At 61.7% G+C, this 111,814-nt stretch carries 112 protein-coding genes and 1 pseudogene (1 of these 113 cut by a window edge); 47 read left to right on the top strand and 66 right to left on the bottom strand.

The window, feature by feature from the left end:
* The 7 genes from B5E41_RS19315 to B5E41_RS19345 all read left to right on the top strand — a co-directional run.
* Positions 1-991 (top strand): DUF4082 domain-containing protein (locus B5E41_RS19315; RefSeq protein WP_141098788.1); only part of this gene is annotated, 991 nt, incomplete at its 5' end.
* A 101-nt stretch (positions 992-1,092) separates the two neighbouring features.
* Positions 1,093-2,277, top strand: coding sequence for a GTP-binding protein (locus B5E41_RS19320; protein WP_088395691.1), 1,185 nt, complete (start codon positions 1,093-1,095; stop codon positions 2,275-2,277).
* Positions 2,278-2,495: 218 nt separating this feature from the next.
* Positions 2,496-7,004 (top strand): DUF4082 domain-containing protein, encoded by a 4,509-nt coding sequence (locus B5E41_RS19325; RefSeq protein ID WP_088395692.1) that lies wholly within the window; start codon positions 2,496-2,498, stop codon positions 7,002-7,004.
* 18 nt (positions 7,005-7,022) lie between these two features.
* Complete coding sequence (locus B5E41_RS19330; protein ID WP_088395693.1) at positions 7,023-8,255, top strand: GTP-binding protein; 1,233 nt, start codon at positions 7,023-7,025, stop codon at positions 8,253-8,255.
* 73 nt (positions 8,256-8,328) lie between these two features.
* On the top strand, positions 8,329-8,637 hold the full coding sequence (locus B5E41_RS19335) for a hypothetical protein (RefSeq protein ID WP_088395694.1): 309 nt from the start codon (positions 8,329-8,331) through the stop codon (positions 8,635-8,637).
* 41 nt (positions 8,638-8,678) lie between these two features.
* Positions 8,679-10,823 carry a peptidase domain-containing ABC transporter gene (locus tag B5E41_RS19340; RefSeq protein WP_088395695.1) on the top strand — a complete coding sequence of 715 codons (2,145 nt, stop codon included), beginning with the start codon at positions 8,679-8,681 and terminating at the stop codon, positions 10,821-10,823.
* Positions 10,820-12,268, top strand: a complete 1,449-nt coding sequence (locus tag B5E41_RS19345; RefSeq protein WP_088395696.1) for an HlyD family type I secretion periplasmic adaptor subunit — start codon at positions 10,820-10,822, stop codon at positions 12,266-12,268. Before B5E41_RS19340 ends, B5E41_RS19345 begins: the two co-directional genes overlap by 4 nt.
* 131 nt (positions 12,269-12,399) lie before the next feature.
* On the opposite strand, the gene B5E41_RS19350 is transcribed toward B5E41_RS19345, so the two are convergent.
* Positions 12,400-13,302 (bottom strand): alpha/beta fold hydrolase, encoded by a 903-nt coding sequence (locus tag B5E41_RS19350; protein ID WP_088395697.1) that lies wholly within the window; start codon positions 13,300-13,302, stop codon positions 12,400-12,402.
* Positions 13,303-13,415: 113 nt separating this feature from the next.
* The gene (locus tag B5E41_RS19355) at positions 13,416-15,491 is read right to left on the bottom strand and encodes a lytic transglycosylase domain-containing protein (RefSeq protein WP_088395698.1); all 2,076 of its coding nucleotides are present in this window, start codon (positions 15,489-15,491) and stop codon (positions 13,416-13,418) included.
* Positions 15,492-15,704: 213 nt separating this feature from the next.
* On the opposite strand from B5E41_RS19355, the gene dapA reads away from it, so the two are divergent.
* Both dapA and smpB read left to right on the top strand, forming a co-directional pair.
* Positions 15,705-16,589, top strand: coding sequence for a 4-hydroxy-tetrahydrodipicolinate synthase (gene dapA, locus B5E41_RS19360; RefSeq protein ID WP_085859039.1), 885 nt, complete (start codon positions 15,705-15,707; stop codon positions 16,587-16,589).
* A 93-nt stretch (positions 16,590-16,682) separates the two neighbouring features.
* A complete protein-coding gene (gene smpB, locus B5E41_RS19365; protein ID WP_004675044.1) occupies positions 16,683-17,162 on the top strand; it encodes an SsrA-binding protein SmpB in 480 nt (159 codons plus the stop codon).
* A 39-nt stretch (positions 17,163-17,201) separates the two neighbouring features.
* Here smpB and B5E41_RS19370 read toward each other — a convergent pair whose 3' ends face one another.
* On the bottom strand, positions 17,202-17,783 hold the full coding sequence (locus tag B5E41_RS19370; RefSeq protein WP_064801515.1) for a LabA-like NYN domain-containing protein: 582 nt from the start codon (positions 17,781-17,783) through the stop codon (positions 17,202-17,204).
* 298 nt (positions 17,784-18,081) lie between these two features.
* Here B5E41_RS19370 and rpoZ point away from each other — a divergent pair, with 298 nt between their 5' ends.
* The 12 genes from rpoZ to B5E41_RS19430 all read left to right on the top strand — a co-directional run bounded on the left by rpoZ (position 18,082) and on the right by B5E41_RS19430 (position 28,430).
* Positions 18,082-18,486, top strand: a complete 405-nt coding sequence (gene rpoZ / locus B5E41_RS19375; protein ID WP_011424719.1) for a DNA-directed RNA polymerase subunit omega — start codon at positions 18,082-18,084, stop codon at positions 18,484-18,486.
* A gap of 142 nt (positions 18,487-18,628) precedes the next feature.
* Positions 18,629-20,863 (top strand): RelA/SpoT family protein, encoded by a 2,235-nt coding sequence (locus tag B5E41_RS19380; protein WP_088395699.1) that lies wholly within the window; start codon positions 18,629-18,631, stop codon positions 20,861-20,863.
* A gap of 197 nt (positions 20,864-21,060) precedes the next feature.
* Complete coding sequence (locus tag B5E41_RS19385) at positions 21,061-21,210, top strand: DUF3563 family protein (RefSeq protein ID WP_064706756.1); 150 nt, start codon at positions 21,061-21,063, stop codon at positions 21,208-21,210.
* Positions 21,211-21,363: 153 nt separating this feature from the next.
* Positions 21,364-21,951: a DUF2062 domain-containing protein gene (locus B5E41_RS19390; protein ID WP_088395700.1), complete on the top strand. Its 588-nt coding sequence runs from the start codon at positions 21,364-21,366 to the stop codon at positions 21,949-21,951.
* 37 nt (positions 21,952-21,988) lie between these two features.
* Positions 21,989-22,393, top strand: coding sequence for a holo-ACP synthase (gene acpS, locus B5E41_RS19395; RefSeq protein WP_088395701.1), 405 nt, complete (start codon positions 21,989-21,991; stop codon positions 22,391-22,393).
* A 172-nt stretch (positions 22,394-22,565) separates the two neighbouring features.
* Entirely contained in the window at positions 22,566-23,309 is a 744-nt protein-coding gene (gene lepB, locus B5E41_RS19400; protein WP_064801523.1) for a signal peptidase I, read from the top strand.
* Positions 23,306-24,025 (top strand): ribonuclease III, encoded by a 720-nt coding sequence (gene rnc, locus B5E41_RS19405; protein ID WP_085777592.1) that lies wholly within the window; start codon positions 23,306-23,308, stop codon positions 24,023-24,025. Before lepB ends, rnc begins: the two co-directional genes overlap by 4 nt.
* A 7-nt stretch (positions 24,026-24,032) precedes the next feature.
* Positions 24,033-24,974: a GTPase Era gene (era, locus tag B5E41_RS19410; RefSeq protein WP_088395702.1), complete on the top strand. Its 942-nt coding sequence runs from the start codon at positions 24,033-24,035 to the stop codon at positions 24,972-24,974.
* Positions 24,975-25,122: 148 nt separating this feature from the next.
* A complete protein-coding gene (locus B5E41_RS19415) occupies positions 25,123-25,875 on the top strand; it encodes a Crp/Fnr family transcriptional regulator (RefSeq protein ID WP_088395703.1) in 753 nt (250 codons plus the stop codon).
* Between the two features lie 102 nt (positions 25,876-25,977).
* A complete protein-coding gene (locus B5E41_RS19420) occupies positions 25,978-26,463 on the top strand; it encodes a response regulator (RefSeq protein ID WP_088395704.1) in 486 nt (161 codons plus the stop codon).
* Positions 26,464-26,564: 101 nt separating this feature from the next.
* Entirely contained in the window at positions 26,565-27,335 is a 771-nt protein-coding gene (recO, locus tag B5E41_RS19425; RefSeq protein WP_088395705.1) for a DNA repair protein RecO, read from the top strand.
* Between the two features lie 99 nt (positions 27,336-27,434).
* Positions 27,435-28,430 (top strand): aldo/keto reductase, encoded by a 996-nt coding sequence (locus B5E41_RS19430; protein WP_088395706.1) that lies wholly within the window; start codon positions 27,435-27,437, stop codon positions 28,428-28,430.
* Between the two features lie 69 nt (positions 28,431-28,499).
* Here B5E41_RS19430 and B5E41_RS19435 read toward each other — a convergent pair whose 3' ends face one another.
* From B5E41_RS19435 to B5E41_RS19445, 3 genes and pseudogenes are all read right to left on the bottom strand, one after another.
* Positions 28,500-29,357: an MOSC domain-containing protein gene (locus B5E41_RS19435; protein ID WP_088395707.1), complete on the bottom strand. Its 858-nt coding sequence runs from the start codon at positions 29,355-29,357 to the stop codon at positions 28,500-28,502.
* Between the two features lie 28 nt (positions 29,358-29,385).
* Positions 29,386-30,030 (bottom strand): HD domain-containing protein, encoded by a 645-nt coding sequence (locus tag B5E41_RS19440; RefSeq protein ID WP_088395708.1) that lies wholly within the window; start codon positions 30,028-30,030, stop codon positions 29,386-29,388.
* Between the two features lie 144 nt (positions 30,031-30,174).
* Positions 30,175-31,458: pseudogene (locus B5E41_RS19445) on the bottom strand (putative bifunctional diguanylate cyclase/phosphodiesterase); the annotation flags it as partial.
* 271 nt (positions 31,459-31,729) lie between these two features.
* Here B5E41_RS19445 and B5E41_RS19450 point away from each other — a divergent pair.
* Both B5E41_RS19450 and B5E41_RS19455 read left to right on the top strand, forming a co-directional pair.
* On the top strand, positions 31,730-32,071 hold the full coding sequence (locus B5E41_RS19450; protein ID WP_088395709.1) for a hypothetical protein: 342 nt from the start codon (positions 31,730-31,732) through the stop codon (positions 32,069-32,071).
* 124 nt (positions 32,072-32,195) lie between these two features.
* A complete protein-coding gene (locus B5E41_RS19455) occupies positions 32,196-32,711 on the top strand; it encodes a superoxide dismutase family protein (protein ID WP_088395710.1) in 516 nt (171 codons plus the stop codon).
* Positions 32,712-32,739: 28 nt separating this feature from the next.
* Here the strand turns inward: B5E41_RS19455 and B5E41_RS19460 are convergent, their stop codons facing one another.
* The 8 genes from B5E41_RS19460 to B5E41_RS19495 all read right to left on the bottom strand — a co-directional run bounded on the left by B5E41_RS19460 (position 32,740) and on the right by B5E41_RS19495 (position 37,778).
* Positions 32,740-33,621, bottom strand: coding sequence for a mechanosensitive ion channel family protein (locus B5E41_RS19460; RefSeq protein ID WP_088395711.1), 882 nt, complete (start codon positions 33,619-33,621; stop codon positions 32,740-32,742).
* Positions 33,622-33,680: 59 nt separating this feature from the next.
* Positions 33,681-34,211, bottom strand: a complete 531-nt coding sequence (locus B5E41_RS19465) for a tyrosine phosphatase family protein (protein WP_088395712.1) — start codon at positions 34,209-34,211, stop codon at positions 33,681-33,683.
* A complete protein-coding gene (locus B5E41_RS19470) occupies positions 34,208-34,780 on the bottom strand; it encodes an HD domain-containing protein (RefSeq protein WP_088395825.1) in 573 nt (190 codons plus the stop codon). The genes B5E41_RS19465 and B5E41_RS19470 overlap by 4 nt, the downstream gene beginning before the upstream one ends.
* Before the next feature lie 29 nt (positions 34,781-34,809).
* Complete coding sequence (gene ygfZ / locus B5E41_RS19475; protein WP_088395713.1) at positions 34,810-35,655, bottom strand: CAF17-like 4Fe-4S cluster assembly/insertion protein YgfZ; 846 nt, start codon at positions 35,653-35,655, stop codon at positions 34,810-34,812.
* 97 nt (positions 35,656-35,752) lie between these two features.
* Positions 35,753-36,508 carry a hypothetical protein gene (locus B5E41_RS19480; protein WP_088395714.1) on the bottom strand — a complete coding sequence of 252 codons (756 nt, stop codon included), beginning with the start codon at positions 36,506-36,508 and terminating at the stop codon, positions 35,753-35,755.
* A gap of 17 nt (positions 36,509-36,525) precedes the next feature.
* On the bottom strand, positions 36,526-36,783 hold the full coding sequence (locus tag B5E41_RS19485) for a hypothetical protein (protein ID WP_020920882.1): 258 nt from the start codon (positions 36,781-36,783) through the stop codon (positions 36,526-36,528).
* A 103-nt stretch (positions 36,784-36,886) separates the two neighbouring features.
* The gene (locus tag B5E41_RS19490; RefSeq protein ID WP_088395715.1) at positions 36,887-37,303 is read right to left on the bottom strand and encodes a TIGR02301 family protein; all 417 of its coding nucleotides are present in this window, start codon (positions 37,301-37,303) and stop codon (positions 36,887-36,889) included.
* Between the two features lie 58 nt (positions 37,304-37,361).
* Positions 37,362-37,778: an NUDIX hydrolase gene (locus tag B5E41_RS19495; protein ID WP_088395716.1), complete on the bottom strand. Its 417-nt coding sequence runs from the start codon at positions 37,776-37,778 to the stop codon at positions 37,362-37,364.
* A 179-nt stretch (positions 37,779-37,957) separates the two neighbouring features.
* On the opposite strand from B5E41_RS19495, the gene B5E41_RS19500 reads away from it, so the two are divergent.
* Complete coding sequence (locus B5E41_RS19500) at positions 37,958-38,278, top strand: YnfA family protein (protein ID WP_088395717.1); 321 nt, start codon at positions 37,958-37,960, stop codon at positions 38,276-38,278.
* A 65-nt stretch (positions 38,279-38,343) separates the two neighbouring features.
* The gene (locus B5E41_RS19505; RefSeq protein ID WP_088395718.1) at positions 38,344-39,108 is read left to right on the top strand and encodes an SOS response-associated peptidase; all 765 of its coding nucleotides are present in this window, start codon (positions 38,344-38,346) and stop codon (positions 39,106-39,108) included.
* Between the two features lie 138 nt (positions 39,109-39,246).
* On the opposite strand, the gene B5E41_RS31800 is transcribed toward B5E41_RS19505, so the two are convergent.
* From B5E41_RS31800 to B5E41_RS19515, 3 genes are all read right to left on the bottom strand, one after another.
* On the bottom strand, positions 39,247-39,393 hold the full coding sequence (locus B5E41_RS31800; protein WP_176439441.1) for a hypothetical protein: 147 nt from the start codon (positions 39,391-39,393) through the stop codon (positions 39,247-39,249).
* Between the two features lie 280 nt (positions 39,394-39,673).
* Positions 39,674-40,519 carry a CDP-diacylglycerol--serine O-phosphatidyltransferase gene (pssA, locus tag B5E41_RS19510; protein WP_064801555.1) on the bottom strand — a complete coding sequence of 282 codons (846 nt, stop codon included), beginning with the start codon at positions 40,517-40,519 and terminating at the stop codon, positions 39,674-39,676.
* 56 nt (positions 40,520-40,575) lie between these two features.
* Positions 40,576-41,382: a phosphatidylserine decarboxylase gene (locus tag B5E41_RS19515; RefSeq protein ID WP_342588083.1), complete on the bottom strand. Its 807-nt coding sequence runs from the start codon at positions 41,380-41,382 to the stop codon at positions 40,576-40,578.
* 178 nt (positions 41,383-41,560) lie between these two features.
* Between B5E41_RS19515 and B5E41_RS19520 the strand changes: the two genes are divergently transcribed.
* The 3 genes from B5E41_RS19520 to B5E41_RS19530 are packed head-to-tail and all read left to right on the top strand — an operon-like array spanning position 41,561 to position 42,888.
* The gene (locus B5E41_RS19520) at positions 41,561-41,875 is read left to right on the top strand and encodes an ArsR/SmtB family transcription factor (protein ID WP_088395720.1); all 315 of its coding nucleotides are present in this window, start codon (positions 41,561-41,563) and stop codon (positions 41,873-41,875) included.
* Positions 41,872-42,231, top strand: a complete 360-nt coding sequence (locus tag B5E41_RS19525; RefSeq protein ID WP_088395721.1) for an SRPBCC family protein — start codon at positions 41,872-41,874, stop codon at positions 42,229-42,231. Before B5E41_RS19520 ends, B5E41_RS19525 begins: the two co-directional genes overlap by 4 nt.
* Before the next feature lie 45 nt (positions 42,232-42,276).
* A complete protein-coding gene (locus B5E41_RS19530; RefSeq protein WP_064801560.1) occupies positions 42,277-42,888 on the top strand; it encodes an ATP-dependent Clp protease proteolytic subunit in 612 nt (203 codons plus the stop codon).
* Between the two features lie 88 nt (positions 42,889-42,976).
* On the opposite strand, the gene B5E41_RS19535 is transcribed toward B5E41_RS19530, so the two are convergent.
* Together B5E41_RS19535 and B5E41_RS19540 are read right to left on the bottom strand one after the other, a co-directional pair.
* On the bottom strand, positions 42,977-44,854 hold the full coding sequence (locus B5E41_RS19535) for an ABCB family ABC transporter ATP-binding protein/permease (protein WP_088395722.1): 1,878 nt from the start codon (positions 44,852-44,854) through the stop codon (positions 42,977-42,979).
* 210 nt (positions 44,855-45,064) lie between these two features.
* Positions 45,065-47,131 carry a LysM peptidoglycan-binding domain-containing protein gene (locus tag B5E41_RS19540; RefSeq protein WP_088395723.1) on the bottom strand — a complete coding sequence of 689 codons (2,067 nt, stop codon included), beginning with the start codon at positions 47,129-47,131 and terminating at the stop codon, positions 45,065-45,067.
* A gap of 154 nt (positions 47,132-47,285) precedes the next feature.
* On the opposite strand from B5E41_RS19540, the gene B5E41_RS19545 reads away from it, so the two are divergent.
* On the top strand, positions 47,286-47,909 hold the full coding sequence (locus B5E41_RS19545; protein ID WP_085859071.1) for an LOG family protein: 624 nt from the start codon (positions 47,286-47,288) through the stop codon (positions 47,907-47,909).
* 15 nt (positions 47,910-47,924) lie between these two features.
* Here B5E41_RS19545 and rarD read toward each other — a convergent pair whose 3' ends face one another.
* The 8 genes from rarD to cysS form a co-directional block, all read right to left on the bottom strand.
* Complete coding sequence (gene rarD / locus B5E41_RS19550) at positions 47,925-48,839, bottom strand: EamA family transporter RarD (RefSeq protein ID WP_088395724.1); 915 nt, start codon at positions 48,837-48,839, stop codon at positions 47,925-47,927.
* A 138-nt stretch (positions 48,840-48,977) separates the two neighbouring features.
* Entirely contained in the window at positions 48,978-50,591 is a 1,614-nt protein-coding gene (gene cimA, locus B5E41_RS19555) for a citramalate synthase (RefSeq protein ID WP_088395725.1), read from the bottom strand.
* Positions 50,592-50,765: 174 nt separating this feature from the next.
* The gene (gene pip, locus B5E41_RS19560; protein ID WP_088395726.1) at positions 50,766-51,728 is read right to left on the bottom strand and encodes a prolyl aminopeptidase; all 963 of its coding nucleotides are present in this window, start codon (positions 51,726-51,728) and stop codon (positions 50,766-50,768) included.
* On the bottom strand, positions 51,725-52,201 hold the full coding sequence (locus tag B5E41_RS19565; RefSeq protein ID WP_088395727.1) for a GFA family protein: 477 nt from the start codon (positions 52,199-52,201) through the stop codon (positions 51,725-51,727). Before B5E41_RS19565 ends, pip begins: the two co-directional genes overlap by 4 nt.
* Positions 52,191-52,685, bottom strand: coding sequence for a GFA family protein (locus B5E41_RS19570; protein ID WP_088395728.1), 495 nt, complete (start codon positions 52,683-52,685; stop codon positions 52,191-52,193). Before B5E41_RS19570 ends, B5E41_RS19565 begins: the two co-directional genes overlap by 11 nt.
* A complete protein-coding gene (locus tag B5E41_RS19575; RefSeq protein WP_088395729.1) occupies positions 52,682-53,161 on the bottom strand; it encodes a GFA family protein in 480 nt (159 codons plus the stop codon). Before B5E41_RS19575 ends, B5E41_RS19570 begins: the two co-directional genes overlap by 4 nt.
* Entirely contained in the window at positions 53,158-53,526 is a 369-nt protein-coding gene (locus B5E41_RS19580; RefSeq protein ID WP_088395730.1) for an endonuclease domain-containing protein, read from the bottom strand. The genes B5E41_RS19575 and B5E41_RS19580 overlap by 4 nt, the downstream gene beginning before the upstream one ends.
* 247 nt (positions 53,527-53,773) lie before the next feature.
* Entirely contained in the window at positions 53,774-55,165 is a 1,392-nt protein-coding gene (cysS, locus tag B5E41_RS19590; RefSeq protein WP_088395731.1) for a cysteine--tRNA ligase, read from the bottom strand.
* Between the two features lie 322 nt (positions 55,166-55,487).
* Between cysS and B5E41_RS19595 the strand changes: the two genes are divergently transcribed.
* Positions 55,488-56,237: a glycoside hydrolase family 25 protein gene (locus B5E41_RS19595; protein WP_088395732.1), complete on the top strand. Its 750-nt coding sequence runs from the start codon at positions 55,488-55,490 to the stop codon at positions 56,235-56,237.
* Positions 56,238-56,246: 9 nt separating this feature from the next.
* On the opposite strand, the gene B5E41_RS19600 is transcribed toward B5E41_RS19595, so the two are convergent.
* From B5E41_RS19600 to radA, 4 genes are all read right to left on the bottom strand, one after another.
* Complete coding sequence (locus tag B5E41_RS19600) at positions 56,247-56,987, bottom strand: SDR family NAD(P)-dependent oxidoreductase (protein WP_088395733.1); 741 nt, start codon at positions 56,985-56,987, stop codon at positions 56,247-56,249.
* Between the two features lie 78 nt (positions 56,988-57,065).
* Positions 57,066-58,556, bottom strand: a complete 1,491-nt coding sequence (gene purF, locus B5E41_RS19605; protein WP_088395734.1) for an amidophosphoribosyltransferase — start codon at positions 58,554-58,556, stop codon at positions 57,066-57,068.
* A 231-nt stretch (positions 58,557-58,787) separates the two neighbouring features.
* Positions 58,788-59,405, bottom strand: a complete 618-nt coding sequence (locus B5E41_RS19610) for a CvpA family protein (RefSeq protein ID WP_088395735.1) — start codon at positions 59,403-59,405, stop codon at positions 58,788-58,790.
* Positions 59,406-59,495: 90 nt separating this feature from the next.
* Positions 59,496-60,896, bottom strand: a complete 1,401-nt coding sequence (gene radA / locus B5E41_RS19615; RefSeq protein ID WP_088395736.1) for a DNA repair protein RadA — start codon at positions 60,894-60,896, stop codon at positions 59,496-59,498.
* 163 nt (positions 60,897-61,059) lie between these two features.
* Between radA and B5E41_RS19620 the strand changes: the two genes are divergently transcribed.
* The gene (locus tag B5E41_RS19620; RefSeq protein ID WP_088395826.1) at positions 61,060-61,695 is read left to right on the top strand and encodes a LysE family translocator; all 636 of its coding nucleotides are present in this window, start codon (positions 61,060-61,062) and stop codon (positions 61,693-61,695) included.
* A gap of 9 nt (positions 61,696-61,704) precedes the next feature.
* Here B5E41_RS19620 and alr read toward each other — a convergent pair whose 3' ends face one another.
* A complete protein-coding gene (alr, locus tag B5E41_RS19625) occupies positions 61,705-62,868 on the bottom strand; it encodes an alanine racemase (RefSeq protein WP_088395737.1) in 1,164 nt (387 codons plus the stop codon).
* Positions 62,869-63,055: 187 nt separating this feature from the next.
* Here alr and B5E41_RS19630 point away from each other — a divergent pair, with 187 nt between their 5' ends.
* From B5E41_RS19630 to B5E41_RS19640, 3 genes are all read left to right on the top strand, one after another.
* The gene (locus tag B5E41_RS19630; protein ID WP_088395827.1) at positions 63,056-63,877 is read left to right on the top strand and encodes an AraC family transcriptional regulator; all 822 of its coding nucleotides are present in this window, start codon (positions 63,056-63,058) and stop codon (positions 63,875-63,877) included.
* Between the two features lie 67 nt (positions 63,878-63,944).
* Positions 63,945-64,664 (top strand): AzlC family ABC transporter permease, encoded by a 720-nt coding sequence (locus tag B5E41_RS19635; protein ID WP_088395738.1) that lies wholly within the window; start codon positions 63,945-63,947, stop codon positions 64,662-64,664.
* Positions 64,661-64,963 (top strand): AzlD family protein, encoded by a 303-nt coding sequence (locus tag B5E41_RS19640; RefSeq protein ID WP_064801599.1) that lies wholly within the window; start codon positions 64,661-64,663, stop codon positions 64,961-64,963. The genes B5E41_RS19635 and B5E41_RS19640 overlap by 4 nt, the downstream gene beginning before the upstream one ends.
* Before the next feature lie 24 nt (positions 64,964-64,987).
* Here the strand turns inward: B5E41_RS19640 and B5E41_RS19645 are convergent, their stop codons facing one another.
* From B5E41_RS19645 to B5E41_RS19670, 6 genes are all read right to left on the bottom strand, one after another.
* The gene (locus B5E41_RS19645; RefSeq protein ID WP_088395828.1) at positions 64,988-66,484 is read right to left on the bottom strand and encodes a replicative DNA helicase; all 1,497 of its coding nucleotides are present in this window, start codon (positions 66,482-66,484) and stop codon (positions 64,988-64,990) included.
* A gap of 371 nt (positions 66,485-66,855) precedes the next feature.
* Positions 66,856-67,434, bottom strand: coding sequence for a 50S ribosomal protein L9 (rplI, locus tag B5E41_RS19650; protein ID WP_085777634.1), 579 nt, complete (start codon positions 67,432-67,434; stop codon positions 66,856-66,858).
* A gap of 22 nt (positions 67,435-67,456) precedes the next feature.
* Positions 67,457-68,443: a DUF2232 domain-containing protein gene (locus tag B5E41_RS19655; RefSeq protein ID WP_088395739.1), complete on the bottom strand. Its 987-nt coding sequence runs from the start codon at positions 68,441-68,443 to the stop codon at positions 67,457-67,459.
* Positions 68,444-68,599: 156 nt separating this feature from the next.
* Entirely contained in the window at positions 68,600-68,848 is a 249-nt protein-coding gene (gene rpsR, locus B5E41_RS19660) for a 30S ribosomal protein S18 (protein WP_004680498.1), read from the bottom strand.
* 12 nt (positions 68,849-68,860) lie between these two features.
* Positions 68,861-69,319, bottom strand: coding sequence for a 30S ribosomal protein S6 (gene rpsF / locus B5E41_RS19665; protein WP_011424774.1), 459 nt, complete (start codon positions 69,317-69,319; stop codon positions 68,861-68,863).
* Positions 69,320-69,631: 312 nt separating this feature from the next.
* Complete coding sequence (locus tag B5E41_RS19670) at positions 69,632-70,675, bottom strand: aldo/keto reductase (RefSeq protein ID WP_088395829.1); 1,044 nt, start codon at positions 70,673-70,675, stop codon at positions 69,632-69,634.
* 209 nt (positions 70,676-70,884) lie between these two features.
* On the opposite strand from B5E41_RS19670, the gene fabD reads away from it, so the two are divergent.
* From fabD to gmk, 7 genes are all read left to right on the top strand, one after another.
* Positions 70,885-71,829: an ACP S-malonyltransferase gene (gene fabD / locus B5E41_RS19680; protein WP_088395830.1), complete on the top strand. Its 945-nt coding sequence runs from the start codon at positions 70,885-70,887 to the stop codon at positions 71,827-71,829.
* A gap of 30 nt (positions 71,830-71,859) precedes the next feature.
* The gene (gene fabG / locus B5E41_RS19685) at positions 71,860-72,597 is read left to right on the top strand and encodes a 3-oxoacyl-[acyl-carrier-protein] reductase (protein ID WP_088395740.1); all 738 of its coding nucleotides are present in this window, start codon (positions 71,860-71,862) and stop codon (positions 72,595-72,597) included.
* A gap of 286 nt (positions 72,598-72,883) precedes the next feature.
* Entirely contained in the window at positions 72,884-73,120 is a 237-nt protein-coding gene (locus B5E41_RS19690; RefSeq protein WP_003547058.1) for an acyl carrier protein, read from the top strand.
* Positions 73,121-73,213: 93 nt separating this feature from the next.
* A complete protein-coding gene (gene fabF, locus B5E41_RS19695) occupies positions 73,214-74,476 on the top strand; it encodes a beta-ketoacyl-ACP synthase II (protein WP_088395741.1) in 1,263 nt (420 codons plus the stop codon).
* A 129-nt stretch (positions 74,477-74,605) separates the two neighbouring features.
* Positions 74,606-75,823, top strand: a complete 1,218-nt coding sequence (gene mltG, locus B5E41_RS19700) for an endolytic transglycosylase MltG (RefSeq protein ID WP_088395742.1) — start codon at positions 74,606-74,608, stop codon at positions 75,821-75,823.
* A gap of 19 nt (positions 75,824-75,842) precedes the next feature.
* Entirely contained in the window at positions 75,843-76,730 is an 888-nt protein-coding gene (locus B5E41_RS19705; RefSeq protein ID WP_064801611.1) for a YicC/YloC family endoribonuclease, read from the top strand.
* A gap of 3 nt (positions 76,731-76,733) precedes the next feature.
* Positions 76,734-77,396, top strand: coding sequence for a guanylate kinase (gmk, locus tag B5E41_RS19710; RefSeq protein ID WP_064810043.1), 663 nt, complete (start codon positions 76,734-76,736; stop codon positions 77,394-77,396).
* Here gmk and rsmA read toward each other — a convergent pair.
* The 7 genes from rsmA to B5E41_RS19745 form a co-directional block, all read right to left on the bottom strand.
* Complete coding sequence (rsmA, locus tag B5E41_RS19715) at positions 77,393-78,220, bottom strand: 16S rRNA (adenine(1518)-N(6)/adenine(1519)-N(6))-dimethyltransferase RsmA (RefSeq protein ID WP_011424782.1); 828 nt, start codon at positions 78,218-78,220, stop codon at positions 77,393-77,395. The genes gmk and rsmA overlap by 4 nt on opposite strands.
* Positions 78,220-79,248 carry a 4-hydroxythreonine-4-phosphate dehydrogenase PdxA gene (gene pdxA / locus B5E41_RS19720; RefSeq protein WP_088395743.1) on the bottom strand — a complete coding sequence of 343 codons (1,029 nt, stop codon included), beginning with the start codon at positions 79,246-79,248 and terminating at the stop codon, positions 78,220-78,222. Before pdxA ends, rsmA begins: the two co-directional genes overlap by 1 nt.
* Positions 79,249-79,254: 6 nt before the next feature.
* The gene (locus B5E41_RS19725; RefSeq protein WP_088395744.1) at positions 79,255-80,199 is read right to left on the bottom strand and encodes a SurA N-terminal domain-containing protein; all 945 of its coding nucleotides are present in this window, start codon (positions 80,197-80,199) and stop codon (positions 79,255-79,257) included.
* 182 nt (positions 80,200-80,381) lie between these two features.
* Complete coding sequence (locus B5E41_RS19730) at positions 80,382-82,712, bottom strand: LPS-assembly protein LptD (protein ID WP_088395745.1); 2,331 nt, start codon at positions 82,710-82,712, stop codon at positions 80,382-80,384.
* Complete coding sequence (lptG, locus tag B5E41_RS19735) at positions 82,712-83,800, bottom strand: LPS export ABC transporter permease LptG (protein ID WP_011424786.1); 1,089 nt, start codon at positions 83,798-83,800, stop codon at positions 82,712-82,714. Before lptG ends, B5E41_RS19730 begins: the two co-directional genes overlap by 1 nt.
* A complete protein-coding gene (locus B5E41_RS19740) occupies positions 83,797-84,978 on the bottom strand; it encodes an LptF/LptG family permease (RefSeq protein ID WP_011424787.1) in 1,182 nt (393 codons plus the stop codon). The genes lptG and B5E41_RS19740 overlap by 4 nt, the downstream gene beginning before the upstream one ends.
* Positions 84,979-85,077: 99 nt before the next feature.
* Positions 85,078-85,851 (bottom strand): phosphatase PAP2 family protein, encoded by a 774-nt coding sequence (locus tag B5E41_RS19745; protein WP_088395746.1) that lies wholly within the window; start codon positions 85,849-85,851, stop codon positions 85,078-85,080.
* Positions 85,852-85,993: 142 nt separating this feature from the next.
* On the opposite strand from B5E41_RS19745, the gene B5E41_RS19750 reads away from it, so the two are divergent.
* Both B5E41_RS19750 and B5E41_RS19755 read left to right on the top strand, forming a co-directional pair.
* Positions 85,994-87,487, top strand: a complete 1,494-nt coding sequence (locus B5E41_RS19750) for a leucyl aminopeptidase (protein WP_088395747.1) — start codon at positions 85,994-85,996, stop codon at positions 87,485-87,487.
* Positions 87,484-87,933 carry a DNA polymerase III subunit chi gene (locus tag B5E41_RS19755; RefSeq protein WP_088395748.1) on the top strand — a complete coding sequence of 150 codons (450 nt, stop codon included), beginning with the start codon at positions 87,484-87,486 and terminating at the stop codon, positions 87,931-87,933. The genes B5E41_RS19750 and B5E41_RS19755 overlap by 4 nt, the downstream gene beginning before the upstream one ends.
* A 45-nt stretch (positions 87,934-87,978) precedes the next feature.
* Here B5E41_RS19755 and B5E41_RS19760 read toward each other — a convergent pair whose 3' ends face one another.
* From B5E41_RS19760 to B5E41_RS19820, 13 genes are all read right to left on the bottom strand, one after another.
* A complete protein-coding gene (locus tag B5E41_RS19760) occupies positions 87,979-88,905 on the bottom strand; it encodes a Gfo/Idh/MocA family protein (RefSeq protein WP_088395749.1) in 927 nt (308 codons plus the stop codon).
* 99 nt (positions 88,906-89,004) lie between these two features.
* On the bottom strand, positions 89,005-91,047 hold the full coding sequence (locus B5E41_RS19765) for a prolyl oligopeptidase family serine peptidase (RefSeq protein WP_088395750.1): 2,043 nt from the start codon (positions 91,045-91,047) through the stop codon (positions 89,005-89,007).
* Positions 91,048-91,151: 104 nt separating this feature from the next.
* Positions 91,152-92,456 carry an LLM class flavin-dependent oxidoreductase gene (locus tag B5E41_RS19770; protein WP_088395751.1) on the bottom strand — a complete coding sequence of 435 codons (1,305 nt, stop codon included), beginning with the start codon at positions 92,454-92,456 and terminating at the stop codon, positions 91,152-91,154.
* A 14-nt stretch (positions 92,457-92,470) separates the two neighbouring features.
* Entirely contained in the window at positions 92,471-93,829 is a 1,359-nt protein-coding gene (locus B5E41_RS19775) for an MmgE/PrpD family protein (protein ID WP_088395752.1), read from the bottom strand.
* Positions 93,826-94,623, bottom strand: a complete 798-nt coding sequence (locus tag B5E41_RS19780) for an amino acid ABC transporter ATP-binding protein (RefSeq protein WP_088395753.1) — start codon at positions 94,621-94,623, stop codon at positions 93,826-93,828. Before B5E41_RS19780 ends, B5E41_RS19775 begins: the two co-directional genes overlap by 4 nt.
* Positions 94,620-95,417 (bottom strand): amino acid ABC transporter permease, encoded by a 798-nt coding sequence (locus B5E41_RS19785; RefSeq protein WP_088395754.1) that lies wholly within the window; start codon positions 95,415-95,417, stop codon positions 94,620-94,622. Before B5E41_RS19785 ends, B5E41_RS19780 begins: the two co-directional genes overlap by 4 nt.
* Positions 95,414-96,160 (bottom strand): amino acid ABC transporter permease, encoded by a 747-nt coding sequence (locus B5E41_RS19790; RefSeq protein WP_088395755.1) that lies wholly within the window; start codon positions 96,158-96,160, stop codon positions 95,414-95,416. The genes B5E41_RS19785 and B5E41_RS19790 overlap by 4 nt, the downstream gene beginning before the upstream one ends.
* A gap of 24 nt (positions 96,161-96,184) precedes the next feature.
* Entirely contained in the window at positions 96,185-97,015 is an 831-nt protein-coding gene (locus B5E41_RS19795) for a transporter substrate-binding domain-containing protein (protein WP_088395831.1), read from the bottom strand.
* A 110-nt stretch (positions 97,016-97,125) separates the two neighbouring features.
* Complete coding sequence (locus tag B5E41_RS19800; protein ID WP_088395756.1) at positions 97,126-97,710, bottom strand: TetR/AcrR family transcriptional regulator; 585 nt, start codon at positions 97,708-97,710, stop codon at positions 97,126-97,128.
* Between the two features lie 142 nt (positions 97,711-97,852).
* Entirely contained in the window at positions 97,853-98,704 is an 852-nt protein-coding gene (locus B5E41_RS19805) for a polysaccharide deacetylase family protein (RefSeq protein ID WP_088395757.1), read from the bottom strand.
* A 128-nt stretch (positions 98,705-98,832) separates the two neighbouring features.
* The gene (gene abc-f / locus B5E41_RS19810; protein WP_088395832.1) at positions 98,833-100,716 is read right to left on the bottom strand and encodes a ribosomal protection-like ABC-F family protein; all 1,884 of its coding nucleotides are present in this window, start codon (positions 100,714-100,716) and stop codon (positions 98,833-98,835) included.
* Between the two features lie 146 nt (positions 100,717-100,862).
* On the bottom strand, positions 100,863-101,912 hold the full coding sequence (locus B5E41_RS19815) for a GGDEF domain-containing protein (protein ID WP_088395833.1): 1,050 nt from the start codon (positions 101,910-101,912) through the stop codon (positions 100,863-100,865).
* A gap of 144 nt (positions 101,913-102,056) precedes the next feature.
* On the bottom strand, positions 102,057-102,566 hold the full coding sequence (locus tag B5E41_RS19820; protein ID WP_088395758.1) for a DinB family protein: 510 nt from the start codon (positions 102,564-102,566) through the stop codon (positions 102,057-102,059).
* A 138-nt stretch (positions 102,567-102,704) separates the two neighbouring features.
* On the opposite strand from B5E41_RS19820, the gene B5E41_RS19825 reads away from it, so the two are divergent.
* The gene (locus B5E41_RS19825; protein ID WP_088395759.1) at positions 102,705-103,394 is read left to right on the top strand and encodes a glutathione S-transferase family protein; all 690 of its coding nucleotides are present in this window, start codon (positions 102,705-102,707) and stop codon (positions 103,392-103,394) included.
* Between the two features lie 81 nt (positions 103,395-103,475).
* Entirely contained in the window at positions 103,476-103,898 is a 423-nt protein-coding gene (gene ndk, locus B5E41_RS19830) for a nucleoside-diphosphate kinase (RefSeq protein ID WP_004680549.1), read from the top strand.
* A 72-nt stretch (positions 103,899-103,970) separates the two neighbouring features.
* Here ndk and B5E41_RS19835 read toward each other — a convergent pair whose 3' ends face one another.
* Together B5E41_RS19835 and B5E41_RS19840 are read right to left on the bottom strand one after the other, a co-directional pair.
* Positions 103,971-104,474, bottom strand: coding sequence for a hypothetical protein (locus tag B5E41_RS19835; RefSeq protein WP_088395760.1), 504 nt, complete (start codon positions 104,472-104,474; stop codon positions 103,971-103,973).
* Positions 104,471-105,016, bottom strand: a complete 546-nt coding sequence (locus tag B5E41_RS19840; protein ID WP_088395761.1) for a CGNR zinc finger domain-containing protein — start codon at positions 105,014-105,016, stop codon at positions 104,471-104,473. Before B5E41_RS19840 ends, B5E41_RS19835 begins: the two co-directional genes overlap by 4 nt.
* 64 nt (positions 105,017-105,080) lie before the next feature.
* On the opposite strand from B5E41_RS19840, the gene B5E41_RS19845 reads away from it, so the two are divergent.
* Positions 105,081-105,977: a branched-chain amino acid ABC transporter permease gene (locus B5E41_RS19845; protein ID WP_088395762.1), complete on the top strand. Its 897-nt coding sequence runs from the start codon at positions 105,081-105,083 to the stop codon at positions 105,975-105,977.
* 56 nt (positions 105,978-106,033) lie between these two features.
* On the opposite strand, the gene B5E41_RS19850 is transcribed toward B5E41_RS19845, so the two are convergent.
* The 5 genes from B5E41_RS19850 to B5E41_RS19870 all read right to left on the bottom strand — a co-directional run bounded on the left by B5E41_RS19850 (position 106,034) and on the right by B5E41_RS19870 (position 110,554).
* Positions 106,034-106,489 (bottom strand): molybdenum cofactor biosynthesis protein MoaE, encoded by a 456-nt coding sequence (locus tag B5E41_RS19850; protein WP_088395763.1) that lies wholly within the window; start codon positions 106,487-106,489, stop codon positions 106,034-106,036.
* Positions 106,490-106,750: 261 nt separating this feature from the next.
* The gene (moaD, locus tag B5E41_RS19855; protein ID WP_088395764.1) at positions 106,751-107,005 is read right to left on the bottom strand and encodes a molybdopterin converting factor subunit 1; all 255 of its coding nucleotides are present in this window, start codon (positions 107,003-107,005) and stop codon (positions 106,751-106,753) included.
* Positions 107,002-107,592 (bottom strand): CDP-diacylglycerol--glycerol-3-phosphate 3-phosphatidyltransferase, encoded by a 591-nt coding sequence (pgsA, locus tag B5E41_RS19860; RefSeq protein ID WP_011424811.1) that lies wholly within the window; start codon positions 107,590-107,592, stop codon positions 107,002-107,004. The genes moaD and pgsA overlap by 4 nt, the downstream gene beginning before the upstream one ends.
* A gap of 158 nt (positions 107,593-107,750) precedes the next feature.
* On the bottom strand, positions 107,751-109,790 hold the full coding sequence (gene uvrC / locus B5E41_RS19865; RefSeq protein WP_088395765.1) for an excinuclease ABC subunit UvrC: 2,040 nt from the start codon (positions 109,788-109,790) through the stop codon (positions 107,751-107,753).
* Positions 109,787-110,554, bottom strand: a complete 768-nt coding sequence (locus tag B5E41_RS19870; protein WP_088395766.1) for an SDR family oxidoreductase — start codon at positions 110,552-110,554, stop codon at positions 109,787-109,789. The genes uvrC and B5E41_RS19870 overlap by 4 nt, the downstream gene beginning before the upstream one ends.
* Before the next feature lie 365 nt (positions 110,555-110,919).
* Between B5E41_RS19870 and B5E41_RS19875 the strand changes: the two genes are divergently transcribed.
* A complete protein-coding gene (locus B5E41_RS19875) occupies positions 110,920-111,555 on the top strand; it encodes an outer membrane protein (RefSeq protein WP_085859111.1) in 636 nt (211 codons plus the stop codon).
* Positions 111,556-111,641: 86 nt separating this feature from the next.
* Here B5E41_RS19875 and B5E41_RS19880 read toward each other — a convergent pair whose 3' ends face one another.
* Positions 111,642-111,814 carry the end of a glutathione S-transferase gene (locus B5E41_RS19880; protein WP_088395767.1) on the bottom strand. It continues 424 nt past the right edge of the window, so the window shows 173 of its 597 coding nt (coding positions 425-597); its start codon lies off the right edge, out of view — the gene reads right to left on this strand; it ends in the stop codon at positions 111,642-111,644.

The following is a 111,814-nucleotide window of genomic DNA, read 5'->3' on the forward strand; positions in this document are numbered from 1 at the left end:
CGGCTCGGCGCTGAACGGCACCTATGGCAGTCTCGTGCTCAATGCATCGGGTACCTATAGCTATGCGGTCAACGAGAACAATGCGACCGTTCAGGCGCTGCGACAGTCGACCAACACGCTGAGCGATGTCTTCAGCTACACGATGCGCGACAGCGCCGGCGCCACGGCCACGGCGAACCTGACGATCACCATCCATGGCGCCAACGATGCACCGGTGCTGGCCGTCCAGACGACGACCCAGAATGCCACCGTCGGCTCTGCCTTCTCCTTCTCGCTGCCGACGACCACCTTCACCGATGTCGACAGCGGCGACACGTTGGCCTATGCGGCAACGGCCGCCGACGGCACGGCGCTGCCGTCCTGGCTGAGCTTCAACGCCTCGACGCGCACCTTCTCCGGCACGCCGACGACGTCGGGCACTTACGGCATCAAGGTGACAGCAACCGATCTTGGCGGCCTTGCCGCCAACGAGACCTTCAACATTGCCGTGTCGACGGCGCCGACGACCTACAGCCTGTTCTCTGCTTCCAGCACGCCGAGCCGGACCTTCAACGATGGTCAGCAGCTCGAACTTGGCGTCAAGTTCACGTCGAACGTTGCCGGAGATGTCACCGGCATCAGGTTCTATCGCAGCGCCAATGACAACGGCCAGAATGTCGTCGACCTTTGGACCGCGACAGGCACCAAACTTGCTACCGCCACCTTCACCACCACCACCGCGAGCGGCTGGCAGACGGCGAACTTCACAAACCCCGTCACCATCGCCGCCAATACCACCTATGTCGCCTCCTATCACACGACCGGCGCTTATGTGGCGACCAGCAATTTCTATACCACCCCCGTCACCAGCGGGCCGCTGACGGCCCCGGCCAGCGGCAATGGCGTCTATGCTTATGGCGGTTCCGCCACCGCAGGTCTTTTCCCGACCAACAGCTACAATTCAACCAATTACTACGCGGACGTCGTCTTCCGGCCGCAACTGGCCGCGTGATGCAAAGGATAAGGTTAGGATCGGTTTCGAATGAGGCTGACACGACGCAAATGCGGATCGCAGAGAGGGACGCCGCCTCCGCTCCCAGTCAAGCGACAGCGATGAACAAGGGCGAGCGGCTCCCGGTGACAGTGCTCGCCGGCTTTCTCGGCGCCGGCAAGACGACGCTTCTCAGCCACGTGCTGACCAATCGTCAGGGCCTCAGGGTCGCCGTCATCGTCAACGATATGAGTGACGTGAACATAGACGCCAGTCTCATTCGCGACGGCGGCTGCAACTTGTCGCATACGACGGAGGCATTGGTTGAGCTCAGCAATGGCTGCATATGCTGTACCCTGCGCGATGACCTCCTGACGGAAGTGCGGCGACTGGCCGAAGAGGGGCGATACGACTATCTGCTGATTGAGGGAACCGGTATTGCCGAGCCGCGCCCCATCGCTGCCACCTTTTCCTTCCGCGACGAGAACGGTGTTTCGCTCTCCGATTTTGCCAGACTTGACACGATGGTGACTGTTGTCGACGCCGCCAGTCTTCTGGCTGATTACAGCAGCGCCGATCTGCTTCGCGATCGCGGCCTGCAGCGGGACGGCGAGGACCGGCGGACACTCATCGACCTGTTGGTGGACCAGATCGAGTTTGCCGACGTTGTCGTCATCAACAAGATCTCGGACGCGACCGACGAGATTCGCGCAGAAGTCCGCAAGACAGTGGCTGCGCTCAACCCGGATGCCCACCAGGTGGAGACGGACTTCGGCAAGGTTTCTCTTGCAAGCATTCTCAATACGGGCCTCTTCGACGAAGCAAAGGCCGCCGCTCACCCGTTATGGCACAAGGAACTGTACAGCCCGGGTGCTCATGTTCCGGAGACGGAGGAATATGGGGTATCGAGCTTTGTCTATCGCACCAGGCGTCCCTTCGACCCGACGCGGTTTCGGGCGTTCCTGGACGAGCCCTGGCCGGGGGTCATCCGCGCCAAAGGTCATTTCTGGCTAGCCACGCGACCGCGTCACGTGGGTCTGATGTCGGCGGCCGGAGCGCAGCGGCGCTGTGAACCCATGGGGCTCTGGTGGGCGGCCGTTCCCCGGCAGGACTGGCCGAGCCACCACCAGTTTCGCCAGCATATCGAGCGTCGATGGGACAGCGCCTGGGGCGATCGTCGGCAGGAACTCGTGTTCATTGGTGTTGATATGGATGAGACAGGCGTCCGCAGCGCGTTGGACGACTGCCTGGCCAGCTCGGATCCTCGGGACTGGTCGGCCCTCGAAGATCCCTTTCCGACCTGGTAGCACGGAGCGGCGCAGGAGTTTACCGGCTCGACCAGCCGGACCGGCAAAACAAAGGCCGACCAGTTTCCTTTCACCCAGCATCTGCGGCTTAGCGGAAGCACCAGACAGCTCCAGAACCTGTCGGTCGGACATGCGGTGAGGATCATCATATCGGCGTATGGAGTACCACCCACATACCCAAGATTGCTGTCGTACGTTCCGCTCCGAAAGCTGGCAGGATGAAGCCATTCAATGCTGGTCGACGGGAAATGGGGACGCCGCTCTTGCTGAGATTTCATGTGAGGAATCGCAAATACCTGACTGCTGCCGGCGGCACGCCTTGCGTCAGTCACGCAACCTCTGCCTGGGCCGCACTGCTTGGAACTCCAACCGTGGTGTCTTCGAGCACTCAGGGTTCTTCCGGCTTTGCCAATCAAAGCAACGCAACCGTTCAATCCTCCTTCATCGGCACGGTTACATCTTCATTGATATCATCAGGCGACATGCAGTCGTCGACGCCGATGCCAACGCCTGCCGCCGATGGCGGCGCGCAGGACACATCCACGAAGACGGCGTCGGCTGCGACGGTCTTCGACACGACCTCCTCGACATCGCAAGACACCGTACTTGGCCCGGATCCGTACGAAGAGGCTGCGACACTGCCTGCCGCTCCTGCGCTGATGGGTATTACCAGCGATGCCAACACCGGAAGCGCCAAGACGGCGGCGCCGGTGACGTCTTCCAGCAGTCTCGACACGACTTCGTTGCGCCTTCAGGCCTCGATAGCATCCCTTTCGGTGGAACCGAGCCAGGATGTTTCGACTGAGACGACCGCGGTCTCAGCGCTGGCCGCACCGGCGGCGGCTCCGGCTGCGGTGACACTCAACAAGATCGCACTGGAAAATCTGAAACAGGGCAACCCGATCAGCGAGTGGGGCCTGGAGGGCGATGGTAAGGGCACTATCCAGGGCTTCGCCACTGAAATCAGCACGAATATCGGCCAGACGGTCGATTTCAAGATCGCCACCGATTCCACGCATTACCGCATCGATATCTACCGAATGGGTTATTACGGCGGGGCCGGTGCGCGCAAGGTCGACTCGATCGAGCAGCAGCTGACCACGGCGCAGATCCAGCCGCATCCGATCGTCGACATGTCGCTCGGTCTCATCGACTGCGGCAACTGGTCGGTCTCGGCGAGCTGGCAGATTCCGACCGATGCCGTCTCCGGCGTCTATTTCGCCAAGCTGGTGCGTGAGGACGGCACCGAGGATGCCAGCATCATCCCCTTCGTCGTGCGCGACGACTCCTCGCACAGCAATATCGTTTTCCAGACCTCGGACACGACCTGGCAGGCCTATAATGCCTGGGGGGGCGCCAGCCTCTATTACGGCGATGTCCCCGTCGATCCCGCCGACATGATCGGCTACCTGCCGCCGAACTGCAGCTGCGGCCTGACCGCAATCGGTCGCGCCTCGGCGATCAGCTATAACAGGCCGATCATCACCAATACGAGCCCGGTCGGCGGCTCGCACGATTTCATCTTTGGCGTCGAGCATTCAGCCATCCAGTGGCTGGAGCAGAACGGCTACGACGTTTCCTATATTTCCGGCGTCGATGCGACGCGCAGCGGCAATCTGCTGCTCAACCATCAGGCCTTCCTGTCGGTCGGCCATGACGAATACTGGTCGGCCGAGCAGCGCACCAACGTGGAGGCCGCCCGCGATGCCGGCGTGAACCTCGCCTTCTGGAGCGGCAACGAAGTCTATTGGAAGGTTCGCTGGGAAAGCAGCATCGACGGCAGCGGCCAGGCCTACCGCACCATGGTCTGCTACAAGGAGACCTACGGCACGAGCACGGACCCGAGTAATATCGGCACCGGCACCTGGCGCGATCCGCGTTACGCCGATCCGGGGCAGGAGCCGGAAAATTCGCTGACGGGCACGATGTTTCAGGTGGACGGCTACCGCCAGGATACGATCTCCATCCCCTACGACTATTCGAACCTTCGCTTCTGGCGCAATACCGATGTGGCAGAGCTGCAACCGGGCGAAACCTACAATCTGGTGCAGAACCTGCTCGGCTATGAATGGGACTCGGATGTCGAGAATGGATTCCGTCCGGCTGGACTGATCGACCTGTCGCTCTCCTCGGTCGCGGTCAACACCTATCTCCGCGATTACGGCTCGACGATCGGCGATGCGGTGGCGACCCACAGCCTGACGATGTACCGGGCGGCAAGCGGCGCGCTCGTCTTCGGCGCCGGCACCGTCTTCTGGTCCTGGGGGCTGAACGATCAGCATCAGGGGCCGGCAACGCCAACCGATCGCAACGTGCAGCAGGCGATGGTCAACATGTTCGCGGACATGGGCATCCAGCCGACGACGCTCGACGCGAGCCTCATCCTCGCGACCCAATCGACCGACACGCTGAAGCCCACCTCGTTGATCACCTCGTCGATATCAGGCGCAAGCTTTCTCGAAGGGCAGCATGTGACGATATCAGGAACGGCGCAGGATTTCGGCGGCGGCATCATTGCCGGCGTCGAGGTCTCCACCGATGGCGGCCAGCACTGGTTCAAGGCCACGGGTCGCGAGAACTGGAGCTATAACTGGGTCGTCCAGGCGAGCGGCACCTATACGATCCTGTCACGCGCCGTCGACGACAGCGTCAATCTGGAGGCGCCATCCGCCGGCAAGCAGGTCACCGTCACGCTGCCGGGCACGCAGGGCCTGTGGACGCTCGCCGAAAAGCCCGCGACCGAAGTAGCGGTCGATCGCGATTCCGTCGAGCTCGGCCTGCGCTTCCAGGCGACGACGGCAGGCTCGGTGGAGGGCATCCGCTTCTACAAGGGCTTCTATAACATCGGCGAACACGTCGTCAGCCTCTGGAGCAGCACCGGAACGCTGCTGGCGACCGGCGTAGCGACAGGGGAGTCGCTCTCCGGCTGGCAGACGGTGATGTTCTCCAGCCCGATCCAGATCGCGGCCGGCACGACCTATGTGGCCTCCTATCACAGCAATGGCTACTACTCGCTCACCCAGAACTATTTCAACGAGCCCTATGCCAGCGGCCAGCTGAAGGCCGTCGATGGCGGCGGCGTCTTCGCCTACGGCACCACGCCCAGCACATTCCCCGGCCAGAACCCCGGCGGCAGCAATTACTGGGTGGACGTGATCTTCGATGCCGGCCCCAACAGCCAACCGGTCGCGACCGACGACAGTGGGCTGATCATCGGCCACAACGGAACGCTTGTCATCTCCATTGCCTCGCTCCTCGCAAACGATTCCGATCCCAATGGCGATGCGATGACCATCACCGCCGTCGGCAATGCCGTCAACGGCGCGGTCGCTCTCAACAAGCAGACCGGCACCATCACCTTCACGCCGGCCAACGACTATTCAGGCCCGGCGAGCTTCACCTATACGCTGTCGGATGGACGCGGCGGCACGGATCAGGGCAATGTCAGCCTGACCGTCCAGACAGGTTCGGCTGGCGAGACGCTGTTTACGGCAAGTGAGGGACCGACCGGCGGCAGCTTCAACGACAATACCGCGTTGGAACTCGGCATGAAGTTCGTCGCTTCCTCGACCGGCACGATCTCGGGCATCCGCTATTACAAGGCTGCCGGCGATACCAGTGTGCATACCGGTTCCATCTGGAGGGCCGACGGCACGCTCGTCGCCGCAGTCACCTTCACCAACGAGTCGCTTTCCGGCTGGCAGACCGCGAACTTCGCCACGCCGCTGCAGATCACGGCGGGTGCGACCTATGTCGCCTCCTACCACACGACCGGCACCTATGTGGCGACCTCGAACTATTTCAACACGGCTCATACCAACGGCTCGCTGACGGCGCTTGCAGGCAGCAACGGCGTCTACGCGGTCGGATCGGGCTCGACCTTCCCGACGTCAAGCTACCAGTCGACGAATTATTGGGTCGACGTCGTCTTCAACCAGTCGACGGGCAATACCGTGCCGGTCGCGGCCAACGACAATGGCTATACGACCTATACCAATACGGCTCTGTCGATCGCCGCTGCAAACCTGCTCGCAAATGACAGCGACGCCGATGGCGACCCGCTTGTCATCACCGGCGTCAGCGGCGCGGTCAACGGTTCGGTGTCCTACAACAGCCAGACGCAGACCGTCACCTTCACGCCGACGGCAGGATATAGCGGGCCGGCGAGCTTCAGCTATTCCATCACCGACGGTCAGGGCGGCACGGCATCGGCCCAGGTTGCGCTTACCGTCAACGCCCAGGGGAGCGAGCAGAACCTCTTCAGCGCCAATGAAACGCCCGCAGTCGTCTCGGTGAACGACAATCACCCGGTCAATCTCGGCATGAAATTTCAGGCGGACACGGCAGGCTGGGTCACGGGCATCCGCTTCTATAAGAGCGCCGACAATACCGGCCCGCATAACGGTTATCTCTGGACCGCCTCGGGCACGCTGCTTGCAAGCATCACCTTCAGCAACGAAACAGCAAGCGGCTGGCAGACTGCCGCGCTCACCCAGCAGGTCGCGGTCCAAGCGGATACGACCTACGTGGTTTCCTACAGCACGAACGGCAACTACTCGGCGACGGGCAATTATTTCAGCACCGAGAAGACGAGCGGCGACCTCAGGGCGCTCGGCGGTGACAACGGCGTCTACGCCTATGGATCGAGTGGGTTGTTCCCGACCAGCAGTTACAACAGCACAAACTACTATGTGGACGTGGCGTTCAAACCGCAGCTCGCGGCGTAAAGGCGAGCGGGGGTATCGATGACGGGTGCAGACAATCGACTTCCGGTAACGGTCCTGGCGGGGTTTCTCGGCGCCGGCAAGACGACGGTCCTCAATCATGTCCTGAACAATCGCGAGGGACGTCGGATCGCCGTGATCGTCAACGACATGAGCGAGGTGAACATCGATGCCGATCTCGTCCGTGACGGCGGCGCCAACCTCTCGAGGACGGACGAAACCCTGGTCGAGCTTACCAACGGCTGCATCTGCTGCACATTGCGCGACGATCTCCTGAGCGAGGTCCGCGGGCTCGCCGCCGCCGGCCGCTTCGACTATCTGCTGATCGAGGGCACGGGGATCGCCGAGCCCCTGCCGATAGCGGCGACCTTCTCCTTCCGTGACGAGAGCGGAGCGGCCCTTGGCGATGTGGCGCGGCTCGACACCATGGTCTGCGTCGTCGACGCGGTCAATCTGCTTGCCGATTACCGTAGCGACGAGTTCCTGGCCGATCGCGGCGAAAGGCGTGACGGGGACGATGAGCGCAAGCTCGTGGAACTGCTCGTCGAGCAGATCGAATTTTCTGATGTCGTCATCATCAACAAGGCGGGCGACGTGCCCTGCGCCGACCTTGCCGAGGTTCGCCGGGTCGTCGCAGCACTCAATCCGGATGCCCGCGTCATCGAGGCGGTTTTCGGCCAGGTGCCGCTCGGCGCGATCCTGGATACCGGCTTTTTCAGCGAAGCCAAGGCCGCCCGCCATCCACTCTGGCACAAGGAGCTTTACGGCTGGGGCGATCATGTGCCGGAGACCGAGGAATACGGCATAACAAGCTTCGTCTATCGCAGCCGCCGGCCCTTCGATCCGGCGCGGCTGGGCCGCATGCTCGAGCAGCCATTGCCCGGCATCATCAGGGCGAAAGGCCATTTCTGGCTGGCGACCCGGCCGGACGAGATCGGCTTGCTGTCGATTGCCGGCATGCAATGCCGCATCGATACCAGAGGGTTCTGGTGGGCCTCGGTGCCGCGGGCGCACTGGCCGCGCCATCCGCAATTCCGCCAGTTGCTCGACCGGCATTGGGACGATGTCTGGGGCGACCGCCGCCAGGAGCTGGTCTTCATCGGCTCCGGCTTTGCCGAGGGCGCCATCCGCACCGCGCTCGACGATTGCCTGACCGGGGAGGAGACGGGTTTCGATCCACAGACCGCCGTCGGCCTTCGCGATCCCTTTCCGGCATGGCGGCACGATACCCACGCATCGGACCGAAAAGTGTGAAGCGATTTTCGGATAATCCGATACGTCGACTCAAAGGTGAACAGGTTTTGATTATCAACCAGAGGAGAGAACAATGAGCAGCGAACTTTATGCCGACGGTATCAGCGAAATCACCGTCACGGGAACGATCGTGCGCATCGACCTGATGTCGCTCTCGGCCACCGATCGTGACGCCAACAACAATCCGAAGCCGGTTTTCCGCCAGCGCATCATCATGCCTGTCGACGCCTTCGCCAATGCGGTCGACCTCATGCAGAAGGCGCTTGGCGGCTTGGTCGAGGCGGGCGCGGTCCGTCGCATCGGTGACATGTCGGCTGCAGCCGCCACCGATATCCAGTCGGTGCAGGGCGGCGCTTCGAACGCCTCGCCGAATTTCAACTGACAACAGGGACAGCCTCGGTCTCGTAGCGTTTCGGGTGGGCCATGAGTGGTTTTCTGCATACCAACCTGCATTGTCTTGCGCTCGTCGCGCGTCATCACGGCGTCGATCTTTCTCCTGAGCGATTGCAGCACGATTATTCCGTCGGCAACGATCCGGTGGCCGTGCGGCAAATGCTCAGAATGGCCAAGGATGCCGGCCTCAGGGCCAGGCATCTGACCCTCGACTGGCGAAGCCTGTTCCAGCTCGGCGAGGCTTTCCCGGTGCTTGCCGAACTTTCGAACGGCAACTGGGTGGTCATCGCCGGCGCTCTCGGGGAGGGCGAGGATGAGCGGATCCGCGTTCTCGACCCGCTCGCCACGCGCCCCGAAGTCATGCTGCTGAGCGAGGAGCAATTCGCCAAGGCCTGGCTCGGATCGGTGGTGCTGATGAAGCGCAACTATCGCATGTCGGATGAGGACCGGCCCTTCGGCTTCCGCTGGTTCGTCCCCGAAATCATCCGCCAGCGCAGCTTCTTCCGCGACGTGGCGCTCGCAGCCTTCGTGCTTTACGGCCTGGGGCTGACCACGCCGATGTTTTTTCAGCTCGTCATAGACAAGGTGCTCGTGCATCAGAGCTACGCGACATTGACGGTTCTGACGGTCGGCATCGCGGTGGCGCTCGTCTTCGACGCGACCTTCAGCTTCCTGCGCCGCTATCTGCTGCTCTACGCCACCAACAGGATCGACATCCGGGTGGCGACACGCACCTTCGCCCATCTGCTCAACCTGCCGATCGCGCTCTTCGAACAGGCCTCAGCCGGTGTTCTCGTCAAGCATATGCAACAGACGGGGCGCATCCGCGAATTCCTGACCGGCCGACTGTTCCTGACACTTCTCGACGGTGTTTCACTCTTCGTCTTCTTGCCGATCCTGCTTCTCTACAGCGTCAAGCTGACGCTCGTGGTGTTGGGTTTTGCGGCGCTCGTCGGGCTCGTGGTGATGCTGCTCGTCGGGCCGTTCCAGCGTCGCCTGCAGGCTCTTTATCAGGCCGAAGGCGACCGGCAGGCCCTGCTGGTGGAAACCGTGCATGGCATGCGCACCGTCAAGTCACTGGCGCTGGAGCCGCGCCAGCGCAAGGTGTGGGACGATTATTCGGCGCAGTCGATCTCGGTGCGTTTCCGGGTCGAAAAAATCTCCACCATCGCCCAGTCGATGACCGGGCTTCTGGAGAAGCTGATGAGCGTGGCGATCATCGGGCTCGGTGCGCTCGATGTCTTCAGCGGTTCCATGACGATCGGCGCGCTGGTCGCCTTCAACATGCTGGCCGGCCGCGTCTCGGGACCGCTGGTGCAGATCGTCACCATGGTGCACGAATATCAGGAAGTGGCTCTGTCGGTGCGCATGCTCGGCGAGATTATGAACCAGCGGCCGGAACAGGCAGGCCGCGGGCGAGGGGTGCGGCCGCAGCTGCACGGACGTATCGAATTCGACAGGGTTACTTTCCGCTACGGTCCGGATGGGCCGCCGGCGCTCGACAATGTGTCCTTCGCCATTCCGGCGGGCTGCGTTTTCGGCGTGGTCGGCAAGAGCGGCTCGGGCAAGACGACCATCACGCGGCTCATCCAGGGGCTCTATCAGAGCCAGGAAGGGCTGGTGCGCATGGACGGCTATGACAGCCGCGAGATCGACCTCGTGCATCTGAGAACCAGCATCGGCGTCGTGCTGCAGGATAATTTCCTCTTTCGCGGCACGGTGCGCGACAATATCGCCGCCGCCAAACCCGATGCCAGCATCGAGGAAATCATGGAGGTCGCCCGCATCGCCGGCGCGGAAGAATTCATCGAGCGCCTGCCGCGCGGCTTCGACACGATGCTGGAAGAAAACGCCGCCAACCTCTCCGGCGGCCAGAGGCAGCGGCTTGCCATTGCGCGGGCGCTGATCACCGATCCGAAGCTCCTGATCTTCGACGAGGCGACGAGCGCGCTCGACCCCGACAGCGAGGCGATCATCCGCGAGAATCTGAGCCGTATCGCTGCCGGGCGCACCGTCGTCATCGTCTCGCACCGGCTTTCGACGCTCGTCGATGCCGATGCCATTCTCGTCATCGATCGGGGCAAGGTCGCCGATATCGGCCGGCACGACCAGCTGGTGTCGCGCTGCATGACCTATCGCCACCTGTGGGCACAGCAAATGAGGCAGGTCGCATGAACGCGCGTGTCAGAAAATCCGGCGAGAACCTACCCGTAGCCCCAGACCATGGTCCCTCAGACAAGGGGCCGCCAGGCAGAGGTGGGCAGCTCGTCGCCCGCCTGCCGCTGCCGCCGGCAATTGCGGAATTCCAGTCCGACGCCGTCGAGCTCGAGGAGCGTGCTCCGCCGCGCGTTGCGCGCATGACGCTCTATTGCGTGACGGCGCTGATTGCTGCGACCATCATCTGGGCCTCCGTTTCTGATATCGACGAGGTGGTGATTGCGCCCGGCAAGCTCGTCACCACCCAGCCCACCATCGTCGTCCAGCCGCTCGAAACCTCGATCATCCGCACGATCGATGTGAAGGCCGGCGAGGTGGTGCATGCCGGACAGACGCTCGCAACGCTCGACGCCACCTTCAGCCAGGCCGATGTCGACCAGCAGCAGGCGAAGTTCTCGGCACTCGACGCCCAGGTGAAGCGCATCGAGGCGGAACTTGCCGGAGACGACTACACGATGATGGCGGGAACGACGCCCGACGAGATGCTGCAGGTGCAGCTCTTCGGCCAGCGGCGGGCCTTCTACACGGCGCAGCTGCAGAATTTCGAGCAGCAGATCGCCGGCCAGTCGGCAGCGCTTGCCGCGGCCAAGAACCAGGAGGCCGTGCTTACCGACCGACGCGACACGCTCTCGCAGATCGAAGGCGCGCGTGAGCGGCTCTTTAACACACAGAGCGGCTCGCTGATCACCATGCTCGGCTCGCGCGACGCCCGCCTCGACGTCGAGTCCGATCTGACTGCCGTGCGCGGCAAGGCCGACGAGGCCGCGCATGCCTTTGCCAAGCTGAAAGCCGACCGGCAGGCCTTCATCGAGGATTTCCGCCGTGCCGCGATGGAACAGCTGGTAGAGCTGCGCGGCCAGCGCGACATGGCGGATGAAGAGTTGAAGAAGATGGAGCTGCGCCGCAACATGGTGTCGCTGACAGCACCTGCCGACGCGGTCGTGCTCGATCTCGCCCAACGCTCCATCGGCTCCGTCGTGCGCGAAGCCGAACCGATCGTCACACTGGTGCCGATCAACGTGCCGCTCGAAGCGGAAGTCTCGATCAACACCCGCGACATCGGCCGCATCGCCGTGGGTAAGGAGGCCCGCATCAAGCTAGACGCCTATCCCTTCCAGAAATACGGCACCGCAGCGGGCGAAGTTCGCACTATTAGCCAGGACACGTTTATCACCGGCCAGCAGCCGGAACAGACCGCTACCCCGAGCCAGCCGGCCGCCCCCTTCTTCAAGGCTCGCATCCTGCTTTCCGATACGAGACTGAACGTCTCGGACGTGCCGGTCAGACTGCTGCCGGGCATGACCGTCTCCACAGAAATCAAGGTGGGCAAAAGGACGGTGATCTCGTATTTCCTCTACCCGCTGCTGCGAGGCCTGGATGATGCCATCCGGGAACCGAACTGAGAAAGCCGCAGACGAGGCGGAGGCGAGGGGCCTCCGACACACGCCGGGGGATGGGGGTGAGCGCCAGGATTCCAGGCAGCCGCCCCCAAAGCGTTTGGGTAACAGCGGGAGCCGCATTCGATTCCGATTAATCAGCCTACGGGGAAAGTGGCGAGAAAAGCGCGAATTGCTGCAGGGATATTGCCGAGATGGAGGAGGGGCGCATGTCCTTGCCCTCCGGCGGTATGAAGGATCAATCCGGGATGCAGTCGGGCCATTTCGCCCGCGGTTTCCTGCGACAGCAGCGGTGAATTTTCGCCGCGGATCAGCATCAGCGGAAAGCGGCTCAGGCTTTCGAATTGTGCCCAGAGATCGGGCAGCGGCTGGCTGAAATCGATCGATCTCAGCGCCTCGGCGATCGCTGGATCGAAGTCGGCGACCGGCCTTCCTGCGACGTCGCGATATAGCGCAAGCGCCATTTCGCGCCAGTCCTCGCCTGTAAGCGCGGTAAACGAGGCGCCGTGATTTTCCCGCAATAGATCGGCCGCCTCTTTCCAGTCGGCCGGCGCCTTGCCGCTGTTGAGGTAGTCGCGAATGAGCGCCAGCCCTCTCGCCTCGATCGCCGGTCCGATGTCGTTCAGGACCACGGCTTCGAGAAGATCCGGCCGTGTCGCCGCGATCAAATGCAGGATCAGGCCGCCACGCGAGGTGCCGATGAAAAATGCCCGCTCGATGCCGAATGCCGCGCAGGCGGCAATGATGTCGCCGGTCTCGACGGCAAGATTGTAATTGGCCTTGTTCTCATCCCATGCGGAATTTCCGCGCCCGCGCGAATCGAGCGCAATCACCCTGCGCGGCCCTGTTCTGTCGCGGCTGAGAAGCAGCGCAAGCGGATGAAAGTCCCGGGCATTGCGGCTCAGGCCGGGCAGGCAGATCACCGGCAGCCGTTCGGCGGCTGCCGCCTCCTCCGGCCGGTAGTCGCGTGCATAAAGCCTCAGCCCATCGGGGGAAAAGTAAAATCGTTCCTGGAAACCGCCTGCATCCATATCCGGCATCGCATCCTCGAGACCTGTCTGATCCAGAAGGTGTAGAGCATGTCTCGCAAAAGTGTGCAGCGGTTTTGCGATAAAGACATGCGCAAAAACAAAGCAAGCCGCGCCAAACAGGTTCAGGAGGCGCTGCGTCCGCCGATCAGGTCGCGCTCGATATCCGCCGGCTGGCCGAGTCGGGCTTTGTAGACTTCGTAATTCTCCATCACCCGCTGAACGTAGTTGCGCGTTTCGGGGAAGGGGATGCGCTCGATCCAGTCGACGATCTCGTCGACCGGCCTGCCGCGTGGGTCGCCGTAGCGTCCGATCCATTCCGGCACCCGCTTCGGCCCGGCATTATAGGCGATGAAGGTGAGGATGTAGGAGCCGCCGAAGGCTTCGATCTGTTCGCCGAGATAATGCGCGCCGAGCGTCGCATTATAACCGGCATCGGCCGTCAGCTTGTCCTTCGAAAAGGTGATGTTGTGGCGCTTGGCCACCGCCTGGGCTGTGCCGGGCAGAAGCTGCAGCAGGCCGCGAGCATTCGCCGCCGAAACGGCGGCCGGGTTAAAGGCGCTTTCCTGCCGGGCAATCGCATAGGCGAGCGCCTTGCCGGAGCCGGAGATATTGGCATTCGCCGGGATTACGCCGACGGGAAAGGCGAGCGCGGCGACGTCGATGCCGCGGCCATAGGCGATCTTGCCGACCTGCAGTGACAGATGATGATTGCCTGATTGCTCGGCTTGCGCCGCAAGGATCGCCAGTTCACCGGGACTTTGCAGCTGATCGGCGAGCGCGAGATAGAGGATGTCGGCCCGCCATCCATGGCCGGCTGCCTCGAGCCGGGCGATTGCCTGCACGGCTTCGCGCGCCTGGAAATTCTGGCGGTCGGCTGCGCTCGGGGTGGGATAGCTGACGTTGAGCGTCTTGCGTCCAAGCCTTTCGGCCGCGAGCTGCCCATAGAAGGTGCCGGGAAAATTCGCGGCCTTGCCATAGAATTCGCTGGAGTTGCCGGGGCAGCCGGCCTCGGCTGCCCGCCCGAGCCAATACCAGGCGCGCGACACCGAGATGGGACCGTTCGAAGTCGCCAGAATCTTGCGGAAATGCTTTTCTGCCGTTGTCGGATCCTGCAGACCGCGCAGCGCATACCATCCGGCATGGAACTCGGCCTCGACGATATCAGTCGGGCTGGTTGCCGCGGAACTTGCGACGACGCGGTAGGCCGGTCTGAATTGTCCCTGATCGACGAGGCCGCGGCTGACGATCCGCTGCTCGTTCCACCATTCTCCGGAATTGACCAGTTCGCCCGGCTCGCGCGGCATCTTTTCCAGAAGCGCCGCCGCTTCGGCATACCTGTCCTGCTTGCGCAGATATTCGATGCGCGCGAACAGCAGGCCGGCATCGCCATGCCATTTCGGCTCGACGCTATTGAGCAGCGCGTCGGCATTGGCAGCTTTGGCGTCGACGGCGGCCCAGGCCTTGTAGAGGGACTGCGCCTCGCCCATATCGCCGAAGCGCTTGGCCTGCGCCACCCGGCCACGATACATCAGATAGTCCATACGCGCCTTGTGATCGGCTGGCGTCAGCAGGGCGGAAAACTCCAGGAGGATCTTGTCTTCGCTCGCCTTGTCGAGCGCCTCGGTGCGCCAGATCTTGCGGATATATTTTGCGGCCTGCGCCTGCTTGCCTAACGCAGTCAGCGCCCGCCCGAGAATGACGGCGCCCTGCATCGTCTCCGGCGCGGTATCGCCGAAAGCGGCGAGCACGGCTGACGGGGCGGGGTTTTCGTCGTAGAGCGCACGTTCGGAATAGGCGCGCAGCCTGGAAAGGCCGGGCCACCCCTTGAGCTCCTGCGCGGCACTGGCGATTTCATAGGAGGGAACGCCCTTCAAGCCGGAGACGGCAATCGCCCAGGTGAGGATATGGCGGTCGAGCGTATCGTCGCGCAGGCTGTCGCGGATCGAGATGGCCAGTTGCGGATTCTTGGCGGAAAGCGCGTCGAGGCCGCTTTTCAGATCATTGGCGACCGGCGCGACGGCCGGATTGCGCGGGATGGCGCCGGTGGTCAGCGCTTCCGGTATCGAGGTCTCGGGAACGAAGCCGATCGGCTTGATGCCAGGCGCCGGAACGCTTTCGCCGGGAAGCGGCGACGCGAGGCTGCCCCACGCGGCGGCAACAAAGCCGAAGGCGGTCAGAATCAGCACAGATTTCTTCATCCGGGATCTCGCAACGAAAACACGCCCCGCCCATTTGGCTAGAGGCATCTTAACGAAACCTTACCGTACCACGTAAAATTCATTCACATCTGCTATCGGAATTTGCCCTAAACCGAACTCTCCGCGCTTGTCGCGATGATTTCGGCGCTCTATGGTGCGCAAAATATTCATGGAATGCGGCCGAAGCAAGGATTTGGTCGTGAGGAGCTTTGCATGTTCAATGGGTCCATTCCCGCCCTCGTCACCCCCTTCACCGATGCCGGACTGATCGACGAAGCGAGCTTCGCCGCCCATGTCGACTGGCAGATCAAGGAAGGCAGCAGCGGTCTCGTTCCGGTCGGCACGACCGGCGAATCGCCGACGCTGTCGCATGCCGAGCACAAGCGGGTCGTGGAACTCTGCATCGAAGTGGCGGCAAAACGCGTTCCGGTCATGGCCGGCGCCGGTTCGAACAATACGCGTGAGGCGGTCGAACTCGCCCAGCATGCCGAAAAGGTCGGCGCCGACGCCGTGCTCGTCGTCACGCCCTATTACAACAAGCCGACGCAGAAGGGTCTGATCGCGCATTTTTCCGCGATCGCCGAGGCCGTCGCCCTGCCGATCTATATCTACAATATTCCCGGCCGTTCGGTGATCGACATGACGCCGGAAACGATGGGTGCTCTCGCCAAGGCGCACAGCAATATCGTCGGCGTCAAGGACGCGACGGGCAAGATCGAGCGTGTCTCCGAGCAGCGCATCACCTGCGGCAAGGACTTCAGACAATTGTCCGGCGAGGACGCGACAGCCCTCGGTTTCAACGCCCATGGCGGCGTCGGCTGCATTTCGGTGACGGCCAATGTCGCCCCGCGCCTCTGCGCCGATTTTCAGGCCGCGACGCTGGCCGGTGAATACGCCCGCGCGCTCGAATATCAGGACCGGCTGATGCCGCTGCACAAGGCGATCTTCCTTGAGCCTGGTCTCTGCGGCGCCAAATACGGCCTCTCCAAGCTCGGCCGGATGAGCCGCAATGTCCGCTCGCCGCTGCTTTCGACCCTGGAGCCGGCAACCGAAGCAGCGATCGACGCCGCCATGCGTCATGCAGGATTGCTGAACTGAGGAGACCGGCCACCTTCACAAGGCCGGGTCGTTCCCTTACATAAGGACAGGCAATGAGGGCGCGGCTTTTCGCGCCCCGAAGGGAATATCGTCATGGCCCCCAAAGGCAGCCAGCGTGTGGTGAACAAGGTCGTGGCCGAAAACCGCAAGGCCCGCTTCAACTACGAGATCATCGATACTTATGAGGCAGGTCTCGTGCTGAAGGGCACGGAGGTCAAGTCGTTGCGCGAAGGCAAGGCCAATATCGCCGAATCCTATGCGTCGGATGAGGATGGCGAGATCTGGCTGATCAATTCCTACCTGCCGGAATATCTGCAGGCGAACCGCTTCAATCACGAACCGCGCCGACGCCGCAAGCTCTTGCTGTCGGGCCGTGAGATCCATCGCCTGCGTTCAGCTGTCAACCGCGAAGGCATGACGCTGGTTCCGCTGAAGATCTATTTCAATGATCGGGGTCGGGCGAAGATGGAGCTGGCGCTCGCCAAGGGCAAGAAATTGCACGATAAGCGCGAATCCGAGAAGGAGCGCGATTGGAACCGGCAAAAGAGCCGCTTGTTGAAGGATAACGGCTAACCCATCGCGCCGCAGCCGATCGGCTCGCGGCGCTTTCGATTACTCGCCGAAATCGCTGGCCGGGGCGACTTCGACCGGGCGCGGCGCCCGCTCCGCGGGATCGCGACCGATTTCAGCCTTCAGCGACAAGAGATCGATGAAATGATCGGCCTGCCGGCGCAGGTCGTCGGCGATCATCGGCGGCTGCGTCGCCATAGTCGAGATCACCGAGACCTTGCGGCCTCTGCGCTGCAGCGCCTCGACGAGGTTCGTGAAGTCGCCGTCGCCGGAGAAGATGACGAGATGGTCGACGGTTTCCGACTGCTCCATGGCGTCGATCGCAAGCTCGATGTCCATGTTGCCCTTGATCTTCCGCCGGCCCATGGAGTCGGTGAATTCCTTGGCAGGCTTGGTGACGACCTTGTAGCCGTTATAGTCGAGCCAGTCGATCAGGGGACGGATCGATGAATATTCCTGGTCCTCGATCAACGCCGTATAATAGTAGGCGCGCAGGAGGTAGCCGCGTTTCTGGAATGCCTTCAACAGCTTGCGGTAATCTATGTCGAAACCGAGGCTCTTGGATGCAGCGTAGAGGTTGGCGCCGTCAATGAAGAGTGCAATTTTTTCGCGTGGGTCAAACATCGCTTACCAATTCCAATGAGAGAAATCGAAATTCGCGTGGCATCAAATTGCAATAAATACAATGGCTTATTGTGATTTTTGATCTGATGCTTACTTTACCATCTGTTCATATAAGAGAGATTTAGGGCACGGTTCCGCATATTCCAAGCAACCTTTGGTGGAATTGTCACATTCTCCATGGAAATTTAGCTCGGCCGCGGATAAAGACGAGGGGAGCCGGAACGAAAAACTTGTATTTGCCCGGTTTTAATTGTATCGGGCGTGCTAATCCCGAAATGACGACCGTAAAGGACAGGCAATGGCCCGTGTCACAGTTGAAGATTGCATTGACAAGGTGGAGAACCGCTTCGAGCTGGTTCTGCTCGCCAGCCACCGCGCCCGGCTGATTTCCCAGGGTGCCTCGATCACCATCGATCGCGACAACGACAAGAATCCTGTCGTGGCGCTGCGCGAAATCGCCGACGAGACGCTTTCGCCCGATGATCTCAAGGAAGATCTGATCCATTCGCTGCAGAAGCATGTCGAAGTCGACGAGCCCGAGCCCGATCCGGCCAGCATGATCGCCGCCGGCGGCGCTGCTGCCGCTGACAGCGAGGAGCAGGACGACCTGCCGGAGACGATCACTTTCGACCAGATGTCGGAAGAAGAGCTGCTTGCCGGTATCGAGGGCCTCGTGCCGCCGGAAAAGAGCGACGATTATTAAGCGTCTCGACCGGATCTGATTCGGAAAATAGCGACGATTACCAATCGTCAATCTTGCGCCTTTATTGCTTAGGCATATTATTGCCCATGTGTGCGCCAATCGTTGATTGGCGCGCTTTTATTTTTGTCGGAGTGGCTTTGGAATGATGCGGCAGTACGAACTCGTGGAGCGGGTTCAGCAATACAAGCCCGATGCCAATGAAGCACTGCTGAACAAGGCCTATGTTTACGCCATGCAGAAACATGGCCAGCAGAAACGCGCGAGCGGCGACCCGTATATTTCCCATCCGCTCGAGGTCGCCGCCATCCTGACCGATATGCATCTCGATGAATCGACGATCGCGGTCGCTCTTCTGCACGATACGATCGAGGACACGACGGCGACGCGCGCCGAGATCGACGAACTCTTCGGCGAGGACATCGGCCGCTTGGTTGAGGGGCTGACGAAGATCAAGAAGCTCGATCTCGTCACCAAAAAGGCCAAGCAGGCGGAGAACCTGCGCAAGCTGCTCCTCGCCATATCAGATGACGTGCGGGTGCTGCTCGTCAAGCTCGCCGACCGCCTGCACAATATGCGCACCCTCGATCACATGTCGGCCGATAAGCGTGCCCGCATCTCCGAGGAGACGATGGAAATCTATGCGCCGCTCGCCGGCCGCATGGGCATGCAGGACATGCGCGAGGAACTCGAGGAGCTTTCCTTCCGGCACATGAATCCGGAGGCCTATGAGACCGTCACGAAAAGGCTGGAAGAGCTCTCCAAGCGCAACGAAGGCATCGTCAAGAAGATCGAGGCCGAATTGCGCGACCTCCTGGTCGCGAGCGGCCTGACGAGCGCCTATGTCAAGGGCCGGCAGAAGAAGCCCTATTCGGTCTTTCGCAAGATGCAGTCGAAGTCGCTCTCCTTCGAGCAGCTTTCCGATGTCTACGGCTTCCGTCTGATCGTCGAGGACATCCCGTCCTGTTACCGGGCGCTCGGCATCGTCCATACGCGCTGGCGCGTCGTGCCCGGGCGATTCAAGGATTATATCTCGACGCCGAAGCAGAACGATTACCGCTCGCTCCACACCACCATCGTCGGTCCCTCCAGTCAGCGCATCGAGCTGCAGATCCGCACCAAGCGCATGCACGAAATCGCCGAATTCGGCATTGCCGCGCACACGCTCTACAAGGACGGCGCCACCAATGCCGATGGCGACATTCTTTCGCGCGAATCCAATGCCTATTCCTGGCTGCGCCATACGATCGAGGCGCTCGCCGAAGGTGACAGCCCGGAGGAATTCCTCGAGCACACCAAGCTCGAACTCTTCCAGGATCAGGTCTTCTGCTTCACGCCGAAGGGCAAGCTGATTGCCCTGCCGCGCGGCGCCACCCCGATCGATTTCGCCTATGCGGTGCATACCAATATCGGCGATACCACGGTGGGCGCCAAGATCAACGGCCGCATCATGCCGCTGGTGACGCGGCTGGCGAATGGCGACGAGGTCGAGATCATCCGCTCCGGCGTGCAGGTTCCGCCGGCCGCCTGGGAGGAGATCGTCGTCACCGGCAAGGCGCGGGCAGCCATCCGCCGCGCCACCCGCATGGCGATCCGCAAGCAATATGCCGGCCTCGGCCACCGCATTCTCGAGCGCACCTTCAACCGAGCCGGCAAGATTTTCTCGCGTGAGGCGATGAAGCCGGCACTGCACCGTCTGGGCCAGAAGGATGTCGAGGATGCGATCGCCGCCGTCGGCCGCGGCGAGATGTCCTCGCTCGACGTGCTACGCGCCGTCTATCCCGACCATCAGGACGAGCGCGTCACCGTCAAACCCTCCGGCGATGACGGCTGGTTCAATGTCCGCAGCGCCGCGGGCATGATCTTCAAGATTCCCGGCAAGGCCAAGGCAGGGGCCGAAGGCGGCCATTCGGAACTTGATGCCGATGTCGATGTCGGCCCGATCCGCGGCCTGTCCGGCAATGTCGACGTCAAGTTCGCCTCGACCGGCGCCGTGCCCGGCGACCGCATCGTCGGCATTATGGATCAGAGCAAGGGTATCACCATCTATCCGATCCAGTCACCGATCCTGCAGCGTTTCGATGATCAACCCGATCGCTGGATCGACGTCCGCTGGGATCTCGACGAGGCCAACAAGTCGCGTTTCATGGCGCGTATCATGGTGAATGCATTGAATGAGCCCGGCACGCTTGCCAAGGTGGCCCAGACCGTCGCCGGGCTCGACGTCAATATTCGTATGCTGAATACGGTGCGTGTGGCAGCCGATTTCACCGAGATGATGCTGGAAGTCGAGGTGTGGGATCTGCGCCAGCTCAACCAGTTGCTCGCCCAGATGAAGGACCTGGATTGCATCGCCACGGTCCGGCGGCTCTATGAGTAGGCTTTTGTTAAGCCTGCCACGGGCCTGAATCGACAAAAATGCACATTTTATGATCGGTTGATAATCGTGACGGCGCAGCAATAAGGCAAGGAATGCGTTGAGCGCATAGCTGCGTCCATGTTGCAGCGGTGGTAATCAACCTTTGGCAGGACTATCTTCTGGTCATCGAAAACGTAAACAGAAGATGAGACAAGGTAATGTTTGATCCTATCAGGAAAATCGCTCGCGCCTTTCGCGCTCCGACTACGCAGGAACGTGAAATGGCCTATCTGAACGGCTCGCTGGATCGTATCGATCTCGAGTTTCGTCAGCGTCAGGTCGACCGCGGTCTGTTCCGCAATCGCTGATACCGCCTTTATACTTGGTCGAGTGAGGGACGTTATGTACAACGAGCGCCCCTCGGCATGAAGATGCTCCTTTGCAAGAAAGATAAGGGGCTGTTCCGGCGGTACCATTTGCCGCTCTTGTCACGGTCCGGTGCACTGCACTAAATAGCGACCATGTTGTTTCGCCGTCGCAAGCCTGCGGGTTTCAAGGAAAAGATGCGGGAGCTTCTATGGCCCCGAAAAGGTTTCCTTCGCCCGATCCGTTACCTGACAATGCGCATCCTGCGCCTGAGCGCTTCGCCGCATGCGGTTGCGGCCGGCGTCGCCGCTGGCGTCTTTGTCTCGTGGACGCCGTTCATCGGCGTGCATTTCGTCATGGCTTTCGTCATCACCTATTTCCTCTCCGGCAATATGGTGGCCGCGGCTCTCGGCTGCGCCGCCTTCGGCAATCCGCTGACCTATCCTTTCATTTGGGGCATCACGTGGGAGATCGGCCATCTGCTGTTGAGCCGTGAGGATCATCTGGCCGGTCAGACGGTGGATCTCGCCGCACTCTTTCACAAGCTGAACTTCACCGAATTGTGGAGGCCGGTGCTGGAGCCGATGCTGATCGGTGCCATTCCGCCGGGAACCGTGACCGCCGTTGCGCTCTATGCGCTGACGTTCTACACCGTCAAGGGTTTTCAGGCGCGCCGCCGCACGCGGCTGATGGAGCGGGCGCGCCTGCGTCTGGCTCCGGCCGACGACATGCCGAGCGTATGAACCGGTGCAGAATTCTCAGGCGACGGAAGGTTCCGGCATGATCATCGGCATTGGCAGCGATCTGATCGACATTCGGCGTGTCGAGAAATCGATCGAGCGCTTCGGCGAGCGCTTCACCCATCGCTGCTTCACCGAGATCGAGCGTGCCCGTTCCGACCACCGGGCAAACCGCGCCGCATCCTATGCCAAGCGTTTCGCCGCCAAGGAGGCCTGTTCCAAGGCGCTCGGCACCGGCATAGCCCAGGGCGTCTTCTGGAAGGATATGGGCGTCGTTAACCTGCCGAGCGGCAAGCCGACCATGCAGTTGACCGGTGCCGCCGCCGTACTCCTCAAATCGATGCTGCCCGCGAACCATCGAGCCGCCATTCATTTGACAATAACCGATGATTATCCCTTGGCGCAGGCCTTCGTCATCATCGAGGCGTTGCCCGAGAGCCTCTGATCGTGACCTCGGGAGCGTTGATCGCGACCTCGGGAGCGTTGATCGTGACCTCGTTTGATCGCGACCTCTCGTCGCTTTTCATGTTGTCGCCATTGCCGCAACCGGCCGAAGCCGCTAGAGAGAACGGCAGAAAGAATTGCGCCTTTACGGCGTCTTGAAGGAATGAGACTGCGTGTCCGAAAAAGTCGATACCAAGCCGAACGCCCTCTGGGAAAATATCAAGGTCATCATTCAGGCGCTGATTTTGGCGATGGTGATCCGAACCGTGCTGTTCCAGCCCTTTACCATTCCGTCCGGGTCAATGATGCCGACGCTGCTCGTCGGCGATTATATCTTCGTCAATAAGTTCGCTTACGGCTATTCGAAGTATTCGCTGCCCTTCTCGCCTGATCTCTTCAGCGGCCGCATCTTCGGCTCGGATCCGAAGCGCGGCGACATCGTCGTCTTCCGCTTCCCGCCGAATCCCGATGTCGATTATATCAAGCGCTGCATCGGCCTGCCCGGCGATCATATCCAGGTCACCGACGGCGTCCTCTACGTCAACGGCAAGCCTGTTCCGAAGGTGGCGGATGGCAGCTTCACCTCGGACTACAAGCTCGATCCGGGCGAGGACGTGCCGGTATTCCGCGAAACGCTTGATAACGGCAAGACCTACGACACGCTCGACCAGTCGCCGGTGTCGCGCGGCGATAACACCCGCGAATTCATCGTGCCGGAAGGCCATTATTTCATGATGGGCGACAACCGCGACAACTCGCTCGACAGCCGCTTCGACGTTGGGTTCGTGCCGGCTGAAAATCTTGTCGGTCGTGCCAGTGTCATCTTCTTCTCGCTCGGCAACGACACGTCTTTCCGCGAAATCTGGAAGTGGCCGACCAACATGCGCTGGGACCGCCTTTTCAAGGTCGTTGAATGAGCAAGGCGCAGACGCTTTCTGCGGCGGACCGCGCAAAGCTCGAAAGCCTGATCGGCCATGACTTCGCCGAAAAGGCACGCCTGGACCGGGCGCTGACCCATGCCAGCGCGCGTACCGAAAAGGGCGGCAATTACGAACGGCTGGAGTTTCTCGGCGACAGGGTCCTCGGGCTCTGTATCGCCGAGCTTTTGTTCCGCACCTTCGGCACGGCGGGTGAAGGCGAGCTCTCGGTTCGTCTCAACCAACTCGTCAGCGCCGAAACCTGTGCCGCGGTGGCCGACGAACTCAATCTCCACCTTTATATCCGCACCGGCGCCGATGTGAAGAAATTGACCGGCAAGCGCATGATGAACGTGCGCGCCGATGTCGTCGAGAGCCTGATCGCCGCGATCTATCTCGATGGTGGTCTCGAAGTCGCCCGGCGGTTCATCCTGCGCTATTGGCAGGGCAGGGCGGTCAGGGCCGACGGCGCCAAGCGCGACGCCAAGACCGAGCTGCAGGAATGGTCACACGCGAAATTCGGCGTCACGCCGATCTACCGGGTTGATGAACGCAGTGGACCGGATCATGATCCGCGCTTCAAGGTGACGGTGGAAGTTGCTGGCATAAAGCCGGAAACCGGCGTAGAGCGGTCGAAGCGTGCCGCCGAACAGGTTGCGGCGACCAAGATGCTCGAGCGTGAAGGCATTTGGCAGCAATCGTCTGCCGGAAACTGACGGGACAATGACACAAGAAGAAGATATCGCGGCCGACGCTGCTGCAGAAACCCATGGCCCGACGCATTCGGGCTTTGTCGCGCTGATCGGGCCGACCAATGCCGGCAAGTCGACACTGGTGAACCGCCTCGTCGGCGCCAAGGTCTCGATCGTCAGTCACAAGGTGCAGACGACGCGCGCGATTGTCCGCGGCATTGCCATTCACGACAATGCCCAGATCGTCTTCATGGATACGCCCGGCATCTTCAAGCCGCGCCGCCGGCTCGACCGAGCCATGGTAACCTCTGCCTGGGGCGGCGCCAAGGATGCCGATCTGATCATGCTGCTGATCGACAGCGAGCGCGGTTTGCGCGGTGACGCCGAAGCCATCCTCGAGGGCCTGAAGGAAGTTCAGCAGCCGAAGATCCTGGTGCTCAACAAGATCGACCGCGTCAACCGCGAGGATCTGCTGGCGCTGGCGGCGGCCGCCAACGAGAAGATTGTTTTCGAGCGCACTTTCATGATCTCAGCCGAAACCGGTTCCGGCTGCGACGACGTCATGGACTATCTCGCCACCACCTTGCCGGAGGGGCCGTGGTACTATCCGGAAGACCAGATCTCCGATCTTCCCATGCGTCAGCTCGCCGCCGAGATTACCCGCGAAAAGCTGTTCCTGCGCCTGCACCAGGAGCTTCCCTACTCCTCGCATGTCGAAACGGAAAAGTGGGAGGAGCGCAAGGACGGCTCGGTGCGGATCGAGCAGGTGATCTATGTCGAGCGTGACAGCCAGAAGAAGATCGCCCTCGGCAAAGGTGGCGAAACCATCAAGGCAATCTCGACCGCCTCCCGTAAGGAATTGTCGGAAATATTAGAGCAGCCGGTCCATCTCTTCCTGTTCGTCAAGGTTCGCGAAAACTGGGGCGATGATCCCGAGCGGTTCCGCGAAATGGGCCTCGAATTCCCTAAATAAGGATGGCAACGATTTTACCGGGCGGCCTCCAATCCCTTGTTTCTTAGGAAAAAATCCGTGTCGTTGCGGAACGAATCCGAGACTTGCGCATTCCTCGGTTGACGGCGCGCGCCGAACGCGTCGTCGTTTGCGCGACTGCAGGGCAGGCATGGCAACGTCGAAACGCATCCATTCTTTCAAAACTCCTTGCGAGCTATGTCCATTGCGGCCTCTGCCGCACTTCAGGGAGTTTAGCCGCGACGAGCTGGAATTCGTTTCGCGTTTCAAGCGCGGCGAACTTGCCGTCGATGCCGGCTCCACCATCCTCGTCGAAGGCGCCCACAGCGCTCATCTTTTCACCGTGCTGTCCGGTTGGGGCTTCCGCTATAAGATGCTGGAGGACGGTCGCCGCCAGATTCTGAATTACATCATGCCTGGTGACCTGATCGGTCTACAGGGAACGATCGCCGGCGAAATGCAGCATTCCATTGAAGCGCTTTCACCCGTTTCCCTTTGTGTCTTCGAGCGTGATCGTTTGATGACGCTCTACAACAAACATCCTTCGCTCGCCTTCGACATTACCTGGATTGCCGCGCGCGAAGAACGAATATTGGATGAGCATCTCCTCAGTGTCGGCCGACGCACCGCACTGGAAAGAGCGGCCTATTTGCTCGCATTCCTGTTTGAGCGCGGCAGGAAGCTCGATCTCTTCAACGGCCGCAAATTCATCCCCATCACTCAACAGCATATCGCCGACACTCTCGGTCTTTCCATCGTTCACACCAACAAGACCCTGAGAAAGCTTGGGGAACGTGGTCTGATCCGCTGGCAGGAACGCGGCTGCGAAGTTCAAAACGGTGAGGAGTTGATGGCGATCGCCGGCTGGGAGGGGCTTGGAGAGGGCAAGCGTCCCTTCATTTAGCAGAAGCGTCTATGTCTTTTTTAAATGCAGTTTAGCATTTGGGAAAATAAGGTCGGTCGTCATCTTTCCTCCGATTTTGATTCTTATCGACCGGGCAGAAAAATGGTTTATTCAGAACTGGTGGCGGAATTCACCGATAGCGTGCCATGCGGGGCACCGGAGGGCAATGATGTTGGCGAAACGACCGGGGCGCTGCGAAAGGCGCACCACGAGGGGCATGGAATCATGAACGCGTTGCGTGTTTTGGTTCTCGAGGACAGTCTGATCATTGCGATGGAGGCGGAGGATATCCTGCGGCTGGCCGGCGTCGAGAGCATCGATATCGTCGGCAGTCTCGAACAGGCGAGAGCTGCCATCGCCGCGGAGAAATACGATTTCGCCCTTCTCGACGTCAACCTGGGCGAAGGCACGAGTTTCGGATTTGCCCGTCATCTCCTCGATGTCGGGATCCCCTTCGGTTTCGTCAGCGGCTATTCCGACATACGGGACTTCCCGTGCGACCTTCAGCACATACCGCTCCTGGTGAAGCCGTTCGACGAAAAGGCGATGAGCGACTTCCTGCAGAGGCTTCTGCAGGCTGCGGCCTGACCTGCTTGAGCACTCTCAATCGACATCGTGCTCTTCTGATATCGATTCCGATTTTCGGGCCGATCGGCTAAGATGAGCCAATCGGCCGCAGGGACTTTTTTATGCAGTGGCAGGACCACGCAATCATTCTGGGTGTCAAACGCCACGGCGAGACGAGCGTCATCGCCGAGGTGATGACGCGTGAGCGCGGCCGTCACCTCGGCCTGGTGCGTTCCGGCCGTTCGCGCGCCATGCAGCCGGTGCTGCAGCCGGGCAATGCCGTCGAGGTCGTCTGGCGCGCCCGACTCGACGAACATCTCGGCGAATTCCGCGTCGAGCCTGTGACGCTGCGCGCCGCCCGTCTGATGGAAACGGCGACCGCCGTCTATGGCGTCCAGGCGATGGGCGCTCTGCTGCGGCTGCTGCCGGAACGAGACCCGCATCCGCACCTCTTCGACGCGCTGCAGGTGATCCTCGATCACCTGCATAACCCGGCCGATGCCGGTGAGCTTTTCGTACGTTTCGAACTGGCGGTGCTGAATGATCTCGGCTTCGGTCTCGATCTTGCCGAATGCGCGGCGACGGGCGCCCGTTCCGATCTCGCCTATGTCTCCCCGAAATCCGGCCGCGCCGTCAGTCGTAGCGCCGGCGCGCCGTGGGCCGACAAGATGCTGATCCTGCCGCCCTTCCTCGGCGTCGAAGGCAATCACGCGGCGGACTTCGACAGCCTTACAGCCGCGTTCCGTCTGACCGGGTTCTTTCTGCATCGCCATGTTTACGAGCCGCGCGGCATCGAGGCTGCGGCAACCCGTGACGGTTTCGTGCGGGCCGCGCTCAGGGCGCTTGATCCAGCCTCGCGGACGCTTTCCGGTCCGAACGGCGTCCCCGCCTGACCTCGTTTTTTACTGCTGCAAAACATCCTCCGGATTTGGCGGTTTACCCGCCGATGGGCGGCACCTATTTCTTGAAAAATGCCAATCAAGGAGGATCACATGCTGACCAAGACCGCATCACCGACGACGATTACGCTCTGGAACGGCCGTGAAATTCCGCGCCTCGGCATGGGATGCTGGGCAATCGGCGGCCCTTTCTACGCCGGTGACACGCCGCTTGGCTGGGGCGAAGTCGACGACAATGAATCCGTCGAAGCGATCAATCGCGCCATCGCCCTCGGCATCCGCTTCTTCGACACCGCCTCGAACTACGGCGCCGGCCATTCGGAAGATGTGCTCGGCCGGGCGGTCGGCAATCGTGGCGACATCGTCGTGGCGACCAAATTCGGCTTCGCGACCGATCCGGAGACGAAGCAGGCAATCGGCGCCTTTGCCGATGAGGCTTTCATTCGCCGCTCGGTCGAGACATCGCTGCGCCGTCTCAAGCGCGACCGACTTGATCTCCTGCAGTTTCACATCAATGACTTTCCGCTGGAAGAGTCGGATGCCGTCTTCGATACGCTGGAGGCGCTGCGGGCCGAAGGCAAGATCGACGCGTTCGGCTGGAGCACCGATTATCCCGATCGCGCCGCCCGCCATGCCGGACGCGCCGGCTTTGTCTCGGTCCAGCATACGATGAACGTCTTCGATCCGGTGCCGGAGATGATCTCGGTGATCGAAGGGAAGGGCCTGATCTCCATCAATCGCGGTCCGCTGGCCATGGGGCTGCTCACCGGCAAGTTCACCGCCGACAAGGCAGTGGGCGCCAAGGATGTCCGTGGCGCGGCACTCCCCTGGATGGTCTATTTCAAGGACGGGCGCATGGCCCCGGAATTTGCCGCAAGGCTCGATGCCGTCCGCGATCTCCTGACGTCGGGTGGTCGCACGTTGACGCAGGGGGCGCTCGCCTGGCTCCTGGCGAGGTCGCCGCGCACTTTCCCCATTCCGGGTTTCCGCACCGTCGCCCAAGTCGAGGAAAATGCCGGTGCGCTGGAAAAGGGACCGCTCTCGACCGAGATCATGGCCGCGATCGACGCCGCACTCGGACATGGGTGAGAGCCGGTGAAACTCTGGAATGAGGGAGAATGTTGCGATATATAAGGGACAAAGCGCCCTCAGCCCGACCTACCCTCGTGTGCGAACCTTCATCGCCCAGCCCTCCGGCCGAGCCTCGATGATCCTCACCTCGTCGCCGATCGTAATCCGTCCGCTGCCGCGTGGCGTGACATTCCAGCCGAAGAGTGGCCCGGGCACACGCCGGTCGGCAGACATGCGGATGCGGCCCATGGCCGGCATCGGGTTCGGCCCCTCGCGTGAACCGGTCCACTGGTCCTGCGTGGTCATGATGCAGCGGGAGCAAGGTTTGACGAGATCGAAACGGACGCCCGATATTTCGATCGCCGCCCAGCGGTCTTCCGGCCAGGCCTCATCGGTGTCGATGACGATGTTCGGACGGAAACGCTCCATGCCGACGCTGCCTTCGCCATGCGCGGCGAGATCGGCATTCAGTGCCTTCAACGAGCCCGTCGTCGTTACCAGGGTCTGGTAGCCGTCGGTAAAGGTGACGGGCGAGCCTTCGCCGGCCCATTCGGCGCTCGCCGTCCGCCGTGACTGCCCGTCGAAGAAGACCAGCCGCACCTCGCGGCCAAGCCATTCGGAAATCTGCCTGTTGCTGTCGGGATCGGCGACGGCAGCGTTGACGGTCGATTTCCAAACGGTCACATCCATACGGAATCCGGGCCGAGGCGGCGGCACCGACAGTTCAGTCTTTCCTTCCATCAGCAGCCGAAAGGTACCTGGTTCCGGTCGTACTGCGATGCGCGCGAGATCCGGCAATTCGCGCTGAGTGATGAAGTGACCCTGCGGGTCGGTGATCATCACCCGCCGGTCGCCGGCAAGCCCATAGGCGTCGACCTCGGCGGAAGGCAATGCAATGCCGCGGGCGCTCTTGAGCGGGTAGATGAAGAGGTCGCTGATACGCATGCCGTTCTCCTGGATCTCGTTCCCTAAACTAGATCTCATCCATGAAGGCCGAAAGGAAGTCGCGCAGGCGCTTATCGCGCGCGGCCGCGATCCGGCGGCCGGTCTCGGTCTGAAATCCTTCCGCCAGTTTGAACAGCTTCGTCTGGAAGTGGTCAATGGCATAACGTTTGTCGTCGAGGGGCCGGTTCGCGCCCGCGGGGTCGAACGGATCGTAGAGCCCCGATCCCATTCGCCCACCGATATAAAAGCAGCGTGCGACGCCGACCATGCCGATCGCGTCCAGCCGGTCGGCATCCTGCAGGATCTTCGCCTCGAGCGTCTGCGGCGCCACCCCGGCGGAAAAACTATGAGCGGTGATGGCGTGGGCGGCGGCTTCGATATCCGCTTCGCTCCAGCCGAATTCGGAAAGGATCACCGAAGCCTTTTCCGCCGCCAAGGCCGAGGCTTTTGCCCGCAAGGGTGAGTTCTTCTCGACGGCAACGCAGTCGTGCAGCAGCACCGCGGCGGCAAGGATCCGCCCATCTCCGCCTTCTCCCGCATGGATGCGCATGGCATTCCTGAAGACGCGCAGGATATGAGCAAGATCGTGTGAGCCGTCGTCGCCTTCGGCCGCGTGTGCGATCAGCGCCGCTGCGAGCGTTTCATGAGGGGAGAAGGCTTCGGCCTGGAACATTGCGCCACCTCTTGTCAGAAGAAAAACGTCGAAGAGCGCCGGCCGAAAGCGAAGGGAGCTCAAAGGAAGCAACTCCGCAACGAAACACAGGGATCTCGAAGCCGGTTTGTAGCGGCTTACCGTGCGAGTCGCAATCGAGGGAGGTCAGCGCTCGAGCGTCGGAAAAGCCGTCGCGCCGCTGCTCTTCGGCGGCAGGGAGAGAAGATGGGGCACGTCACGGACCGGGCGCGGCGGACTGATGTGATAGCCCTGAATCTCGTCGCATTCCTCGAATTCGAGCAGCGTCAGCTGGGCGGCCGTCTCGACGCCTTCGACTGTGACGCGCATGCCGAGCGCATCGCCGAGCAGGATGATCGCGCGCATGATCGCATGTGCTTCCTTGTTGTCGACGATGTCGTTGACGAAGGATTTGTCGATCTTGATCTTGTCGAAGGGAAAGCTCGAGAGATAGCTCAGCGAGGAGTATCCGGTGCCGAAATCATCCATCGAGATGCGGATGCCGCTGTCCCTCAGGGCATGCAGGATCGGCAGCACCTCGTTGAGGTTCTCCATCAGCACGCTCTCGGTGATTTCCAGTTCGAGCCGGGATGGCGACAGCCCGGCGGCGGCAAGCGCTTCGCTGACGTCCTGCATCAGGTTGCCGCTGCGGAACTGGATCGCCGAAACATTGACTGCGACCTTGATGCTCTCCGGCCATTGGGCCGCATCCCTGCAGGCCCGGCGCAAAACCCAGCGGCCGATATCGACGACAAGGCCGACCTCCTCGGCAAGCGGAATGAAATCCATCGGCGGCACGCGGCCTCGCACCGGATGGTTCCAGCGGATCAATGCTTCGAAACCGCAGGTTCGCCGCTCGGCAAGATCGTAGAGCGGCTGGTAATGCAGTTCGAATTCCTCATTCTCGACCGCGGCTCGTAGATCTGCCTCCAGCGCATGGCGCAACTGCATCTGCGCCTCCATTTCTCCGGTGAAGAAGCGCTCGCGTTTGCGTCCGTCCGCCTTGGCATGCGACAGCGCCACGCCGGCATTTTTCAACAGGATATCGGTTTCCCCGCCGTTCTCGGGAGCGATCGCAATACCCATGGAGACGCTGAGCGTCACCCGTTTCTCGCCGTTCAGAAATGGCTCGGAAAGCTCGCGGCGGATCTGGTCGGCCAGCGCCGTCACGTTTCTCGGCTGCTGCTTGCCCGTCTGCAGGATGGCGAACTCGTCCGAACCAAGCCGCGCCAGCATGTTTTCCGACCCGGCCGAGGCTCGGATCCGCTCCGCGACCTGCTGCAGGATCTTGTCGCCGACCGACACCCCGATCGTGTTGTTGATCGATTTGAACCGGTCGAGATTGAGATGGACGAGGGCGATCTGCTCGTGCGGCTTGCGCTCGGCGAGCGTCGCATCGACCTGCTCGCGGAAATACATCCGATTGGGAAGACGAAGCGGCCGGATTAATATTCAGTTGCAGTGCAGCAGAGGTGCACGTCGTCATACAGGTTGCTTTCTATATTGAAAAAAATACCAAGGCGGGCAGCGGCGGAATCCGGGTCCGAGCGCGCTCCGTTAATTTCTGTCAACCACTGTTAATGAGTAGTTAACAACTTATTGACGCACTGCGCAAATCAGTTTAACCACCGAGTCAACAGTGATATCCCACCTCGTATTGCGTACAAACACCACCGGCAAAAGGCGGTGAATGGAGGTTTGTATGACCCGCACCACATCCGTTTCAGACACTTCATATGCGTATCTTGCGACGCTTTCGCGGCTTGATCTAAACGGCGACGGCGTATTGAGCCGCGGCGAGCGTGCCGCCGATGAGAAGCCCGGCATCATCAAGGAACTCCTGGAGGAAAACATGGGCAGCGAGACTCAGCCCAAATTTTCCGGCAGCCTGATTGCGCTGATGATGGATACCCACGATAGCGGCACGACAAATAGCATCGCAGTGCCCTATCCGCTGCAGCAGAGCGCGTCTGCGACCGGCAGCCAATCCGATGATCTCTACCGCAACACCTACGGCCAGTTCGATTTCGACGCCGTCGCCTGACGATGTCATGGTTCACGTGATCTGAAGCCGGCCCTTTGGCCGGCTTTTCTCTTTGGATGCTCCCCAGAGGAACAGCTTTCGGGCTAAGACGTTCAGAAGGACAACCGGACGGAAGGAGATCTCCATGAAAGCCATGCACATCATCGCCGCCCTGAGCCTGCTGGCCCTTGCCTTGCCGGCAAGCGCCCAGGACAAGCAGACGGCGGTCGCCAATTTCGTCGGCAAGGACGGCAAGGAAAACGGTCGGGCCCAATTGACGGCCGCTGCCAATGGCGGCGTCCTGATCGAAGTGGAGATATCGGGGCTGCCGGCGAATAAATGGGTGGCCTTTCATGTTCATGAAACCGGCCGCTGCGACGCGGCGGCCCATTACGAGTCAGCAGGCGGCCATTTCAACCCGGGCTCGGCCGAGCACGGCATCCTTGCCGCCAAGGGGCCGCATGCCGGCGACATGCCTAACCAGTATGTTGGACAGGACGGTGTGCTCAGAGCCCAGATCTTCGATGGCATGGTCACGCTCGACGGCAAGAAAGATGGCATTCGCGGCCGCGCATTGATGGTGCACGCCAATTCGGATGATTATCGCAGCCAGCCTTCCGGTGACGCCGGGGAAAGACTTGCCTGCGGAGTGGTTCAATAGGTCGACGATGGCCCCGCGCTGCAATGTTTCACTGCCGGGTCGGCTTTTCCCTCGCGGTCCCGTTGGACCTTTGTCCCAGTGCGGAATTTCCACCGTCCCGCACAGCGGCCGGATCGCCCTTTTCGTCGAAGGCAAGTTTTACTCGCTTCACCATGTCGCGGCTGACCTGCCACCAGTCGCCGGTCTTTGCCCAGTAGCGCAGCGTTAGCGATATCGTGCTGTCACCCAGGGTGTCGATGAAAACGCTGGGTACCGGTGACTGCAGCACCCTTGGGTTGCCTCTGGCGATGCCCATCAAGGTCTCCATCGACAGATCGAGGTCATCCTCACGAGAAATGTTGATTTTCAGGTCGTTCTGCCGCGTAGGTTCACGGCTGAAGTTGGTGATCGGCGTGTTCCACAGCGTTGAATTTGGCGCCAGGCGATAGAGCCCGTCGCCGGTTCTGAGTTCTGTCGCAAACAATCCGACCTCGCGCACCGTGCCGGCGACGCTGCTGGTTTCGATATATTCGCCGACCCGGAACGGCCTGAGGATCAGGAGCATGATGCCGGCCGCGATATTCTGCAGTGTCCCTTGCAGCGCCAGCCCGATCGCCAGGCCGGCTGCGCCGAGGGCGGCAATGATCGAGGCGGTCTGGACGCCGAATTGGCCGAGCACGGTGATAAACACCAGAATCAGCAGCGCATAACGCACCACATTGGTGAAGAAGCGCGCCAGTGTCTCGTCGATGCCATGGATGCGCGACAGGCCCTCATAGGCCCAGCGGCTGACAAAGCCGGCCAGCGTCCAGCCGATGACGAGCAGGATCAAAGCGCCGAGGAGGGAGAAGGAATATTGGACTGCAAGCGCGCTTGCCTGGCTGAGTGCCGTGCGGGTGGCGAGGAGGACGTCGGCTGCTTGTTGTTCCATGATCAGGCCTTGAGAATTGTTCGTAGGTCGAGGCCAAGATGGAGCAGACGGCAGCAGCGTCAACCGCAGGCGTCGTCGCGGAGCCCAAGCAGGAAGGGCGCATTGCCATCGGCATCGGCGCCGCGCCCGATTGCCCGTACGGCGGCAACCAGCCGGCCGCCGCGGTCAAGCAATGTGTCGCCGATCTCGATCAGCCGGGCGTTCGGCGTCGCGAAAGGCGAGGCGGCGCGCAACCGACGGGCAAGTCCTTCCTCGTCCTGATCCGGCGCGATCGATAGCGCTGCGATGAGTGCGGCGGCCGGCGATCGCGACACGCCCATCCAGCAATGGATGAGCAGCGGTGTCTCCTGTCGCCACGATGCAGCAAACTCGATGATCGCCTGCACATGCGTTTCGTCAGGCGCCACCAGACCGCCCGTGCCCTTGAAGGTGATGTCGTTTATCGAAAGCGTCAGGTGACGATCGGGCGCGATCACACCCGGCCGATGAAAGCTCTGTTCTTTGGCGATCAGGCTGATCATGTCGCGCGCCTTGTGGCGCACCGCCATTTCGGCGATACGTGACAGCGGCGAGACGACGATGAAGCTCACGATACTATCCCCCGCTCGGCTTCAATCGCCGCAAAGCGTTGACAGAACAACCGCTGTGCCTCAATCGCCGGCAAGGGTTCGATCAGCAACATCTCCTTGCTGATGCCGCGTGGCTGGCCGAAGAATTTCTGCGCCTCGGCGGGCGTGAAGCCGGCAAGTACCGTCGCCTCGAAATAGGCCGCGATCGTGTCGGCCTTCTTGATCCGGTCCTTGAGATCGCGCGATGGATGAGGCGGCAGGCCGAAGCGCAGGTGCACGGCGGCCTCCAGCCGCATTTCCACCGCCTTATAGCCGCCGCCGACCACGGATTTGAACGGCGAGATCATGTCGCCGATCACATATTCGGGCGCGTCATGGAGCAGCGCCATCAGACATTCCTCCGGCCGCGCATTGTTGGTGCGACGGAAAATATCTTCGACGACGAGGCTGTGCTGCGCCACCGAAAAGGCATGATCGCCTGATGTCTGACCGTTCCAGCGTGCCACGCGCGCGAGACCATGGGCGATATCGGCGAGTTCGACATCGAGCGGCGAGGGGTCGAGCAAGTCGAGCCTGCGCCCCGACAGCATGCGTTGCCAGGCACGCGGAGCTTTGGCCGTCACGTGCTGGCCTCGTCGCCGCTGGTGGGGAAGACAAGGCCGGACCATTGCGGCAGGGCGAGAGAAACCGGCGTTTGGCCGGCCAGCAGCGGCGTGCCTTCCGCCATCGCAGCACCGGCGCGGTCGATTCGCACGATCGCAAGCCCGCTGCCGCCCTCGACCGAACCGAGTGTCCCCACAGGCTTGCCAGCGGCCGTGATCTCCGTGCCCGCTTGAGGCAAGTCCGTGGCGGCGGACACGGTGACGACGCGCCGGCGCGCCGTGCCGCGGTGCTGCATCCGCGAGACGACCTCCTGGCCGACATAGCAGCCTTTCTTGAACGAGAGGCCGTCGTTCAGATCCATCAGCACGTCATGCGGGAAGGCATCCTGCAAGGCGAAGTCCGATCCGGAGGTGACAATACCGTGGCGGATGCGCAGCGCCTCGTAGAGCGCGGACGCGTCATCGCCATGCCTTCCTGCCCGGCGGCTGAGCAGGACACCCGCCTTGGCGAAGCGGCTGTCTCGGGCACCCCCGATGCGATCGGCATCTTCGGCCCAGCAAACGGTAACGCCATTCTCAGCGAGGAGCGTAAGCGTAATGGCGGCCCGCAGCCTGTACATCGTCAGGCGCTTCAGCAGCCCGTCGTTCTGGCCGACATCCGTTTCGATCAGGTAGCCGTCGCCGCCCTGCGAGACCATGAAGTCGAACAGGATCTTGCCCTGCGGCGTCAGCAGGGCTCCCGGGCGTGCCTCGTCGGGCGCCAGCGAGACGATATCGGTGGTGATCAGGTTCTGCAGGAAGGATTGGGCGTCCGCACCGCCGACGGAGAGCAGGGAGCGGTCTTTCAGGAATACGGCTGGCATGGCGAAACCTGTCGCGTTGGTCGTCGCTCAGAGGTATGACTTCGTGAAGTGGATCGCAAGCGCCATGCGACATGCGGAAGACGCATGCGAGGCGGAGTCAGTCGCCCGCCGTGAAGAACTTCCACTTGCCGTCCGGCGTAATGCCGAGGCGGTAGAAATTATAGCCGCCGAATTCCTGCATGTCGGAAAGGTCGCCGGCGGTCACGATGCGCAGCAACTCAACTCGCTCCGGCGGCGTCAGCGACTTCAGATCCTTCTCGGCGAAATAGGGCCAGACATACATGTCGTCTGATGTGCCCTGGCCGACATGGACGAAACCGGTTGAGACGATATCGAGCATGATGGCGAGAATTTCATCTCCGTCGGGATCGCCGGAGAGGTCTTTCAGTGTGCCGATCGGGTCGTCGGTCGCTTCACCCACCGTCACCTGCGTCTGGTCTTTTCCGGTGCCCATCAGCGGCCGCAACCGTTCGAGATCGCCGGAGGCGGCGGCCTCGACGATCTGTTGGCGCATTTTGCGAACCGGCTCGGGCGCCTTGTTTATGTCGTAAATCACCTCGACCGGCTTGGATGCGTCCTGGGCGCCAGGCGTCTTGTCGACGCCCTGATTGTTCTGGCTGTTGACCAGCGGCTCGGCCATGGGAACGCCAGGAGTGGTACCCTGGGTCTGGTTCTGCCCCTCAGCACTCCCCTGTGCGGGCGGCGCGTCGCTAGGGGCCTGGCCGGGGATTTTGTGGAGTTCGGAAAGTGCGTAGGCCGAGGGCGCGAGGAGGACGTTGCCGGCGGCAAGGCTGAACGCAAGCAGCACCGGCGCGAGCCGAATTCGCGGAACTTTCTCTTTACCGATGCGCATCGAACTCTCTGAGATAATTATTGCAGGGTGCGGTTGGCGGAAAATTCGCCGGCAAGCATACGGTCGCGCAGCGAATCGAGCAGAGCTTCGGCGCTGTTTTCCCCGTGCAATCGGATGGTTTCGCGCAGGGCATGCGCGATGGCGGCATCAGCTATGATCTCCGGCTCGATCCCGTCGGCCATGCCGTCGGCCCAAGCCTCGTTCTGGTACTCCAGAGCCGCCTGCATCTTTTCGTGGACGATCATGTCGTCGATGTCGTTGAGGCTTGCTTCCATTGTCTTTTCCTCAGAACTTCTCATGTCTTACTGCACCGTTAATAACACTAACAGCCTTTTCCCAAAACGACACGCCCGCATGCGAAAACAGGTTAATTAATCGTCAATTTCCAAAGCGCGAGGTAATTTCTGTGGCGAGTGTTGCACCTTCGTTACGGTAGCGCTCTTCTGCCACGATGGCCGCCGGGGTGCAATCCGTATAGACGGAAGCGAAGGCCCGGTAGCCGCGATTGAAGGCGGCGGTGAGCCTTTCCTTGCGTTGCGGCTCGTTGCCGGTCTCCGAATCGAGCAGCTGCTTCATGCCTTCCCGCCACTCATCCCCGCCCGGCGCCTTGCAGAGCGTTCTCAGATAATGCACCGAACCCAGCACTTCGGCGAGTCGCGCCAGCTTGTCGTCATAGGGCACGGTCGCGACCGGCGGCGCAGTCTCCTCCTGCGCAGGCGCCGTATGCTTGCCCTGAGCCATGGCGGGGCCGGCAAGCACGAGCAGGGACAGGACAACGCGTCGAACGGGAATCATGCTGTCAGTTGATACGTTGAGCGTGACGGCAACAAGGCGCGCCTGAAAGTTTCCACTTCTATTCACCGCCCGCCAGTCGTTCCGCGCATTCGAGCACGCTTTGCGGCACAGGCAGCCGCCGGATCTCCTCCACCGTATACCAGCCGAGCGCCGCCGCATCGTCGGCGGCTTCCGCCACCATTTCCCGGTCGGCGTCGACACAAAAGACCGAGAGGAAGAAATGGCTCCTGATGCTGCCATCCGGCCCGTGCGTCTTGAGGTCATAGGTCGAAAACAGCCGCGGATTATGCGCCGCGATGCCGGTTTCCTCGCGGAACTCCCGCAGCGCCGTCTGCTCCGGCGTTTCGCCCGGCTCGGCGCGCCCGCCGGGAAAGGCATACATGTCGGCGGAGGGCGGGTTGCGCCGCAACACCAGAAGGAATCGTCCGTCGCGTTCGAGAATGGCGGAGGAGGCGGCTTTGGCGGTGGAGGTCATGGCTGCTCTTGCTGTGACGGCTATTCGATCCGACGGGCTGATGATTGCGGGCCGCAGCAGCGGGCCTGCCCGATTTTCGTGTGGGATAGCTCCCGAGACAAGTCCCAAAATCTGCGCAGCGGCTCCCGAGATAACGACATCTGTGCAACAAGGAGTCAAAATATTCGAAAGGGCTTTGCGTGACCTATCTCATTTACGCCTTTGCCGCCGTTTTCGAGATCGTCGGCTGCTTCGCCTTCTGGGTGTGGCTGAAGCTTGAAAAGCCCATCTGGTGGCTGGCGCCGGGCATGATCTCGCTCGCGCTTTTCGCCTGGCTTCTGACGCTGGTGCCGAGCGATGCCGCTGGTCGAACCTTCGCAGCCTATGGCGGCATCTACATTCTTGCCTCGCTCTTCTGGCTGTGGCTGATCGAAGGCCGTGTGCCCGATCGTTATGATATCGGCGGTGGGCTGATCTGCCTTGCCGGCGCGAGCGTCATTCTCTTTGCGCCGCGAGCCTGAAACACGTCATGCACAAGCATGCAGTGCGCCTTGACCCGACTCGGGCCGGGTGCAAAGACGGGCCGATGTGTGGACGTTTCGCCCTGACAAGTTCCAGCGCCGACCTGCGCAACTTCTTCTCCGGTCTCGATCTCGACGATTTCCCGGCGCGCTACAACATCGCCCCGACGCAGCCGATCCTCGTCGTCATCGCGGGCGAGGGCAGGGAGCGGGGCAGCAACCTGCCCGACCGGCGCGCCGTGCTCGTGCGCTGGGGCTTCACGCCGGGCTGGGTCAAGGACCCGAAGGATTTCCCGCTGCTGATCAATGCACGCGCCGAGACGGCGATCGGCAAGGCTTCGTTTCGGGCGGCGATGCGTCATCGCCGTGTGCTTATTCCGGCCTCAGGTTTTTACGAATGGCATCGCCCGTCAAAGGAGAGTGGCGGCAAGCCGCAGGCGTATTGGATCAGGCCGCGCCAGGGCGGGGTCGTCGCCTTCGCCGGACTGATCGAGACATGGTCCTCGGCCGACGGTTCGGAGGTCGATACCGGTGCGATCCTGACGACGTCAGCCAATGAGGGCATCTCCGCGATCCACGATCGCATGCCTGTCGTCATAAAGCCGGCGGACTTCTCGCGTTGGCTCGATTGCAAGACGCAGGAACCGCGCGAGGTGGTCGACCTGATGCAGCCTGCTCAGGGTGATTTCTTCGAGGGCATACCGATTTCCGACAAGGTCAACAAGGTTGCCAATATGGGACCGGACCTGCAGGAGCCGGTCGTCATCGAAAGACCGCTCGAGGCGCCTGCGAAACAAAAGCCGGATCACGGCCAGCTCAGCTTTTTCTAAAAACGGGATCGGCCGCTTCCGGCACGGCCGCCTGTTCGGCTCAGCTGCGATGCTGAAGGCATGTCACGAGAGCCATGCCGCAGTCTTAGGATGGCGGCATGCCGGAAACCGGATGGCTACTGTTCGAAGCTCGGCGCTTCAAGCGGATTTCTTGACACTGTCCGGCTTGTTCTTTGTCATCAGCGATGCCGCGGCAACGGCCTTCAAGCCGACCGGGCGATAGTTCGCGGCGAGGTCTGGCTTGGCCGCCTGTTGTTCGCCGGTACTGCTCTTCTTCGAAGTCACGATACTCTCCTTGCGTGTTGCTTCCCTGGGTATTTTGTATTTTGCTTTTCGTCGGAAATAGCGACAAAACGGCGGCGTCGCTTATCAGGATTTGTGAACGCCCACCATAATTCGCGAGGCTTAACTGAAGCCTACGTTGGTTAATACTTACTGAAGGGAGCGGTTCCAAAAAAAACGCAAAGCGGTTTTCCCCGGGAAAACGCGTGGGCATGTATCCGGGAGGTGACAACAGGGAGAGAAGCAATTCCGTGGCCCGGGAGAATCCGGGAGCGCGCGGAGGTCAGATGTGCCGGCCAATATCGTCGTCGCCGACGCCGGGTTCCTCGATCGTCAGCGTACCATATTTGCGCCGCCATCTGCGTGCGCCGAAGGGAAGGGAGACGAGATAGGCGGCAACGGTAAAGACCATCACCTCCCAGGTGTAGCTCATCAGCAGCGCCACATAGAGCACGACGCCGAGCATCATCGGCAGCACCAGATCGCGCCGCAAGCGGTTGCCTTCCGATTTGCCCGACCAGACCGGCAGCCGGCTGATCAGCAGGAAGGCGATGGCGACCGTATAGACCGAAGAGAGATAGGCGAAGGTGCGGTCCGTCGCCAGACCGAGGAAGCCGAGATAGACCGGCAGCAGCACCAGCATGGCGCCGGCCGGCGCTGGCACTCCGACGAAATATTCCGATTGCCAGCTCGCCTTGTTTTCGCGCTCGGCCATGACGTTGAAGCGGGCAAGGCGAAGCCCGGCGGCGATCGCATAGATCAAGGCGGCGATCCAGCCCAGCGAACGAGCCTGATCGAGGGCAAAAACGTAAACGACGAGCGCGGGCGCGACGCCGAAATTGACGATATCGGCAAGCGAATCCATCTGCGCGCCGAACTTCGAAGTCGCCTTCATCAGCCGCGCTACGCGCCCGTCGATGCCGTCGAGGAAGGCGGCGAGCAGCACCATCGCGACAGCGAGCTCGTAACGGTTCTCGAAAGCGAGCCGGATGCCGGTCAGCCCGGCGCAGATCGCCAGAATGGTGATGAGGTTCGGAAAGACGAGGCGGAACGGAATCTCGCGCAGGCGTGGGCCGCGGGCGGAATCATCCGGCCCGTTTGGTTCGAAAGGCGGAAAGGGTGTTTCCATGTCGCGTTCCAATCGTTCCTAGAGCAATTCCGGCAAGGGCTCGGAGGTTCCGCGCCTTAGCTGCGGCGGCTGATGACCGAACCCTTGGCCGAGGCGAATTCGGCAATGACCGTTTCCCCCGCAATCGCCGTCTGGCCGAGCGAGACGCGGGGCGCCGCACCGGCGGGCAGGAACACGTCGAGCCGCGAGCCGAAGCGGATCAGCCCGAAGCGTTCGCCGGCGTCCAGCGGCTCGTTGGTGTTTGCCCAGCACAGGATACGCCGCGCCACGAGGCCGGCAATCTGTACGACGCCGATCTGGCCGTGCCGCGTTTCGATCACCAGTCCGTTGCGCTCGTTGTCCTCGCTTGCCTTGTCGAGTTCGGCGTTGACGAAGCTACCGGAGCGGTAGTTGATGCTGACGATGCGCCCGCGCATCGGCGCCCGGTTCACATGGCAGTTGAAGACGTTCATGAAGACGGAGATGCGCAGCATCGGCTCGGAGCCGAGGTCGAGCTCTGCCGGCGGGGTCACCATCTGGATCGCCGAGACCTTGCCGTCGGCGGGAGAGATCACGAGATCGTCGTCCTGCGGGGTCACCCGCTCGGGATCACGGAAGAAATAGGCGCACCAGAGCGTGAAGATCATGCCGATCCAGAAGAGCGGCTTGAAGATCCAGCCCAGCACCAGCGATGCGACGAAGAAGGCGGCGACGAAGGGATAACCCTCCTTGTGCACGGGCACGATCGTGTTGCGAACCGTGTTGAACAGGCTCATGGCTGCCGGTCTCCTTGCTTTTCGGTTTTTGCTGGTTAGCGAAAAACCAGCTCCTGAGCAATGCTGCGACCCTGGCCCTGGTTCCGCTGTCGTGGTTCTGAACAACAAAAGCCGGTAACGCTACCCAGCCGCTAGCGTAAATGTGGAATCGCTAAGGTTTTATGATCCCACTTTGTAGCTTTTGATCGCCTTCGGCCCGATGCGGACATCGTCTAGATTTCCGCAGCAACAGAAAGCTGCCTCGAAATAGCTTGCGAATCGCATAAGTACGTGCTTATGTGTTCGCATGATCGAGAATGACTTTTTCCGAGCTTTGGCAGACCCGACCCGCCGTGCGATCTTTGAGAAGCTGGCGTCAGGGAGGATGAACGCTAGTGCCTTGCGCGAGGGCATGGAGATTAGCCAGCCGGCGATGTCGCAACACCTCGCAGTTCTGCGCAGTGCAAAGCTCGTGAGGGAAGAACGACAGGGGCGTTTCGTGAATTATGAAGTCGACCCCGATGGGTTGGCTCTCATCGCCCAGTGGCTCGCAAAATACCGGGCCTACTGGCCGGAGCGGATCGCAGCACTCAAAGTCTTGCTGAAGGACATGGATCAATGAACGAAGGGAAGACCAAGGAGCAGGATAGCGGCGTCGAGTTGGAGTTTGACTTAGGCGATCCGCCGCAAAAGGTCTGGCGTGCCGTCACCATTCCCGAACTTCGGGAAAGGTGGTTGCCGAAGGAAGCATTGGCTGATCCCGATGCGATCACCGTCACCCCCGGCCAGGAAGTTCGCTACAAGCTGCGTGACGATAACCCGCCTTTCCTTGAAAGCACCGTGACGTTCACGATCACCCCGAATGCCACTGGCGGCACCTGCCTTCGGATCGTCCACGAACTGACGGACGCAAGATTCGATGGAATGGCAAGAGCGCCGGCGAACAGCAACAGCCCGCCCCTCATGCTCGCCGCCTAACACGGCGAGCCTTCCCCTTAAATTCTGAAAGTCTGGAGGTCGCCGATGCGCGAAGCGATGCAACTCGTCCCTATGGTGGTCGAACAGTCCAGCCGGGGGGAGCGATCCTTCGATATCTATTCCCGGCTTCTGCGCGAGCGGATTATCTTTCTCAATGGCGAGGTGAACGATACCGTTTCGGCCCTCGTCTGTGCGCAACTGCTGTTTCTGGAAGCGGAAAACCCAAAAAAGCCCATCAACCTCTATATCAATTCGCCGGGCGGCGCCGTGACCAGCGGCCTGGCCATGTACGACACCATGCGCTTCATCCGTGCGCCGGTCCATACACTTTGCATGGGGACGGCCCGTTCAATGGGGTCGTTCCTGCTGATGGCAGGCGAACCCGGCGAAAGAGCCGCATTGCCCAATGCCAGTATCCTCATTCATCAGCCCTCCGGCGGCTTTCAAGGGCAGGCTTCCGACATGCTGATTCATGCCGAGGAAATTCTAAAGACCAAGCAACGCATGACGCGGCTCTACGCGGAGCATTGCGGACGTTCCTACGAAGACTTTGAGCGCGGGATGGATCGCGACCGCTTCATGACGGCGGAGGAAGCGCTTGAATGGGGTCTTATAGACCGTATTCTGAAGGTTCGGGAAGACACGAGCAGCCTATAAGCCTTGCCGCAAAAAACCCGATTGCTGAAGATCGTTCCAACGATTCCACATTTGCGTTCGTGGCGAGGTAACGCTACCGCCTGCCGCTTCAGCTTGCCGGGGCAAGCCGCGTGATCACGCCCATCTCGTCGCTGTCGCGCACCTGCTTCAGATGCTCCTCCGCCTGCGTCGCCTCGCGCTGGCGGTTCCACATCGAGGCATAGAGGCCGTTCCTTTCGAGGAGGGCGGCATGGGTGCCGCGCTCGGCGATCTCGCCGCTTTTGAGCACGATGATCTCGTCGGCGCCGATGACGGTCGAAAGCCGGTGGGCGATGACCAAGGTCGTCCTATTCTTTGAAACCACGTCGAGAGCGGTCTGGATCTCCCGTTCCGTCGTCGTGTCGAGAGCCGACGTCGCCTCGTCGAGGATCAGGATCGGCGGCGCCTTGAGGATGGTGCGGGCGATCGCCACACGCTGTTTCTCGCCGCCGGAAAGCTTGAGCCCGCGCTCGCCGACCTTGGTCTCGAAGCCTTCGGGGAGCGCCTCGATGAAATGGGCGATCTGCGCCACCTCGGCCGCTGCAAACACCTCGCCGTCGCTGGCCGACGTGCGGCCGTAGCGGATATTGTAGGCGACCGTGTCATTGAACAGCACGGTATCCTGCGGCACCATGCCGATCACAGAGCGCAGGCTCTTCTGCGTCACGGTGCGGATGTCCTGGCCGTCGACCGTGATGGTGCCGCTCTGGATATCGTAGAAACGGTAGAGCAGCCGCGACAGCGTCGATTTGCCGGCGCCCGACGGCCCGACCACCGCGACCGTCTTGCCGGCCGGCACCTCGAAGGAAATGCCCTTCAGGATAGGACGGGCCGGATCGTAAGCGAAGTGCACATCCTTGAAAGAGATCGCGCCCTGGCGGATCCGAAGCTCGGCAGCGTCGGGGGCGTCCTTGACCTCGGCCTTCACCTCAAGCAGGTCGAACATCTGCTCGATATCGGTCAGACCCTGGCGGATTTCGCGGTAGACGAAACCGATGAAATTGAGCGGCACGGAAAGCTGCAGCAGCATCGAATTGACGAAGACGAAATCGCCGACCGTCTGCTCGCCGCGCTGCACCGCCAGCGCCGACAGCACCAGCATGATCGTCGTGCCGATACCGAAAATGACGCCCTGGCCGAAGTTCAGCCAGCCGAGCGACGTCCAGACGTCGGTCGCCGCTTTCTCGTAGCGCTCCATCGATTTGTCGAAGCGTTTGGCCTCCATCTCCTCGTTGCCGAAATATTTGACGGTTTCGAAATTGAGAAGAGAGTCGATCGCCTTGGTATTGGCGTCGGTGTCGCTGTCGTTCATCGACCGGCGAATCGCGATGCGCCAGTCGGATGCGCGGATCGTGAACCAGATATAGGCCCAGACGGTGAAGGCGGTGACGGCAAGATAGGAAAAGCCGTAGCCCCACCAGAAGATCACCGCCGTCAGCAGGAATTCGATGACGGTCGGAACGGAATTGAGGATCGTGAAGCGCACGATCGTTTCGATGCCCTTGGTGCCGCGCTCGATGATGCGCGACAGCCCGCCGGTCTTTCGCTCCAGATGGAAACGCAGCGAAAGCTCGTGCATATGCACGAAGGTCTTGTAGGCGAGCTGGCGCACGGCATGTTGCCCGACGCTGGCAAAGAGCGCGTCGCGCAGCTGGTTGAGACCGAGCTGGATCAGCCGGGTGACGTTATAGGCGATGACAAGGGCGATGGCTCCGGCAAGGAGCGGCGGTACCGTGCCGGCGAGGTCCATTCTGCCGTTCAGCGCATCGGTGGACCACTTGAAGAAATAGGGGACCAGCAGCAGCACGAACTTGGAGATCAGCAGATAGACCGACGCCCAGACGACACGCATCTTGAGGTCGGTTCGCCCGGCCGGCCACATATAGGGCCAGAGGTTGAAAAGCGTCCGCAGCAGGTGTGATTCCGAGACTGTCTTGCCGTTTGCCATGCCGTATCTCCAGTCCGGATGATTTGCTTCGATGTCCGGCAAGGCGTGGGGCAGGGGCGCATCTGGCGCGCTTACCTGAATCCCGAACGCCACCGGCAGATAGGGCGTCGGGCCGAGGAATGCAACACGTGCAGTAGCCGGGAAAAGTGAGGCCAGGCGTTTCTCCCGCCTGGCTTCATCATGTCGCGTTGCGCTTAAGCTGCCGCCTTTTCAGAGGTGCTGCTTGGAGAGCCGTTTACGGTGCAGTTCCTCGGCGTTCGGCAGCGCGTCCTTCGGCAGGCCGAAAATCTGGCCGGGACGAATGCGATCCGGGTCGACGATTTTGTCCTCGTTGGCGATGTAGATCGTCGTATAGCGCACGCCGAGGCCATAGGTTCGGCGCGATATCTGCCACAGCGTATCGCCGCGGCGGATGATGACCGCCGCATTATTTGCCGTCAGCGGCGCCTGTTCGATCGTCTTCGGCTGATTGCTCGCAGCATCGTTTGCGGCGGGCGCGGCCGGTGCGGGCGTGTCGGTCAGTTCACCGATGATTGCGCCCAGCCCGTCGAGACCGGCGCCGACCGATTTTGCATCCTTCGGCAGATCCTGCAGCACCTTCAGCGCCTTGGCGGCGGTTTGCGAGGAGGCGCCGGAGGCCTGCTTGAAGCTGTCGGACGCATCCGCCGCCGGGCGGAAGTCGGCGACAGAGCGCAGCGCGAATTCCGTTGCCGAGCGCGCCGCCGCCAGCTGTTCGGCACCTGGCAGCTTACCATCGGCAAACAGCCCCTTTAAAAGCCCGAACGCCTTGCCGGCTTCGGCCTTGAGCTTGCCGAGTTCGCCTTCGTCGAGGGGTACCATCGAGGAAGCGCCATTTGCATCAGCGGGGCCGGCTTGAGCAGCAACCCGCACCTGGTCGCCCGCCGGGCGGTTGAAGTTCACTGCGGCCCGCACGATCACCTTGCCCGCTGGATCGACGACGTCGACGCGAATCTTATGATCGCCGACCGAAAGCGCCGCGACACCGTCGATGACGAAATGGCCGTCGGATCCGGCCGTGTCCTGGCCGACAAGGCTGTCGTCGGCATAACCGAGGACCTTGGCGTTGGCCCGCGCCGTGCCGGCAATGAAGATCTTGTTGCCCTCGATCTCGACGGCGTTGACCATCACATCGGGCGCAGTGGCCTTGTCGGATTGGCCAGCACCGGGTACGGCCGGCGCCGCATCTGTCCCACCGACGGAGGCGTCGGGCAGGCCAGGCGTCTGCAGCGCCAGCTCGCCGGTCGGTGCTGCTGTTGCGGCAGGCGCGTCGGCTGCAGCGGGAGCAGTCGCGGCCTCGCCAGTTGCCGGCTTGTCCGCAGCCGGCGCCAACGGATTGGAGGCATCGGCGACTTCGGTGTCCCCTGTCGGTGCAGTGATGATGCGGCTCGCCGCGCCAGGCTTGGAGACCATCGCGAGCAGGTTTGCGGCATTGCCGTCCTTCGGCACGGAAACGGTGGCGACTTCTTCGGAAAGCGCGGTCTTGCCATCCTTGCCCGTCACCTTGAGCACGAGCTGGTGGTCGCCGGCGGGAAGCGGATCGTCGAGGACGGCGGCGAAATCGCCGCTCGGGCCAATATCGGCCGTCGTCACCACCTTTTCGCCGTCGAGTACTTCGAGCTTGCCGTTCGGCTCGGCGGAGCCGGCGATGACGGTCGATCCATCAGGCTCGACCCGCAGGACGTCGAAGGCCGGAAGCTTCGGGCCGGCATTCGCGGCTGCCGTTGTCGCGGCGGAGGCTGGTTCGGGCGCACCGGTCAGCGCAGCTTCGGCCCTGGCAATCGCGGCAGGCGCATCCGCCATGTTCTCCGGCAGCGACTGCACGATGGCGAGCGCCTTGGCGCCGCCTTCCTTAACCTTGACGGCAATGGCTTGTGTTGCGGGATCGATGCCCTCGGGAACGGTGAAGCCGACAAGTGCGGTGAGCGCATTGATGGCCTTGGTCTTGGCGGCGGTGAAGACATCGATGGCCGGTCCTTTGCCGTCGGCAAACAACGCCTTCAGCTCGCCGAGCGCCACGCCGGCGTCGGTCGAAAGGTGTCTGACCTGATCGACGACCGCAGCCGAGTCGGCCACGGCAGAGCGTGATGTCTTTGCCGCTTCGTTAACCGTGCTCTTGAGCTCCGTGCCCGCCTGGTTGATGGCGTCGCCGACTTTGGATGCATCGCCGCCGATGCGCGGCATGACGAAGAATACCATCAGTAGGATTGCGATTACGAGCACTGCAAGGGCCAGCAAGCCGGCACGGTTCTTCATCATTATGTCTCCCAAGGCGGCAATTTGCCGTAGTAACCGAAATTGCTAGCGATTTCCGATGCTTTTCACAAGCATTCAACGCAATTTCGCAAGCTCGGCACGCTGCTTTTCAGTCAATTTTCTTGACTGCATTGAAATGGAATAGTTGTTTTGCCCTATGACCGAACAATCTGTATCGATTCGATCCATCTGCGTTTACTGCGGCTCAAGGCCGGGACGCGATCCTTCTCACATGGCGGCCGGGCGTGCTCTCGGAAGAGAGATCGCCGAATACGGCCTGCGCCTCGTCTATGGCGGAGGTACCAAAGGCATCATGGGCGCGGTTGCGAGCGGGGTGCTTTCAGGCGGCGGTCAGGTCACGGGCATCATCCCGGAATTTCTGATCGATATGGAAGCGACTCGCCATTCGCTCGGTCAGCTCAACGAACTCATTGTAACCCCTGACATGCACGCACGCAAACACACGATGTTCGAGCGTTCCGATGCCTTCGTCGCGCTGCCCGGCGGCATCGGCACGCTGGAGGAAATCGTCGAGATCATGACCTGGGCGCAGCTCGGCCGTCATGAAAAGCCAATGGTCTTTGCCAATATCAACGGTTTCTGGGATCCGATGATGGAGCTGATGCGCCATATGACCGAAGAAGGTTTTCTGCACACCGCCCACCGGGTGCAGCCGCTCGTCGTCGACGACGTCGCCGGCATCATTCCCGCGATCATGGCCCAGGCCGCCCAGCTCGCCGCCGATCGCGGCGGCGAGGACGAGGTAATTTCGAAGATGTAGGCCGGGCGGGCGCCTTTAGCGCCCGCGGCTTCCCTTCAGCATAGACCAGCTATAGAGGAACAACCCCGCCCAGATCAGTGGGAAGGCGATCATGCGCGCCGTGCCGAGCGGCTCGTGAAAGGCGAAGACGGCGATCAGGAAGATCATCGTCGGCGCGATATACTGCATGATGCCGATCGTCGACAGCTTCAGGAGTTTGGCGCCGTTGGCATAGATCATCAGCGGCACCGCGGTGATGACACCGCAGCCGAGCAGCAAGGTCGTATCGGCGAGGCCGGTACGGTAGAAATGGCCCAGGCCGCTGCCATATTCGAGATAGAGAATGTAGACGAGGGCCGGCCCGCTCAGAATAAGAACCTCGAGGAAGAAGCCCTGGTTCGGCCCGAGTGGCAGCGTCTTGCGCAGCAAGGCATAAAAACCCCAGCTGACGGCCAGCGTTAGCGCAACCCATGGAATGCCGCCGCTATCGATGGCGAGAATGGCGACGGCAAGGGCCGCAAGCGCGATCGCCGCGATCTGCAGCGGCTGCAGCTTCTCTTTCAGAAGCACCGCGCCGAGGAAGATGCTGAACAGCGGATTGATGAAATAGCCAAGTGCTGCATCAAGCGAATGGCCGGCGCCGATCGCCCAGACATACGTGCCCCAGTTGACAGTGATCAGCGACGCCGTCAGTGCCCCCATCGCCAGCATGCGCGGCGAGCGCAGTGCCGCGCGGATATCCGCTGTGCGCCCGAGCAGGACCAACACGATCCCCGCCAGCGGCAGCGACCAGACGATGCGGTGGGCGATGACTTCGGCCGGCGGAATATGTGCGACCGCCTTCATATAGAAGGGCAGGAAGCCCCAGAGCAGATAGGCTGTCAGCGCGAAGGCGAAACCACGCGGACTATCTTCGTTCTTGATCAACGGAACGGATGCATCGGTCGACATCGGGTGTTTCCATCTTTGTTCTTCTTCTGATCCGGCCTAGCTTAAGCGCCGTGAATAGGCCAATTCATTTCGTTGAATGAAGGCTGAGAGGATTTGAAGCGAAAACCCGAGCGATAGACGAATGACGACGGCAGAGATTTATTCCGCCGCGATCTTGCCGGCGAGCTGCCGGTTCTTCATCAGCTTGTAGATGACCGAATCCATCAGCGCCTGGAACGAGGCGTCGATGATGTTTTCCGAAACGCCGACCGTCCACCAGCGCACACCGTCGCTGTCGGTGGATTCGATCAGCACGCGGGTGATCGCCTCCGTGCCGCCATTGAGGATGCGCACCTTGAAATCGGCGAGCACCAGATCGTCGATCTCGTGCTGGTACTTGCCGAAATCCTTGCGTAGCGCCAGGTCGAGCGCGTTGACCGGACCTTCGGCGTCGGCAACCGACATCAGCGTCTGTCCGTCGATGGTGATCTTGACCACCGCTTCCGAGACGATTTTCACCCGCCCGAGACTGTCGAAGCGGCGCTCGATCATCACCCGGAAGCCTTCGATGGTGAAGAATTCCGGGATGGTGCCGAGTGTGCGATGCGCCAGGAGTTCGAAGCTCGCATCGGCGCCCTCATAGGCATAGCCGATGGATTCCCGTTCCTTGACGATCAAGATCAACAGGTCGAGCTTCGGATCGTCCTTGGCGACGGTGATGCCGCGCCGCTTCAGCGCATTGATGAAGTTCGCCTTGCCGCCCTGGTCGGAGACCATGACCTTTCGGAAGTTGCCGACGCTTTCCGGCGGCACATGTTCATAGGTCTTCGGATCCTTCAGCAGCGCCGATGCGTGAATGCCGGCCTTGGTGGCGAAGGCGGACGCGCCGACATAGGGCATCTGGTGGTCAGGTGAGCGGTTGAGCAGTTCGTCGAAGGCATGCGAGAGGCGGGTGAGGTTCAGCAGCCGCTCCTCATCGATCGCCGTTTCGAAGCGTGTGTTGTAAGCGCTCTTCAGTGCCAGGGTCGGGATCAGCGTCACCAGATTGGCGTTGCCGCAGCGCTCGCCGATACCGTTCAAAGTGCCCTGGATCTGCCGGACGCCAGCTTCGACCGCGGCCAAGGAATTGGCGACGGCCTGGCCGGTGTCGTTATGGGCGTGAATGCCGAGACAGCGGCCGGGAACACCTGACGCGATCACCGCTTCGACGATAGCGCGGACCTCCGGCGGCTGCGTCCCGCCATTGGTGTCGCAGAGCACGACCCAGCGGGCGCCGCTTTCATAGGCGGTCTTCGCGCAGGCGATCGCATAGGCCGGATTGGCCTTGAAGCCGTCGAAGAAATGTTCGCAGTCGACGATCGCCTCTTTGCCGGCGCCGACCGCCGCCTTGACGCTTTCGGCGATGCATTCGAGATTTTCCTCGTTGGTGCAGCCGAGGGCGACAGCGACATGATAGTCCCAGCTCTTGGCGACGAAACAAATGGCGTCGCTTTTCGCCTGCAGCAGCCCGGCGATGCCTGGATCGTTCGAGACAGAAACGCCCGCCCGCTTCGTCATGCCGAAGGCGACGAAGGTCGCGCGGTTCGTGCGCTTCTCGCTGAAGAAGGCGGTGTCGGTCGGATTGGCGCCGGGATATCCGCCTTCGACGTAATCGAGGCCGAATTCATCCAGCATGGCGGCGATCGCAATCTTGTCCTCGACGGAAAAGTCGATGCCGGGCGTCTGCTGCCCGTCCCGGAGCGTCGTGTCGAATAGGTAGATGCGTTCTTTCATGTCGTTTCCTCCCGCCGGGCGGGTGTTGTTGTACTGCGGATGCTGCTCTCATCCGGCTGCCGCCACCTTCTCCGGGCCTGACGGAGAGAAGGGATATGCCGCACCGTCTCGCAGGGCACGTCCCCTCTCCCCGCGAGCGGGGAGAGGACTAGGGTGAGGTGCTGCCCCAAATGATCAGTCCGGTTTCCCGGCGAACCTATCCGTCGCCCGGATCAACTGGTCGAGAATGCCCGGCTCCGAATAGGCATGGCCGGCACCCTCGATCAGGTGGAATTCCGCCTTCGGCCAGGCCTTGTGCAACTGCCAGGCATATTTTGCCGGGCAGGGCATGTCGTAGCGCCCATGCACGATCACGCCTGGAATGTCCTTGAGCCGGCCGGCATCGCGGATCAATTGTCCCTCGTCCATCCAGCCGGAATTGACGAAGAAATGGTTCTCGATGCGGGCAAAGGCATAGGCGAATTCCGGCTCCTCGAATTTGCCGCTGGTCGACGGTTCGGGCAGCAGCGTGATCGTTTCGCCTTCCCAGATGCTCCAGGCCTGCGCGGCTTGAAGGCGCACGGTTCTGTCCTCGTGCGTCAGGCGGCGTTGATAGGCATGCATCATCTCGTGCCGCTCTTCCGGCGGGATGGGAGCGATGAAGCGTTCCCATTTATCCGGGAACATTTCCGAGACGCCGAACTGGTAGTACCAATCGAGCTCGGCCTTGGTCAGTGTGTAGATGCCGCGCAGGATGAGCTCCGAGACGCGCTCCGGATGCGTTTCGGCATAGGCGAGCGCCAGCGTCGAGCCCCAGGAGCCGCCGAACACCTGCCATCTGTCGACTCCGGCCATTTCGCGCAGCCGCTCGATATCGGCGACGAGGTGCCAGGTCGTGTTGGCATTCAGTTCCGCATGCGGCGTCGACCTGCCGCAGCCGCGCTGGTCGAACAGCATGACGTCGTAGAGATGGGGATCGAAGAGCCGGCGGTGCGCCGGCGAGAAGCCGCCGCCCGGGCCGCCATGCAGGAAGACGGCGGGTTTGGCGCCAGGCGTTCCCGAGCGCTCCCAATAGATCACATGGCCGTCGCCGACATCGAGATGGCCGGAGGCATAGGCTTCGATCTCGGGATAGAGCGTGCGCAGTATCTCGGTCATATTTTCACGCCTTTCGCAGGCCAGGCTTGGGTGTCGTGGTCGGGATGCTGAAAGGAGATGATCGCCTCCTGTCGGGCGTAGAAATCCGGGTCCTTATGAACAGGGGCGTCGAAGATTTCCTCGACCCAGGGCAGGCGGGCGTCGTAATTGACCTGGATCTGCGGCGCGAGATCGCTGCGGTCGTCGAAGGTGCCGATCGCAAGCTCCAGCCCACCTGGATGCCGGTAGGTCATCGGCGTGCCGCAATGGCTGCAGAAGCCGCGATCGATATTGACCGAGGATTGAAAATAGCTCGGCTCGCCGCGCGTCCATTCCATCCCTTCCTCCGGTGCTGTGACCAGCGCGGAGAAGAAGCCGCCGAACTGCTTCTGGCACATGCGGCAATGGCAGATCGACGGCCGCCCCAATTGGCCTGATATGCGGAAGCGCACGGCGCCGCATTGGCATCCGCCTGTTCTGATCTTATCCGTCATGTGTTTCTCCGAGTGGCCATTGGGAAGTGTCGTGATCCGGGTGCTGATGGTTGCTTGCCGCGATCGCGGCCTCGCGGTCGGGCGTTTCAGGCTCTGCTTCCACCGGCAGGCCATCGAGTTCGTGGAACCAGGACATCTTGCGCCCGGTGTTCGATTGCATCACGGGCTTGACCGAACTGGGATCATCAAGCGAGCCGAGCGCGATGTTGATGAAGTCCGCTTCCGGAATATCGTAAAATATCGGCGTGCCGCAATCACCGCAAAAGCCACGCCGCACGAGGTCGGAGGAGCGGAACCACTTCGGTTCACCGCGCGTCAGCTCGAAATGTTCGCGCTTGGCCGCTGCGAGCGGCAGGAAATAATTGCCGGCCGCCTTCTGGCACATGCGGCAGTGGCAGATATGGGGATAGCCGAGTTCGCCGCGCACGCGATAACGAACCATCCCGCACTGGCATCCGCCGGTCTGTTCTGTCACTACGCTCAAGCGCGATCCTCCGGTGGCCAGACGGGCGTATCATGGTCAGGATGTTGATAAGAAACGAGTTCATGCAAAAAGGAGCCTGCCGTTAAATCCGCCTCGGTTCTTTCTGCAGGCAGTTCATGTAAATGATCGACGAAGGCGATCTTGCCTTCCACGCCCCACTGGATGGTCGGTGGCAGCAGCGACGGATCGTCGAACGCGCCGGCGGCAACCGCCATTCCGTCGGGCGCCTCGTAGGTCAACGGCGTGCCGCAGTCACCGCAGAAACCGCGCTCGACAAAATTGGAGGAGCGGAACTTTTTTCGCTCTCCGCGCGTCCACTCGAAATCGGCGTCGCGCACCGAGACCAGCGGCGCATAGTAGGCCCCAAACGCCTTCTGGCACATGCGGCAATGACAGATCGATGAATCCCTGAGCTCGCCGCTGACGCGGAAACGGATCGCGCCGCACTGGCACCCGCCGATATAGGTCTCGGTCATGGCAGGTCCTTTCCGATGATGCGGATGATATGGCTGCACACGTTGTTGATATCCCGCAGGATATCTTCGTTCCAGAAGCGCAGAACGGTCCAGCCGTCCGCCTGAAGACGTTGGGTCCTGATATGATCGTAGGAGACGTTCGGGGCGAGGGCGTGCTGCGAGCCGTCTATCTCTACGATAAGGCGATGGCTAGGGCATGCGAAATCAACGATATAACCGGCGATCGGCATCTGTCGACGGAAGCTGAGGCCCATCAGACGATGGGCGCGAAGCTCGTTCCAGAGTTTCAGCTCAGCCTCGGTCAGAGCTTTGCGCATGCGCCGGGCGTTCGCCCGCCGTTGGGGCGGAACTGGTGCATGCGGCATGGCTTGCCTCTCGCGATGACGTGACGGGGCTGCGGCGGCACCCCCCTCTGCCCTGCCGGGCATCTCCCCCACAAGGGGGGAGATCGGATAGGAGCGGCCGCTCACCCTAATCAAACGCTTCAGTTGGCCGAAGCCACGTGATGCGCGGTCGATATCGTGGCAAGTGGGCGCGTCTTGCCGATCTCCCCCCTTGTGGGGGAGATGCCCGGCAGGGCAGAGGGGGGTATCTCTAGCCGCCCAACCCATCCTACCGCTTCACCTCCCACGTCGTCACCCGCTCGCCCGTCGCCGCATCCTTGCCGTCCTTCAGCTGGATCCCTTTCGCCGTCAGCTCGTCGCGGATCTTGTCGGCCTCGGCGAAATTCTTCGCCTTCAGCATTTCCAAACGCATGGCGACCAGCGCATCGACCGCCGCGGCGACGGCTTCATCGATTTCGGCCTTCTTCGGCAGCACCCCGAGGAGGGAAGCCGTTGCGGCGAAGGTGGCGCCCGCGGCGGCATCGGTATGGGCAGCCTGCGCCAGCGCATGCAGGGCTTGCACGGCCGCGACCGTGTTGAGATCGTCGGCCAGCGCGTTCAGGACGGCCTCGTCCGGCTTGGCGTCGCCTGGTTCCGTCGCCGGCCACTTGGCAAGCAGCCGTTCGGCCTCTTCCAGCCGCTTGATCGAGAAATCGATCGGCTCGCGGTAATGCGTCATCAGCATCGCAAGGCGCAGCACCGCGCCCGACCATTTGCGGCCGCCGAAGGTTTCCGTGTGCAGCAGCTCGTGGATGGTGACAAAATTGCCCTCGGACTTCGACATCTTGCGGCCCTCGACCTGCACGAAGCCGTTATGCATCCAGACATTCGCCATCACCTCGGTCCCGTGGGCGCAGCGCGACTGGGCGATTTCGTTTTCATGATGCGGGAAGATCAGATCCAGTCCGCCGCCGTGAATGTCGAAGATATCGCCGAGATAGCGGCGGCTCATCGCCGAGCACTCGATGTGCCAGCCGGGCCGGCCGCGGCCCCAGGGGCTCTCCCAGCCGGGCTCGTTATGGCTCGACAGTTTCCACAGCACGAAATCGCCTGGGTTCTTCTTGTGGGCATCGACGGCGACGCGGGCGCCGGCCTGCTGCTCGTCGAGCGGCCGCTTCGAAAGCTGGCCGTAATCGGCCATGGATTTGGTGTCGAACAGCACTTCGCCTGCCGCCACATAGGCATGCCCGTTGGCAATCAGCTTGTCGATGATCTGGATCATCTCTGCGATATTGTCGGTGGCGCGCGGCTCGACATTCGGCTCGAGGCAGCCGAGCTCGGCGACATCGGCGTGAAACTGCGTCTCGGTCTTTTCGGTGACCGCGCGGATCGCTTCATTCAGCGGCAGGCCGGGATGATCTCTCAGCGCCCGCGCATTGATCTTGTCGTCGACGTCGGTGATGTTGCGGGCGTAGGTCACGTGATCTTCGCCGTAGACATGGCGCAGCAGCCGGAACAGCACGTCGAAGACGATGACCGGCCGGGCATTGCCGATATGGGCGAAATCATAGACGGTCGGGCCGCAGACATACATGCGGACATTGTCGGGGTCGATCGGCGCAAAGACCGACTTTTCCCGCGTCAGCGTGTTGTGCAGCTTCAGTTCCGGCGTGCGGCCCATTTCACTCTCCCAAATGCACGATCAGAAAAATATCGCGACCGGCAGGCCGGGGCGTTTCGCATCTTGACTATTTGGGAGACGAAAACGGCCAGGCCAGCGCGTGCGCTAGCGAATAATCTTTCCGCAGACAATGCAGATAACCGTTTTCATGCCGCGTTTTATGGCGCGGGAATGACGTTTGGTCAAGAGGGGGCGAGGTAGGAGCGGCGACAACTGGAGCGACCTATCCGGTGCGCTGCGTCCCCTGAGGCTCGTCTGCCATTTTCGTGGCGCAAATCGCGTATAGCCGGTTCGGAAGATGTTGAAAATACGGGAGGAATGAGTGGGGAGCGTTGTTCGGTGGGCGATCGGAGCGGCTGCAATTCTGTTGGTCGCATCCGCCTCATATTTCGCATATGATTTCAGCATGCTTCGCTTCAACAATCCGCCCTTGTCGCGCTATCCTATACAAGGCATCGATGTCAGCCATCACCAGGGCGACATCGATTGGAAGACGGTAGCCGCCCAGCCGAACGTGCGTTTTGCAATCGTGAAGGCGACCGAAGGCGGCGATCACAGGGATTCAAAGTTTGCCGAGAACTGGCAGCGTGCCGGAGATGCCGGGCTGGTCAGGGGCGCCTATCATTTCTTCACATTCTGCCGCCCGGGCAGGGATCAGGCGCAGAATGTCCTGGCGACGGTACCGAAGACGCCCGGAACACTGCCGATCGCCGTTGATCTGGAGTTTGTCGGCAATTGCAACAAGGTCCCGACGGTCGAGGAAATGGCGACGGAAGTGAATGCCTTCGTCACGGAGTTGAAAGGCACCTTTCCGGAAAAGCCGATCTTCTACGTCACACAGGAATTCTTCGACCAATATCTGAAAGGCAACAAGGCCCGCTTCCCAGAGCATTACCTTTGGCTGCGCAGCGTATTCAACGAGCCGACGCAGGATGCCTGCAGCCGTTGGTCAATCTGGCAATTTGCCGATAACGGCACAATGGACGGCATTCAGGGGGCGGTGGATCTCAATGCGCTCTGCCCATCGGAAACGGGTTTTACCCATTTGTTTCCAGCCGTTGCTGCCAATTGAGGCGCCGGCCTATTCCGGCAGCCGGTAATCGGCGAGCTTGTTCTCGCGGACGATGAACAATTTACCCGTTTCGGTCACGCCGGGGCCGAGCAGCGGCAGGATCGCCTTGGCGACCTCGGAAGGGTGGGGTAGCGTCAGCGGGTCTTCGCCCGGCACGGCCTGCGCCCGCATGGCCGTGCGCGTTGCGCCGGGATCGACGCTGGTGATGCGCAGCGGCGTCGATTGGGTTTCGCCGGCCCATGTGCGGGCGAGCGCCTCGACGGCAGCTTTTGAGGCGGAATAGGCGCTCCAGAAGGGGCGGCACTTATGCGCGGCCCCTGACGACAGGATGACGGCGCGGCCGGCGTCCGAGCGGGCGAGCAGCGGGTCGACCGAGCGGATCAGCCGCCATGTCGCGGTGACGTTGATGGTCATCACCTTTTCGAATACCTTCGCCTCGATGTGGCCGATTGGTGAGATGACGCCGAGCACACCGGCATTGGCGACGAGGATATCGAGCTTGCCCCAGCGCTCGAAGATCGAGCCACCGAGCGCGTCTATCGCGTTCATATCGGCAAGGTCGAAGGGCACGAGGGTCGCGCTGCCGCCGACGGCCCTGATCGCATCGTCGAGATCCTCGAGCCCGCCGACCGTGCGTGCGCAGGCGATCACATGGGCGCCGGCTTTGGCAAGTTCCAGGGCCGTGAAGTAGCCGATGCCGCGCGACGCACCGGTGACGAGTGCGATCCTGCCCTCAAGATTGATGTTCATCTGTCCGGTTCCGGAATTGCTTGCGAAGGTGAGGGGCGCAATAGGCCCCTCGGGAACGAAAGTCAAAGCGGCAGCGGCTCAGCCGTTGCTGGCAAGCATCGAAAGCTTGTTGCCCATCGACTCGCCGTTCTTGTCGAGCAGGCGGGTTGGATAGTCGCCGGTGAAGTAGTGGTCGGTGAACTGCGGGCGGGCCGGATTGCGGTCCTCGCCGCCGACGGCGCGGTAAAGTCCGTTGATCGACAGGAAGGCAAGCGAATCCGCGCCGATATATTTGGCCATGGCTTCGACGTCGGCATATTGGTTGGCGAGCAGCTTGTCGGCGTCGGGCGTATCGATCCCGTAGAAATCCGGGAAGAAGATCATCGGGCTTGCGACGCGGATATGGACTTCGCGCGCACCAGCCTCGCGGATCATCTGTACGATCTTCAGCGACGTCGTGCCGCGCACGATGGAATCGTCGACCAGCACCACGCGCTTGCCTTCGATCATCGCCCGGTTGGCGGAATGCTTCAGCTTGACGCCGAAGGCGCGGATCTGCTGCGTCGGCTCGATGAAGGTGCGTCCGACATAATGGTTGCGGATGATTCCGTATTCGAAGGGGATGCCGCTCTCCTGCGCATAGCCTAGCGCCGCAGGCGTGCCGCCATCCGGCACCGGCACGACGACATCGGCATCGACAGGCGATTCCTTGGCGAGGTTCATGCCCATGTTCTTACGCGTCGTGTAGACGTTGCGGCCGCCGACGACCGAATCCGGACGGGCGAAGTAGACATATTCGAACAGGCAGAGACGCTCCGGCTGTGGCTTGCTGGGCTTGCGGGCATCGATGCTGATCGAGCCGTCGGGCTGGATTTCGCAGATGATGACCTCGCCGTTTTCCACGTCGCGGATGAATTTGGCGCCAATGATGTCGAGCGCACAGGTTTCGGAGCAGAAGATCGGCTTGCCGTCGAGTTCGCCCATGACAAGCGGGCGGATGCCGGTGGGATCGCGCGCGGCAATCAGCTTGGTGCGGGTCATGGCGAGCATCGAATAGCCGCCTTCCATCTGGCGGATGGCGTCGATGAACCGGTCGGACGTGGAAGCGTGGCGCGAGCGGGCGATGAGATGCAGGACGACTTCGGTATCGGAGGTCGACTGACAGATGGCGCCGGTTGCGATGATCTGGCGGCGCAGCGTCAGGCCATTGGTGAAATTGCCGTTATGGGCAATGGCGATGCCGCCTTCCTCCAGCTCGGCGAACAGCGGCTGCACGTTGCGCATCGCCACTTCGCCGGTCGTCGAATAGCGAGTATGGCCGATTGAGATGCTGCCGGGCAGGCGGGCCAGTGTCATCGGATTGGTATAGTGGTCGCCGACGAGCCCCATATGGCGCTCCTGATAGAAGCGTTTGCCGTCGAAGGAGACGATGCCGGCCGCTTCCTGCCCACGATGCTGCAGGGCATGCAGCCCGAGAGCCGTAAGAGCCGCGGCATCGGGATGTCCCAGAATTCCGAAAACGCCGCATTCCTCATGCAGTGTATCTCCGTCGAGCGGATCGTCGATTGGGAAGGAATGGGACTGGTTCATTTCTGCGGGCCTCTGCTCTCACAAGAATGGATCGGCATTTCCAGTATCATATACCGGAAACCTGGCAGCTTTCCGATAACGTCATGCTGAACGACATCCGCTGTCAAAGCCCGCTCGCCGGCTCTGAAACGGCTGAGGCCCGGCGGAGCTGGAATGCCCGGCCGGACCTTTATTTCACGTCCCGCTCAAATGGCAATTGCCGGACGGCGGGTCAAGCTCTTGAACACTGCGTCAATTCGCCGGCTGCTGCGCGTTGCCTGCAGGCGCGTCTTCCGCCGGCGCTTGATCGGCCGCCGGCGGCGTGGCGCCTTCGCTGCCCTGTGCCGGCGACTGCATCTTATCACGGAAGCTCGCCTGTATCATCTGGGCGAATTGTTCCGGCAGCACCGCCTTCAGCTTCACGACCATCGAATCCAGAAAGGGCTTCGACTTGGCCTCGTTGACCCAGGCCGGCCGGTGTTCGACATCGACAAGCCAGTTCCAGAAGGCGACGGCGACAACCATCAGCAGCAGGCCACGGGCCGCGCCGAACAGGAAGCCGAGGGTGCGGTCGAGGGCGCCGATGCGGCTGTCGATGATAAAATCGGCGATCTTCATGGTGATGAAGGAGATGACGATGAGCGCGATCAGGAAGACGACGGCTGCCGAACCGGCGATCGCGATGCGGTCGTCATCGGTATATTTTTTCGCATACGGCAGCAGGTAGGGATAGAGATAGTAGGCAGCGGCGGCCGAACCGCCCCAGCTCGCGATCGAAAGGATCTCGCGCGAAAAGCCGCGGACCATCGCCAGCACGGCGGAGAAGAGCACGACGCCGATGACAATACCGTCGAAAATCGTAATGGGCATGTAAATTCAACTCCAGGACTGCCGCTCGGCGGCCGTGTCGCGCCTTATCGTGTGCCTCCTATATCATCACCATTCCCGGCAATGAAAGGATCAAACCTCGTCTTCCACACGCAGCGCTCCCTTCGACCCGGCGATGCGCGCCACCAAATCCGGCAGGCTTTCGACCTCGCTCCATCGCCCGCCGGAGCCCTTTGGCAGCTCGGCGGAGGCGGAAGGAAGCAGCGCAGCGGAAAAGCCCAGCTTCTCGGCTTCCTTGAGGCGCTGGGCGGTGTGCGCAACCGGCCGGATGGCGCCCGACAGGCTGACTTCGCCGAAATAGACGCAATCGGCGGGAAGGGCAATACCGGCGAGCGACGAAACCAGCGCCGAGGCGACGGCGAGATCGGCCGCCGGTTCGGAGATGCGGTAGCCGCCGGCGACGTTGAGATAGACGTCGTGCTGGCCGAGCCTGACGCCGCAATGGGCCTCCAGCACCGCCAGGATCATCGACAGCCGGGCTGAATCCCAGCCGACCACGGCGCGCCGCGGCGTGCCGAGCGAGGTCGGCGCCACCAGCGCCTGCACTTCGACGAGCACGGGCCGCGTGCCTTCCATGCCGGCGAAGACGGCAGCGCCCGGCGATTTTTCATTGCGCTCGCCGAGAAAGAGTTCGGATGGGTTGGCGACCTCGCGCAAGCCTCTGTCGGACATTTCGAAGACGCCGATCTCGTCGGTCGGGCCGAAGCGGTTCTTGACCGTGCGCAGGATGCGGTAGTGATGGCCGCGATCGCCCTCGAAATAGAGCACGGCATCGACCATGTGTTCGACGACGCGCGGGCCGGCGATCTGCCCGTCCTTGGTAACATGCCCGACGAGCACCATCGCCGCTCCCGTCTGCTTGGCGAAGCGGATCATCGCCTGCACGCCGGTGCGCACCTGCGTCACCGTTCCCGGCGCGGATTCGGCAAGCTCACTCCACAGCGTCTGGATCGAATCGATGATGACGAGATCGGGCCGTTTGCCCTCGGCGAGCGTCGCCAGAATATCCTCGACATTGGTTTCGGCCGCCAGCATCACGTCGGTATCGGCTGCGGCAAGACGTTGCGCCCGCAGCCGGACTTGCGCCACCGCCTCCTCGCCGGAGACATAGATGATCTTGTGGCCGCGCCGCGCCAGGGCGGCCGCGGCCTGCATCAGCAGCGTCGATTTGCCGATGCCGGGATCGCCGCCGATCAGTACCGCCGAGCCGCGCACGAAACCGCCGCCGAGCGCCCGGTCGAGCTCCGACATGGCCGTATGGATGCGCGGTGCCTCCTCGATCTCGCCCGACAGCGCCGTCAGCGTCACCGGCCGGCCCTTCTTCGGCGTCTTGCCGGGGCCGGAGCCGATGCCGCCCATCGGGTCTTCCTCGACGATGGTGTTCCACTCGCCGCAATTGTCGCATTTGCCGGCCCATCGGTTATGAACCGCGCCGCAATTCTGGCAGATGAACTGTGTCTTGGCCTTCGCCATCAAATGTTTCTTTCAGTCGCGTTCCACTGAAGCCGTGAAGGCTTCACCGAATCATTGTCGTGCTCGAGATAATGGCTATTGCGATGGATCAAAACTAATGATTTCCCCATCAGCCGTCGCCGTGCCTATGCTTTTCGCCTCTGATCATCAGAAACGGTGGAAGATGTTCGACTATTCGCTCGCGCACTGGCTTGCATTTCTGTCGGCGGCGGTTTTGCTCAACCTCTCGCCAGGTCCAGACATCGCCTACATCCTCGGCCATACAATGAAAGGCGGGAAACGCGCCGGTTTTTCCGCATTGTTCGGCGTCTGGTCAGGCGCCTGCCTGCATGTTCTGATGGCGGCATTGGGCCTTTCCGCCGTGCTTGCCGCTTCTGCCTTGGCATTCTCTACGGTCAAATGGCTCGGTGCCGCTTATCTCGTCTGGCTGGGCATTCAAGCTCTGCGCACCAGCGGCGACGGTGGCCGGATCAACGCCACTGGTGAGGAAATCCCAGCCGCAAGGATCTACCGGCAAGGAATCCTGGTGTCGCTGCTCAATCCGAAAGTGGCGATATTTTTCCTGGCATTCCTGCCGCAATTCGTTGTCGAGGGGGCAGGGCCGGCATGGGCCCAGCTGATGCTGCATGGCGGGCTCATCATCGCCGTCGCCGCCTTCATCGAACCGCCGCTCGTGCTTCTCGGAGGACGCCTTGCCGATGCGCTCAGGCGGAATGGGAAAATCGGACGATGGCTCGATCGCAGCCTCGGCGCGCTTTTTGTGGCGATCGGTGTGCGTCTTGCCCTGAGCAGTCGATGATAACGAGGCCTACTCCTCGGCCACATAGCGCCGTTCGTGACGCAGCCCCATGCTGGTGAGGATCTCGTATCCGATCGTGCCCGCTGCCCGCGCTACGTCGTCGAGAGGCATGTTCTTTCCGAACAGCTCGACATAATCGCCGGCGCGCACTGCGTTCTCTGGCAGGTCGGTGATATCGAAGATCGTCAGGTCCATCGTGATCCGGCCGGCAACCGGTACCTTATGCCCGGCGATGAAACCTTGTCCGCCTTGCGGCACAGCCTGGCGCAGAGGCACGCCGCCGCTTGATTGGCTGCGCATATAACCGTCGGCGTAGCCGGCTGAGACGATCGCCAGCCGACTTTCACGGCCAAGCTGCAGCGCCCGTCCATAGCTGACGGTCTCGCCGGCCCCGACGGTCCGAACCTGGATGACGCGCGCTTCCGCGGTCGCGACCGGCCGCATCGGGTTCGCCATGCCGCTGACCGCCTCGCCGCCATAGAGCGCGATGCCCGGCCGGGTCAGGTCGAAATGATAATCCTCGCCGAGAAAGATGCCGGCCGAGGCGGCAAGACTTGAATCGATGCCTTCATAGGCGGCCGTAACCCTACGGAACGATTCGAGTTGCTGCCGGTTCATGGCATGGCTGGGATCGTCGCCGCAGGCGAGGTGGCTCATGACCAGCACCGGCGCGAAGCTTGCAGGCCGCGAGACGTCATTGGCGAGAGCCACCGCGTCGTCGATGTGCAATCCCAGCCGGTTGAAGCCGGTATCGACATGCAGCGCGCAGGGATAATCGCCATAATCGGCAAGCACCGCCATCCAGAAGGCGAGCTGCTCGTCGGAGGAAATCACCGGCACCAGATCATTGTCGAAGAACCGCCGTTCCGTGCCCGGCCATATGCCCGAGAGCACGAAGATGCGCGCCTCGGGCGCATAGAGGCGAAGGGTGACGCCCTCATCGACGGTAGCGACGAAGAAATCCCGGGCGCCTGCGAGGTAGAGCGCTTCGCCGGCATCCTCGATGCCTGTGCCGTAGGCGTCCGCCTTGACGACGGCTGCGGCGCGCGCTGCACCTGAGCGGCGCGCCATGTCGCGCCAATTTTCCGTGAGCGCGCTCAGGTCGACGGTCAGCCGCAGGCCTGCGGAAGTGAAGAGATCGTCGTCTTCGGAGAGGATGGGAAAATCTGTCATGAATCGCCGTGAAGAAATGAAGGAGCCGTGCCGCCCAGTCTAGAGAGCATTGTGGCCAAGGAAAAGCGCAGGCGGTCACATATCACCCTTTGCCTGTCGTCCGATCACTTTTGTTCAAGACGGATGCCGGCTTCCGCGCTAATTCTATTGGATGCACAACGTATCGCAAAAAGAGGCCGCGGAGGCCATGCCGCTGGCCAATGTGGAATCGGCCCGCTTCTGGCGGGATAGCCGCTTCCGCGACATGGAATGCCTGAGCGCCACCTTCCTGACGCATGAATACGCACCGCACGCGCACGATACATTCAGCATCGGCGCGATAGAAAGCGGCACCCAGATCGCCACCCTCAGCGGCAGGCGGGAGGAAACCGGCCCGGGCGATCTCTATCTGATAGATCCCGGCGTCGTTCATGACGGTGCTCCGGGCGGCGAGGGCTATCGTTACCGCATGATCTATCCTGACATGAAGCTGTTCGTCGACATTCTGGAGGATGTCACCGGCAAGGCCTTCCATGCGACACCGTCTTTCGCCGGCGGGCTTCCGCGCGATCCTGAGCTCGCCAATGCCTTTCACGCCGCTCATCGCACGCTCGAAATCGGCGCAGGCGCGCTGGAGTCCGATGAAGGCATGTTCTCGGTGCTGGCGGCGATCTTTGCGCGTCACGGCAGCGCCATCGTCGTTCCTGTCGATACGCGGGAACGAAGCGCGGTCGCCCGCGCCCGCGAATACCTGATCGAGAACTTCGACATCGATGTCGGCCTTGAGGAACTGGCCGGGGTGGCGGGATTGAGCCGCGCTCACCTCATCCGGGCTTTCCGCAAGGAATATCACATCACGCCCCATGCCTTCCTGACGGACCGGCGCGTGCAGGTGGCCCGCCGGCTGCTGCGACAGGGGCACATGCCGGCCGATATCGCGCTCGAATGTGGTTTTGCCGATCAGGCGCATTTCACCCGGCATTTCAAGGCGCGCACGGGCGTGACCCCCGGTCAATTCCGCACGGGCTGATCACTTTCGTTCAATACGGCCGTGGCGTGCTGGGCTACTCCTCCGCGATCTTGATTAGGAGGTTGCCATGTTGCAGCACAGCCGGCCATCCGGCGAATTTCGTCTTGGCGAATTTCTCGCCGGTATGCGCACCATCTTTCCGCTCGTCGTCGCCGTCTTGCCCATCGGCCTGGTCTTCGGCGCGGTCGCCGCCACCAAGGGCCTTTCGCCGCTGGAAACGACACTGATGAGCGCGCTGGTCTTTGCGGGTGGTTCGCAATTCGTGGCGATGGACATCTGGACGCATCCGGCAAGCTGGATCGGCGTCGGCTTCGCGGCGCTGCTGGTCAATATTCGCCACGTGCTCATGAGCGCGTCGATCGGCACGAAGATGCAGTCCTTCCCCGGCGTCAAACGTTATATCGCCATGCTCTTCCTGGCCGATGAGCTTTGGGCCATGGCGGAATTCCGAGCCGGCAGCACAAGGCTGACACCCGCCTGGTATGCCGGCATCGTCACGCCCTTCTACCTCACCTGGGTCGGTTCCTCGCTGACAGGCGCACTGCTCGGCGCTTTCCTCGGCAATCCTGCCGTCATCGGCCTTGACTTCGCCTTTCCGGCTGTCTTCGTCGTGCTGGTCATGGGCTTCTGGAAGGGGCCGGAAACCGGCGCCGTGCTTGCCGCAAGCGGTACCGCCTCCGTTGCAATCCACCATTTCGTGCCGGGGGTCTGGTATATCGCCGCCGGTGCGCTGGCAGGGCTGGCGATGGCCCTCTGGCAGGGCAGGGCGCGGGAGCAGGCTGCATGACGCTGGACAGCGATATCTTTTTCGCCATCCTCGCGATGGCTGCCGCAACTGTCTTCACCCGCGTCAGCGGTCTCGTCCTGATCCGGCATGTCGAGATCGATGAGCGCCGGAGAACGGCGATCGAAGCCATTCCGCCGGCCGTGCTGATGGCCGTCATCGCCCCAACCGCCTTTGCGACCGGCTGGGCGGAGACGCTGGCATGCGCAGCAACCGCAATCGCCGCGCGCCGCCTGCCGATGCTTGCAAGCGTCGTGGTCGGCGTCGCGACGGTTGCACTGTTGCGGGCTGCAGGTCTCTGAGGAAAATCGACGCGGGAAACCGCGTCAATGTTCCTCGTATTGTATGAAGGAAGGATCTGCGAGATCGGCGAAGCGCGTGAATTCCGCCTGGAAGGCAAGCTTCACCGTGCCCGTCGGTCCGTGACGCTGCTTGGCGATGATCACGTCGGCGGTGCCCTTCACTTTGTCGAACAGTGCTTCCCATTCCGGATATTTGGGATCGTGAGGATCGCGCGGCTCCTGGTTCTTGACGTAATATTCCTCGCGGAACACGAAGAGCACGACGTCGGCGTCCTGCTCGATCGAACCGGATTCGCGAAGGTCGGAGAGCTGCGGGCGCTTGTCGTCGCGGCTTTCGACCTGACGCGAGAGCTGCGACAGCGCGATGATCGGAACATTGAGCTCCTTGCCGAGTGCCTTCAGGCCGGTGGTGATCTGGGTGATTTCCTGGACGCGATTGTCGCTTGACTTGCCCGAGCCGGTCATCAGCTGCACGTAGTCGACCACAAGCACATCGAGGCCGCGCTGGCGCTTGAGCCGGCGCGCGCGCGCTGAAAGCTGGGCGATCGAGATGCCGCCGGTCTGGTCGATATAGAGCGGCACTTTCTGCATCATCATCGAGCAGGCGACGAGCTTTTCGAAATCGGCATCGTTGATGTCGCCGCGGCGGATCTTCGAGGACGAGACTTCCGTCTGCTCCGAGATGATACGGGTGGCGAGCTGTTCCGACGACATTTCGAGTGAATAGAAGCCGACGACGCCGCCGTTCTTCGCCTTCATGCTGCCATCCGCCTGAACTTCGCCCTCATAGGCGGCGGCGATGTTATAGGCAATGTTGGTGGCAAGCGAGGTCTTGCCCATGCCGGGACGCCCGGCGAGGATGATCAAGTCCGAACGCTGCAGACCGCCCATCTTGGCATCGAGCGAATGGATGCCGGTGGAAATGCCGGAAAGGCCGCCGTCGCGTTCCTTGGCGACGGCCGCCATGTCGATCGCCAGCGCCACGGCGTCGTTGAAAGACTGGAAGCCGCCATCGTAACGGCCATTTTCGGCGAGCTCGAACAGCCGGCGTTCGGTATCCTCGATTTGCGACTGCGGCGGCATATCGAGCGGCGCGTCATAGGCGATGTTGACGACATCCTCGCCGATGGTGATCAGCGCCCGGCGCAGCGCGAGATCGTAGATCGCCCGGCCGTAATCCTCGGCGTTGATGACCGTGACCGCATTGCTGACAAGGCTTGCCAGATATTGCGAAACCGTCATGTCGCCGACTTTCTCGTCGGCTTTCAGGAAGGTCTTGATCGTCACCGGATTGGCGATCTTGCCCATGCGGATGATGTCGCCGGCGACCTCGAAGATCTTCCGGTGCAGCGGTTCGTAGAGATGGATCGGCTTCAGGAAGTCCGACACCCGGTAATAGGCGTCGTTGTTCATCAGGATGGCGCCGAGAAGCGCCTGCTCGGCTTCGATATTGTTGGGTGCTTCGCGGTAATGCTGCTCCGACGGAGCAACGGCTGCAATCTTTCGAGCGGCGTCGTTCATCATCATCCGTTCTGTCTTTTTCCAACTCCGGATTTGCAATTCCGGATGGAGAAAATCAAGGGGCTGCGAAAGGAGCGGGGCTCGTCTCGCCTAAATCCTGAACGCTGTGCCCATTGTTCGACTTCTCCACAGTCCCGGGCGCCACAAATGCGAAATACTGGCAGTGTCACCCGCACGACACGGTACGGAGCCGACTCAGCTCATCCGTTCCGGAGAAGGATATGTTAGCCCGATGACATCGGGCACGCAGCAAAAACATCCGGGTAATCCCCGCTAAAAAAGCGACCCGCTGCGCGAACCCGGAACGCACGGAAAAGAAAAAGCCCGGCGCGGTGGCCGGGCTCTTCCTCTCGCGGACTGTCCGTCGAGAATTATGCTTCGTCTTCGTCGAGGCCGTCGGCTTCCGGATCGAAGAAATCTTCCGGCCGCAGCGCGTCTTCGTCGACGCCATAGATCGCGTCGACCGAGGTGAGTTCTTCACCCTTGGCCTGGCGCTCGGCTTCTTCGGCAGAACGGGCAACGTTCAGTTCGATGTTGATTTCGACTTCGGCATGCAGCTGCAGCTCGACCTTGTGCAGGCCGATCGCCTTGATCGGCGTGTTCAGGTGAACCTGGTTGCGGCCGATGTTGAAGCCTTCGGCGGCGAGAACCTCGACGACGTCACGGGCAGCGACCGAGCCGTAGAGCTGCCCGGTTTCGCCGGCGGAGCGCACGACGATGAAGGACTTGCCGTCGAGAACGTCGGCGACCTTCTGGGCTTCCGACTTGCGCTCGAGGTTGCGGGCTTCGAGCGTCGCGCGCTCGGATTCGAAACGGGCCTTGTTGGCGGCGTTGGCGCGCAGCGCCTTGCCGAGCGGCAGCAGGTAGTTGCGGGCAAAGCCGTCGCGAACCTTTACGGTTTCGCCCATCTGGCCGAGCTTGGAGATGCGTTCGAGAAGGATGACTTCCATTTTCTTGTTCCTTTCTTGTGTCTCAGATTTTGGTGTCGGGTTGTTTGGAGGTATCGGCATCTTTCGCCGGGGTGAGCGCGATCGCTTTGCGCGTATCGCTGAGGCCCAGGACGAGGATGAGGAGAGCTGGCAGCAGCATGAGTATCGAAGCCAGGTAGCAGAGGATGAGGGCCGGTATGCGCCAGTCCTTTCCACGTGTGCGGAAATGCAGCGAGGCGAAGCCGGAGAGCATGAAACCGGCGCCGAAGGTGCCGATCGCGGTCGCGCCGACGAGCGCCGGAACGCCGCCGAAGAAGCAGGCAGCAAGCCCGGCCAGGAAGATGAAGATCGAATTGCGGTTCATCCGCAGCGATGAGGGAATATCCTCGCGCGGCCGAAGGCCCCGGCCGGATGCGGCGACGATGCGCACGGCGAAATAATAGGCGGCAAACAGCATGCTGACCCACATGCCGCCCTGCACGGCCGGCAGCATCAGCAGGATCAGCGATTTGGTCTGCGCGGTTGCCGCCGGATCGGGCATGAATTCCGGCTGCTGCTGCCTGACCGAGGTGATCAGCAGATCGACGATCGGGTCGGTGATCTCAGGCCCATAGCCGATCATCACGCCGATGACGATGACGGCAAGCGTCACCAGCCCGCACAGATGCAGCAGGATATCGGAGAGCGGATACCAGGCAAGCAGATGGTCGGGGCCGCCGAGTTCGGAAGCTGGACGCGCGAGATTGGCAAGATGGCTGAGCCAGCCGGCCGGCAGCAGCGTCACCAGCGTCATGATGAGCGCGAAAGACGGGGAGATGAGGACCGCACCGAGCGCCGCTCCCGTGACGACGGCCGAAATCGCGGCGGCATTGCCCCAGCCGAGTCCGACGATCAGGATTGGCAGCGCCGAGGCCGTATAAAGGAGCGCGCTGAAAAACGACGGCTGCATGCTCGCGCCCAGCACAAGCAGGGCGGCGGTCAATCCGGCGAGTGCGCCGATCAGCAGCGTTTTAAGATCCGGTCGTTTCAAGGTCGCTGTCCTGCTTCATCAAGCAGTTAGAGGCTGTTGCTGAATCGAATTCAGAAACGTCTCAACATGGGTTTTAAGAATTCCGATCCGCGCCCATCGCGAAAGGGAGAAGGGAAGGCACGAATGCCTTCCCTCAAATCTGATTGCGTCGGCCGATTAAGCGACGACGTAGGGCAGCAGGCCGAGGAAACGGGCGCGCTTGATCGCCTGGGCGAGTTCGCGCTGCTTCTTCTGGGAAACGGCCGTGATGCGGGACGGAACGATCTTGCCGCGCTCGGAAATGTAGCGCTGCAGCAGACGGACGTCCTTGTAGTCGATCCGCGGTGCGTTTGCGCCGGAGAACGGGCAGGTCTTGCGACGGCGATGGAACGGACGGCGGACCGGTGCGGAGGAAGCTTCAGACATTCTTATATCTCCTTATGCACGGTCTTCGCGGGGAGCGCGATCCGGACGCGGGCCACGCTGGAAATCGCCGTCACGGCGCGGCGGACGGTCACCGAATTCGCGGCGCGGGCCACGGTCGCCGCCTTCACGCGGGCCGCGGTCGTCGCGGTCGCGCTTCTGCAGCATGGCAGACGGGCCTTCTTCGTGCTTTTCGACGGCGATGGTCATGTAGCGAAGAACGTCTTCGCTGATGCGCATCTGGCGTTCCATTTCCTGGATCGCAGCCGGCGGTGCATCGATGTCCATCAGCGCGTAGTGCGCCTTGCGGTTCTTCTTGATGCGATAGGTGAGGGACTTGAGGCCCCAGTTCTCGATGCGCCCGACCTTGCCGCCGTTAGCTTCGATCACGCCCTTGTACTGTTCTACGAGGGCATCGACCTGCTGAGCGGAAATATCCTGTCGGGCAAGGAATACATGTTCATAAAGAGCCATGACAGCTTTGCCTTTCTTGCGTTTGGTTCAACCCGATATTCGGCGGCTAAGCCTCAACGACTGCTCCTGATTGGGCGGACCCAGGCAAGAAAAGCGTTTCCGAGACGGTCGAGAGCGGAGACACGGGAGGCTGGAACGCTTCCGTTCCGAACGATTTCCGCAGAGGAAACCGGCCCTCCGTTCAGCCACCAGCCAGAAGACCGGGTTAACGAACAGCGCGGCTTATACGGATTTTTCGAGGAAAGGCAACCCCAATCCGGCATTCGAGCCCGACGCAGACCAATCGGCAGCGTCGGGGCGATGCGGGATAGATCAGAGCGTCAGCGGATACTGCCGGTGCACCTTGGCGATCTCCGCCAGGATCTCATCCGAAAGCGTCAGGTCGGCCGCGCCGATATCGAGCTTCAGCTGTTCCATCGAGGTCGCGCCGATGAGGACCGAGGTCATGAAGGGCCTCGATCGGCAGAAGGCGAGCGCCATGATTGCCGGATTGAGACCGTATCGGGCTGCGAGCGCCAGATAGGCCTTGGTCGCCGGCTCCTGCAGCGGCTGCAACCGGCCGCCGATATCGGGATTGATCGAAGCGCGCGAACCCTTCGGCCTCAGACCATCGACATATTTGCCGGTCAGGATGCCGCCGGCGAGCGGCGAATAGGCAAGCAGCCCGACGTCCTCGTGATGAGAGAGTTCGGCGAGATCGAGGTCGAAATGGCGGTAGAGCAGATTGTACTCGTTCTGGACGCTGGCGACGCGCGGCAGGCCCCTCTGTTCGGAGAGCGTCAGATATTTCTGGATGCCCCAGGTGGTTTCGTTGGAAAGGCCGATCGCCCGGATCTTGCCTTCCTTGACCAGGGCCCCCAGCGTTTCCAGGATGTCGAGCATGTTGGCGGCGGCCTTGTCGCGATCCTGGTTGAAGGGGTTGTAGCTCCAGTTCTGCCGGAAGTGAAAATGGCCACGGTTCGGCCAGTGCACCTGATAGAGATCGACATAATCCGTCTTCAGCCGCTTCAGGCTGGCCTCGAGCGCCAGGCGGATATTCCTCGCATCCGCTCCTTCACCGCCACGCAGATAATCGCGGCCGCGGCCGGCGACCTTGGTGGCGAGCACGATCTCGCTCCGCTTGCCGGTCTTTTCGAACCAACTGCCGATATAGTCCTCGGTCCAGCCCTGCGTTTCGGGCGAAACCGGCGTCGTCGGGTAGAGCTCGGCGGTATCGAAGAAATTGACGCCCTTTTCGACGGCGTAATCCATCTGCGCATGCGCATCGCTTTCGCTGTTCTGCGAGCCCCAGGTCATGGTGCCAAGGCAGATTTCTGAAACGGAAATGTCTGTGCGGCCGAGTGACTTGTACTTCATGGAGAAAACCCTGGGAGCAATCTGGAGATGGAAGCCTTGGGGAAGGACCGGGCAAATCTAGGCCGGATTTGGCGGAGCGCAAGAGCAAAAACCGGACTTTTGCAGCGGTGCAGAAGGCTTTGCGCAGAAGGCGCCGCCACTTGACTCTGCCGGAAAGAATGTCAATTGGAGGCAAAACAGCCTCGAGGGGCGCAATCAGGGACATGAGCATGACCATTGCTTTTACTTTTCCCGGCCAGGGCAGCCAGGCCGTCGGCATGGGCAAGGATCTGGCCGAGAATTTCGCGGAAGCCCGCGCCGTTTTCGAAGAAGTCGACGAGGCGCTCGGTGAAAAACTTTCGGACGTTATATTCAACGGTCCCGAGGACACCCTGACCCTGACTGCGAACGCCCAGCCGGCGCTGATGGCGGTATCGATCGCCGTCGTCCGTGTTCTCCGGGCCAAGGGGCTGGATCTGCAGTCGAAGGTCGCTTACGTCGCCGGCCACTCGCTTGGCGAATATTCGGCACTCTGCGCCGCCGGCACCTTTTCGCTCGCCGATACGGCGCGGCTGCTGCGTATTCGCGGCAATGCCATGCAGGCGGCCGTTCCCGTCGGCGTCGGCGCCATGGCTGCGATCATCGGCCTCGAACATGCCGACGTCGTCGCCGTCTGCGAAGAGGCTGCCGCCACCGGCGCCTGCCAGATCGCCAACGACAATGGCGGCGGCCAAATCGTCATCTCGGGCGAGAAGGCTGCTGTCGAAAAGGCCGCCGGCCTCGCAACCGACAAGGGCGCCAAGCGCGCCATCCTGCTGCCGGTCTCGGCTCCCTTTCATTCCAAGCTGATGGCGCCTGCGGCCGAGGCCATGCGCGCGGCGCTGGCGACGGTCGCGAAGTCCGATCCCGTCGTGCCCCTGATCGCCAATGTCCGCGCCGCCCCGGTGACCGGCGCCGACGAGATCGCCAACCTCCTGGTCGAGCAGGTGACCGGTCAGGTCCGCTGGCGCGAGACGGTGGAATGGTTTGCCGCAAACGGCGTCACGACGCTTTACGAACTCGGTTCCGGCAAGGTGCTGACCGGCCTTGCCCGTCGCATCGACAAAACAGTCAACGGCATCTCCATCGGCGGCCCGGCGGACATTGACGCGGCTGTCGCCGCCCTGATGGCCTGATTGATATCTCCAGATATAAGGAACCTTTCCATGTTCGATCTCTCCGGCCGCAAGGCTCTCGTCACCGGCGCATCGGGCGGTATCGGCGAGGAAATCGCCCGCCTTCTTCATAAGCAGGGCGCCATCGTCGGTCTGCACGGCACGCGCGTCGAGAAGCTGGAAGCGCTGGCGGCCGAGCTCGGCGAGCGCGTGAAGATCTTCCCGGCCAACTTGTCGGACCGCGACGAGGTGAAGGCGCTCGGCCAGAAGGCCGAGGCCGATCTCGAGGGTGTCGATATCCTCGTCAACAATGCCGGCATCACCAAGGACGGCCTGTTCGTGCGCATGAGCGACGAAGACTGGGATGCGGTCCTCGAGGTCAATCTGACGGCGACCTTCCGCCTGACGCGCGAGTTGACGCATCCGATGATGCGCCGCCGCTATGGCCGTATCATCAACATCACCTCCGTCGTCGGCGTCACCGGCAATCCGGGCCAGGCCAATTACTGCGCCTCCAAGGCTGGCATGATCGGCTTCACCAAGTCCTTGGCGCAGGAAATCGCCACCCGCAATGTGACCGTCAACTGCGTCGCCCCCGGCTTCATCGAAAGCGCCATGACCGGCAAGCTGAATGACAAGCAGAAGGAAGCGATCATGGGGGCTATCCCGATGAAGAGGATGGGGACGGGCGGCGAAGTCGCTTCGGCGGTTGCCTACCTTGCGTCCTCCGAGGCTGCCTACATGACCGGCCAGACGCTGCACGTAAACGGCGGCATGGCGATGATCTGAAAGGACAAACCGTCGGCATGGGGATAATTCCGCCAATAGCATGTTGAGCAATCACGAAGCGTTGATTTTCTGGCTTTGCGGCAGACTTAAACCATGTTAAGCGGGCCATGACTGTGAACAGTCGTCCCGAGAAAGCAGACGGACCGGCGGGCTTTTCGCAAGCCTCGGAAATCTCTGAAGCCGGGTAAACGAGTTTGCCGAGGATGTCTGAAAACATCGCAGGCTGAAACAGGGTAGGGGTGCCGCAACGGCATTCCGATCAGGACATAAGGTCGAGGAAACCGACATGAGCGATATCGCAGAACGCGTAAAGAAAATTGTTATTGATCATCTTGGCGTCGATGCCGACAAGGTCGTCGAGAGCGCCAGCTTTATCGACGATCTGGGCGCTGACTCGCTCGACACGGTCGAACTTGTCATGGCTTTCGAAGAAGAATTCGGCGTTGAAATCCCCGACGACGCAGCTGACTCGATCCTGACGGTCGGCGATGCAGTGAAGTTCATTGAGAAGGCCCAGGCCTGATCCTATATATTTGAGAAAGGGCGGGCCTGGAGTCCGCCCTTTTCTTTTCGGCCTATTTCTCCATAGAACATAAGAGACGGGGGAAAGCACGCGATGAGACGTGTCGTCATCACTGGTACCGGCATGGTATCACCCTTGGGATGCGGAACTGAGGTGACGTGGTCGCGGCTGCTCGCCGGCCAGAACGGCGCCCGCCTCGTCACCGAATTCGAGGTCGACGACCTTCCCGCCAAGATTGCCTGCCGTATCCCGCTCGGTGACGGCACTGACGGCACCTTCAGCGCCGACCAATGGATGGAGCCGAAGGAGCAGCGCAAGGTCGATCCCTTTATCATCTATGGCATGGCCGCTGCCGACATGGCGCTTGCCGACGCCGGCTGGCATCCCGAGAGCGATGAGGATCAAATCGCCACCGGCGTGCTGATCGGCTCGGGCATTGGCGGCATCGAAGGCATCGTCGAGGCAGGTTACACCTTGCGCGACAAGGGTCCGCGCCGTATCTCCCCCTTCTTCATCCCCGGCCGCCTGATCAATCTCGTCTCCGGGCAGGTCTCGATCCGCCACAAGCTGCGCGGACCCAATCATTCGGTCGTCACCGCCTGCTCGACGGGCGCACATGCGATCGGCGATGCCGCGCGGCTGATCGCGCTTGGTGACGCCGACGTCATGGTCGCCGGCGGCACGGAATCCCCCGTCAGCCGTATTTCGCTGGCAGGCTTTGCCGCCTGCAAAGCGCTGTCGACCCGGCACAACGACGATCCGCAGAAGGCTTCGCGCCCTTATGACCGCGACCGTGACGGCTTCGTCATGGGCGAGGGCGCCGGCATCGTCGTGCTCGAAGAGCTAGAGCATGCGAAGGCCCGCGGCGCCAAGATCTACGCCGAGATCGTCGGCTACGGCCTGTCGGGCGACGCCTATCACATTACCGCGCCATCCGAAGACGGCGAGGGTGCCGGCCGCTGCATGGCGATGGCGCTGAAGCGCGCCGGGCTGACACCGGCCGACATCGACTACATCAACGCTCATGGTACTTCGACCATGGCCGACACGATCGAGCTCGGGGCAGTCGAGCGCTTGGTCGGCAACGCGGCGTCGAAGATCTCGATGTCCTCGACCAAGTCGGCAACCGGACACCTTCTCGGTGCTGCCGGCGCGATCGAGGCGATCTTCGCGACACTTGCCATCCGTGACAATGTTGCGCCGCCGACGCTCAATCTTGACAATCCCGAACGCGAGACGGCGATCGATCTTGTTCCGCACAAGGCTCGTGAGCGAGAAATCGACGTGGCTCTGTCCAATTCGTTCGGGTTCGGCGGCACGAACGCATCGCTCGTGCTGCGCCGTTACGCGCAGTAAGAGGCCCGCCGGAGCAGCGTGCTGGAGTTGAACGATCGGCAGCGGCTTCGTTGAACTGTGGCGGAACCTGTTTTTGCCGCATTGCTTCGCGAAATAGCGGAATGAGGGCCAAGTTTTAGAGGATTGCCGGTGAGCGATACGACGAACCAGAGCAACGACAGCCAGGCGCAGAAGGGGCCGATCATCCCGAAGTCGCCGAGCGAAGCCCTGCGTCCGGAACGTGTTCCGGAGCCGCCGAAACGCTCCAGGAACGCTCGCAGCCAGATCGTCCTTTTCCTGAACTTCATCATGACGATGACGGTGCTGGTCTGCGTCCTTGCCGTCATCGGCTTCTATTACGCGACCTCGACTTATCAGAGCCCAGGCCCGCTGCAGACCAACACTAATTTCATCGTCCGCAACGGCGCGGGTCTCGCCGAAATCGCCTCGAACCTCGAGCGCAACGCGATCATCTCCGATGCCCGTATCTTCCGTTATCTCACCGCGACGCATCTTGCCGGCGGCGAGAGCCTGAAGGCCGGCGAATATGAGATCAAGGCGAGAGCCTCCATGAGCGATATCATGGAACTGCTGAAATCGGGCAAGTCGATCCTCTATTCGGTGTCCTTTCCGGAAGGCCTGACGGTCCGCCAGATGTTCGACCGCATGCTGCAGGATCCGGTGCTGGAAGGCGACTTGCCGGCCGCACTGCCGGCCGAAGGCAGCCTGCGTCCGGACACATACAAATTCTCGCGCGGTACCAAGCGCTCGGAAATCATCGAACAGATGGCGGCCGCACAGCAGAAGCTGGTCAATCAGATCTGGGATAAGCGCGATTCCTCGCTGCCGCTGCGATCCAAAGAGGAATTTGTAACGCTCGCTTCGATCGTCGAAAAGGAGACCGGCATTCCCGACGAACGCGCCCATGTCGCTTCCGTGTTCTTGAACCGGCTTGGCAAGGGCATGCGCCTGCAGTCCGATCCGACGATCATCTACGGGCTCTTCGGTGGCGAGGGAAAACCGGCGGACCGGCCGATCTACCAGTCGGATCTGAAACGAGACACGCCTTACAATACCTATGTCATCAAGGGCCTGCCGCCGACACCGATAGCCAATCCTGGCAAGGACGCGCTGGAAGCCGTTGCCAACCCTTGGAAAACCCAGGATCTCTATTTCGTCGCCGACGGCACCGGCGGCCACGTTTTTGCCGCTACGCTCGAGGAGCACAATGCCAACGTCAAGCGCTGGCGCAAGCTCGAGGCCGACAAGGGCTCGGACCCGAACATCGCAGTCGACGGCCAGCCGGAAGAGCAGCCGGGCGATAGTGGCGCGACTGTCGTGCCGCCGAAGAAAAAGAAGATCAACTGACAGTTTTCGGGAGGCTCGCATGGCTTTGCAGTCCATGACCGGTTTTGCGCGGCGCGAGGGAACAAGCGGCCGCTGGCGTTGGGCATGGGAGCTGCGCTCGGTCAACGGCAAGGGTTTCGACCTGCGCCTGCGCCTGCCGCCCGGCCTCGAACGCATGGAGGCGGAGGTCCGCCGCCTTGCCGGCGAAAGCTTCAGCCGCGGCAACCTGCAGGCTTCGCTTTCGGTCACTGCCGACGAGAACCGTTTCGAGGCGGTGCTGAACAGGGAAGCGCTTGCCGCCGTGCTTGCCATGCGCGAGCAATTGGCGGGCGTGATCGATCCGGCGCCGCTGAAGCTCGACACGCTGCTTCTGGTGCGCGGCATCGTGGAGTTCCGTGAGGGCGAGGACGCTGAGGAGGCGCTGGCTGCCCGGGATGCCGATATTGCCGCCGGACTCATGGCCGCGCTTGCCGATCTCCGGGCGATGCGCGAACAGGAAGGGGCGGCGCTCTCCCGCATTCTTCTCGATCACGTCGCAACGATCGAGGGCCTGACACGGACGATCGAGATGGATCCTTCGCGCTCGCCGCAGGAGATCGCCTCCCGGCTCGTGGCGCAGGTCGCCTTGCTGATGGACGGCATGGCCGCGCTCGACCGCGACCGGTTGCATGCCGAAGCCGCGCTGTTGGCGACCAAGGCGGATCTGCGCGAGGAAATCGATCGCCTGAAGGCGCATGTCGCCGCCGCGCGCGATCTCCTGGTGAAAGGCGGGCCTGCCGGGCGCCGGCTGGACTTCCTTGCACAGGAATTTAACCGCGAATCGAATACCATCTGCTCCAAGTCGAATGCCTCGGCGGTTACGGCCGCCGGCATCGAGTTGAAAGTCGTGATCGACCAGTTCCGCGAGCAGGTCCAGAATTTGGAGTAGGACATGAAACCGGCGAAATCCTCGCCCGTGCAGATCGCCCGCCGCGGTCTGATGCTTGTCATTTCGTCGCCGTCTGGCGCCGGCAAGTCCACCATCGCGCGCACGCTGCTGGAGACCGACAAGCATATCGGCCTTTCCGTCAGCGTCACCACGCGCCAGCGCCGCCCGAGCGAGGTCGAGGGCGTGCATTACCACTTCAAGAGCGTGCGCGAGTTCGAGCGGCTGCGCGATAGCGACGCACTGCTCGAATGGGCCGAAGTGCATGGCAATTTCTACGGCACGCCGCGCGAGCCGGTCGAGCAGGCCATGGCCGAAGGCCGCGATATGCTCTTCGATATCGACTGGCAGGGCGCCCAGCAGTTGCAGGAGAAGATGTCGGCCGACGTCGTCTCGATCTTCGTGCTGCCGCCGACCATGACGGAGCTCCAGTCGCGTCTGCACCGCCGTGCCGAGGATTCCGAGGAGGTCATTCAGACGCGTCTGGCCAACAGCCGCGCCGAGATCGCCCACTGGCGCGAATATGATTATGTCATCGTCAATGACGATCTCAACACCGCCTTCGACGCCGTCCAGTCGATCGTCAAGGCCGAACGCCTGCGCCGCGACCGCCGCCACGGCATGTTCGATTTCGTTCGCGAGCTGCTGGAAGAGACGCCGTCTCTCTAAAGATTGTTCGCGAGAAGGCAGAATTCCTCGACGGACAAGGTCTCTGCCCGACGCGCCGGATCGATCCCCGCCTTGACGAGAAGGCTTTCGCCGCCGAGCGGTTTCAAGCTTTGACGCAGCATCTTGCGACGCTGGCCGAAGGCGGCTTGCGTGACCTTCTCCAAATTGGCGACGGCGCACTGAACGGGGTTTTCACGAGGAAGCAAGTGCACGACCGTTGAGGTCACCTTCGGCGGCGGCGTAAATGCCTGCGGCGGCACGTCGAAGGCCATGCGTGCGTCCGTCCGCCAGCCGCAGAGAACGCCGAGGCGCCCGTAATGGTCGTCATCCTCGCCCGCGACGATACGCTCGCCGACTTCTTTCTGAAACATCAGCGTCAGTGACTGCCAAAACGGCGGCCAGGCTTTAGGCAGCAGCCAGTTGACCAGCAATTGCGTGCCGACATTATAAGGCAGGTTGGCGATAATCTTGACCGGGCCTTCCGGCGCCAATGCTTCGAAATCCGTCTTCAGCGCATCGCCTTCGATGACCTCCAGGCGGCCGGGATAGTGATCGGCGATCTCGGCAAGCGCCGGCAGGCAGCGCGCGTCCCGCTCGACGGCAATGACCTTCTTGGCGCCGAGCGCCAGAATCGCGCGGGTCAGCCCGCCGGGGCCGGGGCCGACCTCGAAAACGGTGGTCTCTTCAAGAGCGCCTGCGGTGCGGGCGACCTTCTGCGTGAGGTTGAGGTCGAGCAGGAAGTTCTGCCCGAGCGCCTTGCGCGCATCGAGGCCGTGACGCTGAATGACGTCGCGAAGCGGCGGCAGGCCATCGAGTGCTGCCATCAGCGGCGGCTTTCCCAAGTGCGGCCGAGCTGGGCGGCTAGCTTCAGTGCTGCAACCAGGCTCTGCTCACGCGCCAGTCCCTTGCCGGCGATGCCGAAAGCGGTGCCGTGATCCGGCGAGGTTCGCACGAAGGGAAGTCCGAGCGTGACGTTGACGCTGTCGTCGAAACCGAGCGCCTTGGCGGGGATCAGCGCCTGATCGTGATACATGCAGATGGCGACGTCGTATCGCGCCCGCGCCTCGTCATGGAACATGGTGTCGGCGGGCAGGGGGCCGATCGCATCGATGCCCTCGTCGCGCAGGCGCTCGATCGCCGGGCGGATGATGTCCTCGTCTTCCCTGCCGAGCGTTCCGGTTTCGCCGGCATGCGGATTGAGGCCGGCAACCGCGAGCCGCGGCGCATCGATGCCGAAGCGCTGCCTCAGATCTTCGTGAGCGATCCGGCAGGTTTCCATGACCAATTCGTCCGTCAGCGCCTGCGGCACGTCCCGGAGCGGAATGTGAATGGTGACGGGAATGGCCCTGAGCTTCGGTCCGGACAGCATCATGACAGGGGTCACCGGCCTGCCGGTTGCCCTGGCGGCGAGATCGGCGAGAAACTCGGTATGGCCGGGAAAGCGGAAGCCCGCTTCATAGAGCACGGCCTTGGCGATCGGATTGGTAACGACCGCGAGTGCCTCGCCGCCGATGACAAGCGAGACGGCTTTTTCGATCGCCGCGATCGTGCCCTTCGCCGTTGCCACATGCGGCTCGCCGGCCACGACCTCAATGCCGGCCGGGACGCTCATGACGGGCAGCGCATCGGCAAATATGCCGGTAGCCTCGCCGGCCGTGTCGATCTCACGAATGGAAGCCGCCAGATTGAGCTGGCGGGCCCGCAGAGCCAGGACATCCGGATCGCCAATCAGGAAAAAGGGCGGAAGCCCGAGTTCACGCCGCCGCAGCCATGCCATCAGGGTGATATCCGGTCCGATGCCGGCGGGATCGCCCTGGCTCAGCGCAAGCGGTCGTGAAAAGGGTATCGCCATCGTCGGTCAGCGATAGGCGATCTGCGCCTTCTTGCGCAGTTCGTCCAGGTATTTCTTGCTGTTTTCGTTTTCCGGCGGGCCATTCTTGCCGGCTTTGGACTTGTCGAGATCCTCCTGGCGGAAGACCATTTCGGCTGCCTGGTCGTCGGAGACCTGGCGCTGGCTGCAGATCGCCAGATATTCGACCCCCTTGTCGGTGACGCGGGTGCCTGTCGTGTTGCCCTTGGCCTGCTCGACCAGAGGCTTCCAGTCCGGCGGGATCTCCGGAGCAAGCATGCGGCCGAGATCGCGCACGGAAACATCGCGCATCGTTGCGGCAAAGGTCTTTGCCTGATCACAGCCGGGGAATTTCGAGCGCGATGCCTCGGCCTCGCCCTTGCGCTTGCCGGTGATGGCGCCGCGCTTGGCCTCAGGAATGACGAAGATGATCTGCTGCAGCATATATTCCGTCGTCACCGGCTTTTGCTTGTTGTTCTGCATCATGCGCGAGACGAGATCATAGTTCGACAGCCGCGAGGTCGACCCGTAACGCGCATTGACGACGCGCGGCCAGCTCATCTGCACAGCGATGAAGCCTTTGAAATGGTCGACGCCAACGCCGGCGCGATCGAGAATCTGCGACATCTGTTCGACGGAAAGTTTGTTGCCGGCCGAAAAGCGCGCGAAAGATGCATCGACATCCTGCTGCGAAACCGACATATGGACTCGGGCGACCTCCTGGCGCTTGAGCGTCTCGTCGATCAATTGCTCCGTAGCGGTCTTGGCGTCGGCCTTGGTATGCTGCAGGCGCAGGAAGGCCTGACGCTTGGCGACATCGCCGCTGGTGATGGCCGTGCCGTTCACCACAGCCTGGACTCCGCTTGCTGCAATCGCCGGGCCGGCAAGGCCCGTCAGCAAGGCAATCGCTGCGCCGGCGAGAAAGGTGGTTATGGCTTTTTTTGCGTCAATCATCTGTTGACCTCCCAATAGCGCCGCGAGACGTTGATCGCGGCGTCCTTACCACAGTGCGAGACACGCGGAAATCGCTTCCACCGGCGCGAAACTCCTATGCCTCGGATATCGACTGGCCGCAATGTCCTGCACAGGCTTACGGCGAAAGAATGACTTGAGGCCATGTTTACGCCGTCCGCCCGCTAGTTGGAGAGAGTGTCGGAGCCAATTTTGATGTCGCCGAGCGTGCGGAACGTCAGCCGCGCGCCGATCGTCCAGTCGCTTGCCGATTCGTCGTCGGAATCCCTGCTATCCGTATAGGCGATCGTGAAGATCGTGCATTCGTCCTCATAGGAAAGGCCGAGGGTCCGGCGGCTGATCACATCGTTGTTCAGATCCCAGGCGATGCCGCCGAAGATCGACCAATAGTCCTTGAACTTGACCTTGCTGCTGGTCTGGATCTCGTCATTGTCCTCGGCGAAGCCATAGGCCGGCTGGGCGCTCAGATGCGTGTAGGTCACCTGCGTCTGGAAGGTGTCGTTCTGGTAGCCTGTCGTCAGGTCGCCACGACGAAACTCGAAATCCTTCTCGTCGAGCCGGTAGGAGGCCGCAACGGAAACACCGTAGGGCGTTTCGATGCCGCCGAGGCCGACATAATCGGAGCGGTCGGTTTCGAGGCCCGAATCCGCGCCGACATTGACGAGGTCATCGGTCGCGAACGAGTTCTGGCCGGCGATCTGATAAGACTGACCGAAAATGCCGTGCAGCTTGTAACCGCTGTCGAACGTCCCGGTATACTGGAAGCCGACATTGGCGCGAGTGCCGCCTTCAATACGGTCGTAGCCTGAGAACTTGTCGCGGTCGAAAAGCGACGTGGCATCGAAGACGAAGCTTTGTGCATCCTCGTTCGGCAGCCGGCCGGCGAGCTGCTCGTCGGGGCGCGCATAGATCTGGACGATCGGCTCCAGGATATGCGTGCTGTTATCAGTCGTCATCAGGATCGGATACCGAATCTCCAGCCCGGCGGTGAGCATCGAGCGGGTGGCGGATTCGTCGTCAAGATAATTGCCGGCGTAACCTGTTGGGTCATTCATATTAAGCGCGAAAGCGTCGCCGCGCGCGGCCAGAAGCGGCGTGATCACTAGACCGGTCGGCGTGACATAGGTGCGTTTCCATTGAAGTTCGGCCGTCAGGCGCGACGTCTGACCTTTCAGCCCGCGGAAGCGGTCGAATCCATCGACGGTATAGAAGTCGTCGTGTGTGCGCGAAATATTCGTCAGGTTGACGTCCGCAGAAAGCTCGCCTCCTGCAAGCGGCTGAGGCGCGACATAGTGATAATCAAGCGCGGGGTAGACGATGGCCTGCTGCTTTTCGGCCGTGTTCGTCCGATCGGCATCCTGGACGTCGAAATAAAACGCCCGCATGTCGAAATAATTCCGTTTCCCAAGCCCCGTCAGGTAGATCTGGTTCGTGCGATCAGTGCCGCTCAAGCCGCGGAGTTTATAGGTCTTCGAGAAATTATTGTCGCTCTGCACCATGACGTCCCAGCCGAACGTCCAGCGCGGATTAATGCGGAACTCTGCCTTTGACGCCACCATACCGCGCTGTTCGGCTTCCGCATCGCTGGTGCCCGAGCTGAAATTACCCGGCTTTGCCTGGTCGATACCGGCGACGCGCAGGATATGCGTCCCGTTCTCGAAGCGCTGACGGAATTCGCCTTCGACGAGGAAGCCCTGGGCCGTATAGCCGGTTGTGGTGACCGTCGCATCCATGCTCGGCGAGATCACGTAATAATAAGGAATGGAAAGACCGAAGCCGAGATTTTGCGACAGGCTCATCGTCGGGAACAGGAAGCCGGACTTGCGCTTCACCGTATTGTCGGGAACTTCGATAAACGGCACGAAGGCAATCGGGTAGCCGAGCAGCTCGAAGCGGGCTCGTTCCAGACGGATCGTATGGGTCTCGCCGTTCTGGATCACGCGTTTGGCCTTGACCTGCCAGAAGGGCGCACGTTTCGGATCTTCGGCGCAGGGAAGGCAGGCGGTGTAGACGCCCTTATTGAGAATCATCTTGGTGCCGCCGACACGCTCGCCACTTTCGGCGACGATACGCGTATTGTCGGAGGTTTCGACGCGCAGCGAGTTCAGGAACCCGTCGGCAAAATTGTCGGTCACGTCAAGGTTGTCGGCATAGATGCGGTTGCCGTCCGGGCTGACGAGCTCGACATTGCCCATCGCCATCATCCGGCCGGTCTTCTGATTGTACTCGACCTTCTGCGCGACCATTTTGTAGCCGCCATAGTTGATCTGCACGCCGCCGACCGCCGAGACGAGGTCGGCGTCACGATTATAGACGAGTTCATTGGCCGAAAGCAGCAATTTGGCGCCTTCGGGAATCTTGTTCTGAATATTTTGCTCAGGCGTGCTGGCCTGGCCGTGGGAGGCCGGGACGCTGCCGAAATAGGAACATAGAGCCGCACCGACAAGCAGGGCAACCGATTGTTTACTAAAATACTTGCGGTCGCCTACCGCCACTAGCCGTCCTCCTGATGAAGCAAAATAGTCGCGCCCAAGGCCAGCGCGACAACAACCGGTATCCAGGTCGCCACGAAGGGAGGCACGACTCCACTGCTTCCGAATGCTTTTACAAGCACGGTGATGACATAAAGCATGAAGCCTGACAGGATTCCACCCAGAATCACGGAGCGGGATTGGTTGAACCGGCTAAATTTTAGGGACACTGTTGCAGCAATGAGAGTCATGGCCACCAGCAGCAATGGCTGAGACAACAGAGAGTTGAATTGCGTCTCCAAGGCCTTGGTCGAGATGCCGAAGGACTTGGCCGCCGCAATGCGATTGGAAAGGTCAAAGAAACCAATTGTTTCCGGCGCTGTCAGCCGCTCCTGGACGAAATCCTGTTTCAGATTGGTGCGAAGTTGGACCGAAGCTTTGCGCAACGGGATTTCGCCAGGCTTGCGCTCGACGACACCGTTAAGCTGCCAGTAACCATCTTCCAACTTAGCCGTGGCGGCATCCTGTCTCAGAATGACTCGACCGCTTGAATCGAAATGGATCAACACGGCGTCGATCAGCTTGGTGCCGTTCTCCTGGACCGTCTGGGCGCCGATGATGACATCGTCGCGGCCGCTGATCTGGCGCAGCCACGGAATCTGTGGCGCCTTGCGCAGAACCGCGTTTTCGCCGCGCCAGTCGGACTCGACCAGCAGCGCCTGGCGCTGTCCCCAGGCGGCAAGCGGGTTAAGCGCCGTCGTCGTCAGTACGCCGAGCACCAATGAGCCGGCGATGAAGGGAAACATGAACTGCCAGACCGAAATGCCGGCGGCGCGGGTGACGACGAGCTCATATTTGCGATTGAGCCCGATCAGCACCGTCATGCCGACGAAGAGCGCAACGAAGGGGATTGTCTGCTGCAGGATGAGGGGCAGCCGTACGGCGGTCATCACGATGCCGCCCCCGATCGTGTAGCCGGGGAGGCCGGACATACGTCCCGCAGTCTCGCTGAAATCAAGAAGAAAGGCGATCGCCGACGCGCCGATCAGAAACCAGCCCGTCGTCGCCAGGTAGCGGCGAAAGAAATAACGCGACAATGTCCCGAACATCATTGGGCCGCGCCCCCGCCGGACCTGCTGGTCGCGGTAAGCAGTCTTTCCTGCATGCGTCTCCAGGAAACCGATATCCGGTCCCAGACGAACGAAGGCATGACCAGTCGCTTGTGCAAGCCGAGGAAGATGATCGAGACGATGCTGCTGACGATCGGGAGAGCGTAGAGAACCGCGATATATTCCGGATCGGTGTCGATTTGGTTTGCCGCGTAAAATGCAGCCCACCGTAATGCGAAAGCATAGCCGAGCGCGCTCACCATCGGATGCAGCCGCGCTTCGCGGTGCGAGCGGGCGTCGCCGGCGATCGCCAGCGAGAACAGGGCAAAGACAACAGGAAGGATCCAGTCCGTCAGCCGTCGATGCAGTTCGGCGCGGTAGCTCTGCGGGCGGATCGTATAGTCCTTGTCGTTCGGATCCGGATTGAACAGGAACCACAGGTCACGGTCGCTGGCTTTCAGCGTTGCCTGACCGCGGCTCTCCGTCATGTCGGAGAGATCGAAGGAATAGGAATCGAAATTGATGACCGAGACGTTGCCGTCGGGTGTTTTGCGATGCACCTCGCCGTCGTGCATGATCAGCGTCGTGCCGGTATCGTCGACGGCGCCTTCCTTGGCGTAATAGATGAGCTCGTAGGCCGGGTCCCGCTCGTCGGCTACGAACAGGCCCTTCAGCATGCGCCCCGCCAGGCGCTGCGAGATCTGCACATAGAGACCCTCGTCGAGCTTGCGGAAGGTCTTTTCCTCGATGACCGAGGAGAGGAGATCGGCATAGGTTTCGGCGATCATCTGACGCGCCACGGTCTTTGCCCGCGGCTCGACGATGTTGTCGACGAAAAAGGAAAAGACGCTGATGACGGCGGCAAGCAGCAGGATCGGCCGGACCAGAATGGTGCGCCGTGCCCCGGCCGCGTCGATGACGGTCAGCTCGGAATCGTTGTTCATCGTCGTCAGCGTCTGGGTGATGGCGATGACGAGGGCGAAGGGCAGCACCACGGGAATGATCGACGGCAGGATCATCGTCGCGAGCTTGGCGAACGAGCCGATCGACTGGCCGCTGTCGGTGACGAGGTTGATGCGCTGCAAAACCTGTGTCGTCCAGATGATCGCCAGCACGGGCAGGAGCGCCACGAGAAACATCTGGCCGACGCGCCGCAATATGTATGTCTCGAGTAGTTTCATGCCGGCCCTTGAAAGCACCTGCACGCCCAAACGGCTTGCAGGAGAATCCCTCTACGCTCTTTGTCGCGCTTTTGCGACAAGCAGGTGTCAAAAATTCATTCAAATTTCAGAATTTTTTTGGCCCTGTTGCGACTCAGTTAGCGCCAGCAGCGCCGCGAAGACGACAAGCGAGGAGAGCCATCCGAGCGTCACATCGGAAAGATAATGCGCGCCGAAGGATAGCCGCATGGCCGGCGTCAGGATCGAGATCGCGGCGACGGGCGGCACCAGCGCATAACGCATCGATTTCGGCACGAAGAGCAGAAGGCAGAACAGCCATCCAGCGCTCGCGGCCTCGCCGGAGACGAAGGAGCAGTTCGACACGCATTTGCCGGCAAGCGAGCCGGCCTCGACAAAATGCAGGCTCCCGCCGAAAATATCCGTCTGCACCGGCCGCGGCCGACCCCAATGTTCCTTCAGGATAACATTGACGAGCAGCACCGGCCCGATCAGCATGGTTCCGAGTGCGACTTTGAGCTTGCGCGCCCGCTCGGCGTTGAAGGTCGCGCCGTGCTGCTGATAGCATTCGATCAGCTTCCACACCATGACGATCGCCACGACATAGGGCAGGCGGAAGAAGATGGTTCGCAGCAGGTCGAAATTCCCCGAGTCGCGATAGGGAAAGCCGCCGCAAATGCTTCCGGCAGCGGCAGTCGCGTCACAATCTGCACCGGCGAAAAAAAGCTGGGAAAAATAAATGTCTATTCCAGGGAAGGCGCGAAAGATGGCAAGCAGCGCCCACCACACCCAGAACAGAAACAGGAATGCACCGAAAGTCGTTTTCGGCAGGCGGATCACAGGGCCCTGCCATCGATTTTTCGAAAAAACTGTCAACGCGAATATCTACGAAAGTGACGAAACACGAGAGCCTGGACGGACGCGGGCGACCATAACAAGTGTCGCGAGCCATTGACAGACCCGCCAAACGCGAAATTATCCGCCAGGGACGGATTTCAAGAATCCCAGCGGAGAAGATATGTCAGTAAAGTTCGAAATTTCATTCTCGAAGTCGGTAAAGCTCAATGGCGGGCTGGCGATCCTGTTGAAGACTGCCGAGGCCGACAGCGCCGCAGGCACCGAAACGGCTGATCCCGCAGGCGTGATCGCCAAGGCTGCCAAGATCGCTCGATTCTCCGCTAAATCAATGGCCGCGCTCGATATTGTCGCCCCGGAAGGCGCCCCCGTCGATCGCATCGTCGTCATCGGGCTTGGCAAGGTCGGCGAACTCGCCGCCCATGATTGGCTGAAGGCCGGCGGCGCTGCGGCGTCGAAAATCAAGAATACTGACAAGGCCGCCATCTTCATCGACGTGCCCGGCCTTGAGACGAACGCACGCGCCGCCGCTGATTTCGCGCTCGGCATGCTGCTGCGCGCCTACAGCTTCGATGCCTATAAAACAAAGAAGAATGATGACGAGGAGAAGCCGGCAAAATCCGTCAAGGTGACGATCGTCGCCGCCGATGCGACCGGCGCCAGGAAGGCATTTTCCGAATCCGAAGCGATCGCCGGCGGCGTCAATCTCGCCCGTGACCTCGTCAATGAACCGCCGAACGCGCTGGGACCCGTCGAATTCGCCGCCAGGGCAAAGGAACTGGAAAATCTCGGCGTCGAGGTGGAAATTCTGACCGAGAAGGAGATGCGCCGTCTCGGCATGGGCGCGCTGCTCGGCGTCGCGCAGGGATCCGTGCGCCCGCCGCGTCTGGCGGTCATGCAGTGGAAGGGCGGCAAGAGCAAGGACCGTCCCGTCGCCTTCGTCGGCAAGGGCGTCGTCTTCGACACCGGCGGCATTTCGATCAAACCGGCCGCCGGCATGGAGGATATGAAGGGGGATATGGGCGGTGCCGCCGCCGTGACCGGCCTGATGCACGTGCTCGCCGCCCGCAAGGCCGCCGTCAACGCCGTCGGCATCATCGGCCTGGTCGAGAACATGCCGGATGGCAACGCCCAGCGTCCGGGCGACATCGTCACCTCCATGTCCGGCCAGACGATCGAGGTGATCAACACCGATGCCGAAGGCCGCCTCGTGCTCTGCGATGCGCTCTGGTATTGCAATGATCGATTCAAGCCACAGTTCATGATCAATCTCGCCACCCTGACTGGTGCAATCGTCGTGGCACTTGGCAATGTGCACGCCGGTCTGTTCTCCAATGACGACCAGCTTTCCGCCCAGCTGACGGCGGCCGGCCTTTCGACAAACGAGAAACTCTGGCGCATGCCGCTCGGCAAGGATTATGACAAGCTGATCGACAGCAAATTCGCCGACATGAAGAACACCGGCGGTCGTCAGGCCGGCTCGATCACTGCGGCGCATTTCCTCAAGCGTTTCGTTCAGGACACGCCCTGGGCGCACCTCGACATTGCCGGCACGGCGATGGGTTCGCCGCAGGATGAGATCAACCAGTCCTGGGGTTCCGGTTTCGGGGTGCGCCTGCTCGACGAGCTCGTTCGCGCCCATCATGAATCCCGATGACCGACATTCTCTTCTATCATCTGACCGAAACTAGGCTGGAAGACGCGCTTCCGCCGCTCCTCGACAAAAGCATTGAGCGCGGCTGGCGCGTCGTCGTCCAGACGAGCGAGGCCGCGCGGCGCGATGCACTCGATGCGCATCTTTGGACGTTTCGCGAGGAAAGTTTCCTGCCGCATGGGATCGACACGGCTGATTTCGCTCAAAACCAGCCGGTGCTTTTGACGGTCACGTCGGACAATGCCAATGCGGCGACGGTTCGTTTCATTGTCGACGGCGCCGAGCCGCCGCCGGCCGATGGCTATGAGCGCGTCGTCTTCATGTTCGACGGCCACGATCAGGAGCAGTTGGAAGCTGCCCGCGACCAATGGAAGAAGCTGAAAGGCGAGGGGCATAACCTCACCTATTGGCAGCAGACGCCGGAAGGGCGGTGGGAAAAGAAGGCTTGAGCGGGTCCTTGCCATCCGAGCCGACCGGCAAGGACCCCAAATGACTCAGTCGTGGAAGGCCTCGACAAACTTCCGCTTGCCGAGCATGAAGGCGTCGGCGACGTGGCGCAGAGGGGCGAGATCGACATCCGATTTCCCTGCCTTGATGATCTCGGCGAAGCGGCGATAGAGCGAGGGATATTCCTGTTCCGGTTCGGCGAATGTCAGCTTACCGTCGATGGAAAGCTTGGCGCCGCCCTCGGAGAGGACCATTTGGCCGGCTGCCGTTTCCGCGACGATGTCCCAGCTCTGCTTGCCGGTCTGGCGCCAGTCGAATTCGGCATGAACCGGCAGGCCGTCTGCATCGCGGAAGTGAATGTCGGCGGCAATCGGCGCATCGCGATTTTCCGGGAATTCCAGCACAGCCCCGGTGATGAAGACCGGCCGCGGCAGGATATGGGTGACGATCGACAGCGCATTGATGCCGGGATCGAAAACGCCGAGGCCGCCAGCCTGCCAGATCCAGTCCTGGTTCGGATGCCAGTGGCGGACATCCTCTTTCCACATCACATGCACGCTTTTGATCGTCGTCGAGGCAAGAAACGCCTTGGCGGCTTCGACGGCCGGCGCATAACGCGAATGCCAGCTGGCAAAAAGCGACGCGCCCTGCTTGTTCGCCAGCGCCTCGAGGTCGGCCACTTCGCTCAGCGTGGCGCCGGGCGGCTTTTCCAGGAAGACATGCTTGCCGGCGACGAGCGCCTTATAGGCGGCCTCGTAGCGGTATTGCGGCGGCATGCAGAGCGAAACGGCGTCGATCGAAGGCTCGGCATCGAGCATCGCCTCGATCGTCGTATAGCTGTTGATGCCTTCGACCGTGCCATGGCGGCTGGCTGTGGCGACGAGTTTGAAATCGGCGTTCTTGGCGATGGAGGGGAGGTGCTGGTCGCGGACGATCTTGCCGACGCCGACGATGGCGAGATTGATAGGGGACATGGTGTTTCGCTCGAACCTGTGAAAAGTATGATTTATTGCGCTTCTTGTAGCAGAAAGAGGAGCGCCGACAAGCTCTCCCTTCCATTCTATTGCATCATCCTACGCCATGATGGTCTGGCGAAGGAAGCTGTAGCCCATCGCCGCGCGGGCGGCGCGCTCTTCGGAATTGCCGTCGCCACCATGCCCGCCAAGGCCGAATTCATGGAAGAGCGGCTTGTGTCCTTCCTCCTCCAGCCGGGCGGCAAAGCGGCGCGCATGCGAGGGATGAACGCGGTCGTCATTGGTTGAGCTTTCGATATAGATCGGCGGATAGGCGATCTCGCTTGCCGGCCTTATATTGTGGAGCGGCGAATAACCGAGCATGAAGTCCCGATCCACCGGGACCTCGGGATCGCCATATTCGTCCATCCATGCCTGCCCTGCGCTGAACAGATGGAAGCGCGTCATATCGAGCACCGGCACCTGGCACCAGATCGCGCCGAAATCATGCGGATAGCGCGTCAGCATCACGCCGGTCAGCAGGCCGCCATTGCTGCCTCCCTGGCAGGCGATCCGCGCGGGCACGGTGTAGCCGCGGGCGACGAGATCGCGGGCAATGGCGACGAAATCGGCAAAGGCTTTGTCTCGTCCCTGCCGCTTGGCGCTGCGATACCAGTCGGGTCCGAATTCGCCGCCGCCGCGGATATAGGCCTGTACATAGGCGCCGCCTTGTTCAAGCCAGCGGCCTGTCACGCCGGAATAATTCGGCGACAGCGAAACGTCGAAGCCGCCATAGCCGTAGATCAGCACCGGCAACGCGCCCTTGGTCCACTGTCGCGGCAGCACCAGCCGGTAGGCAACCCTGGTCCCGTCTTCGGAAATCGCCTCGAGCAGCTCGGATGACATGCCGTTGGCATCGAAATAGCTCGGAGCTGCGGCGACGAAAATCGGCTCGGCCTCCTTGCTGCGGTCCGACAGCTCGAGGCGGTAACACGCCGGAGGTTGCAGGAAACCCTGGCCGATGATGCAGAGCGTATCGTCGCCAAGATGCAGATCCGCATAGAGCGGCCTGAAATGCGCCGTCTGCATATCCGCCGGCAACGCGATCTCGCGCTGTTCGGCATCGGGCCTCGTCAGATCGAGCACCATGAGACGCGGGCGCAGCCGATCGGAGATAATGAACACGCACCACTCGCGCATCAGCATCATCTGCGAAACGGACTGGCCCTCGCCAGGCTGAAACAGGATCCGTTCCGGCCCGAGCGGACATGTCGCCGAGCTGGGATCGAAGCGCTGCAGCACCAGGCTGCCTGTCGCAACGCGCTCATCGGTCTTTGCCCTCCAGAGGCAGTGATCGTGATTGAACTGGAAGTCCACCTCCCTGGGCAGATCGATGCGCCGCTGCGTGCCGTCGTCGGCAGTCAGGAAGGCGCTGGCAACGCCGATCTCATGGGCAGCGACGAAGATGTCGATCAATCCGGCATCCGGCGAAGCGCCCGACAGGGCAGGGTCGATGATGAGATTGTAGCCGTAGACGTCCTCGTTGGCGGCTTCGAACATCACGGCGGCATCTTCCGGCCGCTGCCCGCGCTTCAGCCGCCGCCCGACCCGCGGCCATCCGGAGCGGGTCGCCGAAAATCGGTCTATCGAACCGAAATAGCAGATCTCGTCGCGGCTCAGCCAATTGGCGTGCGATCGTGCCGCAGGCGTGTCGAAACCGCCCTCGACGATCCGTTTGCGCTCGGCGTCGAATTCGAGAAGGCGGACGAGGTCTGAGCCGCCGTCCGAAAGCGTGAGCAGCACGCGCGTCGGCTCCCACGGGCAGGTGACGGCGCCGCGCCAGCTCCAACGCTTGCCTTCGGCGAGGCAGAAGGCGTCGAGATCGAAGACCGGCTCCCAATCGGCCTCCGGCAACGGCTGCTGGCTGGCTGTCAGGCGCAGCCAGACGCCGAGAGGATTGTCCTTGGACTGGCGAAAATCGAACAGCCATCCGCCACGGCGCATCGGTACGATCAGCCTGTCCTGCCGCTCAATCAGCGCTTTGATCGCGTCGCGATCCCTGGCGAATTCCGGTGTTCTCAGCGCCGCATCGGAGAGCGCGTTGCGCTCGGTGACGAACTGGCGCGTGCGTGGGTCTTCGTCCGTTTCGAGATGAAGGTTCATGTTCGACCGGCCGGCTCCTGTTGATGGTGAAGTGACGGCGTCCTTTAAGACGCCGAAAGACGCTGTAGCACTTTGATTTGTCCAGGAGCCAATATTTCGTAGAGTTAGGGCGAAATTGCTGCCGGCCGCGTAAGGCCGAGATGTTCGCGAAGAGTTGAGCCACCATATTCCCTGCGAAACAGGCCGCGTTCCTGCAGGATCGGCACGACCAGTTGCGTGAAGTCTTCCAGGCCTCCGGGGAAAAACGGCGGCATGACGTTGAAGCCGTCGGCGGCGCGGCTGTCAAACCATTGCTGCATCCTGTCGGCAATCTCGACCGGCGTGCCAAGGACGATATGGTGGCCGCGGCCGGCGGCAACCCGCAGCGCGAGTTGTCGGACCGTCAGGTTCTCGCGCCTTGCCAGCGCGGTCAGCAGTTCGGCGCGGCTGCGCAATTGGTCGGAGATCGGCAGATCGGGCAGCGGGCCATCGAGATCGTATTCGGCAAGGCTGTGGCCGATGCGTTCTTCCAGAAGCGGCATGGCGCTTTTGATGTCCGTCCACCTGTCGAGTTCTGCAAGCTTGTCCGCGGCCTCCCTGGTCGTGCGGCCGATCACCGGCAGGAAGCCCGGCATGACGGCGACGTCGTCCGGCCGCCGCCCGAAGCGAGCGACACGCTCCTTGAGGCTTCTGTAAAAAGCCTGCGCCTCTTCGAGGCTCTGCTGTGCGGTGAACACCACGTCGGCGGTGCGGGCGGCAAGATCCTGGCCCGGCCCGGACGAGCCGGCCTGGATCAGGATCGGGTGGGCCTGCGGTGGGCGCGGAATATTCAGCGGTCCCTTGACGGAGAAATACTTACCCTTGTGATCGAGGACACGGAGCTTGGCCGGGTCGGCGTAGACGCCGCTCTGCTTGTCCTTGACGAAGGCATCGTCGTCCCAGCTGTCCCAGAGCCCGCGCACGACGTCGACGAATTCCTCGGCCACGGCGTACCGCTCGTCATGCTCGGGATGGGCCTTAGAGAAATTGTTCGCCGTGCGGGCATAGGAGGTCGTGACGATATTCCAGGCGGCGCGGCCGTGGCTCAGGTGGTCGATCGAGGCGAAGGCGCGGGCGGTGTGGTAAGGCTCTCCGTAGGTCGTCGACGTCGTTGCCGCCAGCCCGATCTTGTCGGTCACCATGGCCAGCGCCGAAAGCAGCGTCAGCGGTTCGAAGCGTGCGATCGTCGATGGATGCGCATCGGCGCCGCTGGTCAGTCCGTCGGCCAGGAAGACCATATCGAACTTCGCCGCCTCGGCCATCGCGGACACGCGTCTCAGCAAGTCGAAATTCTCGCTGCCCGCCTCGGCGTGAGGATGACGCCAGCCGGATACGTGGTGGCCGGCCCCTTGCAGGAACAGGCCCAGATGGATTTCTCTCTTGCGGGTCATGGGAAAATCTTTCGTCAAACGTGGTTTCGGGTGCCGTCCTGGTTGAGCAGGGCCAGCAGCTGGCGAAGGTCGGCGGCGCTGTGCATGGTCCGGACGAGTGAGGGGATGTCGGCGAAGGCCGGATGGCGACCGGTCGCGTCACGAAATTTTTCCGTCGGATCGGTCAGCCCCGGCAGGCCGTCAAAACGGCGCTGCATCGTGCTGCCGTCGGAAAGCGTAATATCGACAATGACGAACCGTGTCTGCGGATCGCTCGACATGCGCGGCGCGGTCTCGTCATGGCGCCGGCCGGCGCGCTCGGCAAGCGCCATCAGGCGCGGCTCGACCGGCCTCCCGTCGAAATGATCAAGCCGCAAGCTCCCGTCGATGAGGGCTGCGGCGAACACATATTCCGGGCTGAAGCGCGCCTCGATGCCGTTGGTGGGCCTGCTCACCACCAAGGCTGCGTCGGCACCGGGCGGATAGGTAAAGGTGATGCGCGCGATTGCCTCTGCGCGCAGGCCTTCCCGGTTGAGATCGATGCCGAGAGACGCGACCGGATGGCTGGCTGTGCAACAGGGATAGGCCTTCAGCGTCAGCCCTGGCGCGACGATCTGCCAGGGCGAGCCCCAGTTCTCGGTCAAGGCGGACAGGCGTTCCGCTCCGAAGGCAAAGACCGAATGGAAGCCGACCGCATTATCGAGGAAATCGGATGCGCCGCTAAAACCCGCAGCCGCCAGACGTGCCGACAGGAGCCCGGATCGGGCCGCCATGCCGGCGTGATAAGCTTTGGCGTCATTGCCGAACTGCAGCCGCAGGCCCGACGATTGCGTTGCCGCAAGGCCCAGTGCGACAGCGGTCTCGCCTACAGAGGCGCGCGTCAGATGGGCAATTGCGGCTGCCGCGCCTAAGGTGCCAAGCGTTGCCGTGGCATGAAACCCCGTCTCGTAGTGCTTCGAGCCGAGCGACAATCCCAAGCGCGCCATGGCTTCGAGCCCGACGATATAGGAGGCGACCAGCGCCTCCGCGGAAAAACTCCGCTCGGCAGCGAGCGCCAGCAGAGCTGGAAGGATCACCGTTGTCGGATGGCCACGCACGCTTGCATGCACGTCGTCATAATCGAGCACATGGCCGGCATAGCCGTTGACAATTGACGCCGCCAGCGGATCGGTTCGGCGCGCACATCCAATCAGGATCGCGTCACCTGGCAGATTGGCGCCGACCGCCTCGGTCAGGAGGCCAGTCGTGTCGTCTCGGGCGCCGGCAATCGCGCAGGCGAGAAAATCGATGATCGCCAGACGGGCAGCGTCCATCGCTGCGGAATCCTTCAGCGGATCCGATGAGACGATTGCTTCGGCGAATGCCGAGGTCAGTGGAGCCGACGGTCTGGTCATGACAGTTCCCGGACAGCTTCGCTGCGAACCGTTCCGCGTCCGCCGGAAAGGCCGCCGACGAATTGACGGATGCGAGGATTGTCGAACGCATGGAATATCTCCTCGGGGGAGCCTTGGGCGACGATCCGCCCGTTCTCCGTGAAGACGACTGTATCGCTGATCTCTTCGGCGAAGCGCATTTCATGCGTCACCAGGATGCTGGTCATGCCGTCGCGGATGAGGTCACGGATCACCGCCAGCACTTCGCCCACCGTCTCTGGATCGAGCGCCGAGGTCACTTCGTCGAACAGCACCAGTTCCGGCCTCATCGCCAGCGCGCGGGCAATCGCGACGCGCTGCTGCTGGCCGCCGGAAAGCTGGCCGGGATAAGCGCCTGCCTTTTCCGACAGCCTCACCTTTTCGAGCAGGTCGCGCGCCAATTTTTCCGCTTCGTCCTGCCCGACGCCCAGAATGCGGGTTGGAGCCAGCACGATATTGTCCAGAACCGTCAGGTGCGGAAAGAGATTATATTGCTGGAAGACGATGCCGACGCGCTTGCGCAACGCAATACGTTCGCTTTCCGCGGTCAACCGGTCGACTTGGGTACCACCGACCGTGATGCGGCCGCGCTGCGGCGTCACCAGTGCGTTGATGCAGCGCAGAATCGTCGACTTTCCCGAGCCGGACGGGCCGATGATGGAAACCGCATTGCCCCTGTTGACGGTCAGGTCGATACCCCTCAGCACCTCGGTCTGGCCGAAGGAAAGGTGTACGTCTTCCAGTCGTACGATCGCGTCGTCGCTTTTTGTGTTCATTGTCTCATCCTGGAGCCCGCGTTGAAGCGCCGCTCAAGGCGTCGGGTCAGGCGGGCGATCGGGTAGCAAAGCGTGAAGAAGGCGGCCATCACCGCGATGTAGGCGATGATCGTGAAATCGAGCCGGCGCACGGCCGTGCTGGCATCGGTCGCCGCATGCAATAATTCATGCACGCCGACCAGCGAGGCAAGCGAGGTGCCCATCGTGATGGAGGCTAATATGTTCATCCAAGGCGGCAGCGAGCGCCGCAGGCATTGCGGCAGGATAATCCAGCGCAGCGCCTGGCTGCGGGAAAAACCGAGCCCCTTTGCCGCTTCCCATTGCGTGGTCGGGATCGAAAGGATGGCGCCGCGGGTGATCTCGGCCACATAGGCGCTGGCCGGTATGGCAAGTCCGATCACAGCTTTCACCCAATCGGGGAAGGGCAGGTAGTTGCCGAACACGACGATCTCGAAGGGAAAGATATACGTCGTGGCGAAAATCAGCACGAGATGCGGGGCATTGCGGAAGGCCTGCACATAGGCAACGACCGGGTAGCGCACCGCCCTGTAGGGCACCAGTTGAAGAATGCCGAATAGGGTTCCGATCACCGTTCCCAGCGTCATCGCACTGAGGCTGATGACGACATTCATCAGGAAGCCGGAGGCGAGATACGGGAGCCACTCCACCAGTTCGCGCCCAAGGGTGAGATCGGCCAGCGACCAGAGGAGAATGACGGCAGGGAGTGCTGCGAAGCCGATATTGCGCAGCAGGTGGCCGCTGTTGCGCGGCTCGGAAAGCGCCACTGCCGTCATAGGCCATATCCCGGAACGGCGAGCTTGCGCTCCACCCACAGGCCGACGCGGGCGACGACGAGATTGATGATGCTGAAGAACAGCAGGATGACGATCATCAACGACACCACGTTGTCGCGCTGCGTCCACACCATGATCGAGGCATAGGTAATCTCGCTCACTGCAATCGCATTGCCCACCGTCGTCAGTTTCACGAGGTTGATGAGGTTGTTGACGATCGCCGGCAGCGACGCCCGGAACGCCAGGGGAATTTCGACGTAACGAAGGATCTGCAGCTTGCTGAAGCCGATGCCGCGCGCCGCCTCCACGGTCGAGGCCGGAACCGCTTCGATGCCGGCGCGGATCGCCTCGGCATGCAAGGCGGCGATGTGCAGCCCGACCACCGCCACCACCCAGAAGAACGGTGTCAGCGGATTGTTCTGCGCGCCGCCGACCAGGTTTGACACGACGGTATTGAGGACGAGGAAGCTGAACATCAGTTGCACCAGCGTCGGGGTGTTTCGGGTGATTTCGACGAAGGCGCGCACCGGCGCCGAGAGCCAGAGCCTGCCTGATGTCAGGCAGGCGGCAAACACCAGTCCGGCTATCAGGCTGACCGGGATCAACAAGGCGATCAGATAGAGCGTGGTTATGAAACCGTCACGCCAAATCTGCGCCTCGTAGCCCGTTGCCAGAAACTCGTAGTTCAGGCCGAGCCTGTTCGTCACGTCGACGAACAGGCTGGTTATGCCGCTATCCCACATGTCGATCTACCAGTGCGAACCGTCTTATTTGCTGGCTGACAGGGTTTTGCGCTCCTGCTCGAGATATTCGGTGTTGCTGAGCCTGTTCGCCTTGGCAAACTCCAGCAGCTTTCCCGACGTATGAAGCTGGCGGATCGTCTTATCGAGTGCCTCGGCCGTTTCCTTTTCGCCTTTGCGAACCCAGATGACGGAATCCGAAGGGATCAGTTCCGTCGGAAAGAGAATGGCGTAGTCCTTCCAGTCCTCAGGGCGATCCTGCAGCAGCAGGCCAAGGGTTGCGCCGACATGTACCGCAACCACGCAATTGCCGCCCTGCAGCGCCAGCAGGGACTCCGGCTGGCTTGGCAGGCCCTTTACCTCGGCGCCGTACTTTTCGATCAGCGGCTGAGTGAAATTCGACCCTTGCGAAACGCAGACCGGCTTTCCCTTGAGATCCGCCCAGTCCTTCAGGCCGCTGTCCTTGCGTCCGACGGCTGCGCCGCCGCTGCGGTCGTATGGCGTCGGCACCCAGTCGAGGACTTTGGCGCGATCCTCGGTATATTGCATGTTGGCAATGAGGATATCGACCTTGCCCTGCTGGAGGAATTGAACCCGGTTCGGCGGCGTGACGGTGATCGTTTCGAGTTTGACGCCGAGATCGTCGGCCAGCGCTTTGGCGATATCGAGATTGTATCCCTTCTGCGTTTGCGACGTCGGATCGATATAGCCGAAGGGCGCGCCGGACAGGATGACGCCGACGGTGAGGGTGCCGCGGGCCTTGATGCGATCGAGCGTCGCATCGGCAAAGGCCTGCGTGGCCGCCAGCAGCGAAATCGACATGGCGAAAAGCGCCTTTGGCAGAACCTTACGTGACATGTTTGAGCTCCATTTCGAAACGAAGGAAGGAAAGACAGGGATGGAAAAGAGAAGTCCGGATGACATCGAAAAAGCCGGCAATGGGGGTGGCGCTGCGGGCATGATCTCGCTCATGAATCGTCTCCGGACACGTTGAAACCGCCGGCCTGAAGAAGAGCTGCGACTGCCTTTCGGGCAATCTCCGCCGGCCCCGCTTCCGGTCGCAGGACAGATGCGGCAAGCACGCCTTCGTAGACGACCAGCAACTGCTCGCTGACCTCCTCGTGAGCCGGGCCTTGTGGGACAAGCCGGCCGAAAAGTTCGCGAAGAAATACCTTATGCGTGCGGGCCACGTCCTGGATCGCTGCCGAGCCGGGGTTTTCCGTCACCGCAATGAGGAAGGCGCAGCCCCGGAAGCTTTCGCTACGCGTCTTGTCGGCCAGGCTGTCGAAGATCGCAAAAATCGCCGACGCACCGCCTTTGCCCGCGACAAGCTTCTCCAACTGATCACTGACCAAGGCATGGCGATGGCTGAGATAGGTGACGATGAGACCCTCCTTGCCATCGAAATGACGGTAGAGAGTGGCTCGAGCAATTTTTAGCTCTCGTACGATTTCGTCGATGCCGACCAGATAGGTGCCGCGCCGGTAGAAAAGGTCGCTGATCGCATCGATTATTCTTCCGCGGGTCGACAATTGGGCAGTTTTGAAAGGCATCGGTGACCAGAGAGAGAAGGAACGTTCTTTCTCGAAAAGATCACCTAAACCATCATTTTCATAGATTTTATTTTTTTAAATTTGCCGGTGCGTTGAAAAATCCTCCGCGCGAGCCACAGTGAATTGGCAGATTGCGAGCGCCTTAGCGGGTCATCACGAAACCGGCCGAAGCGACGAGATTGTTCGGCGCCTGCTGCTTCTTGAACCTCAGTGTCACGACTTTGTAACCTTCGGCTTCGAGTTTCGAAAGCAGGGTCGGCAGCATCGTCGCGGTGCGCTTGTGGATGTCGTGCATCAGAACGATGCCGCGGCCGCGCTTGTGCAGCAGATTCATCGTCCGCTGCGTCACGGACATGGGTGTGCTGGTGAAATAGTCCTTGCTGTCGATGTCGACATCCATGACGACCATGTCGCGCATGGCGATGGCGGCGCGCAGCCTCTGGCTCTCGGCGAGATAGGGGAAGCGGAAGAACGAGACGTCTGTTCCCGTCGCCTTGGTCACCGCCAGTTCGCCCTTCACCACCTCGTCCATTGCCGCATCGAAGCTCAGCGCAGTCAAATTGGCATGGTCATAGGTGTGACTGCCGATCGCATTGCCCTCCATCGCCACCTTGCGGGCCAGCGCCGGATGCATCTCGGCCATCTCGCCGACCATCATGAAGGCGCCCTTGACACCGAACTGGTCGAGGATCGCCAGTACTTTGTCCGTCCGGCCGGGGATCGGGCCATCGTCGAAGCTCAGGATCACTTCCTTGTCGTTGAGCTTGAGATCGGCGAGCGAGGAGATCTCCAGCGTCCTACCGGAAAGGTGATGCGGGCCGACGAAGAGCGGCGTTGCATCATCATCCTCGGCGGGCTTGCCTGAAGGCGTCCGCCCCTCGGGCGCAACAACCGAGGCGGTTTTGATCGAGGTGTCGGGAGCTTGTCTGGTCGTGCTGCAGGCGGAGAGGGCGGCCGCAAGGGCGATGCAGGAAAGAACGAAAAATCGATGCATGGAAAGGGCTCAACAAATCAGTAATGAATGTTGAGACAACCTTTCGAATTATGGTTAACGATCGGTTGAGATCGGCAGGAATTGTGGGTGACGCCGCGCACTCCGCCGCGTTTCCTAAAAGACTGTGGCTATCCTGCCATTGCCTCTTCATATTCGGACGACAGCATTAGCCATTCTTCCTCGGCGGCAGCGAGTTTTGCCGCAGCCTCGCCGCGCTGTTTTGCCTTTTCGGCGGCCTTTGCGGGCGTCTTCTCGTAAAGGGCCGGATCCGCAAGCTCCGCATCAAGAGCTTGAATCTGTTTCTCCAGTTTCGCCGTCAAGGACTCGATTTCGTTGATCTTTCTCTTCAGCGGCGTCAGCGAGGCGCGTCGTTCCGCATTGAGCTTGCGCTGGTCGGCCTTCGAGGTCGTATCGTCGCTGGTCTGCGGCCTCTCTTCCTTTTTCTTGCCGGAACTGACGATGAGGTCGCGATACTCATCCATATCGCCTTCGAAGGTGGTGACAGTGCCGCCGTTGACCAGCCACAGCCGGTCGACGGTCGCCTCAATCAGGTGGCGGTCGTGCGAGATCAGGATCACGGCGCCGTTGTAATCGTTCAGCGCCTCGATCAGAGCACGGCGGCTGTCGATGTCGAGATGGTTGGTCGGCTCGTCGAGGATCAGCAGGTTGGGCGCATGGAAGGCGGCAAGCCCCATCAGTAGGCGTGCCTTCTCGCCGCCGGAAAGGTCTTTGGCGGCCGTTGCCATCTTCTCGGTCGCCAGCCCCATCTGCGCAACGCGGGCGCGCACCTTGGCCTCCGGTTCGGCCGGCATCAGCCGGCGCACATGCTCCACGGCGGACTGCTCGGGGATCAGGTCGTCGAGCTGATGTTGCGCGAAGAAACCGATCTTCAGGCTGGGGGCAAGCTTTACTTCGCCACTCTCCGGCGACAGCCGCCCTGAGATAAATTTGGCGAAGGTCGACTTGCCGTTGCCGTTCGAGCCGAGCAGGGCGATGCGATCGTCGTTGTCGATGCGCAGGTTGAGATTCTTCAGGATGGGCCTGCCGGGTTCGTAGCCGACGGCGCCGCCCTGGATTACGACGATCGGCGAGGCCGGCTGCTTCTCCGGCTCGGGGAAGGTGATCGGCTGCACATGGTCCTCGATCACGGCAGCGACCGTTCCCATGCGCTCGAGCGCCTTGACGCGCGACTGTGCCTGACGCGCCTTGGAGGCCTTGGCCTTGAAGCGGTCGATGAAGCTCTGCAGATGTTTGCGCGCTGCCTCGTTCTTGGCCCTGGCCTTCGTCTGCAGCTCTTCGGCCTCCGCCTTCTGCCGCTCGAACTGGTCATAATTGCCGCGGTAGAAGGTGAGCTTCTTCTGGTCGAGATGGACGATGGAATTGACCGCGTTGTTCAGGAGATCGCGGTCATGGCTGATGATGATGACCGTGTGCGGATAACGGCGGATATAGTCCTCCAGCCACATCGTGCCTTCGAGGTCGAGATAGTTGGTCGGCTCGTCAAGCAGAAGCAGGTCCGGCTCGGCAAACAGCACGGCGGCGAGTGCCACACGCATGCGCCAGCCGCCGGAGAAGGAGGAGGCGGGGCGGGCTTGCGCCGCCTGGTCGAAGCCGAGGCCGGCGAGGATGCTCGCAGCCCTCGCTTCGGCCGAATGCGCATCGATATCGACGAGGCGCATCTGGATTTCCGCGATGCGATGCGGGTCGCTTGCCGTTTCCGCTTCGGCAAGCAGAGCCGCACGTTCCTTGTCGGCGGCAAGCACGATCTCGATCAGGGAATCCTCGGTTCCCGGCGCTTCCTGGGCCACCTGACCGATGCGCGCCGCCTTCGGGATCGACACTGCTCCGGTCTCCCAGCCGAGATCGCCGGTGATGACGCGAAACAGCGTGGATTTGCCGGCGCCATTGCGCCCGACGAGACCGGCCTTGGCGCCCGAAGGCAGCGTGAGGCTGGCATTGTCGAGAAGCAGGCGTCCGGCGATGCGGGCGGAAATATCGGTAATCGTGATCATGGCCGGCGTTTTGGCCGAAACTGCCCGCCAAGGCAAGACCGCTTATCCCCCGGCGAGCTTGCTCGTCCGGCCGCGAGCTTGCTCGTCCGGCCGCGAGCTTGCTCGTCCCTCAGCGAGCTCGCCCGCGCCGACAGCGGTCATGCGCCTCAGCGGCCGAAAGCCTGCACCGGCAGGCGGCGGTTCGATTGCGCGGCGAGCAGCGCTACCCGGGCATTGGCCTGGAGCTGTCCCGGTGTTGCCGCATCGGCGCTGAGCGCCAGGCCGACCGAGATGGTCAGCCTGCCGCTGTCACCCTTGTCGGAGGTCGCGAAGACGAGATTTTCCTCGACGGAGGCGCGCAGGCGCTCGCCGATAGCAATCGCGTCCTGCATACCGACATTGGCAAACAGCAAGGCGAATTCGTCGGCCTCGGTGCGGGCGACGAAATCGTTCTTCTTCACCGATTTTCGAAACAAGACGGCAAGCTTCTTCAAGAGCTTGTTGCCGGCCTGGGTGCCGTATCTGTCGTTGAGCTCGGTGAAATCGTCGATATCGACCATGATCAGCGCGCTGCCGGCGGCGCCCTCTTCACGTTCGTAGAGTTCGGTGATCTGCCGGTTCAGCGCGATCCGGTTCGCAAGGCCGGTGATCTTGTCGGCGACGGTGGCCGATTGCATCGCCGAAATGCCGCGCTCCAACGTTTCCAGCCTGTCGATGTCGTCCTGCAGTCTGGCGCCGATTTCCATCTCCGCCGACATCACCGTGGCAAGCGAGGCGGAGAGGTAATCGACCTCGCCGATGAAGGCGGCAAGGCTCTGGTCCTCATGACCGGCGACAGATCTCAGGATCGTGCCGCAGGCGCGGGCAAAGGCGTCTCTGTGCCGCAATCCTTCGGCAAGCCTTTCCGCCACCGCGCGCAGCGTTCGGCTGGCCTCGTTGCGCGACGTCTCGCCCGCCAGCCCGCAGTGGCCGACGAGGCGGTATTTCAGCCCGAGTTCGTCGAGCATCGCCTGTTGCGGCTGCGACCCGAGCGCGGCGATATCCTGCGCAAGACCAGAATTGTGCCCGATGATGGCCTCATGAAAGAGTTCGTAGTTGCGCGGCAGCGCGGCGACGTTGAGCCGCGCCATGTGCTGGGCAATCTTCTGGATATCGGACATTGGCCCCCGGCGCACGGCCTCGCGCGCCACCAATGCGTTTGTGCTTGCATTCTGCATGGATCCCTCGCGGCGCGGTCTCATTTCTCGCCTTCTGCTATGCTCGCAAGCTTTTAAAAGAGGCTGAATTTGCGAAGGGAAGCGGCGGATCAGCGATGGGAACCGGCGAAGGCGGTTAATTCAGTCTTGATGAAGGCCGCTGCCTCACATCCACTCGCGGCCTTCGCTGCGCAGAAAATAGATAAGGTCCAGCCCGAGGCTCGGTCTGCCAAGTGCCGTCAGGGTCATATGGCACTGGCCGCGGTGATGCGTCTGGTGATTGAAGAGGTGCGCGAGCGCGCTCGACAGTGGCTGAGTGATCCGGATCGGCTGCGTCACCGGGGCATAGGTGAAGTCCCCGGCAAGGCTCGCCTCATCGAGCGCACTTGTCCAGGCAATGATGCGCTCGTCCTCCGCCTTGCGCGCGGCGGCAAGCGCGTCCAGCTCTTCGAAAAGCACGGCATCGAGGGTCACCGGCGCTTCGCCGATGCCGGTGAAGCGCTTCATCCAGATGCGGTCGGCGACGAGCAGGTGATTGAGCGTGCGATGCAGCGAGCCGAAGAAAGCGCCGCGGTCGCTGCGGAACTCCGCCTCGCTGAGTTCGGCCGCAGCCGCATAGACTTGGGCATTGGCCCAGCGGTTATAGGCCGCGAACATCCTGAAATGTCTAAGCATATGTTTCCCCTGACGTTGCTGGCGCAGTCTAGCCTGTTTCCCAAGAAGTCCGAGTGATGGCGCCATGAAATTTCCTGATTTGATCACGCTCGCTTTCTGTCGTCGAATACAGGCAGATCAGACCTCGAAAGGATTATCATGACCAGAGCCCTCTATTCCCTCTGCGGCGCCGACGAAGGGCGCTTCTTTTCGCCCCATTGCTGGAAAGCGGTGATGGCGCTCGCGCATAAGGGGCTCGATTTCGAGGAGATCCCGACAACCTATGCCCGCATCCGTGAAATCGGCGGCGGCGTCTCGTCGACCCTGCCCGTGCTCGACGATAATGGCCGGCTGATCTCGGACAGTTTTGCCATCGCCCTCTATCTCGAAGAGGCCTATCCGGAGCGGCCGTCGCTGTTCAATGGCGAGGGCGGCAAGGCGCTGTCGCGCATGGTGGAGGGCTATTCGCAGATGATCATCCACCCGGCGATCATGCGGATCGCCCTTCTCGATATCCACGCGATCCTGGACGAAGGCGACAAGGCTTACTTTCGTCAGAGCCGCGAGGTCAGGCTCGGCAAGCCGCTGGAAGTTTTTGCCGCCGACAGCGAGGCGGAGAAGGCTGCCTTCGGCGCCAAGCTGGAGCCGCTCCGTCACATGCTGAAATTCCAGACCTTCATCGGCGGGCAATCGCCGCTCTTTGCCGATTATATTGTCTTCGGCGCGCTGCAATGGCTGCGCGTGTCCGCAGGGCTGGCCATGCTGGCCGCCGATGATCCCGTCATAGCCTGGTTCGAACGCTGCCTCGATCTTCACGAAAGCCGCGGCCGGACTGTGACAGCGGCGTGAAATTGCCGTCGACCCCTTGTTTTCGGGCGTTGGGGCGGGTAAAGACCGCCCACTTTTCCCGAGAAAACAGAGGATTTGACTATGGCGATTGAACGCACCTTCTCGATGATCAAGCCTGATGCAACCAAGCGCAACCTGACGGGCGCCATCACCAAGATGCTCGAAGATGCCGGCCTGCGCGTCGTCGCCTCCAAGCGCGTCTGGATGAGCCGCCGCGAAGCCGAAGGTTTCTACGCTGTTCACAAGGATCGTCCCTTCTTCGGCGAACTCGTCGAAGGCATGACCTCCGGCCCGACTGTCGTCCAGGTTCTGGAAGGCGAAGGCGCGATCCTCAAGAATCGCGAAATCATGGGCGCGACCAACCCGGCAAACGCTGACGAGGGCACGATCCGCAAGGTCCATGCGCTGTCGATCGGCGAAAACTCCGTGCACGGCTCTGACGCTCCGGAAACGGCTGCCCAGGAAATCAAGTACTGGTTCTCCGACACCGAAATCGTCGGCTGAGGCCGCGCTTCGGCATTGCCTCGCAATACCTTGAATTGACTCTCGAAAGCCGGGGCCTCGCCCCGGCTTTTTCTATGATGGGCACTTGTCGGTGTTCGAGAAATCGACGCTGCCGTCAGGCTTGAAGACTTCCGGGTTCTTGTCATAAAGCGCGCCGACGACGAGCGGCTTGCTCGGCAGCACCGTCTGGTCGAGGTCGGAGCGGAACTCAGTCTTCAATTGCTGCAGCACCTTGCCGTCCTTGTCGACCAGCCGGACATTCACAGAATAGGGGTGGTCCTTGCGCACGCAGTGCAGGTTTTCGCTCTGCAGCGCGATCTTGTCGTCAATCGGGTAGATTTTCTGGTTCAATATGAGCGGCGCGCCGCCCACAGGGTTTTCAAATTCGGCGATGATGACCGAGCCATCAGGAATAGGTCCCGTCTTCTTCAGCGTCAGCAGATAGGTGGCGCTCGCCACCCGATAGTTGAAGACGAAGAGATGGCCGGTGACCTCGACCAGGTTTTCAGCCTGACGCTGGCAGGCGGATAGCGCAACACCGATTGCCGCCGCTGTGACGATCAGATGTCTTCTCATGGCGTCTCCTCCTTCTTGCGGCGATAGTGACGGTTCGCCTTGGCGCGGTTGCCGCAGACCGCCATGTCACACCAGGCGCGGCTCTTGTTCTTGCTGCGGTCGATGAACAGCCAGCCGCAATTGCCGCAGATCTTCATGCGTTCGGGATCCGGCATGGCGATCAGCCTGAGCACCGAATGGGCGGTCGCCGCGGCCAGATTGCCAGGACTGGCTCCACGCAAGATCTTGGCCACCGCTTCCAGTAGCCCGGCCAGCAATTGGTTGTCGCTGCCGTCCAGTATACGCTTGCGGAAATAGAGGTCGATCGCTTCCCTCAGCGCGAAGAAATCCGCCTCGTCTTGTGCTGCCAGCGGTGCGATCTCGCCGAACAAGGCGCGTTCGGCGCAGAATTCGGCGGCGGCGCGCGGGAAGTTCCGCATCTGCTCGCGGCTCGCGAAGCGGTCGATCCGCCGCTTTGGGTCGTCGCGCAGCACGACGCTGTTGGCGACATCGAGCGCCAGCGCGCCGCCGGCAAAACGGTGAGGGGTCCAGGAAAAGCTCATGATGAAATTATAACTGGCGAAATAGGTTTTACCAGTTATAATTTGCTGACGCGGAGTCCTCGGAATGGCTTATCTTCTGCAGCAACTGGCGAATGCGGTGCCGCTTGCCGCCCTCTATGCCGCGCTCGCCTTCGGTTATGCCGTTGCCTTCGGCGTGACCAAGCGGGCCGATATCACCTATGGGGCGATCTTCGCCTTCTCGGGCCAGATCCTGCTGCTTTTTACCGAATTCGCCTATATCAGGTTCTGGCTGGTGCTGCCGGCCGCCCTTGCCATCGGCGCCTGCGCTGCGCTTATCTATTCGCTGGCCGCGGGCATCTGGATCGGCCGCTCGATCATGCTGCCGCTCGCCAGCAAATCGCCGAATACGGTGATCGTTGCCGCCCTCGGCATTATGATCGTGCTGATGGAGACCGCCAGACTCGCCGCCGATACGCGCGCCATCTGGCTGCCGCCGTTCCTGAACGATGTCGTCGTCTTCTGGAACGACGGTTCGTTCAAGGTGACGCTCACTTACATCCAACTGATCGACACGGCGCTGATGTCAGCCATCGTCGCGGTCGGTGCGCTGATCCTCAGGCGTACGGCCTGGGGCCGCCTCTGGCGCGCCGTCACCGACGATCCGCTGGCCGCCGAGCTCTGCGGCACCAGCGCCAGTCGCGTTTTCCTTGTCGCCTATGCGGCAGCCGCGCTCGTCGCCACCCTCTGCGGCATCCTCGCCACCTTCTATTACGGTTCGATGGATTTCGGCGCGGGTCTGATGTTCGGGCTCAAGGTGCTGCTGATCGCAGCCGTGGGCGGCTATTCCGATCCGCTGCGCTCGGCTGGCGGCGCCGCAGGGCTTGCCATCGTCGAAACCCTGTGGGGCGCCTATGGTCCCTTTGTCTGGCGGGATCTCGTCATCTTCTCACTGCTCGTCCTGCTGCTGGTTATGAGCCGCAGGGAGCGCGTCGTGCTTTAGAAATGGCGCATAATGTTATCCGAAAACCGCGCACACTTTTCGGCATCATGCTCTGATCACTTCCACTTGTCGCGCGCCGCATCGTCGGCGTCTTTCGCCGCGACCCAGTCGCCCTCGGCGCCGTCCTTGCCGTGCTCCTTCTTCCAGAAGGGAGCTGCGGTCTTGAGGAAATCCATGACGAAATTGGCGCCGTCGAAGGCCGCCTGTCGGTGCGGGGCGGCTGCGACGACGAGCACGATATTCTCGCCGGGAGCGATCTTGCCATAGCGGTGGATGGCGGTCAGCCCGAGCAGCCCGAAACGGGTGATGGCGAGTTCGCCGATGCGGGTCATCTCGGCTTCGGCCATGCCGGGATAATGCTCGAGTTCAAGCGCCACCAGCGTGCCGCCTTCGTCACGGCAGAGGCCGGAAAAGGTGACGACGGCGCCGACGTCGGGGTTGCCCTTGGAGAGGCGATCGACCTCGGCTTGCAGGTCGAAGTCCTCGCGCTGGACACGGATGGTGGGGGTCACAGCGAAATCCTCCGCTGCTTTGATGCCGCTGTGAAGAATGCGGAAAGGCTGTGCCGTGTCCGCCCCCCTCTGGCCTGCCGGCCATCTCCCCCACAGGTGGGGAGATTACAAGTGGGGTGCTCTTCCCACCCGATTACCGTTTCGTTGGGCTGAAACGTTGATTGTTTGGAGAGACCGGTGCGCCCAGCCAATCTCCCTCCTTGTGGGGGAGATGCCCGGCAGGGCAGAGGGGGGTAGCGACATGGCACCACCGTCACCGTCTCATCCCCCCGTCATCGGCGGAAAGATCCCGATCTCACGGGGAGCTCCAATCGGCTCATCATGCTCGACATGCTCCATATCCAGCGCCACACGAATGACCTCGGGATATTGAAGTGCGGCTTCATATTCCTCGCCCAGCGTCTTCAAATGATTCAGAAGATCGGCAACGCTGACGACGGAGGAGGGGAGGTCGATCTCCTCCTCGCCCTTGCCGATGCGCTCGCGCACCCAGGCGAAATAGACAAGCCGCGTCATTCCTCGTCATCCACGATATGTTTCAGCCCGGCACGGAAATAGTCATAGCCGGTATAGATGGTCAGCAGTGCCGCGATCCACAAGAGCGCGATGCCGGTCTGCGTCGTATAAGGGAAAATCTCGTCGCCGGCCGGGCCGGCGAGCAGGAAGGCGATGGCAACGAGCTGCAGCGTCGTCTTCCACTTGGCGATCCGCGTCACCGGCACGCTGACCTTCAGCGCCGCCAGATATTCGCGCAGGCCGGAAACCAGGATCTCACGGCAGAGAATGATGATTGCCGCCCAGATCGACCAGCCGGCGATGGTCTGGTCGGCCGCGACCAGGAGAAGGATCGAGGCGACCAGCAGTTTGTCGGCGATCGGATCGAGCATCCGGCCGATATTCGACGTTTGGTTCCAGATCCGCGCGAGATAGCCGTCGAGAAAATCGGTGATCGAGGCGATGATGAAGATCCACAGCGCCACCCAGCGCGCCGTATTGCTGATCGACAGTCTGCCCTCGACGAAGAAGCAGAGAACGATCAGCGGCACGGCGAGGATGCGGCCGTAAGTCAAAAGGTTGGGAAGGCTGTACGCACGCGATGCCATGGATCGTTTCTCTGATTTGATGCGCCGCTGCAGCGCCGCGTCTTTACGAAAACCGATTCCGATTTTCGGGTCGATGTAGATGACGGCTTTGGCCAGGAACCGTCAACATTCTTTCTGTCTTTTCACCGCCATTGCGTGGAATTTGCGACGGCCGCCGCTTATTTCGCGGCGTCGTCGTGGAAATGGTTATAGACCTGCTTTGCCACCGCTTCCGAAATGCCTTCCACCGCCATCAGGTCGGACAAAGCGGCACGAGAAACCGCCTTTGCCGTGCCGAAATGCTGGAGCAGCGCGCGTTTGCGCGACGGGCCGATACCGCCGATCTCGTCGAGCGGATTCTTGACCATTTCCTTCTTGCGCCGCGCCCGGTGCGAGCCGATCGCAAAACGATGCGCTTCGTCGCGCATGCGCTGGATGAAATAGAGCACCGGATCGCGCGGCGGCAGTGTGAAGCTTTCGCGCCCGGGCGGAAAGAAGCGCTCCCGCCCGGCGTCGCGGTCGACACCCTTGGCGACGCCGATTGCCGTCACGCTGTCAGTGATACCGAGTTCGGCCAGGATGGCGCGCACCGCCGTCATCTGCCCCTGGCCGCCGTCGATGAGGATCACATCCGGCCAGGCAGGGAAGGGCATGTCGGCGGAGTCGGCAGCTGCTGCCTGCGCCGTCCGGTCGGGAATGCCTTCCTCCTTGATCAGCCGCGAGAAGCGCCGCGTCATCACCTCCTTCATCATTCCGAAGTCGTCGCCGGGAGTGATGTCGGTCGATTTGATGTTGAACTTGCGGTACTGGTTCTTCACGAAGCCTTCCGGCCCCGCCACCACCATGCCGCCGACGGCATTGGTGCCCATGATATGCGAGTTGTCGTAGATCTCGATGCGCTGCGGCGCATAGGGGAGCCCGAAGGTTTCCTTGAAGCCTTCGAGCAGCCGCGACTGCGACGCCGTCTCGGCAAGCTTTCGCCCATGCGCTTCGCGCGCATTGCCGATCACGTGCTCCACGAGATCGCGCTTCTCGCCGCGCTGCGGCACGAGGATAGAGACCTTGTGACCGGCTTTTTCGCCGAGCGCTGCGGCGAGCAATTCCAGTTCCTCGACCGTTTCCGACAGCATGATCTGTTTCGGCACCGGCTTGTCGTCGTAGAATTGCGCGAGGAAGGCATTCAGAACTTCGGCGCTTGATAGTTGCGGGTCGGCCTTCGGGAAATAGGCGCGATTGCCCCAGTTCTGGCCGGTGCGGAAGAAGAACACCTGGATGCAGGAGACGCCGCCTTCGTGGTGGATGGCGAAAACGTCAGCCTCATCTACGCCGGCCGGGTTGATGCCCTGGTGGCTCTGCACATGCGACAGTGCTGCCAGGCGGTCACGATAGATCGCCGCCCGCTCGAAATCGAGATCCTCGGCCGCCTGGTTCATGGCTTCCGCCATATGCGACTTCACCTTCTGGCTCTTGCCGGACAGGAAATCTTTCGCCTCCTGTACGAGCTCGGCATAGCCCTCGTCGCTGACCTCGCGCGTGCAAGGCCCGGAACAGCGCTTGATCTGGTAGAGCAGGCAGGGTCGCGTGCGTGTTTCGAAGACGCTATCGGTGCAGGTGCGGATCAGGAAGGCGCGCTGCAACGAATTGATCGTACGCCCGACCGCGCCGGCCGAAGCGAAAGGCCCGAAATAGTCGCCCTTTCGCGCCCTGGCGCCGCGATGCTTGAAAATAGCCGGCGCCCGGTGATCACCGGTGATGAGGATGTAGGGAAAGGACTTGTCGTCGCGCAGCAGCACGTTAAAGCGCGGCCGCAAGCGCTTGATCAGATTCGCTTCCAGAAGCAGCGCTTCGGTTTCCGTGCGCGTCGTCACGAACTCCATGTTCGCCGTCTGTCGCACCATCTGGGCGATGCGGTTGGAATGGACGCGGCCGACGGCGTAGTTGCCGACACGCTTCTTCAGGCTGCGCGCCTTGCCGACATAGAGCACGTCTCCCTCGGCATTGAACATGCGGTAGACACCGGGGCTGTTCGGTAGCCGCTTGACGAATTCGGCGATCAGTTCGGCGCCGACAAGCCCGGTCTCGTTGAGGCTGCCCGCATTCCAGTCGACCGCAGCCGCCAGAGGGGCGGCGGAAACCTCGCCTTCCACCTCGATATCGTCTTCGCTCTCATCCGTATCGTCGTAGAGAACGCCGCCATCCGGCAGCTTTCGTCCGTTCATTCCGTAATCTCCGCCACGTCGGGCGTCTGCCAGGCAAGGTGCTGGCCGCCGTCGAGGGCAATCATCTGGCCGGTGATCGAGGGCGTGTCGTAAAGGAAGCGAATCGTTTGTCCGAATTCTTCCAGTGCCGGCCCTCGCTGCAAGATAAGGGCTGAGACCTGCGCTTGGAAGTCCTCCAATGCTTGCCGCTCGCTCGGCATCGAGGGGCCGGGGCCGATCGCATTGACGCGAATGCGCGGCGCCAATGCCTGGGCGAGCGTCTGCGTTGACGTCCATAGCGCGGACTTGGAGAGCGTATAGGAGTAGAAGCTGGGCCTCAGTGCCCAGACCCGCTGATCAATGATGTTGACGATCATCCCCGCTGCCTCGGCGGGCACCTGCTGCGCGAAGGCTGCCGCAAGGATCGACGGCGCACGCACATGCAGGTCGAAGTGCAGAGCCCATGTGTCGGCGTTGAAACTACGCGCGGAATCATGCTGGAAGACCGAGGCATTGTTGACGAGCAGATCGAGAGGCCCAAGCGCTTCCGACGCCTTCGCGACCAGTTCGCCCGCCTCGCCGATATCGGTAAGATCGGCCTGCAACGCGACCGCTCTTTGTCCCTTTCGCCGCAATTCCGCCGCCAGCTCTTCCGCTTCGCGCAGGGAGCTGTTGGCGTGGATCGCGACGGAAAAGCCATTTGCAGCAAGGTCTTCGGCGATTGCCCTGCCTATTCTCTTGGCCGCCCCTGTTATCAGGGCTGAGCGAAGTCTTTTGTGGTTCAAAATCTTGCCTTCTGATCCCGCGAGTCTGTGTGCAACCTATATAAGGGCGGGCGGAGATTATATAAATAGGCGGCCACGGTTGCATCCATGGCCGAGATATTCTATGTATTATTTAATAATGTTATTTCCTAAAATATGTATTTTAAGTTTAACCATTCGGTAGGGTTAATGAAACCTATGTTGCTCGCAAGCAACATCGAATTTCCGCCATCCGGCAGCCACAATGATATCACAATTTGGCTCTTTCAAATCCGCAATTCAGTTCCAATTTCAGTCTCGATCCGGAAGGGACATCTGGCAATTTCCCCGCCAATGCTTCGCTGAGAGACAGATGATAAGCGGCGCGGGACTGAAAGGAGAAAAGTATGCGTGTACTCATTGCTGGCCTCATGGCCTCCACTTTTGCGATTGCGGGCGTTTCGGTAGCTCAGGCGGCTGATGCCGTCGACCAGGTTCCGGAAGCACCGGTTGCTCAGGAAGCCCCGGTCAAGCCGGCCGGCAACTGGGAGGGCTTCTACCTCGGCGGCGCCGGCACCTACAACATGGGTGATTTCGGTTCCGACCGCCACACCTACGGTTTCGGCGGCCAGGTCTTCACCGGTTACAACTGGCAAGCAGGCCAGATCGTTTACGGCGTTGAATCCGATCTCGGCTACAGCGGCGATGACGTCTCCTCGGGCGGCGTCAAGAATAAGTATGGCTGGAACGGCTCCGTCCGTGGCCGCGTCGGCTACGACATGAACCCCTTCCTGCTCTACGGTACAGCCGGTCTTGCCCTCGGCAACGTCAAGGTTTCCGACGGCACCTCGGACGAAAGCAAGACGAACTACGGTTATACGGTCGGCGCCGGTGTCGAAGCCTTCGTGACCAACAACATCACGACGCGCCTCGAATATCGCTACACCGACTACCAGAGCAAGGACTACGACCTCGACTCCGGCAGCTTTTCGCGCGGTTACGACGAGAACAGCGTCAAGCTCGGTATCGGCGTGAAGTTCTAAGCCGATTGAACATCCCAATATGCAGAAGCCGGGCTCATCGCCCGGCTTTTTGCTATCCGGCGCTCCGTTTCAGCTCCGGATCAGGCTCAGGCGCTGGCTTTGAGCTCACGATGAGCAGGGAATTTCTTTTCGAACTGCGCCAGCCAGTCGACAAGCGGCGCGTGATCGGCTTCCCACTGGTCCTTGAAGCGCAGGTCGAGATAGTCGAGCGTGGCGGCCAGCGCGAAATGCCCGCCATTGAGCTTCTTGCCGAATTTCG

The sequence above is a fragment of the Rhizobium esperanzae genome (assembly GCF_002204185.1).
Taxonomy (GTDB): Bacteria; Pseudomonadota; Alphaproteobacteria; order Rhizobiales; family Rhizobiaceae; genus Rhizobium; species Rhizobium esperanzae.

Bases quoted from the DNA above. Each gene is read 5' to 3' on its own strand.
- B5E41_RS19705 (WP_064801611.1), top strand. From the start codon at position 75,843: ATGGCTTTGCAGTCCATGACCGGTTTTGCGCGGCGCGAGGGAACAAGC.
- B5E41_RS19750 (WP_088395747.1), top strand. From the start codon at position 85,994: ATGTCAGTAAAGTTCGAAATTTCATTCTCGAAGTCGGTAAAGCTCAAT.
- B5E41_RS19630 (WP_088395827.1), top strand. From the start codon at position 63,056: ATGCCGCTGGCCAATGTGGAATCGGCCCGCTTCTGGCGGGATAGCCGC.
- abc-f (WP_088395832.1), bottom strand. From the start codon at position 100,716: ATGATCACGATTACCGATATTTCCGCCCGCATCGCCGGACGCCTGCTT.
- B5E41_RS19690 (WP_003547058.1), top strand. From the start codon at position 72,884: ATGAGCGATATCGCAGAACGCGTAAAGAAAATTGTTATTGATCATCTT.
- B5E41_RS19645 (WP_088395828.1), bottom strand. From the start codon at position 66,484: ATGAACGACGCCGCTCGAAAGATTGCAGCCGTTGCTCCGTCGGAGCAG.
- B5E41_RS19640 (WP_064801599.1), top strand. From the start codon at position 64,661: ATGACGCTGGACAGCGATATCTTTTTCGCCATCCTCGCGATGGCTGCC.
- B5E41_RS19450 (WP_088395709.1), top strand. From the start codon at position 31,730: ATGACCCGCACCACATCCGTTTCAGACACTTCATATGCGTATCTTGCG.
- uvrC (WP_088395765.1), bottom strand. From the start codon at position 109,790: ATGAACGGACGAAAGCTGCCGGATGGCGGCGTTCTCTACGACGATACG.
- B5E41_RS19505 (WP_088395718.1), top strand. From the start codon at position 38,344: ATGTGTGGACGTTTCGCCCTGACAAGTTCCAGCGCCGACCTGCGCAAC.
- B5E41_RS19435 (WP_088395707.1), bottom strand. From the start codon at position 29,357: ATGCGTATCAGCGACCTCTTCATCTACCCGCTCAAGAGCGCCCGCGGC.
- rarD (WP_088395724.1), bottom strand. From the start codon at position 48,839: ATGTCGACCGATGCATCCGTTCCGTTGATCAAGAACGAAGATAGTCCG.
- B5E41_RS19355 (WP_088395698.1), bottom strand. From the start codon at position 15,491: ATGAAGAAATCTGTGCTGATTCTGACCGCCTTCGGCTTTGTTGCCGCC.
- B5E41_RS19535 (WP_088395722.1), bottom strand. From the start codon at position 44,854: ATGGCAAACGGCAAGACAGTCTCGGAATCACACCTGCTGCGGACGCTT.
- B5E41_RS19540 (WP_088395723.1), bottom strand. From the start codon at position 47,131: ATGATGAAGAACCGTGCCGGCTTGCTGGCCCTTGCAGTGCTCGTAATC.
- radA (WP_088395736.1), bottom strand. From the start codon at position 60,896: ATGGCGAAGGCCAAGACACAGTTCATCTGCCAGAATTGCGGCGCGGTT.
- B5E41_RS19795 (WP_088395831.1), bottom strand. From the start codon at position 97,015: ATGTCACGTAAGGTTCTGCCAAAGGCGCTTTTCGCCATGTCGATTTCG.
- B5E41_RS19390 (WP_088395700.1), top strand. From the start codon at position 21,364: ATGTTGTTTCGCCGTCGCAAGCCTGCGGGTTTCAAGGAAAAGATGCGG.
- B5E41_RS19740 (WP_011424787.1), bottom strand. From the start codon at position 84,978: ATGAAACTACTCGAGACATACATATTGCGGCGCGTCGGCCAGATGTTT.
- B5E41_RS19600 (WP_088395733.1), bottom strand. From the start codon at position 56,987: ATGAACATCAATCTTGAGGGCAGGATCGCACTCGTCACCGGTGCGTCG.
- B5E41_RS19490 (WP_088395715.1), bottom strand. From the start codon at position 37,303: ATGATTCCCGTTCGACGCGTTGTCCTGTCCCTGCTCGTGCTTGCCGGC.
- B5E41_RS19385 (WP_064706756.1), top strand. From the start codon at position 21,061: ATGTTTGATCCTATCAGGAAAATCGCTCGCGCCTTTCGCGCTCCGACT.
- rpsF (WP_011424774.1), bottom strand. From the start codon at position 69,319: ATGGCTCTTTATGAACATGTATTCCTTGCCCGACAGGATATTTCCGCT.
- B5E41_RS19320 (WP_088395691.1), top strand. From the start codon at position 1,093: ATGAACAAGGGCGAGCGGCTCCCGGTGACAGTGCTCGCCGGCTTTCTC.
- B5E41_RS19340 (WP_088395695.1), top strand. From the start codon at position 8,679: ATGAGTGGTTTTCTGCATACCAACCTGCATTGTCTTGCGCTCGTCGCG.
- B5E41_RS19820 (WP_088395758.1), bottom strand. From the start codon at position 102,566: ATGCTTAGACATTTCAGGATGTTCGCGGCCTATAACCGCTGGGCCAAT.
- dapA (WP_085859039.1), top strand. From the start codon at position 15,705: ATGTTCAATGGGTCCATTCCCGCCCTCGTCACCCCCTTCACCGATGCC.
- acpS (WP_088395701.1), top strand. From the start codon at position 21,989: ATGATCATCGGCATTGGCAGCGATCTGATCGACATTCGGCGTGTCGAG.
- B5E41_RS19635 (WP_088395738.1), top strand. From the start codon at position 63,945: ATGTTGCAGCACAGCCGGCCATCCGGCGAATTTCGTCTTGGCGAATTT.
- B5E41_RS19460 (WP_088395711.1), bottom strand. From the start codon at position 33,621: ATGGAACAACAAGCAGCCGACGTCCTCCTCGCCACCCGCACGGCACTC.
- fabF (WP_088395741.1), top strand. From the start codon at position 73,214: ATGAGACGTGTCGTCATCACTGGTACCGGCATGGTATCACCCTTGGGA.
- fabG (WP_088395740.1), top strand. From the start codon at position 71,860: ATGTTCGATCTCTCCGGCCGCAAGGCTCTCGTCACCGGCGCATCGGGC.
- ndk (WP_004680549.1), top strand. From the start codon at position 103,476: ATGGCGATTGAACGCACCTTCTCGATGATCAAGCCTGATGCAACCAAG.
- B5E41_RS19470 (WP_088395825.1), bottom strand. From the start codon at position 34,780: ATGCTGTCGGGGCGCAGGCTCGACTTGCTCGACCCCTCGCCGCTCGAT.
- B5E41_RS19875 (WP_085859111.1), top strand. From the start codon at position 110,920: ATGCGTGTACTCATTGCTGGCCTCATGGCCTCCACTTTTGCGATTGCG.
- B5E41_RS19610 (WP_088395735.1), bottom strand. From the start codon at position 59,405: ATGCCCATTACGATTTTCGACGGTATTGTCATCGGCGTCGTGCTCTTC.
- B5E41_RS19580 (WP_088395730.1), bottom strand. From the start codon at position 53,526: ATGCCGCATGCACCAGTTCCGCCCCAACGGCGGGCGAACGCCCGGCGC.
- pgsA (WP_011424811.1), bottom strand. From the start codon at position 107,592: ATGGCATCGCGTGCGTACAGCCTTCCCAACCTTTTGACTTACGGCCGC.
- B5E41_RS19565 (WP_088395727.1), bottom strand. From the start codon at position 52,201: ATGACGGATAAGATCAGAACAGGCGGATGCCAATGCGGCGCCGTGCGC.
- B5E41_RS19785 (WP_088395754.1), bottom strand. From the start codon at position 95,417: ATGACGGCAGTGGCGCTTTCCGAGCCGCGCAACAGCGGCCACCTGCTG.
- rplI (WP_085777634.1), bottom strand. From the start codon at position 67,434: ATGGAAGTCATCCTTCTCGAACGCATCTCCAAGCTCGGCCAGATGGGC.
- era (WP_088395702.1), top strand. From the start codon at position 24,033: ATGACACAAGAAGAAGATATCGCGGCCGACGCTGCTGCAGAAACCCAT.
- B5E41_RS19775 (WP_088395752.1), bottom strand. From the start codon at position 93,829: ATGACCAGACCGTCGGCTCCACTGACCTCGGCATTCGCCGAAGCAATC.
- B5E41_RS19815 (WP_088395833.1), bottom strand. From the start codon at position 101,912: ATGCAGAATGCAAGCACAAACGCATTGGTGGCGCGCGAGGCCGTGCGC.
- B5E41_RS19790 (WP_088395755.1), bottom strand. From the start codon at position 96,160: ATGTGGGATAGCGGCATAACCAGCCTGTTCGTCGACGTGACGAACAGG.
- pdxA (WP_088395743.1), bottom strand. From the start codon at position 79,248: ATGGCGATACCCTTTTCACGACCGCTTGCGCTGAGCCAGGGCGATCCC.
- B5E41_RS19370 (WP_064801515.1), bottom strand. From the start codon at position 17,783: ATGTTTGACCCACGCGAAAAAATTGCACTCTTCATTGACGGCGCCAAC.
- B5E41_RS19520 (WP_088395720.1), top strand. From the start codon at position 41,561: ATGATCGAGAATGACTTTTTCCGAGCTTTGGCAGACCCGACCCGCCGT.
- B5E41_RS19350 (WP_088395697.1), bottom strand. From the start codon at position 13,302: ATGCCGGATATGGATGCAGGCGGTTTCCAGGAACGATTTTACTTTTCC.
- B5E41_RS19670 (WP_088395829.1), bottom strand. From the start codon at position 70,675: ATGAAGTACAAGTCACTCGGCCGCACAGACATTTCCGTTTCAGAAATC.
- ygfZ (WP_088395713.1), bottom strand. From the start codon at position 35,655: ATGCCAGCCGTATTCCTGAAAGACCGCTCCCTGCTCTCCGTCGGCGGT.
- B5E41_RS19430 (WP_088395706.1), top strand. From the start codon at position 27,435: ATGCTGACCAAGACCGCATCACCGACGACGATTACGCTCTGGAACGGC.
- B5E41_RS19330 (WP_088395693.1), top strand. From the start codon at position 7,023: ATGACGGGTGCAGACAATCGACTTCCGGTAACGGTCCTGGCGGGGTTT.
- B5E41_RS19575 (WP_088395729.1), bottom strand. From the start codon at position 53,161: ATGACCGAGACCTATATCGGCGGGTGCCAGTGCGGCGCGATCCGTTTC.
- B5E41_RS19480 (WP_088395714.1), bottom strand. From the start codon at position 36,508: ATGCGCATCGGTAAAGAGAAAGTTCCGCGAATTCGGCTCGCGCCGGTG.
- B5E41_RS19840 (WP_088395761.1), bottom strand. From the start codon at position 105,016: ATGAGCTTTTCCTGGACCCCTCACCGTTTTGCCGGCGGCGCGCTGGCG.
- rpsR (WP_004680498.1), bottom strand. From the start codon at position 68,848: ATGTCTGAAGCTTCCTCCGCACCGGTCCGCCGTCCGTTCCATCGCCGT.
- B5E41_RS19825 (WP_088395759.1), top strand. From the start codon at position 102,705: ATGACCAGAGCCCTCTATTCCCTCTGCGGCGCCGACGAAGGGCGCTTC.
- rsmA (WP_011424782.1), bottom strand. From the start codon at position 78,220: ATGGCAGCACTCGATGGCCTGCCGCCGCTTCGCGACGTCATTCAGCGT.
- moaD (WP_088395764.1), bottom strand. From the start codon at position 107,005: ATGACGCGGCTTGTCTATTTCGCCTGGGTGCGCGAGCGCATCGGCAAG.
- B5E41_RS19780 (WP_088395753.1), bottom strand. From the start codon at position 94,623: ATGAACACAAAAAGCGACGACGCGATCGTACGACTGGAAGACGTACAC.
- B5E41_RS19620 (WP_088395826.1), top strand. From the start codon at position 61,060: ATGTTCGACTATTCGCTCGCGCACTGGCTTGCATTTCTGTCGGCGGCG.
- B5E41_RS19845 (WP_088395762.1), top strand. From the start codon at position 105,081: ATGGCTTATCTTCTGCAGCAACTGGCGAATGCGGTGCCGCTTGCCGCC.
- B5E41_RS19485 (WP_020920882.1), bottom strand. From the start codon at position 36,783: ATGGAAGCAAGCCTCAACGACATCGACGACATGATCGTCCACGAAAAG.
- B5E41_RS19345 (WP_088395696.1), top strand. From the start codon at position 10,820: ATGAACGCGCGTGTCAGAAAATCCGGCGAGAACCTACCCGTAGCCCCA.
- B5E41_RS19455 (WP_088395710.1), top strand. From the start codon at position 32,196: ATGAAAGCCATGCACATCATCGCCGCCCTGAGCCTGCTGGCCCTTGCC.
- B5E41_RS19325 (WP_088395692.1), top strand. From the start codon at position 2,496: ATGAAGCCATTCAATGCTGGTCGACGGGAAATGGGGACGCCGCTCTTG.
- rnc (WP_085777592.1), top strand. From the start codon at position 23,306: ATGAGCAAGGCGCAGACGCTTTCTGCGGCGGACCGCGCAAAGCTCGAA.
- B5E41_RS19805 (WP_088395757.1), bottom strand. From the start codon at position 98,704: ATGCATCGATTTTTCGTTCTTTCCTGCATCGCCCTTGCGGCCGCCCTC.
- rpoZ (WP_011424719.1), top strand. From the start codon at position 18,082: ATGGCCCGTGTCACAGTTGAAGATTGCATTGACAAGGTGGAGAACCGC.
- lptG (WP_011424786.1), bottom strand. From the start codon at position 83,800: ATGATGTTCGGGACATTGTCGCGTTATTTCTTTCGCCGCTACCTGGCG.
- pip (WP_088395726.1), bottom strand. From the start codon at position 51,728: ATGACCGAGATACTGCGCACGCTCTATCCCGAGATCGAAGCCTATGCC.
- B5E41_RS19725 (WP_088395744.1), bottom strand. From the start codon at position 80,199: ATGATTGACGCAAAAAAAGCCATAACCACCTTTCTCGCCGGCGCAGCG.
- purF (WP_088395734.1), bottom strand. From the start codon at position 58,556: ATGAACCAGTCCCATTCCTTCCCAATCGACGATCCGCTCGACGGAGAT.
- B5E41_RS19420 (WP_088395704.1), top strand. From the start codon at position 25,978: ATGGTTTATTCAGAACTGGTGGCGGAATTCACCGATAGCGTGCCATGC.
- B5E41_RS19770 (WP_088395751.1), bottom strand. From the start codon at position 92,456: ATGACCCGCAAGAGAGAAATCCATCTGGGCCTGTTCCTGCAAGGGGCC.
- B5E41_RS19765 (WP_088395750.1), bottom strand. From the start codon at position 91,047: ATGAACCTTCATCTCGAAACGGACGAAGACCCACGCACGCGCCAGTTC.
- B5E41_RS19760 (WP_088395749.1), bottom strand. From the start codon at position 88,905: ATGTCCCCTATCAATCTCGCCATCGTCGGCGTCGGCAAGATCGTCCGC.
- smpB (WP_004675044.1), top strand. From the start codon at position 16,683: ATGGCCCCCAAAGGCAGCCAGCGTGTGGTGAACAAGGTCGTGGCCGAA.
- alr (WP_088395737.1), bottom strand. From the start codon at position 62,868: ATGACAGATTTTCCCATCCTCTCCGAAGACGACGATCTCTTCACTTCC.
- B5E41_RS19525 (WP_088395721.1), top strand. From the start codon at position 41,872: ATGAACGAAGGGAAGACCAAGGAGCAGGATAGCGGCGTCGAGTTGGAG.
- B5E41_RS19335 (WP_088395694.1), top strand. From the start codon at position 8,329: ATGAGCAGCGAACTTTATGCCGACGGTATCAGCGAAATCACCGTCACG.
- recO (WP_088395705.1), top strand. From the start codon at position 26,565: ATGCAGTGGCAGGACCACGCAATCATTCTGGGTGTCAAACGCCACGGC.
- B5E41_RS19835 (WP_088395760.1), bottom strand. From the start codon at position 104,474: ATGAGAAGACATCTGATCGTCACAGCGGCGGCAATCGGTGTTGCGCTA.
- B5E41_RS19495 (WP_088395716.1), bottom strand. From the start codon at position 37,778: ATGACCTCCACCGCCAAAGCCGCCTCCTCCGCCATTCTCGAACGCGAC.
- fabD (WP_088395830.1), top strand. From the start codon at position 70,885: ATGACCATTGCTTTTACTTTTCCCGGCCAGGGCAGCCAGGCCGTCGGC.
- B5E41_RS19380 (WP_088395699.1), top strand. From the start codon at position 18,629: ATGATGCGGCAGTACGAACTCGTGGAGCGGGTTCAGCAATACAAGCCC.
- B5E41_RS19800 (WP_088395756.1), bottom strand. From the start codon at position 97,710: ATGCCTTTCAAAACTGCCCAATTGTCGACCCGCGGAAGAATAATCGAT.
- cysS (WP_088395731.1), bottom strand. From the start codon at position 55,165: ATGGGCCGCACGCCGGAACTGAAGCTGCACAACACGCTGACGCGGGAA.
- B5E41_RS19440 (WP_088395708.1), bottom strand. From the start codon at position 30,030: ATGTTCCAGGCCGAAGCCTTCTCCCCTCATGAAACGCTCGCAGCGGCG.
- pssA (WP_064801555.1), bottom strand. From the start codon at position 40,519: ATGGAAACACCCTTTCCGCCTTTCGAACCAAACGGGCCGGATGATTCC.
- B5E41_RS19755 (WP_088395748.1), top strand. From the start codon at position 87,484: ATGACCGACATTCTCTTCTATCATCTGACCGAAACTAGGCTGGAAGAC.
- gmk (WP_064810043.1), top strand. From the start codon at position 76,734: ATGAAACCGGCGAAATCCTCGCCCGTGCAGATCGCCCGCCGCGGTCTG.
- B5E41_RS19530 (WP_064801560.1), top strand. From the start codon at position 42,277: ATGCGCGAAGCGATGCAACTCGTCCCTATGGTGGTCGAACAGTCCAGC.
- B5E41_RS19545 (WP_085859071.1), top strand. From the start codon at position 47,286: ATGACCGAACAATCTGTATCGATTCGATCCATCTGCGTTTACTGCGGC.
- B5E41_RS19415 (WP_088395703.1), top strand. From the start codon at position 25,123: ATGGCAACGTCGAAACGCATCCATTCTTTCAAAACTCCTTGCGAGCTA.
- cimA (WP_088395725.1), bottom strand. From the start codon at position 50,591: ATGAAAGAACGCATCTACCTATTCGACACGACGCTCCGGGACGGGCAG.